Annotated in this window: 84 protein-coding genes and 4 tRNA genes (1 of these 88 only partly in view); 38 read left to right on the top strand and 50 right to left on the bottom strand. The window is 31.2% G+C overall.

The features are described 5' to 3' along the window. Positions 1–269: 269 nt before the first annotated feature. Positions 270–626, bottom strand: a complete 357-nt coding sequence (locus C7448_RS08730) for a winged helix-turn-helix transcriptional regulator (protein WP_115900971.1) — start codon at positions 624–626, stop codon at positions 270–272. Between the two features lie 111 nt (positions 627–737). On the opposite strand from C7448_RS08730, the gene C7448_RS08725 reads away from it, so the two are divergent. The 3 genes from C7448_RS08725 to ygiD all read left to right on the top strand — a co-directional run bounded on the left by C7448_RS08725 (position 738) and on the right by ygiD (position 2,805). After that, positions 738–1,250, top strand: a complete 513-nt coding sequence (locus C7448_RS08725) for an NAD(P)H-dependent oxidoreductase (RefSeq protein ID WP_115900970.1) — start codon at positions 738–740, stop codon at positions 1,248–1,250. A gap of 15 nt (positions 1,251–1,265) precedes the next feature. Beyond that, positions 1,266–1,841 (top strand): YceI family protein, encoded by a 576-nt coding sequence (locus C7448_RS08720; RefSeq protein ID WP_115900969.1) that lies wholly within the window; start codon positions 1,266–1,268, stop codon positions 1,839–1,841. Between the two features lie 133 nt (positions 1,842–1,974). Beyond that, on the top strand, positions 1,975–2,805 hold the full coding sequence (gene ygiD, locus C7448_RS08715) for a 4,5-DOPA-extradiol-dioxygenase (RefSeq protein ID WP_115900997.1): 831 nt from the start codon (positions 1,975–1,977) through the stop codon (positions 2,803–2,805). A 58-nt stretch (positions 2,806–2,863) separates the two neighbouring features. Here ygiD and C7448_RS08710 read toward each other — a convergent pair whose 3' ends face one another. The 6 genes from C7448_RS08710 to C7448_RS08685 form a co-directional block, all read right to left on the bottom strand. Then, positions 2,864–5,083, bottom strand: coding sequence for a nitric-oxide reductase large subunit (locus C7448_RS08710; RefSeq protein ID WP_115900968.1), 2,220 nt, complete (start codon positions 5,081–5,083; stop codon positions 2,864–2,866). Positions 5,084–5,085: 2 nt separating this feature from the next. Further along, positions 5,086–5,808: an iron-sulfur cluster repair di-iron protein gene (gene ric / locus C7448_RS08705; RefSeq protein WP_115900967.1), complete on the bottom strand. Its 723-nt coding sequence runs from the start codon at positions 5,806–5,808 to the stop codon at positions 5,086–5,088. Positions 5,809–5,875: 67 nt separating this feature from the next. Continuing rightward, the gene (locus C7448_RS08700) at positions 5,876–6,316 is read right to left on the bottom strand and encodes an RrF2 family transcriptional regulator (protein WP_115900966.1); all 441 of its coding nucleotides are present in this window, start codon (positions 6,314–6,316) and stop codon (positions 5,876–5,878) included. Between the two features lie 109 nt (positions 6,317–6,425). Beyond that, the gene (locus C7448_RS08695; protein WP_170137022.1) at positions 6,426–6,851 is read right to left on the bottom strand and encodes a DUF2147 domain-containing protein; all 426 of its coding nucleotides are present in this window, start codon (positions 6,849–6,851) and stop codon (positions 6,426–6,428) included. Between the two features lie 45 nt (positions 6,852–6,896). After that, positions 6,897–7,424, bottom strand: coding sequence for a KdsC family phosphatase (locus C7448_RS08690; RefSeq protein WP_115900965.1), 528 nt, complete (start codon positions 7,422–7,424; stop codon positions 6,897–6,899). Next, the gene (locus tag C7448_RS08685; RefSeq protein WP_115900964.1) at positions 7,408–8,166 is read right to left on the bottom strand and encodes a Rossmann-like and DUF2520 domain-containing protein; all 759 of its coding nucleotides are present in this window, start codon (positions 8,164–8,166) and stop codon (positions 7,408–7,410) included. Before C7448_RS08685 ends, C7448_RS08690 begins: the two co-directional genes overlap by 17 nt. A gap of 153 nt (positions 8,167–8,319) precedes the next feature. Between C7448_RS08685 and C7448_RS08680 the strand changes: the two genes are divergently transcribed. The 4 genes from C7448_RS08680 to C7448_RS08665 all read left to right on the top strand — a co-directional run bounded on the left by C7448_RS08680 (position 8,320) and on the right by C7448_RS08665 (position 11,810). Beyond that, positions 8,320–9,729 carry an MATE family efflux transporter gene (locus C7448_RS08680; protein ID WP_115900963.1) on the top strand — a complete coding sequence of 470 codons (1,410 nt, stop codon included), beginning with the start codon at positions 8,320–8,322 and terminating at the stop codon, positions 9,727–9,729. A gap of 75 nt (positions 9,730–9,804) precedes the next feature. Then, positions 9,805–10,962: a trans-sulfuration enzyme family protein gene (locus C7448_RS08675; protein WP_115900962.1), complete on the top strand. Its 1,158-nt coding sequence runs from the start codon at positions 9,805–9,807 to the stop codon at positions 10,960–10,962. Beyond that, the gene (bshB1, locus tag C7448_RS08670; protein WP_115900961.1) at positions 10,963–11,679 is read left to right on the top strand and encodes a bacillithiol biosynthesis deacetylase BshB1; all 717 of its coding nucleotides are present in this window, start codon (positions 10,963–10,965) and stop codon (positions 11,677–11,679) included. It abuts the gene before it with no gap. Positions 11,680–11,734: 55 nt separating this feature from the next. Beyond that, positions 11,735–11,810 (top strand) — tRNA-His (locus C7448_RS08665). 81 nt (positions 11,811–11,891) lie between these two features. On the opposite strand, the gene C7448_RS08660 is transcribed toward C7448_RS08665, so the two are convergent. Further along, complete coding sequence (locus C7448_RS08660; RefSeq protein WP_115900960.1) at positions 11,892–12,803, bottom strand: lysophospholipid acyltransferase family protein; 912 nt, start codon at positions 12,801–12,803, stop codon at positions 11,892–11,894. An 89-nt stretch (positions 12,804–12,892) separates the two neighbouring features. Here C7448_RS08660 and C7448_RS08655 point away from each other — a divergent pair, with 89 nt between their 5' ends. Further along, positions 12,893–13,540: a rhomboid family intramembrane serine protease gene (locus C7448_RS08655; protein ID WP_211321901.1), complete on the top strand. Its 648-nt coding sequence runs from the start codon at positions 12,893–12,895 to the stop codon at positions 13,538–13,540. A 31-nt stretch (positions 13,541–13,571) separates the two neighbouring features. On the opposite strand, the gene C7448_RS08650 is transcribed toward C7448_RS08655, so the two are convergent. Together C7448_RS08650 and C7448_RS08645 are read right to left on the bottom strand one after the other, a co-directional pair. Further along, positions 13,572–13,644: transfer RNA gene (locus C7448_RS08650), tRNA-Gly, on the bottom strand. A 41-nt stretch (positions 13,645–13,685) separates the two neighbouring features. Continuing rightward, a tRNA-Gly gene (locus tag C7448_RS08645) sits at positions 13,686–13,758 on the bottom strand. Between the two features lie 524 nt (positions 13,759–14,282). On the opposite strand from C7448_RS08645, the gene C7448_RS08640 reads away from it, so the two are divergent. After that, positions 14,283–14,477, top strand: coding sequence for a cold-shock protein (locus tag C7448_RS08640; protein WP_115900959.1), 195 nt, complete (start codon positions 14,283–14,285; stop codon positions 14,475–14,477). An 859-nt stretch (positions 14,478–15,336) separates the two neighbouring features. On the opposite strand, the gene C7448_RS08630 is transcribed toward C7448_RS08640, so the two are convergent. The 3 genes from C7448_RS08630 to C7448_RS08625 form a co-directional block, all read right to left on the bottom strand. Next, positions 15,337–15,534 carry a hypothetical protein gene (locus C7448_RS08630; protein ID WP_147300514.1) on the bottom strand — a complete coding sequence of 66 codons (198 nt, stop codon included), beginning with the start codon at positions 15,532–15,534 and terminating at the stop codon, positions 15,337–15,339. Positions 15,535–16,076: 542 nt separating this feature from the next. Then, the gene (locus C7448_RS15825; RefSeq protein ID WP_170137021.1) at positions 16,077–16,232 is read right to left on the bottom strand and encodes a hypothetical protein; all 156 of its coding nucleotides are present in this window, start codon (positions 16,230–16,232) and stop codon (positions 16,077–16,079) included. A 115-nt stretch (positions 16,233–16,347) separates the two neighbouring features. Then, positions 16,348–16,794 carry a GNAT family N-acetyltransferase gene (locus C7448_RS08625; protein WP_115900956.1) on the bottom strand — a complete coding sequence of 149 codons (447 nt, stop codon included), beginning with the start codon at positions 16,792–16,794 and terminating at the stop codon, positions 16,348–16,350. 29 nt (positions 16,795–16,823) lie between these two features. Here C7448_RS08625 and C7448_RS08620 point away from each other — a divergent pair, with 29 nt between their 5' ends. Then, positions 16,824–17,255 (top strand): GNAT family N-acetyltransferase, encoded by a 432-nt coding sequence (locus C7448_RS08620; protein ID WP_115900955.1) that lies wholly within the window; start codon positions 16,824–16,826, stop codon positions 17,253–17,255. Positions 17,256–17,292: 37 nt separating this feature from the next. On the opposite strand, the gene C7448_RS08615 is transcribed toward C7448_RS08620, so the two are convergent. Further along, positions 17,293–17,366 (bottom strand) — tRNA-Met (locus C7448_RS08615). Positions 17,367–17,470: 104 nt separating this feature from the next. Between C7448_RS08615 and C7448_RS08610 the strand changes: the two genes are divergently transcribed. Then, on the top strand, positions 17,471–17,854 hold the full coding sequence (locus tag C7448_RS08610; RefSeq protein WP_115900954.1) for an START-like domain-containing protein: 384 nt from the start codon (positions 17,471–17,473) through the stop codon (positions 17,852–17,854). A gap of 104 nt (positions 17,855–17,958) precedes the next feature. Further along, positions 17,959–18,789 (top strand): aminotransferase class IV, encoded by an 831-nt coding sequence (locus C7448_RS08605; RefSeq protein WP_115900953.1) that lies wholly within the window; start codon positions 17,959–17,961, stop codon positions 18,787–18,789. Positions 18,790–18,791: 2 nt separating this feature from the next. Here the strand turns inward: C7448_RS08605 and C7448_RS08600 are convergent, their stop codons facing one another. The 10 genes from C7448_RS08600 to C7448_RS08555 form a co-directional block, all read right to left on the bottom strand. Beyond that, positions 18,792–19,349, bottom strand: coding sequence for a YqgE/AlgH family protein (locus C7448_RS08600; RefSeq protein ID WP_115900952.1), 558 nt, complete (start codon positions 19,347–19,349; stop codon positions 18,792–18,794). Positions 19,350–19,444: 95 nt separating this feature from the next. Then, the gene (locus C7448_RS08595; RefSeq protein WP_115900951.1) at positions 19,445–20,194 is read right to left on the bottom strand and encodes a LytR/AlgR family response regulator transcription factor; all 750 of its coding nucleotides are present in this window, start codon (positions 20,192–20,194) and stop codon (positions 19,445–19,447) included. A 3-nt stretch (positions 20,195–20,197) separates the two neighbouring features. Next, complete coding sequence (locus C7448_RS08590; RefSeq protein WP_170137020.1) at positions 20,198–22,261, bottom strand: sensor histidine kinase; 2,064 nt, start codon at positions 22,259–22,261, stop codon at positions 20,198–20,200. Between the two features lie 113 nt (positions 22,262–22,374). Then, entirely contained in the window at positions 22,375–23,469 is a 1,095-nt protein-coding gene (locus C7448_RS08585; RefSeq protein ID WP_115900949.1) for a hypothetical protein, read from the bottom strand. Between the two features lie 26 nt (positions 23,470–23,495). Beyond that, positions 23,496–23,711 (bottom strand): hypothetical protein, encoded by a 216-nt coding sequence (locus C7448_RS08580; protein WP_099213850.1) that lies wholly within the window; start codon positions 23,709–23,711, stop codon positions 23,496–23,498. 213 nt (positions 23,712–23,924) lie between these two features. After that, on the bottom strand, positions 23,925–26,102 hold the full coding sequence (locus C7448_RS08575) for a PepSY domain-containing protein (protein ID WP_115900948.1): 2,178 nt from the start codon (positions 26,100–26,102) through the stop codon (positions 23,925–23,927). A 27-nt stretch (positions 26,103–26,129) separates the two neighbouring features. Further along, positions 26,130–26,603, bottom strand: a complete 474-nt coding sequence (locus C7448_RS08570) for a DUF2271 domain-containing protein (RefSeq protein WP_211321900.1) — start codon at positions 26,601–26,603, stop codon at positions 26,130–26,132. 11 nt (positions 26,604–26,614) lie between these two features. Then, entirely contained in the window at positions 26,615–28,108 is a 1,494-nt protein-coding gene (locus C7448_RS08565; RefSeq protein ID WP_115900946.1) for an ankyrin repeat domain-containing protein, read from the bottom strand. 6 nt (positions 28,109–28,114) lie between these two features. Beyond that, complete coding sequence (locus C7448_RS08560; protein WP_115900945.1) at positions 28,115–30,538, bottom strand: TonB-dependent receptor; 2,424 nt, start codon at positions 30,536–30,538, stop codon at positions 28,115–28,117. Positions 30,539–30,618: 80 nt separating this feature from the next. After that, entirely contained in the window at positions 30,619–31,521 is a 903-nt protein-coding gene (locus C7448_RS08555) for a DUF6607 family protein (protein WP_115900944.1), read from the bottom strand. A 95-nt stretch (positions 31,522–31,616) separates the two neighbouring features. Between C7448_RS08555 and C7448_RS08550 the strand changes: the two genes are divergently transcribed. Then, positions 31,617–33,758, top strand: coding sequence for a TonB-dependent receptor plug domain-containing protein (locus tag C7448_RS08550; protein WP_115900943.1), 2,142 nt, complete (start codon positions 31,617–31,619; stop codon positions 33,756–33,758). An 11-nt stretch (positions 33,759–33,769) separates the two neighbouring features. Then, on the top strand, positions 33,770–34,855 hold the full coding sequence (locus tag C7448_RS08545) for an HmuY family protein (RefSeq protein ID WP_115900942.1): 1,086 nt from the start codon (positions 33,770–33,772) through the stop codon (positions 34,853–34,855). An 86-nt stretch (positions 34,856–34,941) separates the two neighbouring features. On the opposite strand, the gene uvrA is transcribed toward C7448_RS08545, so the two are convergent. From uvrA to C7448_RS08515, 6 genes are all read right to left on the bottom strand, one after another. Then, a complete protein-coding gene (uvrA, locus tag C7448_RS08540; RefSeq protein WP_115900941.1) occupies positions 34,942–37,734 on the bottom strand; it encodes an excinuclease ABC subunit UvrA in 2,793 nt (930 codons plus the stop codon). Between the two features lie 134 nt (positions 37,735–37,868). Continuing rightward, positions 37,869–38,333, bottom strand: coding sequence for a hypothetical protein (locus C7448_RS08535; protein WP_147300513.1), 465 nt, complete (start codon positions 38,331–38,333; stop codon positions 37,869–37,871). A gap of 420 nt (positions 38,334–38,753) precedes the next feature. Next, positions 38,754–40,424 carry an FAD-dependent oxidoreductase gene (locus tag C7448_RS08530; RefSeq protein WP_115900939.1) on the bottom strand — a complete coding sequence of 557 codons (1,671 nt, stop codon included), beginning with the start codon at positions 40,422–40,424 and terminating at the stop codon, positions 38,754–38,756. Between the two features lie 146 nt (positions 40,425–40,570). Then, entirely contained in the window at positions 40,571–41,317 is a 747-nt protein-coding gene (locus C7448_RS08525) for a LytR/AlgR family response regulator transcription factor (protein WP_115900938.1), read from the bottom strand. A 2-nt stretch (positions 41,318–41,319) separates the two neighbouring features. Then, the gene (locus C7448_RS08520; protein ID WP_245939457.1) at positions 41,320–42,780 is read right to left on the bottom strand and encodes a tetratricopeptide repeat-containing sensor histidine kinase; all 1,461 of its coding nucleotides are present in this window, start codon (positions 42,778–42,780) and stop codon (positions 41,320–41,322) included. 286 nt (positions 42,781–43,066) lie between these two features. Then, positions 43,067–43,561 (bottom strand): hypothetical protein, encoded by a 495-nt coding sequence (locus C7448_RS08515; protein ID WP_115900936.1) that lies wholly within the window; start codon positions 43,559–43,561, stop codon positions 43,067–43,069. Positions 43,562–43,840: 279 nt separating this feature from the next. On the opposite strand from C7448_RS08515, the gene C7448_RS08510 reads away from it, so the two are divergent. Then, positions 43,841–44,422, top strand: coding sequence for an RNA polymerase sigma factor (locus C7448_RS08510; protein WP_211321899.1), 582 nt, complete (start codon positions 43,841–43,843; stop codon positions 44,420–44,422). Positions 44,423–44,662: 240 nt separating this feature from the next. Here C7448_RS08510 and C7448_RS08505 read toward each other — a convergent pair whose 3' ends face one another. Beyond that, a complete protein-coding gene (locus C7448_RS08505; protein WP_115900935.1) occupies positions 44,663–45,319 on the bottom strand; it encodes an endonuclease III domain-containing protein in 657 nt (218 codons plus the stop codon). A 109-nt stretch (positions 45,320–45,428) separates the two neighbouring features. Between C7448_RS08505 and bcp the strand changes: the two genes are divergently transcribed. After that, positions 45,429–45,881 carry a thioredoxin-dependent thiol peroxidase gene (gene bcp, locus C7448_RS08500; RefSeq protein ID WP_115900934.1) on the top strand — a complete coding sequence of 151 codons (453 nt, stop codon included), beginning with the start codon at positions 45,429–45,431 and terminating at the stop codon, positions 45,879–45,881. A gap of 39 nt (positions 45,882–45,920) precedes the next feature. On the opposite strand, the gene C7448_RS08495 is transcribed toward bcp, so the two are convergent. The 5 genes from C7448_RS08495 to C7448_RS08475 are packed head-to-tail and all read right to left on the bottom strand — an operon-like array spanning position 45,921 to position 51,090. Continuing rightward, on the bottom strand, positions 45,921–46,871 hold the full coding sequence (locus C7448_RS08495; RefSeq protein WP_115900933.1) for a sterol desaturase family protein: 951 nt from the start codon (positions 46,869–46,871) through the stop codon (positions 45,921–45,923). A 55-nt stretch (positions 46,872–46,926) separates the two neighbouring features. Next, the gene (locus C7448_RS08490; protein ID WP_115900932.1) at positions 46,927–47,565 is read right to left on the bottom strand and encodes an alpha/beta hydrolase; all 639 of its coding nucleotides are present in this window, start codon (positions 47,563–47,565) and stop codon (positions 46,927–46,929) included. Between the two features lie 3 nt (positions 47,566–47,568). Further along, positions 47,569–47,895, bottom strand: a complete 327-nt coding sequence (locus C7448_RS08485; RefSeq protein ID WP_115900931.1) for a hypothetical protein — start codon at positions 47,893–47,895, stop codon at positions 47,569–47,571. 4 nt (positions 47,896–47,899) lie between these two features. Continuing rightward, positions 47,900–49,159: a dihydroorotase gene (locus C7448_RS08480; RefSeq protein WP_115900930.1), complete on the bottom strand. Its 1,260-nt coding sequence runs from the start codon at positions 49,157–49,159 to the stop codon at positions 47,900–47,902. Then, the gene (locus tag C7448_RS08475; protein WP_115900929.1) at positions 49,156–51,090 is read right to left on the bottom strand and encodes a BatA domain-containing protein; all 1,935 of its coding nucleotides are present in this window, start codon (positions 51,088–51,090) and stop codon (positions 49,156–49,158) included. Before C7448_RS08475 ends, C7448_RS08480 begins: the two co-directional genes overlap by 4 nt. A 121-nt stretch (positions 51,091–51,211) precedes the next feature. On the opposite strand from C7448_RS08475, the gene C7448_RS08470 reads away from it, so the two are divergent. Genes C7448_RS08470 through rlmF form a run of 3 tightly spaced genes read left to right on the top strand, consistent with a single transcriptional unit; the run spans position 51,212 to position 54,329 of the window. Next, positions 51,212–51,877: a class I SAM-dependent methyltransferase gene (locus tag C7448_RS08470; RefSeq protein ID WP_115900928.1), complete on the top strand. Its 666-nt coding sequence runs from the start codon at positions 51,212–51,214 to the stop codon at positions 51,875–51,877. Continuing rightward, entirely contained in the window at positions 51,877–53,472 is a 1,596-nt protein-coding gene (gene bshC, locus C7448_RS08465; RefSeq protein WP_115900927.1) for a bacillithiol biosynthesis cysteine-adding enzyme BshC, read from the top strand. The genes C7448_RS08470 and bshC overlap by 1 nt, the downstream gene beginning before the upstream one ends. Continuing rightward, positions 53,472–54,329, top strand: a complete 858-nt coding sequence (rlmF, locus tag C7448_RS08460) for a 23S rRNA (adenine(1618)-N(6))-methyltransferase RlmF (protein WP_115900926.1) — start codon at positions 53,472–53,474, stop codon at positions 54,327–54,329. The genes bshC and rlmF overlap by 1 nt, the downstream gene beginning before the upstream one ends. Before the next feature lie 608 nt (positions 54,330–54,937). On the opposite strand, the gene gcvP is transcribed toward rlmF, so the two are convergent. Further along, complete coding sequence (gene gcvP, locus C7448_RS08455; protein WP_115900925.1) at positions 54,938–57,793, bottom strand: aminomethyl-transferring glycine dehydrogenase; 2,856 nt, start codon at positions 57,791–57,793, stop codon at positions 54,938–54,940. Positions 57,794–57,924: 131 nt separating this feature from the next. On the opposite strand from gcvP, the gene C7448_RS08450 reads away from it, so the two are divergent. Together C7448_RS08450 and serA are read left to right on the top strand one after the other, a co-directional pair. Next, entirely contained in the window at positions 57,925–58,734 is an 810-nt protein-coding gene (locus C7448_RS08450; protein WP_115900924.1) for a UbiA prenyltransferase family protein, read from the top strand. Between the two features lie 168 nt (positions 58,735–58,902). After that, entirely contained in the window at positions 58,903–60,795 is a 1,893-nt protein-coding gene (serA, locus tag C7448_RS08445; protein ID WP_115900993.1) for a phosphoglycerate dehydrogenase, read from the top strand. A gap of 67 nt (positions 60,796–60,862) precedes the next feature. Here serA and C7448_RS08440 read toward each other — a convergent pair whose 3' ends face one another. Genes C7448_RS08440 through C7448_RS08430 form a run of 3 tightly spaced genes read right to left on the bottom strand, consistent with a single transcriptional unit; the run spans position 60,863 to position 62,725 of the window. Next, positions 60,863–61,315 carry a DoxX family protein gene (locus C7448_RS08440; RefSeq protein ID WP_115900923.1) on the bottom strand — a complete coding sequence of 151 codons (453 nt, stop codon included), beginning with the start codon at positions 61,313–61,315 and terminating at the stop codon, positions 60,863–60,865. A 57-nt stretch (positions 61,316–61,372) separates the two neighbouring features. After that, complete coding sequence (locus C7448_RS08435) at positions 61,373–61,939, bottom strand: Crp/Fnr family transcriptional regulator (RefSeq protein WP_115900922.1); 567 nt, start codon at positions 61,937–61,939, stop codon at positions 61,373–61,375. Between the two features lie 9 nt (positions 61,940–61,948). Next, positions 61,949–62,725 carry an IclR family transcriptional regulator gene (locus C7448_RS08430; RefSeq protein ID WP_115900992.1) on the bottom strand — a complete coding sequence of 259 codons (777 nt, stop codon included), beginning with the start codon at positions 62,723–62,725 and terminating at the stop codon, positions 61,949–61,951. Between the two features lie 148 nt (positions 62,726–62,873). Here C7448_RS08430 and kynU point away from each other — a divergent pair, with 148 nt between their 5' ends. Genes kynU through C7448_RS08415 form a run of 3 tightly spaced genes read left to right on the top strand, consistent with a single transcriptional unit; the run spans position 62,874 to position 66,723 of the window. Beyond that, positions 62,874–64,133 carry a kynureninase gene (kynU, locus tag C7448_RS08425; protein ID WP_115900991.1) on the top strand — a complete coding sequence of 420 codons (1,260 nt, stop codon included), beginning with the start codon at positions 62,874–62,876 and terminating at the stop codon, positions 64,131–64,133. Further along, positions 64,134–65,333, top strand: coding sequence for a S41 family peptidase (locus C7448_RS08420; protein ID WP_115900921.1), 1,200 nt, complete (start codon positions 64,134–64,136; stop codon positions 65,331–65,333). Beyond that, on the top strand, positions 65,326–66,723 hold the full coding sequence (locus tag C7448_RS08415) for an FAD-dependent oxidoreductase (protein WP_115900920.1): 1,398 nt from the start codon (positions 65,326–65,328) through the stop codon (positions 66,721–66,723). Before C7448_RS08420 ends, C7448_RS08415 begins: the two co-directional genes overlap by 8 nt. Positions 66,724–66,727: 4 nt before the next feature. On the opposite strand, the gene C7448_RS08410 is transcribed toward C7448_RS08415, so the two are convergent. Continuing rightward, positions 66,728–67,486, bottom strand: coding sequence for a helix-turn-helix domain-containing protein (locus tag C7448_RS08410; protein WP_115900919.1), 759 nt, complete (start codon positions 67,484–67,486; stop codon positions 66,728–66,730). Positions 67,487–67,727: 241 nt separating this feature from the next. Here C7448_RS08410 and C7448_RS08405 point away from each other — a divergent pair, with 241 nt between their 5' ends. The 13 genes from C7448_RS08405 (at position 67,728) to C7448_RS08345 (ending at position 82,915) form a co-directional block, all read left to right on the top strand. Continuing rightward, entirely contained in the window at positions 67,728–68,123 is a 396-nt protein-coding gene (locus C7448_RS08405; protein WP_115900918.1) for a type III secretion system chaperone family protein, read from the top strand. A gap of 11 nt (positions 68,124–68,134) precedes the next feature. Then, the gene (locus C7448_RS08400) at positions 68,135–68,848 is read left to right on the top strand and encodes a PspA/IM30 family protein (RefSeq protein ID WP_115900917.1); all 714 of its coding nucleotides are present in this window, start codon (positions 68,135–68,137) and stop codon (positions 68,846–68,848) included. A 2-nt stretch (positions 68,849–68,850) separates the two neighbouring features. Continuing rightward, positions 68,851–69,561 (top strand): hypothetical protein, encoded by a 711-nt coding sequence (locus tag C7448_RS08395; protein ID WP_115900916.1) that lies wholly within the window; start codon positions 68,851–68,853, stop codon positions 69,559–69,561. A 28-nt stretch (positions 69,562–69,589) separates the two neighbouring features. Continuing rightward, complete coding sequence (locus C7448_RS08390) at positions 69,590–71,659, top strand: flotillin family protein (RefSeq protein ID WP_115900915.1); 2,070 nt, start codon at positions 69,590–69,592, stop codon at positions 71,657–71,659. An 85-nt stretch (positions 71,660–71,744) separates the two neighbouring features. Next, positions 71,745–76,583 (top strand): DNA repair ATPase, encoded by a 4,839-nt coding sequence (locus tag C7448_RS08385; RefSeq protein ID WP_115900914.1) that lies wholly within the window; start codon positions 71,745–71,747, stop codon positions 76,581–76,583. Position 76,584: 1 nt separating this feature from the next. Further along, complete coding sequence (locus C7448_RS08380) at positions 76,585–77,103, top strand: DUF1697 domain-containing protein (RefSeq protein ID WP_115900913.1); 519 nt, start codon at positions 76,585–76,587, stop codon at positions 77,101–77,103. A 65-nt stretch (positions 77,104–77,168) separates the two neighbouring features. Continuing rightward, on the top strand, positions 77,169–77,582 hold the full coding sequence (locus C7448_RS08375; protein WP_115900912.1) for a RidA family protein: 414 nt from the start codon (positions 77,169–77,171) through the stop codon (positions 77,580–77,582). 66 nt (positions 77,583–77,648) lie between these two features. Next, a complete protein-coding gene (locus C7448_RS08370) occupies positions 77,649–79,091 on the top strand; it encodes an aldehyde dehydrogenase (protein ID WP_115900911.1) in 1,443 nt (480 codons plus the stop codon). Next, positions 79,084–79,302, top strand: coding sequence for a DUF6500 family protein (locus tag C7448_RS08365; RefSeq protein ID WP_115900910.1), 219 nt, complete (start codon positions 79,084–79,086; stop codon positions 79,300–79,302). Before C7448_RS08370 ends, C7448_RS08365 begins: the two co-directional genes overlap by 8 nt. Before the next feature lie 2 nt (positions 79,303–79,304). After that, a complete protein-coding gene (locus C7448_RS08360; RefSeq protein WP_115900909.1) occupies positions 79,305–80,081 on the top strand; it encodes an SDR family oxidoreductase in 777 nt (258 codons plus the stop codon). Between the two features lie 96 nt (positions 80,082–80,177). Next, a complete protein-coding gene (locus C7448_RS08355) occupies positions 80,178–80,705 on the top strand; it encodes a 3-hydroxyanthranilate 3,4-dioxygenase (protein ID WP_115900908.1) in 528 nt (175 codons plus the stop codon). 20 nt (positions 80,706–80,725) lie between these two features. Continuing rightward, the gene (locus tag C7448_RS08350) at positions 80,726–81,811 is read left to right on the top strand and encodes an amidohydrolase family protein (protein ID WP_115900907.1); all 1,086 of its coding nucleotides are present in this window, start codon (positions 80,726–80,728) and stop codon (positions 81,809–81,811) included. Continuing rightward, complete coding sequence (locus C7448_RS08345) at positions 81,812–82,915, top strand: hypothetical protein (protein ID WP_115900906.1); 1,104 nt, start codon at positions 81,812–81,814, stop codon at positions 82,913–82,915. On the opposite strand, the gene C7448_RS08340 is transcribed toward C7448_RS08345, so the two are convergent. From C7448_RS08340 to C7448_RS08325, 4 genes are read right to left on the bottom strand one after another with little or no spacing between them, the layout of a single operon-like run. Then, the gene (locus C7448_RS08340) at positions 82,910–84,307 is read right to left on the bottom strand and encodes a TolC family protein (RefSeq protein WP_115900905.1); all 1,398 of its coding nucleotides are present in this window, start codon (positions 84,305–84,307) and stop codon (positions 82,910–82,912) included. The two genes, C7448_RS08345 and C7448_RS08340, sit on opposite strands and share 6 nt — an antisense overlap. Before the next feature lie 34 nt (positions 84,308–84,341). After that, positions 84,342–85,715, bottom strand: a complete 1,374-nt coding sequence (locus C7448_RS08335) for an HlyD family secretion protein (protein ID WP_115900904.1) — start codon at positions 85,713–85,715, stop codon at positions 84,342–84,344. 6 nt (positions 85,716–85,721) lie between these two features. Beyond that, a complete protein-coding gene (locus C7448_RS08330; RefSeq protein ID WP_115900903.1) occupies positions 85,722–87,392 on the bottom strand; it encodes a peptidase domain-containing ABC transporter in 1,671 nt (556 codons plus the stop codon). Next, positions 87,376–88,062: a TetR/AcrR family transcriptional regulator gene (locus C7448_RS08325; RefSeq protein WP_115900902.1), complete on the bottom strand. Its 687-nt coding sequence runs from the start codon at positions 88,060–88,062 to the stop codon at positions 87,376–87,378. The genes C7448_RS08330 and C7448_RS08325 overlap by 17 nt, the downstream gene beginning before the upstream one ends. Positions 88,063–88,260: 198 nt before the next feature. On the opposite strand from C7448_RS08325, the gene C7448_RS08320 reads away from it, so the two are divergent. Continuing rightward, complete coding sequence (locus C7448_RS08320; RefSeq protein ID WP_115900901.1) at positions 88,261–89,799, top strand: peptide MFS transporter; 1,539 nt, start codon at positions 88,261–88,263, stop codon at positions 89,797–89,799. Between the two features lie 55 nt (positions 89,800–89,854). Here the strand turns inward: C7448_RS08320 and C7448_RS08315 are convergent, their stop codons facing one another. The 5 genes in view from C7448_RS08315 to ftsH are tightly spaced (at most 26 nt apart) and all read right to left on the bottom strand, a layout consistent with a single transcriptional unit that may run on beyond the window. Then, on the bottom strand, positions 89,855–90,487 hold the full coding sequence (locus C7448_RS08315) for a YceI family protein (protein WP_115900900.1): 633 nt from the start codon (positions 90,485–90,487) through the stop codon (positions 89,855–89,857). Between the two features lie 5 nt (positions 90,488–90,492). Beyond that, the gene (locus tag C7448_RS08310; protein ID WP_115900899.1) at positions 90,493–90,750 is read right to left on the bottom strand and encodes an acyl-CoA-binding protein; all 258 of its coding nucleotides are present in this window, start codon (positions 90,748–90,750) and stop codon (positions 90,493–90,495) included. Positions 90,751–90,776: 26 nt separating this feature from the next. After that, positions 90,777–91,571: a phosphatidate cytidylyltransferase gene (locus C7448_RS08305; protein ID WP_115900898.1), complete on the bottom strand. Its 795-nt coding sequence runs from the start codon at positions 91,569–91,571 to the stop codon at positions 90,777–90,779. Positions 91,572–91,574: 3 nt separating this feature from the next. After that, positions 91,575–92,165, bottom strand: coding sequence for a hypothetical protein (locus tag C7448_RS08300; RefSeq protein ID WP_115900897.1), 591 nt, complete (start codon positions 92,163–92,165; stop codon positions 91,575–91,577). An 11-nt stretch (positions 92,166–92,176) separates the two neighbouring features. Then, positions 92,177–92,256: the 3' portion of an ATP-dependent zinc metalloprotease FtsH gene (gene ftsH / locus C7448_RS08295; RefSeq protein WP_115900896.1), read on the bottom strand. 1,846 nt of this gene lie beyond the right edge of the window; the window shows 80 of its 1,926 coding nt (coding positions 1,847–1,926); its start codon lies off the right edge, out of view; it ends in the stop codon at positions 92,177–92,179.

Below are 92,256 nucleotides of genomic sequence, written 5' to 3'. Positions count from 1 at the left end.
TATTATTATAATCAAGAAAGACCACACCAAAGTTTAAATGGTGTGCCTCCTAATATTTTTAACCAAAATTGTCAACGAATTAGTTAACCTTTACAATTTCGAAGGAGGTTACGACTGAGAAATCTTAAGGTTATGAGTAACTCCTATTTATGAGATTTCTCCTTCCAGTCGAAATGACCGTTCTGGGTTAATGAGATTAGGTCACTTCACTACGTTCCGTTCGTAATGATTCTATGTAATGCTGGGTGTAATAATAAAGAAGGATCAACTTACTTTAAAGTTAATTCTCTATGTTCAATTCCCCATTTAACCATAACATCTAAAGCAGTATGTAATCGCATTCCAGATTCTGTTAATTCATATTCAACTGTAACAGGAGTGGTATCGTAAATGGTACGTTTTATAATTCCGTTAGCTTCTAAATCTTTTAATTCTTTAGACAACATTCTTGGGGAAATTTTTCCAATGTTTCGTTGTAATTCTTTAAAACGCATTTTTCCGTATAACAAACTACCAATAATAGATAGTTTCCACTTTCCGCTTATAACATTTAAAGTATCTCTTAATGCTAATACATATTGAACAGAGCATCTTTTTAGCTCCTCCATTTGAACAACTGTTTCCATGTTTTTTGAGTTGGTATACTTTTGTATACTGGTATACTAAAGTATAGTAGTTACTTTTGTATAGCAAATATACATACTTTTGTGATATAAAAAACAAGTAAACATAAAAGAATGAAACACTTAGTAATTGTAACACACCCAAATATTGAAAAATCAAAAGTAAATAAGTCTTGGATACATGAACTAGAACAACATGATGATAATATAACCATTCATCAATTGTATAAAGAGTATCCAGATTTTAATATTGACGTAGCAAAAGAACAGGAGTTGTTAATAAACCATGATACCATAACTATTCAATTTCCGTTGCATTGGTTTAATACCCCTTTCTTATTAAAAAAATGGATGGATGAGGTGCTAGCATACGGTTGGGCTTTTGGCCCAGGAGGAGATAAGTTAAAAGGAAAGAAATTCCGTTTATCAGTATCAACAGGAGGTACCGAACAAACCTATAATAGTTTTGTATCTTTAGAAGACTTATTAAAATCGGTAACTGTTTCGTTTGAGTTTTGCGGATCAGAAGTATTACCATCACATGTGTTTTACGGAGCAAATGACAATCCGAAGCTTGAAGACATTGAAGTAAACTCAAAACAATACGCAGATTTAATCTTACAATAATTAAAACCATAAACAATGAAAAATTTTAAAAACCCTTTAGTGTTAGCATTAATCGTATTAGCAACACTATCGTTTACTACCATTAGAAAAGAAGTAAAAAAAGTGAATACCAAAGAGAGTAAAGTGGTATGGAAGGGCTACAAAGTAACAGGTTCTCATGAAGGAGCGGTTAGTTTACAATCAGGAGTATTAAACTTTGAAAAAGAGAAGTTAGTAGGAGGGGAGTTTACAATAGATATGACTTCTATAGTGGTGACAGATTTATCGGGAGAGTACCAAAAGAAATTAGAAGATCATTTAAAATCAGACGATTTTTTTGGTGTGAATAATCACCCAACAGCAAAATTAGTTTTTACCAAGGTAAAAGCTAAAGGAAAGAATTCGTACGAAGTAACAGCTGACCTAACAATTAAGAATAAAACAAATCCTGTTACTTTTCAAATTTCTGTATATGGAGGAAAGGCAACAGCATCGTTAAAAGTAGATAGAGCAAAGCATGATGTGAAATACGGTTCTACAAGCTTTTTTGATGGTTTAAAAGATAAAGCAATATACGACGAGTTTGATTTGGTAGTTGATTTGGTTTTTTAAAACCCAACTAAGATTGTATGCATGCCTCAAACATTGGTTTGGGGTATGTTTTAAAAATAGAGTTAAATAAGAATCCCTTATGAAACGAACGACGTTTTTACAGTTATTAGGGTTAGCATCAGTAAATTTGAGTATGGGAACATTAAGTGGATTAAAAAAGTTATCAGATAGTTTACCTGTTTCTCAAACAATGCCAGTGTTGTTTTTAGGACATGGTAGTCCTATGAATGCGATTGAGGAAAACGAGTTTACGAGAGGTTTTCAAAATATTTCAAAAACACTTCCAAAGCCAAAGGCAATCATTTGTATTTCGGCGCATTGGTTTACCAAAGGAACAAAAGTAACAGCAATGGAAATGCCCAAAACAATTCATGATTTTGGTGGTTTTCCTCAAGAGTTATTTGAACAGCAATATCCAGCAATCGGAAGCCCAGAGCTAGCAAAAGAAACCAAACAATTGTTACATCCTAATTTTGTAGAATTAGATGAGCATTGGGGGTTAGATCATGGTGCTTGGACCGTATTAAAGCATTTATTTCCGAAGGCTGATATACCTGTAATTCAATTAAGTATTGATTATACCAAAGACGCTAATTATCATTTTGAATTAGCCAAACAGCTAACATCGTTAAGACAGAAAGGCATATTAATTATAGGAAGCGGAAATATTGTTCATAACCTAAGGCTAGTTGATTGGAAGAATTTTGAAAAGGATAACTACGGATTTGATTGGGCTATTGAAGCTAGAGAAACGATTAATGAATATTTGTTAGAAGGAAATTATAAACCACTGATTAATTACACTAAACAGTCGAAAGCTTTTCAGTTTGCAATACCAACACCAGATCATTATTTACCGTTGATTTATAGTTTAGGATTGCAACAAAAAAATGAAGAAATTCAGCTTTTTAATGATAAACTATTAGCGGGTTCTTTAAGTATGACCTCGCTAAAAATAGGGTAATAAAAAAAGTCTGTATAGATGGGGTTTACACAGACTTTTTATAAAAATAAAGAGGGGTTTACGATTTTTGTTTTATGGCATTTATAGTTGTTTTAACTACAAACCAGCAGAAACATACAATACCTAAAGAAAATACTATATCACCAATCATTCGCATCCATTTTAGGGTTTGTACTGTAGGGTTGTATAGTAGTTCAGGATCTCTGGCAAAAGAATACCCTTTGGTTATTGAGGTGTATGCTTGAATTATACCAACTGGTAATAAGCTTAATACGACCATTAATACCAATCCAATATTTAAGAACCAAAATGCATTTTTTACTAATTTTTCGTTCCAAGGAATATTTGAATATAGGCGTAGACAGATTAAAATAAAGCCCATACCTAACATTCCATATACTCCAAACAAGGCTGTGTGCGCATGTACTGCAGTAGTATTTAACCCTTGAATGTAGTATAGTGCAATAGGAGGGTTGATTAAGAACCCGAATACACCAGCACCTACCATGTTCCAAAAGGCAACAGCAATAAAGAAAAAGATAGGCCATTTATAACGTTGAATCCAAGCATTCTTTTTCAACAAATTCCAGTTTTCTCTAATTTCAAATCCCATTAAGGTAAGAGGTACTACTTCTAAAGCACTAAACGTAGCTCCTAAAGCAATAGCTTGTACTGGTGTTCCTGAATAATACAAGTGGTGTAGGGTACCAATAATACCTCCTGCTAAAAATATAGTAGCAGAGGCAATTGCTGTTTTTCCTGCCGTTTTGGTTGAAATAACTTTCATTCGAGAAAAGATATAAGCAATAACTACCGTAGCAAATACCTCAAAGAAACCTTCTACCCATAAGTGTACGAGCCACCACCTCCAATAATTAATTACTGGTAATGAGCTGTTTTCTCCATACATTAATCCTGAGAAAAAGAACATACCAATAGCAATTACAGCTATTAATAGGATAGAAAGCAAATGTTTAGAATCGTCTTTTTTACGGATACCATACAGCACGTGTCTACCAACCATAACTACCCATAATATTAAACCAATACCTAAGAATATTTGCCAGAATCTACCTAAATCCATGTATTCGTATCCCTGGTGACCAAAGAAGAAATTAGTGGTTAAGTCTAAAAATTGATGTACACCTAACCATTCTCCTAGCATAGACCCTAATACAATTATTAATAAGGCTACAAATAAGAAGTTGATGCCGAAAACTTGGTGCTTCATTTCTTTACCACTGATTATTGGTGCTAAGAATAACCCTGTAGCTAACCAAGTAGCAGCAATCCAAAATACAGCAAGTTGTGTATGCCATGTTCTAGAAATTGAATACGGAAGATATTCAGATAAATTAAATCCGAAGAAAGCTTGTCCTTCTACCGTGTAATGTACAGTAACAATTCCCAGAACAACTTGTAATACAATAAGTAGGGAAATAACTAAAAAGTACTTCAATACTGCTTTTTGAGACCTAAATAGCTTTAAGTCGAGTAAAGGATCTTTGTTTGGGTTTGTTACTGCTTCTCCTTTTTCATGGTTTCGGATGTAATAATAAGTTAACACTCCAATAAATAGTAGTAATAAAATTATAGAGAACCCTGACCAAAGTTGTGAATCGGGAGTAATAGTATTATTAATTAACGGCTCATGAGGCCAGTTAGAGGTATAGGTGTAATCCTTTCCAGGTCTTTCTGTACTTGCTGCCCAAGAGGTCCAGAATAAGAAAGCATTTAGTTTTCGTAGTTTTTCAATATCGGTTAAGGCGCCTTCTGGAATGGCATATTTTTCATGACCTTTCGAAAAGATGTTTGTGTAATGTGTTGAGTTTACTACAATAGCTTCTTTTCGTTCTTTTGAAATAGTTATTGATTGGTCTTTTTCATTAAAGGTATTGGTTCTAATATCTTTTATCAGTCGAGCTTTTAAAGCTGCTTTATTTTCTTCATCTAAAGTGTTATACTCAATATTAAAATCTCTTTTTGACCAATAGTTTAGTAAATAAACAGCTTCTTTATGAATCCAATCGGCTGTCCAGTCTGGAGCTACATAACTTCCGTGTCCCCAAATAGAACCCACTTCCATTCCTCCAATAGATTCCCATATATTTTGTCCATCTTGAATATCTTTTTTAGTATATATAGTTTCGTTACTTCCGTTAACTTTTACTGTTTCAGGTATAGGGGGTTGGGTTTGGTAAACTTCTGTACCTACCCATATTAATGCAATAAATGATAGTACCACTACTGCAATAAATCCAGTCCAAATTTTTCTCATTATTAGTTATTTAATTGATTTTCTAATTTGATTGCTTTTTTAAATAGAATGTTGTTTTCTAAATGAATGTGTTTGTGTAAATCTTCTTCAAACTCCTGAAGCATGGCTAAAGCAACTTCATAAGTGTTGCAGGCATCAGTAGGAGGAGTGTAGTTATTAGTAAGTTTTGAAATGATTCTAAATCTATCTCCTTCATTATCATGCTCAGTATGCATCATGTTAATAGGGTTTTCTACCGTGCCAAAAGGAGGGAGTGAAAGTGGAGTGTTCGTATTACAAGCCGTGACTAATTTTTTAATAAAAGGAAATAAAATAAGTTCCTCTTTTTTCATGTGGGTTGTTAGTTCACCTGCACTTTTTTTAAAAAGCTGTAAAACTTCATGTAGCTCAGTGTGATTGTTACCATGTACCTTAGCTATTTTAGTTAAGTATTCTAAAACTTCAGGTATTTGTTTTTCAACATAGGTATGATGATTTTGGTAGATGTAATCACACAAAAAATCTAACGACCAGTTTTGATAATCGTTATTTGATTTTGAACCCTTATCAATACGAATTAGTTTATTGATTAACGTATCTGGAATAATATTTTTTTTCATTGAAACTTCTTGAATAGTTCTATTACCATTGCAACAAAAATCAATTCCATATAGTTTAAAAATTGTAGCTGTTTTATAGTTGTTTGCAACTATGTCAGCTACTATTGAGTTGTTATTTATTTCCATTTTGTTTTAGTTTATGTTTTTATAGATAATAAAAAGACCTTTTTATCTTTTATTATTGTAAATTTTTTTATTCTCGTTTTAGCCAGAAAGTATTTTCCTTATCATTTGTGTATAATATATCATGAAGGGTATTCCTTTCTAACATTTTTCTTAAGTTGTCTCTAATTTCTATAAATTTAAAGTGAAGAGGGCAGGGAGAGCTATCGTCACATTGTTTTAAACCCAATCCGCAGCCTGTATAAATACTATCGCCATCTAATACACGAACGATATCACTTAAACGAATTTTTTTAAGGTTGGCTTTGTTAATTACAAAACCGCCATAAGGTCCTTTAATAGAATCTATGATATTATTCTTCGTTAAAATTTGTAATATTTTTCCTGTAAAAGCTTCTGGAGAATCAATAGCAGCAGCAATGGCTTTTACACCAACTTTGTTGTCTAAGCTAGATTGCTCTGCAACAAAAATAGTTGCTCTTAAACCGTATTCACAAGATTTTGAAAACATATAAATATAATATGTTACAAAGATATTGGTTTTCTTTATAAAAGACATTAAAGTCTTTTATTTTTTTATAAAAAAAGCATCATTAAAAATTGATGCTTTTGAATGATGTTTAGTTTTTTCGGTGCCAGTAGGCTGTTCTACCAAAGGCAGCAAAACCGATGTAACCTCTAATTTTTAACTTGTCATTATTTTCTAGTTTAATATAGCACTTGTATTCTTTTCCGTTTTTAGGATCTAAAATTTTCCCACCGCTCCATTCGTCACCATCTTTTTTTAGTCCTGTTAAAATATTCATTCCTAAAATAGGGGTGTTTTTACGCTTTCCGCTACATTTATCACAAACAGCTTCTTGACGTTTTTCGTTTGTAATCTCAACAATTTTAGCGTATGCTTTTCCGTCTTTTTTATATACTTCAATTACAGAATCAACTTTGTTAGTTTCTTCATCGCGGTTTTCCCATTTTCCGAAAATAGTTTGTGCGCTCATTGAAAAGCTAATGGTAGTAAGTACTAAAGTAAAAAGTATTTTTTTCATTATGTATAAGTTTTAATAATATATCGTTTTCAAAAAGTATTCCAATTAATCGTATTGTGCATCAAAATTGCTATCCCATTTTCCTTGTACACGTAACACTTGTTCAATAATATCACGAGCACAACCGTTACCGCCAGTTTTATCAGAAATGTATTTTGAAATTTGTTGTATTTCACGAGCGGCATCGTTAGGGCAAGAAGGCATTCCAACGAGTTTCATTACAGGATAATCAGGAATGTCATCTCCCATGTACATCACATTTTCAGGATTCAATTTGTGCTTTTCAACCAATTCATTAAACTGTTGAATTTTGTTATGAGCACCTAAATAAATATCAGTAATACCTAAGCCTTCTAAGCGTGTACGTACACCTTCATTTTTTCCTCCTGAGATGATACAAACTCTGTAGCCTGCTTTTACAGCAGCTTTTAAAGCGTACCCATCTTTAATATTCATTTGACGTAAGAGTTGCCCATCAGGAAAAACGGTTACAATTCCGTTAGTCAACACACCATCTACATCAAAAATAAAAGTATCTATTTGAGGTAAGTATTCTTTATAACTCTTTTCCATTTTTTTGGATTGATTTTGTAATAAGTTTATAAATTTCTTGTTGTTCAGCATTTAATAATGCTAAATGATTTTGAATAGTTTTTTGGTCATTTCTTTTGGCAGGACCTGTTTGTGCTGCCTCAGGACTCAACTTGGTTATTTTTTGAGCTGTTTCTTTAACCAACGGTTGTAATACTTCAAAAGGAACTTGGTATTCATTACAAATATCAGCACCAATCTTATACATGTGGTTGGTAAAGTTATTTACAAAAACGGCTGCGACGTGTAATCGTTTACGTTGTTCAGAATTGATACGGTATATCTTTTTTCCGATTGATTTTGCTAGATCTTCTAATAACCGTAAGTCTTCTTCATTTTCAGCTTCTAAACAAAACGGAATTTCATCAAAATTAACTTCTTTGTCTTTTGAAAAACTTTGCAATAAGTAAAAAATACCTTTGCGACCAGTGTTTTGTAACGATTGCATAGCCACACTTCCAGAAGTGTGCACTACTAAACCGTTTTTTTGTTCAATTTTATGAGAAACATCACCAATAGCATCATCAGAAACAGCAATGATATATACATCAGCTTTTGTTAAAAGCTCTATGCTATTTGTAATAGAAGTAACTCCTTTTAAATGTTGAACTTGTTCAATATTTCGAGCATAAACCTGTACTAACGATACTTCGTTTGTTTTACTAAAAGCATTGGCTAAATGTGTAGCTACATTACCGCCTCCTATAATGGCAACCTTAATCATAGCACGAAGATATTGAAATTAATTAAAAATATTTTCGCATATTTGTACCATTATGATTGTATAAGTCACCTCACATAGCAGTGTTGCTTGAGCAACAAATAGTTATGTCTTAATTTTTTTAAGACAATTTTATGTATATATATAAACTTTATAATGACTGATTACAATCAAACATCAAAACAAACCATATTCTCACTTTTTAAAGACGCTGTTTTAGGAAGACAGCAAGATTTTACGACAGGAAGCATTCGTAAGGCAATTTTTTTATTAGCAATTCCGATGATTTTAGAAATGCTGATGGAATCTATTTTTGCTTTGGTAGATATTATTTATGTATCGAGAGTAAGTGTAAATGCTGTAGCTACTGTAGGACTAACAGAGTCGGTACTAACTTTAGTATATGCAGTTGCTATAGGGTTAAGTATGGCGGCAACCGCTTTAGTTGCTCGTAGAACGGGAGAAAAAGACTCAGAAGGAGCAAACCAAACAGCAGTACAAGTTATCTTTCTAGGAGTATTTATTTCAATACTTATTAGTGTTGTAGGAATTTTATATCCGAAAGAAATACTGGCACTCATGGGAGGGGAGCCAGACTTAATAGCTGAAGGTTTTGGTTATACCCAAGTATTGTTAGGAGGAAACATTACTGTAATGTTACTGTTTTTAATCAATGCTATTTTTAGAGGAGCAGGAAATGCATCTATAGCAATGTGGACGTTGATTTTATCAAACGGATTAAATATTATCCTTGATCCTATTTTTATCTTCGGATTAGGACCTATACCTGCATACGGAGTAGAAGGAGCAGCTATAGCAACAACAATAGGTAGAGGAACAGCAGTTGTGGCACAATTACTAGTATTGTTCTTTGGGGCAGGTAAAGTAAAATTAGTTGTTAAAGATCTAGTGATAAGAGCTTCAGTAATGATAAACTTAATTAGAGTGTCATTAGGTGGAATAGGGCAGTTTATTATTGGAACTTCAAGCTGGGTGTTTTTAATGCGAATTATGTCTGAATTTGGAAGCGAAGTACTTGCTGGATATACAATTGCTATTCGAATAATGATGTTTACTTTAATGCCTGCTTGGGGAATGAGTAATGCAGCAGCAACATTGGTAGGTCAAAACTTAGGAGCACAACAACCGGAAAGGGCAGAGAAATCTGTTTGGATTACCAGTAAATACTGTGCTATTTTTATGGGAATAGTATCATTGATTTATATAGTTTTTGCCCCAACTTTTTTAGGATGGTTTTCTGAAAATTCTGAAGTTGTTGAAAATGGAGCATTGTGTTTACAAATTATGGCGGCAGGATATATAGCGTATGCATACGGAATGGTTGTAATTCAATCATTCAATGGTTCAGGTGATACGAAAACACCGACCTATATCAATTTTGTGTGTTTTTGGTTATTCCAATTACCGTTTGCATACCTTATGGCAATTACGTTAGGTTTTGGCCCTATTGGGGTCTTTTTAGCAATAACCTTAGCAGAAATTTTAATTGCCATTGTTGGTATTTGGATGTTTAAAAAAGGAAAATGGAAATCTGTTAAGGTATAAGGTAGTTTTTGTAACTTAGCTATTAAAGTTCTGTAAAGAAATCTAAAGTCTAAGATTTTAAAATCTCTTATTACTATGAATACCAAGCAAAAATTAGGCATTAATACTATTTGTACGCATGTTGGTGAAATAAAAGACGAACAATTTAAAGGAGCTATTTCACCAATATACATGTCAACTTCTTACCAATTTGAAAATGTAGATGTAAAAAGGTATCCACGTTATTTTAATACACCTAATCAAGAAGCGTTGTGTAAAAAAATAGCTGCTTTAGAAAAAACAGAATCAGGCTTACTATTTGGTTCGGGTATGGCAGCTATTAGCACTTCTTTATTAGCTTTTTTACAAAAAGGAGACCATGTAGTACTGCAAGAAACGTTGTACGGAGGAACCTATAATTTTGTAGTAGAAGAATTTGAAAAATTTGGAATAGAATATTCGTTTACCAACAGTTTAGCTATTGAAGATTTTGAAAAAGAAATTCAACTAAACACACGTGTAATTTTTATTGAAACTCCATCCAATCCTTTATTAAAAGTAGTAGATATACAGGCTGTTGCTAATTTAGCAAAGCAACATGGTGTTGTAACAATGATTGATAATACTTTTGCCTCTCCAATTAATCAAACTCCAGTTGATTTTGGAGTTGATATTATGATACATTCTGCGACTAAATATATGGGAGGCCATTCAGATATTTTGGCAGGAGCCGTAGCTGCTTCAGAAGAACATATAAAGAAAATATGGAATTTAGCTAAGAACTTAGGAGGGAGTTTAAGTGATTTTACGGTGTGGATGCTAGAGCGCAGTTTAAAAACAATGAATTTACGTGTAAAACGCCAAAGCAAGAATGCCTTAAAAATAGCAAAAATTTTAGAAAAAAATGAGCATATAGCTAAGGTATATTACCCAGGGTTAAAGTCGCATACAAATTATGAGTTAGCCAAATCTCAAATGAAGTATTTTGGAGGAATGTTGTCTTTTGAATTACAAGAAGAAATTGATGCTATGATATTTCAACGTAATTTAGCATTGATAAAACCGTCTATGAGTTTAGCAGGAGTTGAAAGTACTATGCTAAGTCCTGCAGAAACCTCGCATGCGTTACTTTCACCAGAAGAAAGAGCAAAGCAAGGAATAAGAGACGGACTTATTCGTTTTTCGGTAGGAATAGAAGAAACAAAAGATTTAATTGAAGATATAGAACAAGCATTACAAAAAACAATACAATAAATGAAACTAGATATATTAGCTTTTGGAGCGCATCCAGATGATGTTGAATTAGGGTGTGCCGCTACAATAGCCAAAGAAATTTCGTTAGGAAATAAAGTAGGTATAGTCGATTTAACCCGAGGAGAATTAGGAACACGAGGTTCTGCTGAGTTAAGAGATAATGAAGCAAGAATAGCTGGTGAAATCTTAGGAATATCAGTACGTGAAAATTTAGGCTTTGCAGATGGCTTTTTTAAGAATGATAGAGAGCATCAATTAGAAATTATTAAAATGATACGTAAGTATCAACCAGAAATAGTATTGTGTAATGCTATTGACGATCGTCATATTGATCACCCAAAAGGAAGTAAGTTAGTGTCTGATGCATGCTTTTTAAGCGGTTTACTTAAAATAGAAACAGCGTTAGATGGAGTTAAACAAGAAAAGTGGCGACCAAAGCAAGTATATCATTATATACAATGGAAAAATATAGAGCCTGATTTTGTAGTAGATGTTACAGGTTTTATGGATAAAAAGATAGGTTCGGTCATGGCGTACTCATCGCAGTTTTTTAATCCTAAGAGTAACGAACCAGAAACACCAATAACTAGTGTAAACTTTACTGATAGTATTGAGTATAGAGCAAGAGATTTAGGAAGATTAATTGGAGTTGATTTTGCAGAAGGCTTTACATCAGAACGTTATGTGGCAGTAGAAAATTTAAGTAAATTAATTTAATAAAAAATTTTGCCAAAATATGAAAAGCTTGTATATTTGCACCCGCAAGTTACATGGTGATTGTAGCTCAGCTGGTTAGAGCGCCGGATTGTGGTTCCGGAGGTCGCCGGTTCGAACCCGGTCTTTCACCCAAAAAGCAAAAGCCTTTCTAAGTAGAAAGGCTTTTTTTGTGGAGTAAACTTATTTAGATAAGCAATAAAAAAGCTTCTCAGTTATTTCTGAGAAGCTTTTCTGTTTTTTAGCCATTGCTCATATTTGTCTTTATGTTTAAAACGCTTATGTGTCCATAAATAAAACTCAGGTTGTTTCCTAATATTTCGTTCGGTAATTTCTAAATATTTGTCTGTTATTTGATAGTTTTCAAAGTCTTTTGGAGAATCTGTTATCAGTTCAAACTCAACTTCAAAATAACCTCTCTTAATTTTTCTTGCAGCATAATTAACTACTGCAAAATCATATTTTTTTGAAAGTATTTCAGCTCCTGTATGTATGGGAACTTTTACTCCTAAAAATTCAGACCAATAGTGAGTTTTGTGCACTTGAGGAGACTGGTCACTAAGTAGTATGTAGAGTCCTTGTGTGTTGTTTTTGTAATTTTTGTGAATTCCCTTTATGGTTTCAGAAGTTTTAAAACCAGTAACACCAAACTTGGATCTTGATGTTTTTACTACTTTTTCAAAATATTTATTAGCCAGTTTAGTATATGCTCCAAAAACAGGTATATCTAAAACTAAAGGAGTGTTTATAGACCATTCCCAGTTAGCTTGATGCGCTCCTACTAAAGCAATACTTTTGCCTTCTTTTGCAAGTTTGTTAACAAGTTCAGGGTTTTTGTATTTATAGCGTTTAAGTATTTCTTTTTCACTAATTGTAAAAGATTTGATACTCTCAAAAATTAAATCGACAAAGTGTTTATAAAACTTTCTTGCAATGTTTTTTATTTCCTTATCACTTTTATCTGGAAAAGCCATTTTTAGGTTTTTAACAACAACTTTTTTACGGTAGCCTACAAGGTCGAAAACAATAAAGCGAAAAAAATCAGAAATTATATATAATAATCTCATTGGTAAAATTGATAATATCCATATAAGTGGATACACAATAATAAATATGAGTAGTTTCATTAAGTTTTAATTTTAGGCAAATATCGTATTAATTAATGAATGATTTACTTTATTAACTTTTGTTTATGTTTGTGGATATATATAAAACTATGAGTCAAATTATTATTATACTAATTGTAGCTAATGTATTAGTATCTCTTAAAGGGTTTAACGATGCTGCTTTTTTTGATCGCTATAAATTTCAGGTTCAAAAAATATTGGGTGGAGAGAAAATACGCATGCTAACTTCTGGTTTTTTACATGTAGATTGGTTGCATTTAGGTTTTAACATGTATGCTTTGTATTTATTTGGAAAAGTGGTTGATTCAAGTTTTGGAACATTAAACTTTATACTAATTTATTTTGTGAGTTTAATCGCGGGAAGTATGTATTCGCTGTATCAGCATAAAAAGGTACCTTACTATAGTGCAGTTGGAGCATCAGGAGGAGTGTCAGGAGTCATATTTTCTTCTATAATGTTGTACCCAGGTATGGAGTTAATTATGTTGCCAATACCAGTTCCAATTCCAGGATATGTTTTTGGTGTTGGGTATTTGTTGTACTCTATTTACGGAATGAAAAATCAAGTGGGAAATATTGGTCATTCAGCACATTTAGGCGGAGCGATAGGTGGTTACTTAATAACATTATTGTTGCGACCAAGTGTGATAACAAATCACACGGTAATGATTGGTGTTATGGCATTAATTATTGCGGGGTTATTTTTCTTTGGAGATAAACTAAAAATGAATAAATAAAAAAACCGAAACATTAGTTTCGGTTTTTTTGAGCGAGAGACCAGGTTCGAACTGGCGACATTCAGCTTGGAAGGCTGACGCTCTACCAACTGAGCTACTCTCGCATTGGTAAAGTTTTTGCAATTACTTGCTATGTTTTAATTAGAGCGGGAGACCAGGTTCGAACTGGCGACATTCAGCTTGGAAGGCTGACGCTCTACCAACTGAGCTACTCCCGCAGTAAAGCGGTTGCAAATATAAGACTGTTTCTAATATCTGCAAAGACTTTTTTAAAAAAAATTAACAAAGAATTTACCTTTTAGACATAACTTTCAGAAAGTGAATAGTATAAGGTTTTAAATATTTTATATGCTGTAAGAGTATTTATAGAGATGAGTATAAAATCTATTTTTTATGTAATAAAATGCACTAAAACCTGTTTCAATATTCTTGCAGTGTATCATAAATTATGATGCTGAACATGATTTAAAAATTTAAAAAGGAACTAATATCTAAATAATCAATTAAAAAAGACTATCTTTGTCGCGTTCAAGTAGAACACCTTAATTATTTCAAGGTAGTATATATTAATTAGTTTTTTGAGTTTATTCTCTTCTTGCCTTTTTTATTTCATTATTCCTTTATTTTTTTTAAGTGTTTATAGCATAATAGCTTTTTGTAACTGTGTAATAACATTATAAAATAGTTATATAAAGGTTCTTCTTTTACACAACATTATATAATAATTTAAAATTTAAGTAAGATGCAAGAAGGCATAGTGAAATTTTTTAACAGCTCAAAAGGATTTGGATTTATTACATCATCAGAATCAGGAGAAGATATTTTTGTACACAACTCAGGGTTAATTGACGATGTTAGAGAGAATGACAAAGTACGTTACGATACCGAACAAGGTAAAAAAGGCTTAAACGCTTTTAATGTAGAAATTGTAGATTAAAGTTGTGGTTAGTTTATAACCTATACATAACTATATAGAAAAGGCTATCTGAAAAGATAGCCTTTTTTTATATTCAATTTTTAAGCGAATCACCTTTTGAAATAAAAGGTAATCCAAACTCAGAACTCAAGAGTAATAAAAGGAATATTGGTTGCGTATTGTGTTTTTAAACTATAGGTTTTAAGATGTGAGAAATCTGAACCAAATAACAAAGACTAAAAGGATAGTAACCCATGAAAAGATATTAAAAAATAGTTGGAAAAAATTGAAAAATCTGTCTTTGTCAGCTAAAGCTGTTCTATATTTTTCATGGAATTTTTTTGATCTACTTATAAGAAAAATTGAACCTTTTCTGATAAAAAAGAAAGAGAATATTAAGAATAAAGTATCTATAATAATTTCATGCATGTGAGCAAAAATATTAAAAATAGAATAAAGTAAAACTGTAGTAAAAAGGATAATAAGTTTGGAGTATCTATAATAAATACTCCAAACTTAGATGATAGTTAAATAACTAATTTAAGATGGTCCTTTTTGAAACTGTAAGTAGTATTATAGGTTTTAAGGACAGGAATGAAACTTCCTTTACATCTTTCTCCATTACCTTTTTTGTCAAATACAGTGAATTTTTCATTAAAAAAACATACGGTATCACCAGGATATAATTTACTCATGATAAAAAAAATAAAATTATTAAGACAATGATAAACATTGAAAAATTAAATAATCATGGTATTGGTAATGTTAGAAAAAAAATATTAAAACAGTAGAATGATAGATGTATCATCTATTAGTAATAATGTTGTTGATATTTGATTTACGATAATAATTTTAAAAAGCTCCGAAGAGCTTTTTAAAATTAACAAATAAGTTTAATATGTTCACAACATTTATGGTTACACATGTTTTCCATATCTGTATAACACAAAGATTCTATACATGGTTCAATAGTTGGGTCACCTAGGTCAACATCTTGGTCTGGAGGATTACCACCTAAAATTATTTTTTGCTCTGATTTGTTTAAGGTTGTACCTAAGTTAGAAATGTTCTTTAACATAATTCGAGTTTTTAAATTTCTCAAATCTAAAAAAAACAAAAAAACAAATTATTGAAAAGCCGTAAAAAAAGTAAGGTAAAATCTTACTTAACTAAAATTAACAAATAACATTAATTATTGATATCCTTTTTTTAAAAGAAATGTAAAAACAATAAAAGCTAAATATGCAATAATCTATAAGATGAAATTTAACTTAATAAACATAGCTTCGTTTTTAATTATAAAGTATGAATAATGAAGCCCATGCTAGTGGGTATTATTAAAGGGGAGGCTAATTATGGTCTTTAATTTATAGTTTCATGAAAAAAAGAACCCACTCAAAAAATTGAGTGGGAAAATTGCTATGAAAAAGAACTTAAGACGTCTCTTAAGTACTACAAAGTTAATTAGAATTTAATAAATAAAAGAATAAAAAGACGTAAAAAAAGTAAGGACAAACCAAAAAAATATTTTTTTTGATTTGTAGCTCTAATAAAAAGTATAGATTTTACGGTTGAAGTATTAAAGGAGGAGAAAAAAAGCGGGAGAACCCGCTTAGTTTTTTAAAAAGGTTGAGGCTGGCATTGAGATTCTGCACAACCAATCCAAATTTCAGAACAGGTATTGTCAGGTAATAAACATTGTTTTTTACCACCGTTAATAAATCGTTGTTCCTTTTTGTTTAACTTAGTTCCTAAGTTTGAAATATTCTTTACCATTATAAAAGTTTTAAGTTTCTCAAACTTAAATTATTTAAAAAAGAACATTAAAAAATAAACCGTAATATAAGTAAGGTTTTATGCTATTTTTTGGGGTGTTTTAATTGTATTCTAATTAAAAAAAAGATTGTTCATCTCTTATAATTTTTAGAAAATGGAAACCATATATTTCAAAGCCTTCGTTATAATAAAATTTATGAGACTTTCTGTTAGCAGTATAAGTGTTTAACTCAACAGCTTCACAGCCTTTGGATTTCGTATAATCATAAATCCATTTAAAAAGTTGTTTGCCAATATTGTTGCCTCTATAAGTTTTATCAACAATCACATGATCTGGCTCTACACTTTTACCGATATAGTGTCTAGTGCTATACCAAAGCCCACATACACCTATAAGCTTATCATCATCAAAAACACCTACACATTCATAGTTTGAATACTCAGCCATTTCTAAAACTCTAGCTTCTAAAATATTTTGTGGCGTAGTAGTATTTGCTTTACGTAAAAGAGGAAGGATTGTAAGAATATCTTCTTTACTAATTAGGTTAAAACTTATATTCATTCTGTATTTTTGGATTAAAGAAATTTAAGATGATAAAAATAAAAAATATATCAGCTCAAGAAACCTATAATATTCGATTAACTGTTTTACGAAATAACATTGACCTACCTTATAAGTTTAAAGAAGATGAGTATGAAAGGAGCTTTCATTTAGGAGCTTTTCACAATAATAAATTGGTAGGTATAGCATCTTTTATACAGAATAAAACTGATGTCATTAAAGGTGAGCAATATCAATTAAGAGGAATGGCAACATTACCAGAGGTCAGAGGGATGGGAGCCGGAAGAATGTTAGTAGAAGAAGCTAAAAGTGTTTTAAAGGGTAAGGATATTATTACTTTATGGTGTAATGCTAGAAAAGAAGCTATTGGTTTTTATAAAAGTATGGGTTTTAGAATAATAGGAGATGAGTTTGAAGTGCGAAAGGTCGGTGTTCATTTTAAAATGTGTATGAAAATATAGGTATAAAAAAAACCCAAATCGAATGATTTGGGTTTTGTAGCGAGGAGCAGATTTGAACTGCCGACCTCAGGGTTATGAATCCTGCGCTCTAACCAACTGAGCTACCTCGCCTGATTGCGGGTGCAAATATAATTACTTTTTAGTTTTAGGCAACAAACATTTAAATTTTTTTTTAAAAAATAATTATATATATTGGCACTTAAAGAAAAAAATAAATGAGCAAAGTTAAATTTGAGTTAGAGTTTCCTATTCATGCATCTCCAAGTATGTTATACCAATATTTTGCAACACCAGCAGGTTTAGAAGAATGGTTTGCAGACAGAGTGAATTCACGAGGAAAGCTTATTACTTTTATTTGGGATGATTCTGAAGAAGAGGCAAAGATTATTACCAAGAAAACAGATGAGCGTATTAAGTTTAAATGGACTGAAAGTGAGGGTGATGATAGTTATTTTGAGTTTAAAATAGAAGTAGATCCATTAACAAAAGATGTTGCTGTAATTGTTACAGATTTTGCTGATGATGAAGACGATGCTGAGGAAGCAAAAATGCTTTGGCAAAATCAAATAGAAGAATTAAAGCATACAATAGGAGCTTAACACACAAGGAGAAAAGAACTAAAAGGTAAACTCGGCAATTTTGTCGAGTTTTTTTGTGGCTAATATTCACCTAAATTGTAAGTTTGCAATTAAAATTTTAAGAAATGGTAAACTTTAATGGAACTTTAATTTCTGATAACGAAGTACAAATTTCAACAAAGAATAGAGCTTTTAAATATGGAGATGCTATTTTTGAAACAATCAAAGTATTAAACGGTAAAGTTGTTTTTGTTGAAGATCATTATTTTAGATTAATGGCATCAATGCGAATGCTTCGTATGAAGATACCTATGAAGTTTACCCTTGAGTTTTTACAAGATGAAATCCTTCAGGTAATAAAGGAATTACCTGAATCTTCTACTTATAGAGTGCGATTAACTGTTTTTAGAAAAGATGGTGGTTTATATACACCCGTTACAAACGAGATAGATTATATTATTGAAGGAACTCCATTAGAATATACAGAAAAAGAGGTGTATAGAATGGATGTTTTTAAAGATTTTTATAATTATTCAGGGTTACTTTCAACAATTAAAACAACAAACAGAATGTTGAATACATTGGCTGCTGTTTTTGCTGAAGAAAATGATTTAGATAACTGTATTTTACTAAATGAACGTAAAGGGGTTGTTGAAGCTATTAACGGAAATATTTTTATAATAAAAGAAGGAGTTATAAAAACACCTGCTTTAACTGAAGGCTGTATTAAAGGAATTATCAGAAAAAAAGTAATTGAAATTATAGAAAAACATCCAGAATATACAATAGAAGAAACAACTATTTCTCCTTTTGAAATTCAAAAAGCAGATGAAGTTTTTATAACCAACGCCATTGTTGGAATTCAGTCAGTTACCAATTATCGTAAAAAAGAGTTTTCAACAGAGATAACAAATAAAATAAAAAGTAGCTTAAAGCTTGCAATAGTAACTAGCTAGGGCTAGTTCATTTGAATATCGCTAGGAGCGTTAGCCCAAATTTTATACTTTCCACCTCGTTGGAGTAACTTGTCTTTCCAAAAATTTCGATCATTGGTGGTCAAAATATTTTCGTAGTCGTTCTCTGCAATAAACCAAGAATTCATTAATAACTCTTCTTCCAGTTGGCTTGTTCCCCAACCAGAATATCCTAAAAAGAAACGAATATCACCAGCCTTTAACTGTTTATTGTTTAATAACTCTTTTAAAAGGTCAAAATCACCCCCCCAGTAAATACCGTTTGCAACTTCAATACTATTAGGAAGCAAGTGTGGAACTTTATGGATAAAATATAAATTATCCTGTTCTACTGGTCCGCCTTGATATACTGTGAAATCACAGTCTATCTCAGGAACTAAATCGCTAAGTACGTGGTCTAAAGGTCTGTTTAAAATAAAACCCACTGAACTTTTTTCATTATGCTCAGTAAGTAAAACAATAGCTCTTTTAAAAGAACTATCATTTAAAATTGCTGGTTCAGCAATTAATAACCTACCTTTTTCCGGTTTAAATGCAACCATATTTTTTTAGTTTATAAACACTAAGGTAAATAAAAAATTAATAAAACTTTAACAAAAGTGTTAAAAAACCTGAGGAAATAGGAAAAAAACGGTAATTACATTTTTTCTAAAACGCTAATAACTTCATTTTTTTTACGAACTGAAACAGGAACCGTTGTTTTGTTTTTTAAAACTAAATAACCACCATCAGATTTTATAAATTCTTTAATAAACTGAATATTAATTAGATGGCTTTGGTGAACTCTTAAGAAATCTAATTCTTTTAACATGTCAGCAAAGTATTTTAGAGTTTTTCCAACCAATATTTTTTGTCCATCATTCATAAAAAACTCAGTGTAATTATTATCCGACTGACAACGGACAATATCATCTAAATTTACCACCATTATCTTATTAGAAGTGTTTAATGATATCTTTTTAGGACGTTGACTCGGTTTTGTAATGGATTGTTGAAGTACTGTTAACTGTTCTTTATCGGGTTTAATTTGATTTTTTGCTTTACTAATAGCATTTGTTAAGTCTTCATTCGAATATGGTTTTAGTACATAATCAATAGCAGCAAACTTAAAAGCTTTAATAGCATACTCGTCACTAGCTGTAACAAAAATAATTTTTGAAGATAGGTTTGGGTGAATTTCTAAAACATCGAAACCTGTACCATCACCTAACATAATATCTAAAAATAAAATATCTGGTTGTTGTTTACGTAAAACTTTTGAAGCCTCAACCACACTTTTAGCAGTGCCAATAATTTCAATTTCTGGATGAAACTGAGTAAGGTCGTTTTGCAACATATTTAAAGCAGTAGGCATGTCATCTACTAAAATTGCAGTAAGTTTTGTCATGTTTTAAAAATCAGTTTTTAAAGGAATTTTAAAAAGTACTTTAGTCCCTATTATTTTCTCTTCATTATATATTTCATTAATAGAAATAGTACTCTTTTTTGAGAGGTTTTGAATTCGCTCTTGTGTAACTTTTAATGCTACTGATTTATGTGAGCTTACTTTTTTTAGTTCTTTCGATTGATGAATTCCAATCCCGTTATCTACTATTTCACAATGTAAAAGGTCTTTCTTTACAGAGAAATTAATCTCAATTTTTCCATTTTCTACAGAAGAAATTCCATGTTTTATACTATTCTCAACAAAAGGTTGTATAAGCATTGGCGGAATTAAAATTTCTTCAGAATCTATGGTAAGGTTTGTAGTTATAGAATACTCAAAGGTGTTTGAGTTCATCTGTTGTTCCAGTTCAATATAGTTTTTTAACGTTGTAATTTCTTCTGCTAAACTAATTTCTTCTTGTCTAGAGTTGTGTAAAACACCACGTAAAAGTGTAGCAAACTTACTAATTGTAGCGTTTAACTCTACAGATTTACCCGAATTACCTAATGCCTTAATTCCGTTTAAAACATTGAAAATAAAATGCGGATTCATCTGTAATTGTAATGCTTTTTGCTCTAGTGATATTAAGTGGTTTTCCAGCTCTAGCTTCGCTACTTTAGTTTTATTCTTAGCTTGAATTCTTCGAATGTATGACCAAATAATGAGAGTTAAAATTAAACAGGCTAATCCAACGCTAGACCAAATGACCCAGCTTTTCTTATAGATAGGTGTGTCGATAAAAAAACTAAACTCAATAGGATCACTTTCTGTTTTTCCAATTCTTGATTGAGCTGAAAATGTATAGTTTCCTGGAGAAAGATAAGCTAAATCAATAGCGTTTTTAGTACTCCAAGGACTGGTTTGATTGTTGAGTGTATAGCGATATTCTAACTTATTTGAGTTGTTTATGTTTATTGTTTTGTAATAAAAAGAAATATGGTTTTTATCAGCAGGAAGCTGCAGGGTTTTGTTGTAGTTATTAATGTTAATACTATCTAAGGTTGTAAAAACAACCTGGATGTTTTCAAAAGAAATAGTTGGCTTTTTTTGTACTGATTTATCACTTTTAATAAAGTAAACTCCTTTATCTTTTGTAGAAACCCATGTGTTATTTTCATTATCTTGAAAAGCACTAGTAATTTCATTGGTGGTTAAGGTGTTATATTTATTAATGTTTTTAACGAAATTAAAATTAGCATCTAGTACTTCAATACCATTATCCTCAGAGATAACCCAAAATTGATTATTGATTTTTTCTATCTTGGTAGCATTTTGTGCAGTGATAGTCTGCGTTTCTACTTTATCGTTTGTAATAAACGTAAGACCATTATTGTAGGTAGTTGCAACGATAGTTTTCCCATTAATTAAAATAGAGGTGTAATTATTTACATCAATTCTTTTTAAAATTTCTGGGTTGATGAGTTTATCGAGTTTCCATAAAGATTTATTCGTAGCTACCCAGTAAAATGTTCCATCAAATAAGATGTCATTTATTTGGTTTAAATCAATTTGAAAATTGGTGCGAAGGGGAGAAAGGTAATCTTCACGAACTCTAACAATACCTTTATCGGTACCTAAGAAAGTATGGTTTTTTACGGTTAAAATGCAGTTAACATTATTACTTTCAAAATTAAAAAATCCACGATGATTCTTTAAACTTAAGCCTTTATCAGTACCAATAAAAATAGTATTTCCTTTTGTAGAAATGGTATTGATGATGTTGGAAGCTAATCCATTTTTTGTGGTAAAAGTTGTAAACTCATTTCCATTAAATTGGATTAGTCCATTGTTAGAAGCTAACCATACATAACCAGTTTTATCTTGAATACCATCGTTTATGTGTAAACTAGGCAATCCGTTATTTTTTGTGTAGGTTTTTAAAGGTTGGTTTTGGGCAGAAACACTTATCAGTCCATAAAAAAAATAACCTAGTAATAAAAAAACAAAATTTTGTATTGAGTGTGTTTGAGTACTCAATACAAAACTGTTTCTCATGGCTGTTTTTGTAATATGATGTTGGGTTTTCATTATAACAAACATACTTAAATTAAACGTCATTACGAAGAGAAGGAGGTTGAAGTAATTACTTTTATTATGAGGTTTCCCTAAGTTCGTAATGACGCTTGTTCAACAATTATTAGTTACTTCATAGCGTATAAACGTTTGTTGTTGGTGTCTGGTTTTACATGTTCTAACTCACCGTAAGGTTTTGTTAAAGGTTTTAAAACACATAGTGCAGAAGATTTACCTTTTATAATTAACTGACTGTTTTTTACAGTATACGTCCATCTGAATTTTTCTACAGGAATAGTTGTTTTCTCAACTTCTTTCATTAAATCTTCTTCACTAGCAATGAAATCCATGATTTCTTCTTGCATTACAAAGTGAGGAATTTCGTTGTCAGAGTTATGATAATCTAATTCTAGATTTACAGGAATACTATAATGAATTGTATAAGGTTCACCTACATAACGCTCTCTTTCATTGTTTAAAGCATCGTACCAAGAAATTTCCTTTTCTTCTGGATATTTTTTAGCGATTTCTTTTGATAAATCTACTTTTCCAGGTGAATTAGCTGTTGGATAAAATACATAGTACGGTTGTGCTAAATAATGGTTTGAAAATTCACCTCCAAAAACATTGTAGTATGGTGATGCAACTACTTGAGGGATTTTACTTTCGGTTATAAAAGCACTTTTTAAAGTGTTTACTAAATCAGTGTTTTCAGCCAATTGATTGGTGTGAAAAATAATTCTAGTATCATCTGTAATAGCTTCATTTTTTACTGAGGGTAATGCACCTTTAGTAATTGTTTTTTGCAACGTTTCAGCGGTTACTTTATCTCCATTAACTACAGTTTCTAAATTCATTGCTCGGAAAGGATTGTTGTTATTTACGATATGAACTTCTCCGTAAGGATTTTCAGTAGCATTGTTGTTCATCCAAGAAATAATTTCTTCTACTGAATACTTGCCATTGATTATTTGGTAGTTTTTTTCTTTAAAATATACTCTGGCACTGTCATAAAAATGATTATTTCCTTTGTCATTCCCTGTAATAAATACTATGGGATTTCTGTATTCCACAACTGATTTTTCAATTGTTTCTTCAGTGGTAGCAATGTTTCCCAGTTCTTGATTTTTATTGTCGCTTTTTGTGTTGTTACAACTTGAAAATACTCCGATTAGTAGTAGTAATCCCATTACTGTACCTACTTTTAAAATGTTTTGTTTCATAGTTTTTTGTTTTAAGGTTAATATAATTATTGTTGTAAAATGATGGTTACATCCTTTCCTAAGTTCATACTAGATGATAGTTTATTTAAAATGTTAGGAAGGTTTCGGTCGTTAATCCACTGACCGTTTTCTTGTTTTTCAACAGAAGCGATTAATCCGCTTGTGTTTATTTGTAATTTTAAACTTGTGTATTTCTCCAAATACATTTTTAGTACTGATGAGTAATTGTTGTTTGACCACATAATTGTTGTTTTTATATGATCAAAATTACCACAGATGTAGAGGCTAATTGGGGGTAAATTAGAATTCGTAGTAGATAAATTAGAATTCGTTGATTTTTATATGAAAGGTAATTAAATGTAGAAAAAATATACCCAATTATCAAGTTACTACTTGACAATTGGGTAATCTAAATATCTTGATTGTATTCTAACAGAGAAATTGTTTTTTATCTTCTAATAACAATCTGTTTTGATTTGATTATTCTTTTTAAAGTGGTCTAAAGATGTGTTTAGTTTATTTGAAGTTATCTGTTCTAATACTTTCTCAACACCTTTTAACATTTTAATAGAGCCACAAATCATAATCGTTCCACCGTTTTGTAAAACAGTAGTAATTATAGTTTCTTTTTTTAATAGCAAATCTTGTACATATTCTTTATCTTGTTCTTGAGAGTAAGCAATATGAATATTGTTTTGCTCCATGTTTTTTAACAAAGGAGTATACATTCTTAGAGACTCTTTAGTTCTACCACCCCAGAATAAATGCGCTTTTGTACCATTTTTATGTTGTAACATTCCTAAAAAAGGAGCAATACCTGTTCCGTTAGCAATTAGGATTACTTCTTTCTTTTTCTTAGGAAAATAGAAGTCTTTATTTTGTTGGATATTTGCTTGAATTGGTTCGTTTTCTTTTAGTTGATAGAGTAGGTTAGAGCATACTCCAAGTTCATGCTTTTTTATACTTAGTATAATATTATTATCTATTTTTCCAACTGAGTACAAGCGTTCAATATTGTCTTTTTTTGGAGTGATAGCTAGTAAATCACCCGAGTTAAAACGAATTTTTTTAGTTGGTTGTAAGCGGACCAAAAAGGAATCATCATTATTTAAATCAGTTTTAGAAACTGTGGTAAAAACTTGTTGTTTTTTATGCTTTTTTATCTCTTGTGTTAGTTCAAACTGTATGCTAGTTTTTTCACTCCATAAATGTCCCCAAGTTTTAAAATCTTGAAACGATTGATTATTGATTTTATAAACAGGTAAAAGTGTTTTAAAGTTTGGGAATTGTTGTAGTGTACTATCTATATCAATAGCAAATTGACAAAAATGAGGATATGCTCTTGAGCCAAAACCAACTACTGAATAGCTTATAGGGTTTTGAATAGTTGTTTGCTGAACTAGCTGTAAGAATTTAGAAGCGTTAGAAGGAGCTTCACCTTCTCCATAAGTTGAAGTTAATATAATTAGATGTTTCGCATTTTTATACGAAGTATAATTGTTTAAGACGTCAATGAAAACGGTTTTACCGTTTTTAATTAAAGCATTGTATAAAGACGAAGCAAAAGGGTAGGTGTTGTTTGTTTCTGAACCTACTAAAATGACGATTTCAGCATTGTCTTTGCTTATTTTATTTTTAGGTAGCGATCTTTTTTGTGTTCTGCTGAAGGTCATCGCAAAGCCTGAATAGATAAAAAACAGGATAGATGTTGAAGCAAGTAACAATACAATTGACCAAATAATAGTTCCGTTTCCTGTATGTAATAATAAACTCCAGTTTAAGAGTATGCTGGTTAACGAAAGGTTTTCTTTACTAATGATAGTTCCTGTATACTGATGAATTAGTAGCTCACTATCGGTTAGTTTTACAAAAAAGTAATCTTCCTCATCTTCAGAAAAAGGAAATTCAACACTTTTTACTTTATTTAAAGTGGTATTTTTAAATGCAGGAAATTCAGCAAGTGTTATTTTTTTATTAGAGGAATCCGAAGAAAAATCGTAAGAGTGTTTAATTTTTTCTGTTGGTAGCACTGAAAACCGATCTAACGATAAATATACCCCTGTCAGCGTGATGATAATAATAGGAATAAGCGTGTAACGACCAATAATAATGTGGTAATACTGTTCAAAATTTTCTTTTACAACTTTAGAAAAAAGCTTTTTAAACCCACCTTGTCTTTTGGTAATAAGTATGAGCCCGGTTACCGCAATTAAACAAAGTAAAAAAGAAATAAAACCAACAATAAACCTTCCTGTAGATTTTAAAAATAAAGACCTGTGTAAGCTCGTAGCAAACTGAAAAATAGATTTCTTTTTTGCAATATCACCTAACTTTTTTCCTGTAGTTGGATTTACATAAAATGTGTCACTTTTTCCTTCTTTAGTAACAACAGAAGCCGATACAAAATCATTTTCGTCAACAGAGATAGAAATTATTTCATCATATTGCTTTTGAAGTTCAGAAATAGTTTCTGCAAGCGTTATTTTTTCAGTATTAGAAATACTATAGTCTGAAAGCTGTTTTGAAATAGGTTCAAAAGCTAAAATAATACCTGTTAATGAAGCAATGAGTAAAAAAAGGAAAGAAGATATAGCCAAGGTTAAGTGGCTATATCTCCATATAGAAGTGGTCATTTTTGTTAGCTATTTCTATTGATAAAATTACTGAGGCATTAAACGGATGTAACGAATAAATCCATTTCCTTCAAATTTACCTTTAAGATTATTGGTAGTTAATTCAAATTCTACATCGTCTTTATAGTATTCTTGATCTTCTACAGCCGATTCAAATCTAATTTTATATCCTTTGTTAATTTTATCGTTATCAATTTTTAAAACGGTAATTGCTCGGTTACCTCCACTAATGGTTGCACCAGTAACAGCATCAATATCTGTACGAACCTTTCCTTGGAATTTCCACCATTCAGTAATATCAGAGTACCATTCTTCATCATCACCTTGAACGTATAATGTTTGTTCGTATTCTCCATTAGGGTTTAATAATGAAATAGCGATGTAAGCACCTTCACCAGTATAATTTTTCATCTGAATCATACATTTATAGGTGGCGCTATCATTTGTATTAAAAGCCATTAATGTTAATACAGTTATAAAAAGAGCTATGATTTTTTTCATTTTATATTGATTTATTTTAAAAAGCTAATATCTATATTTTTCTTGTTTAAGATTTCATTTTCTTTAGCTAAATCGTGTACTGTTTCATCAAAATCAGTAGTAATTGATTTGTTAGCTCCAATGCTTAATAAATATTTTATTACCTCGGTATTATTAGCCTGCATAGCAGCTAAATGTAATGGAGTTAAACCTTCATTGTTTTTAGTATTTACATCAATTTTTAAAGTGTTTACTTTTTTTAGTAAATCGATGCTGTTTTTCTCTACCGCAATATGAAATAAAGTATTGTTATTAGCTTGGAGTTGTGTTAAGTTTAATCCGTTATTAGCTAAAAGACTCATTTTTTCATTAAAATCGTTTACCTTCTTCGGATGATAACTTTTAACTAAATAATAAGCTAAAGAGTTTCCTTTATCATCTTTTACTTGAATATCAGCCTCGTTTTTTACTAAATAATCTACAACAGCTTCTGAGTTGTATTCAACAGCGTACGTAAGTGCTGAATGTCCTTTTTTATTAGTGCGATTAATATTCTTCGTTTTTTCTGATAATAGCTGAACAGCCTCTAAAGAGTTTCTACTAGCTGCAATAATTAAAGGAGCATTCCCATTTGCGTCAACTTGATTAGTATTTACTCCTTTACTAAGAAAATAGTTAAAAGTATTAAGATCTTTGTTTCCACGAGCTAAATTATGTAGTGGTGTTTTTCCGTCTTTATTAGTAATATTAGGGTTGATGCCTAAGTTTTCTAAATATTTAAAAAACTCTAAAGAGTTATAACCACTACGAGAACCTTGTGTAGCTAATAACATAGCATTACCTCCTTTTTTATTTAGGTTTTTATAAGGCAATCCTTTTTTTATCAAAAGGTTTAAAATTTCTTTATTACCTTTTTTAGCACCGTAGTTAAAAGCTCCATTACCATCTTTATCAACACTATGTAGGCTCAACCCTTTTGAAGTAAGGTAGTCAGCAAATGATAAATCTTTTAAACTTGGTAGTACTAATAATAAAGCATTAGCCCCGTGCTCGTCAACATCTTTTTTGATATCAATTCCGTTTTGAATACAAAGCTCATAAATTTCTTTATTTGTTTGTCCTGCATTTGCAGCGAAAGTTAACGGGGATAACTGATGAGAATCTTTTAAATCCATACGAGCATTATTAGCTATCAAATGCTTCATAATTTCAACATTGTTTTTATAAGCGGCCCAAAAAACATAAGTTCTTTTATCGTGTGTAATCTTGTTAACATCATTTCCTTTTTTAGTAAGTAAATGCTTGATTATTTTATTTGGAGCGCTGGCTAAGATAGCGTAGGTAACAGCATCAAACCCGTTTGGGTTTAATGCTGTAGCGCTATTACCTTCTTTTATTTTATCTTCAACAAGTTGAATAGTAGGTTTTCCTTGCCAAAAAGATCTTTCAAAAAATATGTTTTTTGTTTGCGCTTGAATTGCACTAATAAAAAGTACAAGGGCAAATGTTATGTGTTGTTTTTTCATAATAAATTAAAATTTATAACGTAATGTTGAACCAAAACTAGCAGGCTCAATTCTATTGATATAACTTGTACGATAAGCATTATAGCCTACTTCGTCAAAGATATTATTTCCAAATACATCAATACTTAAGTTCTCATTGAATTTGTAAGAAGCTTGTACATTAACTGTAGTGTATGAATTTAAATCGAAAGGCTTTGTATCAGGAATAACCCCTGTATGTGTATAGTTTCTAGACCATACATTGTGCGGACGTTCTCCCAAGTAATAAGCTCCAGCACCGATAGATAAACCATCTAAAGATTTTTTAAATGCATAACGTGCCCAGAAGTTAGCTGTATGCTTTGGCGTGTTCATTGGACGAGAGTTGTAATAATATGATGCATGATCTTTGTATTTAGCATCTAAATAAGAATAACCTCCAATAATTTCTAAATTAGGAAGTAAGCGACCTATTAATTCTACTTCTACACCATTTCTTACATCATCACCTCCTTGCGTATAATAACCTAAACTATTACCAGCATTGTCATAAACAGGTAAGTTTAAATTTTTACTTGAGGTATAAAATGTAGTAACATTAAAACGTAAAGCATTGTTGAACCATGTAGATTTAATCCCTGTTTCTATTTGATCCCAACGCTCTGTACCTAATTCGTTACCGTCAACATCCGTATAAAAAGAAGTTCTAGGATCTGAGCTACTGGCATATGAACCAAAAAGAATAATATTTTCATTAGGTTTTAGGTTAAAACCTAATAATGGATTAAAAGCATCATCACTTTTAGATTCGCCTAAAGGTCCACCTATAAAGCTACCTCTAGTTCTTTTCATAGTGGTATAACGTAACCCTAAGAAAATATCAGCCCAATCAGTAAGGCTAATTTTATCTTGAATAGTAATTCCATATGATTCTGTTCTTGATCCTGAATCTCTTGCAGGATTTCGTGTAATGTTAATTCCGTTAGGAAGTGTGTTATCTATAGGTTGTAATACATCTATAATATCTGCGTATTGATTGTTTGAGGCATACTGTGTAGCATAGGCTATATTATCAAATTCTGAGGTTCTAAAATCTGCACCAATTTGAAAAGTATGTTTTAAAAAACCTGTTTCTACATCTTTTCCTACCAAATCTAATTGTAATACACTATTATTATCTTTTCTACTAGAAGCATAGTATTCTCTATAACGTTGGTTGTCTGGTAAAACAGGTAACCCGTTTCTTGAACTTCCTTGAAAAGCGTAAGAGGTTTCAGTATCAATATCTAAATCAGAAACAAAATACCCTGCTTTTAAAGTTAACTTTTCAGTTAACTTTCTATCTGCTCTAATAGCATAAGTTAGGTTTTTGGTAGTAGCATTATCAGAATCATAGCCCATAAAGTTACTGTTAGGTAATTTATAAATATTGTTTACATCGTAAGCTCCTAAGTTAAGAGTTCCTTGATCTGGAGTTCTGCTATCATGCATATAATCCATTTCTAATGTAATAGTAGTTTTTTCGTCTGGTCTCCAAGCGTATGAAGGGTTTACGTAAAAACGTTCAGAACCAATGTGGTCTCTAAAACTATCTGCTTTATCATAAGAACCAGCAATTCTGAAGGCGTGTTTTTTATTAGTATCAATAGGTCCATAAACATCAAAAGTAGGACGTAGTTTTCCGAAGCTTCCTGCTCTAAAAGTAACCTCACCACCTGTATAAAATTTAGGAGTTTTGGTAACTACATTAATCACTCCACCGGCAGAACCTAAATCACCGCCTAAACCTTGGCTAATGGCAGAAATTCCTTTTAATACTTGAATGTTGTCAACACCAGCCATATCGGTAATAACTCCAGTTCCTCTAAAATCAGAATTAATACGAACACCATTTTTAAGTAACGGAATCCCTCTAAAACCTCTTAATGACATACTTTCTTTGGTGTTTCCGTAGGTAGCAAAGGTATATACACCAGCTACATTTTTGGTAACATCACTAAGGCTTAAGGCATTTTGTTGATCGATAAGTTTGTGTGATAATACTGAAATACTTTGTAATTGCTCATTAGGAGCTAAAGGTAATCTTGTAAGCGTTTCTAGTTTCTCAGCTCTTTTGTCTCTTGCTCCAAAAAGTTCAACTTCATCAAGTTGAGTATCTGATTTTAAAATAAAAACTAAATTTTTAATGTCTCCTTTTACCACAATTTTTTGTGATGACTGAATGAATCCTACAGCACTTACAATAAGCTTATGATTAGAATGTGGAACATTTGTTATAGTAAAAAGACCATTTTCATTGGTTTCGGCTCCTAATTTAGTTCCTTTAATAAATACATTCGCATAAGGAATAGTTTCATTGTTTTCTGATTTTACAACTCCTTGTAGAGTTGCTTGACTATACATTGTTTGAATACAACTACATAAAAGTAGTACGGTTGCAATAATTCTCATTTTTTTCCTCTTTGAGAGATTTGTTTTTAAAATATTTAATTTTTCGTTTAGGTATAACTATAAAATGCTTTGAAGCACTTTTATTTTTTTACAAAAGATTCTATTGTTTCATTTATTTGTTGCTCTTCTGAAGTTTTTTCTGAAAATAAATGTTTATATAAAGGTTTGTTATTTACTTTAGTCTCTAAAGAAAGGTTAGTATTTCTTCCATAAACCTCATCCCACTTATTTCTAACTTTTTGCCATTTCGTACTGTTTTTTTTCCACCAATCTTTTGCAGCTTTACATTTGCTATCAGCTACTTTTACGTACGTGTTATATCCTTTTTCATGAGCTATAACAATATCTTTTTTACCTTCTTCTCTTATAATTTTTTTGTTATCTTGATCATGTAACCAACCGTAGTTTGTGATTTCATGACGGTTACCTCTTTCAGTTACATTATAATCGCTCCTTTTTGTGTATTCTCTTCTTGGTAAAGGCGCATCTGTAGTATTTTCCCAATAGCTTTTTCCGTCTACATGAACCCAAGTGGCAGAACCTTCATATCGTGGACTATCATCTACTTGATATACCTTTTGAGTCCATTGTTTTTTTACTTCTGATTTTGGTTTGTTTTCATATAACCAATTGTTATTGCCATTGAACATATAAAAATCAGTGTTTTCGTACAGCCAATCTTGTCTCCAATGTTTTACAATATGAGGATTTGCAGGATTTCCTACCTGTAGTAAGTGTTGAATTGAAATTTTATCATTTTCATCAACAATTAATTCAGCCCACTCTAAAGCTTTATCAGTTTTTGTTTTGGAAGGTTTATAAAGAGAGTCTTTACTGTTATTAAATGTTTCAGCAAAGTTGAAAGTAACTTCATAACAGCCACACATTTTTTTTATAGCAGCTCTATCTTTTTTCTTTTTGTTTTGAGCGTTAACTGTAAGTGCAGATAGTATTAATAAACTACCTAATAGTATTTTTTTCATCGTGAGTTTTGTTTGAATTTATTTTCTGACAAAAATATAACTTTTATTTAGATTGGTTAAAAATAAAGAATATATTTGCAGAAAAATTATTAAGAATGTTTCTAAATAATAGAATTGTTTTTTTGTTAATGCTTTTAGCGTGTCAAGTCTTTTCACAAGAAAAAGAAGAGGTAAGACGTGACAGTATTCATTATAATAAATTGGATGAGGTTGTTATAACAGGGCAGTACAATCCTAAATCGATTAAAAAATCGGTATATAATGTAACTATTATAGATAAAAAGCAAATAGAAAGTCAAGCAGCTAATAATTTAGCGGATGTATTAAATTTTAAACTAAACTTAACAGTTGTTCCAAACTCTCAATCAGGTAAATCAACTATCTCAATGTTTGGTCTAGATTCTCAATACTTTAATATTTTAATAGATAACGTTCCGTTAGTTAGCGATAATGGAATTGGAAATAACATTGATTTAACTCAAATAAATTTAGATGATGTTGAGCGTATAGAATTGGTGGAAGGAGCTATGGGAGTTGAGTACGGAGCTAATTCGGTATCGGGAGTAATTAATATTATAACAAAAAAATCATCTCAAAATAAATGGAATATTCAAGCGGCAATACAAGAAGAAACTGTAAGTAATGAGTATGCTTTATTTAACGAAGGAAAACATATACAGAGTGTTAATGTAGCTCATAATTTTTCTGAAAACTGGTTTGGTAAAGTGAGTTTTAATAGAACAGATTTTACAGGTTTTTTAGATGATAGAAAAGGAAGAGATTATTATAATAATGATTCATTAAGAGGTTATAGTTGGTTACCAAAAGAACAGGTAAATGCGACTGGTTTTTTGAATTATAAAAAAGAACAATTTAATTTAAGTTATAAGTTCAATTATTACAGTGATAATGTGAATTTTTATAACCCAAAAGTTGATGATAATATTGATGTGGGCTCACAAACTAGTAATCCGTTTGCATTGGACCGCATTTTCAAAACAGAAAGGTTTGTAAACAATATTAATTTAAAAGGAGTTTTAGCATCAGGGAGCCCTTATTCTTTATCCGCTTCCTATCAAACACAAAAACGACGCTTAAATAAATTTACTTATTTTATTTTATCTGGAAATAAAACAAATGAGGAGGATAAAGTATATCAATCAAGCAATGTTTTATTTTCAAAAGGGACTATCTCAAACTTTATAAAAAGTAATCGTCATAATTTTCAGTTGGGTTATGAAGCTCGTTATATAAAAGGGTTTGATACACAGGCTTCGGGAGAAGTTACTCAGCAAGATAAAACACGTACTCAAGGTAACTATGCTTTATTTGGGTCTTCTGAAATAAAATTTTCAGATGCCTTAATGGTTCGCCCTGGATTAAGATATGAATATAACTCTTTATTTCATTCTAAACTACAAGGCTCTTTAAGTGCTCGTTATTTATTAAAAAATGGATTTGAGCTTAGAGGGAATATAGGTACTTCGTATAGAACTCCAAGTTTTCAAGAACTATATTATTATTTTGTTGATTCTAATCATGATGTAAGAGGAAATGAAAATTTAAATCCAGAAAATGGGTATTCTGCTTCCATTAACTTAAAAAAAAGAAGTTGGTTTGATAATTCTAATATAGCATTGTTAAATAGTTTAAAAATTGACTATTTAAATGTGAAAGATAAAATAGACCTAGCAATTGTTAATTCGTCACCTCTGCAATATCAATACATAAATATTGATGCTTATAGGCTATGGGGAGTTTCTTCAAGAAATACAATAAAAGCAAATAATTGGTCCTTTAATCTAGGTGCTAATTTACAAGGTATAGCTCAGGTAGCTAACAATGAAATAAATGCAGAAAATGACTTTTTGTATTCATTTCAATTAACTACGAGTGCTAGCTATGAAATAAAAAATTGGGATACAGTAATAACTTTATTATTAAAGCATAACGGAGAACAACAAAACTATATAGCTTCAGGTACAGATGAAAATAAAAATTCAGTTTTCACAAAAACAACTACACAGGCATATAATTGGTTAGATGCTTCTGTGCAAAAATCATTTTTAAACAAAAAACTACAAGCAACAATAGGAGCCCGAAATTTATTTGATGTTACCAGTGTTAATGTAAGTAACGCAGCTACAACAGGTGCACACGCAACAAACAATAACTCTCTATTGTTAGGCTATGGTCGCTCATACTATTTAAAACTATTATATAATATTAAATTTTAAAATTAATAACAATGACAAACAAATTTTTTACACTCATATTATTAGCAACTATGTACTCGTTTATCAGTTGTGGAAGTGATAATGATTTACCATCTGAACCAATAAAAGTGGTAATAGAGGGGGCAGATGTTAGCCCAGAAGTAGGAGGGCCTAATCAACCAAACCAAGTATATATTGATTTAAGTACTAATACAACAACAGAAGTAAAGAGAGATTCTTGGGATTTAGGATTTTATTCTGGAAATGAGTTTAGAGTTGCTATAAATGGTTCAATATCTATGGCGGCGGCTCAATTATCTACAACAGATATAGATGCGGTTAGTTCTTCAACTCAAGAAGTAAAAGATTTACAACCTCTAGTAAGAACGAATACATATACTGATGAAAGTGCCCCTTTTGTTGATCATCCTAGTGGTGATATAACAAAAACAGCAATCGCTGAAATTGAAGTAACAGAGGCAAATAATAAAGTATATTTAGTAAACCTTGGTTATGAAGTAGCAACAGATACACCAGCTACAGGTAGCTACTCAGCAAATGGAGATAAAAGAGGTTGGAAAAAAATTAGAGTCTTAAAAGAAGGAGGTGCCTATGTTTTACAGTATGCAGATTTAGATGCTACTACGCATAAAGAAATTGTAATAACGAAAACAGAAGGATATCACTTTACATTCTTTAGCTTTAATACAGAAGCTAAAGTAAATGTTGAGCCAGTGAAAGAAAACTGGGACTTAAACTTTACAATTTTCACAAACTTATTACCTAGTTATGGTCCGTATGTATATCCAGATTTTGTGGTAAATAATATAAAATCAAATGTAAAAGCGTATATGATAGATACAGAAAAAGAAAGTTATACATATAATGATTTTACCTTAACAGATGTAAAAACAGAAAATTTTGGTGATACTCAAACAGCTATAGGTAGTAGTTGGAGAGTAGGAGGTGGACCAAGTTCTTTACCTTCTCGTAAAGACACTGTTTTCTATGTAATAGAAGATACTGATGGAAATTTATATAAGTTAAAGTTTTTGGCATTAACAAATGACGCAGGAGAAAGAGGTTACCCTGAGTTTGTATATAGCTTATTAAAGTAAAGATTTATTTATTAAATTTTGTTAATTTTTGTTGTGAAAAGCTATCTAACCGAGAGGTTGGGTGGCTTTTCTAGTTGAAAAAAGGTTTAGTTAATGAGTTTCTCTGTCAGATATTTAGATGTATAGGATTCTTTATTTTTGGCTAACTCTTCAGGTGTACCCGCAAAAATTAAATTACCGCCTTTTTTACCACCTTCTAAACCAAGGTCGATTATGTAATCAGCACATTTAATTAATTCAATATTGTGTTCAATAACAATTATAGAATGTCCTCTCTCTATTAGTGCATTAAAAGAAGCTAGTAACTTTTTAATATCATGAAAGTGTAATCCAGTAGTAGGTTCATCAAAAATAAATAAAGCTTTGTCTTTTGTGTTTCCTTTTACTAAAAAAGAAGCCAGTTTTATACGCTGTGCTTCACCACCAGAAAGAGTTGAGGACGATTGTCCTAACTGTACATACCCTAATCCAACATCTTGTAAAGGTTTTAATTTTCGAGCTATTTTGGTTTGTTGATGCTCTGTGAAAAAAGCAACAGCATCATCAATAGTAAAGTTTAAAACATCGTCAATAGATTTTCCTTCAAAAGTTACTTCCAGTACCTCTTTTTTAAAGCGTTTACCACGACAGGTTTCACATTCTAAATGCACATCTGCCATAAACTGCATTTCAATTGTAACCTCTCCTTCACCTTTACAAACTTCACAACGACCACCATCAACATTAAAAGAAAAGTGTTTTGGTTGGTAGTTTCTTATTTTTGATAGTTTTTGAGATGAAAGTAACTTACGAATATCGTCATACGCTTTGATATACGTTACAGGGTTAGAGCGAGAGGAACGACCAATTGGATTTTGATCGATAAACTCTACATGTTTTAACAAATCAAAACTACCTGTAACATCTGTATGTTGCCCCAATTTTTCGCCATATCCAACTAGTTTTTTTTGCATCGCAGGATATAAGATTTTCTTAACCAAAGTACTTTTACCACTACCAGAAACCCCTGTAATAACGGTTAAATTATTAAGAGGAAAGGAAACATCGATGTTTTTTAAGTTATTCTCACGCGCTCCAATAATATCAATAGAGTTTTTTGAAATTCTTCTATTTGTGGGGATTTCAATTTGTAATTCTTCAGATAGATATTTAGCTGTAAGAGACTCAGATTGTAGGATATCTTCAAAAGTTCCTTCGGCAACAACATTTCCACCATAAGTTCCTGCTTCAGGACCGATATCAATAATATAATCGGCTTCTTTCATAATGTCTTCATCATGTTCTACCACAATTACGGTGTTACCTAAATCACGTAAATTTTTTAAGACACCAATCAGTCTTTCTGTATCTTTTGGATGCAATCCTATACTAGGTTCATCTAAAATATACATAGAGCCCACAAGTGAACTTCCTAAGGAAGTAGCCAAATTAATTCGTTGACTTTCTCCGCCTGATAATGTGTTAGAAGTTCTATTTAACGTAAGATAATTTAAACCAACATCCGTTAAAAATTGTAAGCGATTATTAATTTCGGTAAGTAAACGTTTGCCAATTTTTTCTTCATATTTATTTAATTGAATGCTATTAAAAAATACTGCTAATTCATCTAAAGGTAAGGTAACTAACTCATCAATAGTTTTACGATATACTTGAACATAGTTAGCTTCTTTACGTAAACGTTTTCCGTTACATTCGGTACATTTTGTTTTTCCGCGGTAACGAGAAAGCATTACGCGGTTTTGAATTTTATAACTTTTTTCTTCTAATTTTTTAAATAGATGATTAATTCCTTTGAATTTTTTAGTTCCGTTCCAAATCAAATCTTTTTGTTCTTCAGAAAGTTCAAACCATGGTTTATGAATAGAAATTCCGAATTCCTCGGCATTCAGAATTAAATCATTTTTATATTTTTTGTAACTATCTGTTTTAAAGGGAAAAATAGCATTTTCGTAAATAGATAATCCTGTGTTTGGGATTACTAAATCTTCATCAATACCAATTACATTTCCATAGCCTTCACAAGTAGGACAAGCTCCGTAAGGGTTGTTAAAACTGAATAAATGTGTGTTAGGTTCTAAAAAATAAATTCCGTCTAACTCAAATTTATTGCTGAACCCAGCAATACTATTATCTGATAAATTCTCAATACAGCAAATTCCTTTCCCTTCAAAAAAAGCAGTTTGTACGGCATCACCTAAACGGTTGTAGAAATCTTCTTCGTCTTTTACAACAATTCTATCAATAACTAACTGTAATTCATTTCCTTTAAAATCTTTTATAGGAAATTCATCAATTCTGTATACAGTGTCTTGGTATTTTAAACGAGCATATCCTTGCTGAGTTAATACTTGCAAAACAGTTTTTAGGTCTCTATCTTTACTAATATGTATTGGAGCGAGTAATAATAATTTAGTACGTTCTTCAAAAGTTTTTACATGCTTAATAACATCAGAAACGGTATGTTTTTTTACTTCATTACCAGAAACAGGAGAGAAAGTCTTACCAATACGGGCAAATAGTAACTTGATATAATCGTAAATTTCTGTAGAGGTGCCCACTGTTGAACGTGGGTTGGTAGAGTTTACTTTTTGTTCAATAGCAATGGCTGGAGCAATTCCTTTAATATAATCAACCTTAGGTTTGTGTAACTTCCCTAAGAACTGACGAGCATACGAACTTAAACTTTCAACATAACGTCTCTGCCCTTCGGCATACAAAGTATCGAAAGCCAAAGAAGATTTTCCAGATCCTGAAAGCCCGGTAATTACTACTAACTTATTACGAGGAATAACCACATCAATGTTTTTTAAATTGTGCAGTTTAGCCCCTTTTATTATAATATTTTCCTTAGGGTTAACAGTTGAAATATCAGTCTTCATATGCTCGAAAAAAATAAGCGATAAAAATACGGTTTTCTATTGGTTAAAAGAAAAATAAATGTTGCGTAAATAAGTAAGGTACCTAAAGCTTTTAGGTACCTTACTATGAGAATAATTTTTTCCAATAAAAATTATTATTTTTCTATTAATTCTACATCATAACCTCCATTAGCAGCGGCAATTAATTTATCTCCCTTATTACCAATTCTGGGGTGTAATGCTTCAGGAACTTTAGGTGCAACAGCGTAAAATTTACCTCCATTTTCATTTTCAGGTTTCCAAGAAACAGCTTTAGAATCATGATTGCTTCCAAATATTCTACGAAAATCACCTACTAGTCTGTAATCTATTCTCTTCCCTTTTTTCTTGTCTCCATTTGGGTAAAAAGCCCATGTATAATATCCTTTTTCAACTAAACTTTTAGTGGATTTGTTAATAAGTATGGCATCTTTTTCATTGTCAACAATTATCATATCTAATTCTTCCTTTTCTTTAGAATCTTTAGGGTACCCTAAGTATTTGTTTTCTGCAAGCCTCATAATATATCTTTTGCCTTTTGGTCCTTTAAGAAGGGTTAAGTTTTCTGGATCTGTAGTCATTTTTTCCATTTTAATATAAGTTTATAGTTACTTCCTACTCATAAGGCTTTTCGGGGGCGCCTCGTTTTTATAGTAGTTTCTGAACTCTACGTTTGGTTAAGTAGAAAACTTGGATAGCGCTATTTGTTGTTTTCTGAGATAAAACTATCTTTTAAAACAGTTGTAAATAAGTTAAATGTTGTGAGTAGGAGAGTTTATGTTGTGAAACAGACATATTTGAGAAGAAAAAAAGGTATGACTATTTTAATACCAGTTTGTCTTTGACAAACATTTTTATAAAATTGAACTATTTTTTTCTCAGACGAGGCAAAAGACTGAAGGGTGTCCCAGTTATAATACAGTTTATAATTATGAGTAATTGTAATTTTTATACATAAAAACTCCCTCAAAAGAGGGAGTGAATATAAAATTGAAAATATTTTATATAATCGTTTTTCGTGTTCTAAAATGATTATATGGATCTTCAGAATAAGTTTCTTTAATTTCTTTTAAACGTTTATAACTTTTATCAAAATATGTTTTAGTAGGTATAGAACTGTCTTTGAAACTAATAAAAGCACCTGATGTGTTTGGTATATCAAAGTCTCTGCTTGCTTCAATCCAGTCTAAAGCACGATTCGTTCTATCATATACAAAATTATCTTGAAATTCATTTTTTAATTCTTCTTTTTCATTCCACCAACATTGGTACTGAATAGTGTATAATTTATCCTTATAAGGAAAAGCATTATTAGTAGTGGCTATATTATTTTTATAAAAATCACCTACAATAGCTCCAAGAGTAACATAATTAAATAGACCTAAAGCTCTATTACCATCCAATAATAAGTCTGAAGAAAGACTTTCCAACAGTTTTTGATACCCGTTTTCTCCGTTAGCATCTAATCCATCTTTATTAACTAATCTGGAAGTAATTTTATGAGGAGCAGGATCATCTTCATCGGGTTGTAATGGAGTGCCTTGCAAATTAGCAGACATTTTAAGTCTGATTTTATGTAGAGATTCCCTGTCCCAAGAACTCATTAACCGTAATCCGTATTCTTTATCTCCATAATTAGTACCTGTAGGAGGTTTTATACAGATAGTGCTAGGTTTTAGTTCTCCAATAAAGTTCTCTTCTATAAACTGTTCAAGGCTATCTTTTGTACCTTCCCAATAGCCATAAAAAACACAGTTATGAGAAATATTTGAAGGAACTAATTTGTTTGTTTCCCATGGTCTTCCATTTATTTTCAAGTTCGTTCCAGTAAGTTGAGGTGTTTCCGTAGACTTAATTATATCTTCCCATTTTTGTAATACTTTACGTGTTGGAACCTTTTCATTCAATTTATCTGGGTAGTCATCTTGGTATGGATTCCAAGTTAAATCAAATCGGTGCAAAACAGGTGGTAAAGGAAAAGTTTGAATACGTAATTCTGTAACTATACCATAGCTCATACCACCACCGCCTCTTAATGCCCAAAGTAACTCAGGAGTTTCCTTGCCTTTTACATCGATTTCATGTAAAGTTCCGTCTCCTAAGATAATATTAGCGCCTACTAAATGTTCACAACACATTCCTGTTTTTCTAGTCCAAGGTCCCCAGCCCCCTCCCATAGTGAAACCAGAAATTCCAACGGTGGCACAAGTTCCATGAGGAATCATTACATCATGCTTTGCCAATTTACTAGTTAAGGTTTGAAAACGAATACCAGGTGGAATATGAGCTATTTTGGTAACTGGATCTATTTTTACCTGTTCTGCCTTGCTCATTTTTGATACGTCAATCAGAACAATATTGGTTCCTGTACATTCACCTTCATGATCGTGACCTCCTGCTCTAACTTTAATAGGGAGGTTATTGTTTTTAGCAGCCTGATAAGTGACTAACACATCAGATTCTTGTTCGCAGAAAACAATGACAAAAGGATTAAACTGTAAACGCCTGTTAAATATTTGACTTTTTTGAATGTGCCTATAAACATTATCTAAATCTCCCCAGTTAGTGGATATTTCAATAGTTGATGAAAGTTTTTGTCGAAGCTCTTTTAAAAAAGAATCAATGTTTTCTTTTAGTAATTCTGATGTTGTGTTTGGAGTTGTTTTTATCATTATAATTAAGTTTAGGTTAGTTTAACGAATAATTGTTTACTCTTTTTTCATAAGCTAATCTGTCTTTTTTAATATATCAATTTTTCCTAAAAAGATGTTGTGTATATACCCTTTTGGTTAACTAAGATGAGAACCTTGAGAGCATATTATTTTAAAATAGAAAAGTCTTTTATAACTTTTTTATACTTTTCGCTAAAATGTACTGTATGATTATTTTTTAATAATAAAGAGTTATCTCTAAAAATAATTTGTTCAATTGTATGAATGTTTACGATATATTTTCGATGTATCTGTTGAAATACAGTTGTATTTATATACTTGAGTATTTTGGCTAAAGAAATTTGAATTACAAATTTTTCAAGTTCAGTAATTATCGTGCAGTATCTATTGTCAACTTCAATGTATATAATAGAAGATAAAAGCACCTTTTTCATAGTACTTCTTTTTTTTATAAATAAATACTCTTTGGTAACAACAGTATCTTGACTTGTACTAGCAAATACATTAGCTTGCTCATAAAATTTTTCAATAGCCATTTCAATAGCATATAAAACCTCTAGTTCATTAAAAGGTTTTAGTAAAAAACGATATGGCTTGGTAAGTTTTGCACGTTCAAAAATTTGACGATCTTTTGATCCTGTTAAAAATATAAATGGCTTTAATGAGTTGGGTACGGTAGATATTGTTTCAGCAAAGGTGATACCTTCTGGGTTTTCTCCTAAAAAAACATCAATAATCACCAAATCTATAGGTAGTTTATAAAACATTGTAAGTGCTTCTTGGTAATTTATAGCAATTCCTACAACGGTGTATTCGTTTTTTTCTAGTGTACTTTTAAGTTCAGAAGCCACATCAATATCATCTTCTATAATTAAAATATGTATAGTGTCCATTGTTAAATAGGTTTAGGAAATGTAATAATCATTTTTGTGCCCTTGTTTACAGTACTCTCAATTTTAAGTGTAGCATTGTTTTTTAAAATTAATGTTTTGCATAATTGAATACCTAAACCAGTTCCAATTTCTTCTTGGTTTTTCTTTTTACTGAGTAAAGAAGTTTCTTTTAATAATTCTTTAATAACTCTAGGGCTCATTCCTACACCAGTATCTTCAACAACTAAACATTCATACGCATTATTTTTAGCGTAATTATAAACAGAAATGGTGCCTTGTACTTTGTTATATTTAATACTATTGTCTAACAAATTTCGAATAATAATTTTCAAAGAATCTAAATCCGCTAAAATAAAAGAGGCAGGAGTTATTTTATTTTTAAAAATAATCTCTTTATGATCAAATAAAGGTTGGTAGTTAAAAGATACTTGTTGCATTACAGAAAATAAATCTACCGACTCGATATAAAAATATAGTTGTTTGGTTTGTAATGTAGCCCAATGTAACAAGTTTTCTAACAAATTATAAGAACTATTGGCTATAGTAGCATTTTTGGTTACTATGGAGTCTAAGACATCATAATTACGATGTTGTATTTCATGTAAAAGCTTTGAATTACTTTTTTGTAATAAGTTAACAGAAGAACGTAAATCATGACTTACGATAGAAAGTAATTTATCTTTTGTACGATTTAAAAGGTTTAGTTCTTCTTTTTGATGTGTAATTATTTGATGGTTTTTGTTTTTTTGAATATAAAAGTAAATGCTAATAATTAATAGGAAGAGTAGGAGAGAGGATGAAACGAACAAACTGTTTCTCTGGCTTTCCTTTAATAGGCTTTGAGAAGCCAATACATCAATTTCTTTTTGTTTTTGAGTAATGGCAAGTTTTTTTTCAAACTGAGCAACCGACCATATTTTTTGCTGATTGGTAAGCGAATCTTTCCATTTTTCGTATTCTTTTCTATAGGCTAAAGACTTGGTTAAGTTTTTTCTATTCTCTTCAACTATAGACATATTTAGAGAAGCTTTTCTTTTTATTTCAAAATCTGAAACTTTTTGAGAGAGTTGGTATGCTTTTTCAAAATAAGGAATGGCAATATCATCTTTATATTGCACATAATACACATTGGCAATATCCATATACGAACCAATTAAACGCAAAGTATCTTTGTTTTTCTCTTGTAGTTGAGTACTTTTTAAAAGTAAAGAAGTGGCTTTTTCATAATCTGAAAGATGAAAATAAGCAATACCAATATCGTGAATAACAGAACTTTTATTGTAGTTAATTATATTAGAGTCTGTTATATTATTTAGTTGTTCAAAGTAAGAAATAGCTTCTTTATAAGAGCCTTTTTCTAAAGCAATGCCACCTAAGTTTCGTATTATTTTATAATAAAAAGGAAAGTTAGTAGTTACTTTTTCATATTCTTTTAAGCTTTCTTTATATATTTTTTTCTTCATAAAACTATATCCACGCATATAATGAATGTAGTTACTAATGTTTTGTTGTTTGTTTAGCAATAGAGCTTTAGATGAGAAAACTAGTACAGAATCCCACTGTTTTTCTATAAAGAAATGGGAAGACTTAATAAAATTATTTTCTCTTAATCCAAGCTTATTAATTTCCTTTTTGAAAAAGTAAAATTGATCTTTATTCTTTTCCTGAGGAAAAATAAAAGAGTACAAAAACAACAACGTTATAAACAAAAACGTTTTGTTACATTTCATATGTAAATTTATTAACTAGTTAGTCAGTTGTTTGCACCGTTGTTTCAGTTCCTCTAGAAGTTTTAGGGTCGATATTCCAAATAAAAGCTTGAATAACCTTTATGTCGCTTAAGCTAATATGAGAAGGAAAATCACTAGTACTATTTGTAGTAAAATTTACAGTATAAGCTCTATATTCATTTGGGCTTGGGTAGTCTCTTAAAATCTTAGCTTGTTCTTGGCTACAAGATAAAAATAACTGTAATTTACAATTACCAAAGTTGCTAATAGAGAATAGTTGATGAACATTTACAGATGATAGTTTTTCTTGTGAGTCTACAAAAAATAAAACCTTAACGTTTATGGCTGTTTTTGTAGCGTTAAATTTAGCTTCTACTAAAGAAGGTAAAGGTTGTTTAAAATTATTTTCAAAGGTAATATGACCAGTAGCTAAAATATTTTTTTCTTGAACTTTTAGAATTAGTTCTCCAGGTGGATAAATGATTAACTCAGGTGAGTTTATATTATTGTTCATAGTTTCGGGGGTAATTTATGGTTAAACTTACTATAAATATAAATAGTTTAAGTGATAAGTAAAGTAATATAGATGAATTATTCGTGCTATTTTTAGAGTAGTTTTACTATTTATGGTAAATTTTTAAGACATTATTTGTATTTATTGATAAAAAAATGAATATTTGTAACTCGTTACTAATCAATAAACAAAAGCTTATAGGAAAATAATTACTTTTTTAACTTAATATCCCCTAACTAGAAGACAATTAATAAGTTGTTTTCAAAAAAAGTAATTATTATGCAACACATTGTAGATGATAGTGTATTAGTAAAGAACTACATAAATGGTAATGAATATTCCATAGAATTATTGATTAAACGTCACCAACAACGACTTTATAGTTTTATTTATAGTAAAGTACAAAATAGAGATACTACAGAAGATATTTTTCAAGATACCTTTATAAAAGTTATTCGAACGCTAAAAAAAGGAAATTATAATGAGGAAGGTAAATTTTTACCTTGGGTTATGCGTATTGCCCATAACTTAATTATTGATTTTTTTAGGAAGAATAATCGTATGCCTACATTTAATAATACAGAAGAATTTGATATTTTTTCGGTATTAAGTGATGGAGCATTAAATGCAGAGGGAAAAATAATAAAAGAACAGATTTTAAATGATGTTAAAGAGTTAGTTGAAGAACTACCTGAAGAACAAAAAGAAGTTTTAAAAATGCGTATTTATAACGATATGAGTTTTAATGAAATATCTGAAAATACAGGAGTTAGTATTAATACAGCACTTGGTAGAATGCGTTATGCTTTAATCAATTTGAGAAAAATAATTGAGAAAAATAAAATTATCTTAGTTAGTTAGACAATATTTAGAAAAAAGCATCGTTAAATCATTGATAATAAGTAATAATAAGGGATTATATATGATGCAAATTTACTCTAAGAAGTCTCCTGACTTTAAAATGGAACCTAAACAAGAAACAGTTCAATATTTGATTAATTTTTCTAAATCGCTAACAGTAGTTAAAACAAAATCAAACTATCTCATTGAATTGAATTTGAATTAAGAGTGGAAAAAGCTTCAACAAGGTTGGGGCTTTTTTTATACTCTCTTTTTATTATAATCGTCTATTACCGATTTTCTCCCAATCGTTTTAGTAATTACGTCGTTCTCTAACTTCCAACCACGCGCAGGTGAGAATTCTCGCCCATAATAAATAATTTGTAAGTGAAGTTTATTCCATAATTCTTTTGGAAACAAACGCTTAGCATCTTTTTCGGTTTGTGCAACATTTTTTCCGTTAGTTAAGTTCCAACGATACATCAATCTATGAATATGTGTGTCTACAGGAAAAGCAGGAATGTTAAAAGCTTGTGACATTACCACGCTAGCAGTTTTATGTCCTACTGCAGGTAATTCTTCTAAAGCTTCCATATCAACAGGAACTTCACCATGATGCTTTTCAATTAAGATTTTAGATAAACCGTGAATTCCTTTCGATTTCATAGGTGATAAACCAACAGGTTTGATAATTTCTCGAATTTCATCAACGGTAAGTTTTACCATGTCGTACGGATTATTAGCTTTTTCAAATAATAATGGTGTAATTGTATTTACACGAGCATCAGTACTTTGAGCAGACATCAATACAGCAATTAATAATGTGTAAGGGTCTTTATGGTCTAAAGGAATAGGAGTCTCAGGATATAACTCTTCTAAAGTATCTATAACAAATTGAACTTTTTCTGCTTTAGTCATCGCTTTATATTGTTTGAAAAAATCAAAGGTACAAAGAAGCTTTGTATGTTTTATGGATAATCAAAATCAACTTTGTAACTTTGACTTAATAACTTTGAAACAATATAATATGACAACACTAAAAATAGGAGATAAAGCACCAAATTTTGAATCGGTAGATGAGAAAGGAAACGCTGTAAAACTATCTGATTATTCAGGAAAGAAATTAGTATTATTCTTTTACCCTAAAGCGAGTACACCAGGTTGTACAGCAGAAGCTTGTGACTTACGCGATAATTACAAAACGTTTTTAGCAAAAGGATATGACGTTTTAGGGGTAAGTGCAGACTCAGCAAGACGTCAGCAAAACTTCATTAATAAAAATGAATTGCCTTTTCCATTATTAGCCGATGAAAGTAAAGATGTAATCAATGCGTTTGGTGTTTGGGGACCTAAAAAGTTTATGGGTAGAGAGTATGACGGAATTCATCGCACCACTTTTGTAATTGATGAAAATGGAGTGATTGAAGATGTGATTGCGAAAGTAAAAACTAAAGAACACGCTAACCAGATATTAAAGTAGTAGTTAAATATATCTAGTAAAAAGAAAAAAGTCGAGTATTTACTCGACTTTTATTTTTTGTAACTTTAAATCTTTTATAGGAGGAGCTTTAAGTTCTTTTTGTAATTCTTTGCTAGTTTTAGAACTTCCATCATGACTCCATCCGGGAGGCATAAATACATATTTTAAGCGTGTTGCTAACGGCAACTCTTTTTTTCGTTTGAAGAAATCTTTAAAAATCTCTTTCCACTCGTGAAATATAATATTAATAGGACCTTTATTCTCTAAAGGTTTCGTTAAACCATAACGTAACTTTTCATATTCAGTTTCATCTTCTTCTGCCTGAAAAGTACCAAAAATACGATCCCAAATAATCAACACCATTCCCATGTTTTTGTCTAAATACTTCGTGTTGGAAGCATGATGAACCCTATGGTGAGATGGGGTAACAAAAATATATCCCCACCATCCTAATTTACTTTTAATAAAGTTGGTATGACATAATGTTCCATAGTTTTGATTCATGGCGTATGCAAACATAATATGTAGTGGCATAACTCCAAGAAAAGCTAATGGTAAAAAGAACATATATCTAAACAAAGGTTGTAAAACAGGAGACCTGAAACCTGTTGAAATATTGTAATACTCAGAGTTATGGTGAGTTACGTGTACGGCCCAAAAAAATCGTGAATGATGATCTACATAATGGTGTACATAGTACAAAAAGTCTTGGCCAATAAAAGCCAACAACCAATATGCCCACGACATATTACCTTCCCAGTCAATAATTCTGTATTGATAACAAAAGCCCATAATAGCAAATGAAGCTACCTTCATTAATAGGTCTAAGCTAAAATTAACTAAGGCAAAGTAAACATTAGTGGTAGTATCTTTAAAATCGTAATTTTTTGCTTTAGCTCGATAGCTAAAGTACATTTCGAGAAAAATTACTGAGATGAAAAAAGGAGCACTCCAGTAGTATAATATATCTTGATTAAATATGTTGCTCATGCTATTTTTTTAGAGTACAAAAATATTCAATTTTACCCAATTTTACTGTTAAATTTTATAGTCTTTCTTCAACCCAGCTTTTAAAGCTATAAAAGTTCTGAGGGGCTACACCATGACCTACAGGATATTCAGAATATTCATTATTTAAATTGAAGTTTTTCAATAAAATAGGAGCTTTACGTGCCCAATCTATAGGAAGAACTTGATCTACTGTTCCATGAGAGATATAATAATCTGTTGTAATAGATTTGTCTATTTCAGTAGGTAATAACTCTTCATTAATATAGCCGCTTAATGCTACTACGTGTTTTACCTTGTTAGGGTATTTAAAACTTAGCGCATAACTTAAAATAGCACCTTGGCTAAACCCTAATAAAAATGTTTTATCAGGGTTTGTGTTATATTTTTCTTTGATTTCATCAATAAATGAAGCAATCTTATCAACAGATTTAGCTGCTTGTTTTAAATCAGAAAACTTACCGTTAACTGAGTCAAAATTGATAGCATACCAAGCATAACCACCATAGCCCATATCATGAGGAGCTCTAGCACTTACAATTAATAAATCGTCTGGTAGTTCTTCAGCAAATGAAAATAAATCTTGTTCGTTACTACCATACCCGTGTAATAAAATTAATAATGGAGGAGTAGCATTTGAGACTTTAGGTTCTCTTACAACGTAGTGTAAACTCATGTATTAAATTCCTTTAAATAAGTTTTGAAATTGCTCTCCAACAACTGGTACGAGTTTTTTTTCTCCTTTTAAAACAGCTAAAAGGCTAATTAGCCAAAGTACAAATAATAATACTCCAACAACCCAACCTATTGTGCTTCCTAAATATTTATAAACAATCCACATATTCGCCATGTACAATATGTTTAAACCAAGCATTTGTCTAATATAAAAGCTAGCAAAAGCATTTTTATTGTTCATATTTAAAACAAAAGCAATGATAAGTCCTATAACTGTGAAGTGACTGATAATTGCAGGAGTTTTTCCTTCGTTTACTGTTTGGTTTTCCATAATTTTATGAGTTTAGAATTAGTTGATTATTATTGTAAATACCATATACTTTTCCTTTTAACTTTTTCCCTAGAAAGATACTGTTTTTTGAAGTAGATACAATGTTTTGCTCTGAAAAAGTATATTCTCCGTTAGGATTAAAAATAGATAAACTAGCTTTTTCACCTTCTTTTATGGAAGTTAATTCAATATTAAAACGTTTTCTTGGGTTGTTAGATAAACAGTTGATAATAGTTTTTAAACCTAACACAGTGTTCAGTGCTCCAAAAGCACTTTCTAAACCTATGGTCCCGTCTTTTGCAGTAGAAAACTCTACTTTTTTATGTTCAACATCAATAGGGTTGTGATCTGAAGTAATTATATCAATAATACCTTCTTTTAAACCTTGTATTAAAGCTTTCTTGTCTTCTTCTGTACGTAGGGGAGGGTTTACCTTTTTGTTAGCTTCAAAGCCATGTAATTCATCATCTGTTAATACTAAATTATGTACAGCAACACTACAAGTTACATCTAATCCTTTCTCTTTTGCCTCTTTAATAAGTTGAACAGATTTAGCTGTAGAGATTGTAGGAACATGTAGTTTTCCTCCAGTATATTCTAGTAAAAATAAATCGCGAGAAATTTGAATTTCTTCTGCAAGTGCAGGAGCTCCTTTCAAGCCTAAAAGGGTACTGTTTTTACCTTCGTTAGCAACACCTTCACCTGCAATTAAATTATTTTTAGGAAAGCTTAATACTAACCCATTAAAATTTTGAGCATACAACAATGCTATTTTTAATAAATTATCGTTGCTAACAGGCTTGTTATAGTCTCCAAAAGCAACAGCTCCCGATTGTTGCATGTCGTACATTTCAGACATTTCAACACCTTTACTTTGCTGCGTCAAAGCCCCAATAGGATGAATGCTGGTTGCAGCTCCATTTACTTTATTAATTAAAAACTCGATGGCTGATTTATTATCAACAATAGGATGTGTATTAGGGTTGATAGCTACATGAGTAAATCCGCTTTTAGCAGCTACTTGTACACCATGTTGCAAGGTTTCGCGCTCTTCATAACCAGGTTCTCCAAAAGAAACACTTGTATCAAACCAACCTGAAGATACATGAAGATTCTCAAGCGCTACAACAGTATAGGTTTCTTCACTAGCAATGTTGTTGTCAATTTTGGTAATAATACCGTCGGTAATTAAAATATCTTTAGTTTGTTGGTGGTAAGGACTAGAAGCATCTATTATTGTTGCCGATTTAAGCAGCGTTGTCATGGTTTAAAGAATTTTAAAATCAAAATTTCTAAAAGCAAAGATACAATAGCTAAACCCAAAAACCATTTCCAAAGCCATTGAATTTTGTTTTCATCATTAATATTTTCCAAGGTGTTTTTTACTGAAGTAGATATAGTCATATCGTTAGTTTCAGAAAACATTAAAAAATCTAAACAACTTTCACTTTTGTCGTAATTAAAAGCAATATTTCTAAGTACATTATTCTGTTGCTGTACTTTATAGAACCCATCTACTAAAGGTTGATCTTTAGTTGTAATACGTGTTTTGTTTTGAAAAGTTTGTTGTAAAGGAATAAAAGAACTTTTATTAGTAACAATATTTAAAACTTCATCTTTTCCTAGTTGCTTGTCAATATCAATAGTATTCTGTTTATCAATTGTATAATACAACTTAGAAAGTTGTAAGCTCTGTTTTCCAATATTATAAAAAACAGGCACAATTAAAGGTGAGTTCGTAAAGTTGCTATTGTCTTTATTTAAAGAACCCGCTACCCAATACATAGAAGCATTTGGTAAGCGAATCTGTTTAATAAAACCTTGTTTATTTTCAAAAGAAACAAGGTTACTAGCATTTATAAACTCGGTATTAAATGAGCTTTTTACAAACGGATATTGAAAGTTAGCAACTTTCTTTTCAAAAACATTTTTAAAAAGAGGATGGTTATAATTAATCGTAGTAACTTTTAAGCTGTCATTTTTTAGTGAAAATAACTTTCCAGTATTTAGTTTACTAAAAAGGTTGTTATAAGAAGAAAGAGTTACTTTATTACTCGGAATAACAACTATATTTCCACCCTTTGTTGTATAGCTAGCTAAGCTATTTATGAGTGTTTCAGGAATATTTTTTAACTCATTTAAAACAATAAGATGTTGCTTATCTAGCAAATTATAGTTGGTGTTTTGTAGCGAAGAAGAAGTAAAGTTAAACTCTTCTTTCGTATAAATTCGCTGTAGGAAGTTGTTAGGCTCTCCAATAGCTAGTACATTAACTTTTTCGTTAGCATTAATAGTAAAATAAAACGAATTATCAAACCCGTAGGTGTCATTAAAATTAATAATTACTTTACCTAAAAATACAGGTGCTTTTACAACAGAAAAAGTAACCTCTAAAGTCTTGTTTTCCTCAATGCTAAAGGTTTGTTTATTCAATAACTTGTCATTATTGTATATAGCAATAGGAATATCATTTTTAGCATTTCCTTGATTTTTAACAATAATACGGACGTTAAAATTAGAGCCTCCATTATCATCTACAAAAACACTATCAATAGAAACATTACTTTGTTGTTCAGGAACTAACTTTACAAAAGAAGTATTTTCAGGAGCGTTGTTAATTTCTTCTCTTTTAGTGTTTTGAAAATCAGAAATCACAATGTTTTTGGTAGGAGAAGTAGCAGATTTATGCTCACTAGTCATTTTTAAAAAAACATCAGCAAGGTTTCTGTTTTTTGCAGTATTTGTTGTTTTCAACAGCTCTTCTTTTAGTTCAACAGCTGTTTTATTTGCGTAAAAATGATCGTTTGTAAGTAAAGAATAACTTGTTTTTTCTGTAGAATTTTCAATAATTTCTTGGGTAGCAATTTGTAGTAAATTACCTTTTTCTCCAATAGCATTTGTACTTAAAGAATTATCAAGATATATAAAGAAATGTTGCTCTTCATTTGCTTTGTGATTGCTAAAATAAGGCTGAGCAAATGCAAAAATAAGAGCCGCAAGTAGCAGTAAACGCGTGGCTAAGATTAGCCATTTTTTTATACGAGAACTTTTGCGTGTTTGCAACACTAACTTTTGTAAAAAAGCTACATTGGTAAACGGAACTTTTACAAATCGCTGTAGTTGGAACAGGTGTACCAAAATAGGAATGAGTAAAAAAGCTAAGAAATATAAAATCTCAGGATGTTTAAACTGCATAATTATAATTTACTAACTGTAAAAATACCTAAATAGATGGTTAAAAAAAGAATGTAGTTAAAAATCTGTTAGAAGTCTGGTAAGTTTTCGACAAAGGATTAAATTTTCCTATTTTTGGACTATGACTACAAAAGAGAGTGAGTGTAACATTCCGGAAGAAATTAATTATAAAAAACACTGGAATGCTGCCTACGTAAAAAATCCAACAGAAAAACTAGGCTGGTTCGAAGAAAGTTCGAAAGAAACTATTCAATTATTAAAAGAATCCAAAGTATCTAAAGACGCTAAAATCTTAAATGTAGGCGTTGGTTCATCCATGTTAATTGATGAGCTGGTAGCTGATGGATATTCAGGTTTAATAGCAAATGATTTATCTGAAAAAGCTTTAATCGATATACAAAATCGATTAGGAGAAAATGCCTCAAAAGTTAATTTTATAGCTGATGATTTAGTGGTTCCAACCAAATTACATGAGCTTGATGAAGTTGATGTTTGGAACGATAGAGCGGTACTACACTTCTTTCTAAAAACCGAAGAACAAAACGCCTATTTTAACCTGCTAAAAAAGCTTGTAAAAGTAAACGGATTTGTAATTATTGCTGTTTTTGCTTTAGACGGAGCAGAAAAATGTTGTGGACTGCAATTACAACGTTACAATACGGAAATGCTACAAGAAAAGTTAGGAAACGATTTTGTTTTAGTCAATAGTTTTAATCACACATTTGTAAATCCGTACGGAGGAGAACGTCCGTATGTTTACACCTTATTTCAAAGAACGCACAAGTAATGAATGTAACCAATATCCCTTATAAAAACACAGGATTCTTTTCTAAAACAATGGAAGACTATCTAAAGGCTGATGAAAATATCCAACCTTTTTATAACCGCTATCCGAGTTTACGAAACTTTGAAAAACAACTAGAAGAAAAGAAAGAAAACCCTATTTCAAGCACTCAAAGAAAAAGGTTAGTTGACGTATTGAGGAAACAATACAAAGACATTGATTTGTCGTTCGACACGCAAAAAAATATAGAAAGCCTACTAAAAGAAAACACATTTACAGTAACAACAGGGCATCAGCTAAACTTATTCACAGGCCCGTTATACTTTTTATACAAGATTATTTCAACCATAAATATGTGTGAGCATTTGTCAATGCAATTTCCGAATGAGAATTTTGTGCCCGTATATTGGATGGCAACTGAAGACCACGATTTTGAAGAAATTAACTTCTTTAATTTTAAAGGGATAAAAGTACAGTGGAACTCTGACCAAACAGGACCAGTAGGGCGTTTTACAACTGAAGGATTACAAGATGTTTTTGAAGTATTTGCAGAGCATTTAGGAACTTCAAAAAATGCTATTCAGATAAAGGAGATATTTGAAAAAGGTTACTTAAAGCACAAAAAATTAGCAGATGCAACTCGATACATAGCTGATAAACTTTTTGGAAAGTACGGTTTGGTGATTTTAGATGCTGATGAAAGAGAGTTGAAAAGAGCATTAACCCCATATGTAGAGTATGATTTGTTACACGAAACTTCTTATAAAGAGGTGTCAAAAACGATTACAGAGTTAGAGAAGTCTTATAAAGTACAAGTAAATCCACGTGAGATAAACTTGTTTTATATTACTGATAGAATTCGTGAACGTATTATTCTTGAAAACGGAATATACAAAGTAAATAATACAGATATTTCTTGGGCAAAGGATGAAATTTTAGAGCATTTACACAGTGAACCAGAATGCTTTTCACCCAACGTAATTATGCGTCCATTATATCAAGAGGTAATCTTACCCAACTTATGCTATATTGGTGGGGGAGGAGAGTTAGCCTATTGGTTAGAATTAAAGGCATATTTTGATAAAGTAAATGTTCCGTTTCCTATTTTGTTATTGAGAAATTCGGCGCAAATACTTTCAGAAAAGCAACAAAAAAAGCTTGAAAATCTTAACGTTTCAGAAGAAGAAGTGTTTTTAAAACAAGATGATTTGTTGGCAAGAAAGGTGTTGGATAACGGTGATGCCAAAGTAGACTTTACCAAACAGAAACAATTTTTACAAGAACAGTTTGACGACTTACGTGAACTAGCTCAAAAAACAGATGTTTCTTTTGTAGGAGCAGTAAATGCACAAGAAAGAAAGCAGGTAAAAGGATTAGAAAACCTTGAAAAAAGATGGCTTCGTGCAGAAAAAAGACGTCAAAAAGAAACAGTAGAAAGAATCGTAGCTTTGCAAAACGAATTATTACCTAATCAAAGTTTAGAAGAACGTCAACGTAACTTTTCAGAATTCTATTTAGAATATGGAGCTGACTTTATTACAATTCTAAAAGAAAACTTACACCCGTTACAACTAGAATTTACAGTTATTACACTTTAATGGCAGATAAAAAAGGATTACACAGAAAAAACAAACACAAAAACGGATACGATTTTAAACTCTTAAAAGAAAAGTATCCAAAAATAGCGGAGTTTGTTATTGAAAAATTTGAGAAAGAGACTATTGATTTTTCTGACCCAATAGCTGTAAAAGAGTTTAATAAAGCCTTATTGGCTACTCATTATAATATTGAGCATTGGAATTTTTCTGATAATAATTTATGCCCGCCAATTCCTGGAAGAGTAGACTATATCCATCATTTAGCTGATTTGGTTGCGAATGAGGAAAACGTAACAGTGTTAGATATTGGTACAGGGGCAAGTTGTATTTATCCTTTATTAGGAATCGCTGAATATAATTGGAACTTTGTAGCTACTGATATCGATTTAGACTCGTTAGATTACGCTCAAGACATTATAGACGATAATGGTTTTACGGATAAGATTGAATTAAGGCAACAGCTTAAAGAAGAGCACATTTTACAAGGAATTATAGAAGAGGAGGATGCGTTTACGATAACGATGTGCAATCCGCCATTTTATAAATCGGCAGAAGAGGCGAGAGGAGCCAACCGAAGAAAATCAAGAAACTTAGGAAACAATGCGGTACGTAATTTTGCAGGAAACTCTAATGAATTATGGTATATAGGTGGAGAAAAAGCTTTTTTACATACGTATTTATATGAGAGTTCTAAACATCCGAAAGTAAGTAAATGGTTTACGAGTTTGGTTTCTAAAAAAGAAAACGTAGAAAGCTTACAAAACTCAGGTAAGAAATTAGGAGTGAAAGAATTTAAAATAATTCCTATGTACCAAGGAAACAAAGTAACACGTATTGTGTGTTGGAGGTTTTTGTAGCTGGTAGTCGTTAGTTTGTTGTTGAGGTGAAATTGTTTTAAAAAAGTTATAATTGTAAAGGTTAACTAATTTGCTGACAACTTTTAATCATTATTGGTGAAGCAATCTTTTTCTCGCTTCCAGTCATTTTCGAGCGATAGCGAGAAATCTCAAAGTTATGAGTTACTTCTATTCATGAGATTACGTCACTTTCCGCTTAGATTGTGTTCAGTGTTTGTTCGTAATAACGTTGAAATGTCAGTTCGAGTGATTTTGTGTAACGTAGTGGAATAAAATAGTATCGAGAACCTTGTTACTACCAATACTTCTCGATACAAAATTCCCTTCACTGTGTTTCGTGAATTTCACTCGAAGTGACAGTTAGATGTAATTTTCGGCTTGCTTTCAGAGGACGTTTTATTATCGTCTTTGCGAGGAGGTAGGACGAAGCAATCTTTTTCTCAATTACCGTCACCTCGAATGGATATGAGAGGTCTTAAAGTTATGAGTTACTCTGATTCATGAGGTTTCTCGTTATCACTCGAAATGACCGTTTTATCGTAGTTTATAAAAGCAAAAACCTCATCTTTTTTTGATGAGGTTTTTTGAATTTGTATTGAATGTTGTTTTTAAGCTTCCGCTTCCATATAATCTTCAATAGGATTACAAGAGCAAATTAAGTTACGATCACCAAAAGCATCGTCTACACGACGTACAGAAGGCCAAAACTTATTGTCTGCAATATACTCTAAAGGAAATGCTGCCTGCTTACGAGAGTATGGTAAATCCCATTCATCAGCAGTTAACATTTCTTGTGTATGTGGTGCGTTTTTAAGCGGGTTGTTAGGAGTTTCCTTGCTTGCTTCAGCAATCTCTTTTCTAATAGAGATTAAGGCATCACAAAAACGATCTAATTCAGTAACGCCTTCAGATTCGGTTGGCTCTACCATAATTGTTCCCGCTACAGGGAAAGATACGGTAGGTGCGTGGAATCCGTAGTCCATTAAACGTTTCGCAATGTCAGTAACCTCAATTCCATTTTGTTTAAACTCACGACAGTCTAAAATCATTTCGTGAGCAGCACGGTTCATTTCTCCTGTATATAAAGTACTAAAGTGTCCTTTTAAACGCTCTTTAATATAGTTTGCGTTTAAAATAGCATTCTTAGTAGAGTTTGTTAACCCGTCAGCACCTAACATAGTAATGTATCCGTAAGAAATTAAACATACTAAAGCAGAACCCCAAGGAGCTGCTGAAATAGCAGTAATGGCATTGTTTCCACCAGTTGCTATTATTGGATTGGTAGGTAAAAACGGAACTAATTGTGGTGCTACACAAATTGGTCCAACACCTGGTCCACCACCACCATGTGGTATTGCAAATGTTTTGTGTAAGTTTAAGTGACAAACATCAGCACCAATGGTTGCAGGGTTTGTTAATCCTACCTGTGCGTTCATGTTGGCACCGTCCATATATACTTGTCCGCCATTATCGTGAATAATTTGCGTAATTTCTTTAATAGCCTTTTCAAATACTCCATGCGTAGATGGGTAAGTTACCATTAAAGCAGCTAAATTATCAGCGTGTTTTTCAGCTTTTGCACGTAAATCTTCTACGTCGATGTTTCCTCTTTCATCTGTTTTGGTAACTACTACCTTCATACCCGCCATAACAGCAGATGCAGGGTTCGTTCCGTGAGCAGATGCAGGAATTAAACAGATGTTTCTGTTGGTGTCACCATTTGCTTCGTGATACGCTCTAATAGTCATTAATCCAGCAAATTCACCTTGTGCACCAGAGTTAGGTTGTAAAGAAGTACCTGCAAAACCAGTAATCACATTTAATTGTTTTTCAAGGTTATCTAACATGATTTGATATCCTTCAGCTTGGTTTAATGGTGCAAACGGGTGAATATTTCCCCATTGAGGATTACTCAACGGTAACATTTCAGAAGCAGCATTCAACTTCATGGTACAAGACCCTAAAGAAATCATTGAGTGATTTAATGCTAAATCTTTACGCTCTAATTTTTTGATATAACGCATCATGTCAGTTTCTGATTGATACGTATTGAATATATCGTTATCTAAAAAAGAAGTTGCTCTCTTTACGTCTGCTGGAATTACATCTGTAGTAGTAAATTCAGTAACTAAAATGTCTTTGATATTGAATGCTTGTTCGAAGCAATCAACAATTTCGTTGATTTCTTTTAATCCAACGGTTTCATTTACAGAGATTGAAATATGGTTTTCATCAATGTAGTTAAAGTTGACTCCGTTTGCTTCTGCTACTGGACGTAATTTGTCTGTTTCAACTTCAACCAAAATAGTATCAAAATAAGCACTATTTTTTTGTTTGAAACCTAAATCGTTTAACGCTTTTGCTAAGGTTGTAGTGCTTGTGTGTACACGATCTGCAATGTATTGCAAACCATCTTTACCGTGGTAAACAGCATACATACCTGCCATAACTGCTAATAATACCTGTGCAGTACAAATGTTTGAAGTTGCTTTTTCACGTTTAATGTGTTGCTCACGTGTTTGTAATGCCATACGTAGCGCACGATCACCGTCAACATCTTTGGTAACTCCAATAATACGACCAGGAATACTACGCTTGTAAGCTTCTTTCGTTGCAAAATATCCAGCGTGAGGCCCTCCATATCCTAAAGGAATACCAAAACGTTGTGTAGTACCTACCACAACATCAGCACCAAATTCAGCAGGAGCTTTTAACTTTACTAATGATAAAATATCAGCAGCAACCGCTACTTTAATATTGTTTGCGTTACAATTAGCTACGAAATCGGTGTAATCATACACTTGTCCATGCTTTCCAGGGTATTGTACGATAGCACCGTAGAATTCTTCAGAAAAATCAAATTCTTCATGATTACCAACTACTAATTCAATTCCGATAGGAATAGCACGTGTTTGTAATACTGATAAGGTTTGTGGTAAAATTTCTTCTGAAACAAAGAACTTATTTACGTTAGCTTTTTTTTGTGCCCTTTCACGAACGTCAAATAATAACGCCATGGCCTCTGCAGCTGCAGTACTTTCGTCTAATAATGAAGCATTGGCTAATTCCATTCCTGTTAAATCACAAATCATAGTTTGATAATTTAACAAGGCTTCTAAACGCCCTTGCGCTATTTCAGCTTGGTAAGGGGTATAAGCAGTATACCATCCCGGGTTTTCTAAAATATTACGTTGTATAACGCTAGGTATAATAGCTTCGTGATATCCTAAACCGATATAACTTTTAAAAACGTTGTTTTTTGCACCTAATTCGTTAATGTGATTTAGGTATTCATATTCGCTCATTGCAGGAGCTAAATTTAACTCTTTATGTAAGCGGATATCGTCGGGAATAGTTTCGTAAATCAATTGGTCTAAACTCTCTATGCCAATTGTTTGAAGCATTTGATCCTGATCTTTAATACGAGGACCTATATGCCTTAGTTGAAATGAATTTGTGTTCATTATTGTGTTGTTGTTTTTCGTGCCTCAAAAATAGTGAAATTGGTTGATTTGATACTACATATTTTTTTGTTAAAAGCAATATTTTATTAACCAAAACAGCTGGTTATAAACAGAAAAGTTATTTTTGTTGAATGAAGCTTTTAAAAAAAGTACTCGATTTTTATATAAACTCTAGTATTCATGTAGCCTTATCTGTGTTTTCTTTGTTTAGAATTACAGAGCTATACTTTGGTTTTTCGTATGATGAATCACTTGGTTTTTTTGTGTTTTTTGCGACAATTACAGGGTATAACTTTGTAAAATATGCTGGTGTTGCAAAACTACATCACCGAAGTTTGACTAAAAATTTACAAGTTATTCAAGTATTTTCACTGATTTGTTTCTTGTTGATGTGTTATTACGCATGGTTACTTCCATTAAAAACATTATTATTTTTTGTACCTTTTGGGTTGTTAACTTTTTTATATGCGGTGCCCTTTTTAAGTGGGTTTCAAAAAAACTTACGAAGTATTGGTTATTTAAAAATAGTAGTGGTGGCTTTGGTATGGGCGAGTACTACGGTATTATTGCCAGTATATGCGAGCGAAACTTTTTTTACAAGTAAAGTGTACCTATCTGCGGTACAACGGTTTTTATTAGTGGTGATATTAATTCTCCCTTTTGATATTAGAGATGTACAATATGATGCTATTTCTTTACAAACGATTCCTAAAAAAATAGGGATAGAAAATACAAAAAAATTTGGTGCTGTTTTGTTGGGTTTATGTTTGGTGTTGGAGTTTGTTATTAGTCCTAATACTCATTTCAGAACTGTTTTTTTGGTGTTGTTTTCTGTACTTTTAGCTCTATTGATGAGGGCAAAAGTAAATCAATCTAAATATTATAGTTCTTTCTGGGTTGAAGCTATACCCATCTTTTGGTGGTTGTTCTTACTGGTTTAAAATTGAAGCTTTTTAGAGGGGTAAAACCTTAAAAAGTAATAGCTTTTAAAAAGTGTGTTTCCTTTAGTTAAAAACTGAAACTTAAGAGGTTCGTAATATGTGTTTTTAAGAAAACCTTTGTACATTCGTTGGCTTAACAACACAACAAGAAAAACACAAATAAATAACATGAATTTAGTAAAACGAAATTTCGTTTTCGATTTCGATAGCACACTAACCAGTGTGGAAGCATTAGATGTTTTAGCTGAAATCACTTTAACAGGAAATCAAAAAAAGGAAGAGATTATTCAAGAAGTAATCCATATTACCAATCAAGGAATTGATGGAGAAGTATCCTTTACGGAATCCTTAGAAAAACGTATTCAGTTATTAAGTGCTAAAAAGTCAGATTTACCTTTGTTAATTGAAGAATTGAGACAAAAAGTGTCTCCTTCTATCGAAAGAAATAAAGAGTTTTTTGAAAGTTTTTCTGATGATATTTATGTGATTTCAGCAGGGTTTAAAGAGTTTATTGATCCTATAGTTGCGGAGTATAATATTCCTTCAGAAAGAGTATTTGCAAATACTTTTGAGTTTGATAACGATGGAATTATTGTTGGATTTGACACGGAAAACCCATTATCTAAACATAATGGTAAGATAGATTGTTTAAAATCCTTAAATTTAGAAGGTGAAGTGCAAGTTATTGGTGATGGGTATAGTGATGCAGTTACCAAAGAAGCAGGTGTTGCTGATACTTTTTTTGCATATACAGAGAATGTATCGAGGGATAAAACGATTGCAAATGCCGACCATATTACGCCGAATTTAGATGAATTTTTATACGTTAACAAATTGCCTAGAAACTTATCATACCCAAAGAACAGAATTAAGATATTATTATTAGAAAACGTACACTCTGATGCTTTTACAAAGCTAACAGGTGATGGGTTTTCAGTAGAAACTGTATCAAGAAGTTTATCAGAAGATGAATTAATTGAAAAATTAAAAGATGTTCATGTGTTAGGAATCCGTTCTAAAACACAAGTAACTCGTAAAGTTATTGAAGCTGCCGAAAAGTTAATGGTAGTTTCTGCTTTTTGTATTGGTACGAAGCAGATTGATTTAGAAGCTTGTAAAGAGAATGGAGTAGTGGTTTTTAATGCACCATATAGTAACACACGTTCGGTGGTTGAATTAGCTATTGGAGAGATTATAATGTTAATGCGTAGTGTGTTTCAAAGAAGTACAGAAATCCATAACGGTCAATGGAATAAAACAGCACAAGGTTCAAGAGAGGTTCGCGGTAAAAAACTTGGCATTGTTGGATACGGAAACATTGGTAAACAATTATCTGTATTAGCTGAAGCTTTAGGTATGGATGTGTATTATTATGATGTAGAAGATAAACTGTCTTTAGGAAATGCCACAAAAATAGATACATTAAATGAATTATTGAATATTTCAGATGTAGTTACGTTACATGTTGATGATAATTCAGCAAATAAAAACTACATAGGAAAAGAGGAAATAGCACAAATGAAAAATGGTGCACACTTGGTGAACTTATCTCGTGGGTTTGTGGTAGATATTGAAGCATTAGTGAGTGCGTTAAAATCAGGTAAAATTGCTGGAGCTGCAGTGGATGTTTATCCTGAAGAGCCAAGAAAAAATGGTGATTTTTATACGGAGTTAAAAGGGCTGGATAATGTGATTTTAACACCGCATGTAGGAGGAAGCACTGAAGAAGCTCAAAAAGATATAGCTGATTTTGTTCCAAACAAAATTATGGCATATATCAATTCTGGAAATACGGTAGATGCGGTAAATTTCCCAAATATTCGCTTGCCAAAGCATAAAAACGCACACCGTTTTTTACATATTCATAAAAACGTACCTGGCGTGATGGCGAAAATCAATAAAGTATTAGCAAAATATGAGTTGAACATTACGGGTCAATACTTATCTACTGATGAGAAGGTAGGTTATGTAATTACTGATGTGGATAAGGAATATAACCAAGAAGTAATAACAAAGCTTAAAAAGGTAGAAGGAACCATTAAGTTTAGAGTATTATATTAAGTACATGTTCTAAACAAATTATATTGTTCAAGGTCTACAGTAAAATGTAGACCTTTTTTAATTATAATTACTTTTTTAAAGTAGAAAAGTACACCCAAGCAATAAAAAAGAACTGTAAAGGAACTCTAAACCATAAATAAGAAAGCCCCTTTCCATCATAAGTACCCGTTTGATAGTTTAAGTTCTCCAAGCTTGCTTTTATGTTGGCGGGTAACATTAATACAAGGAATACAATAAGAATCCAGCCCGTAGTTTTTTGGTAGTTTGGTAATAGTAAACCAATTGCCAATATAATTTCAAACACGCCTGTTAGTATTACTATAGATGATTTTAAAGGGATAAAATTCGGAATCATTTTACTCATGCCATCTATAAATAAAAAGTGTCCTAAAGCAGTAAATAGCAACATAGCACACATGGCGATTCTGCCAGAAAGAGTATAGTTCACACTTTTTAAAAATAGTTTCTGAACTCCTGTAGAAATTATAAAAATGATTAGTAAAACAAATAATGGTTTCATTGATTAAAATTTTTCTCAAAATTGAATAAACTTTTAAAAACAATCAATGAACTTGGGTTAATAAATTCGTTTTCTAATTCTACTCAACGCTTGTGGAGTTACCCCAATATAAGAAGCTATATATTTTAATGGAATTTGCTTGATTAACTCAGGTCTTTCATGAAAAAGGTTAAGGTATCGTTCTTCAGGGGTGTTGTTTAATAAAGAAAGCTCTCGTTTTGACTTTAGCAAGAATAAACTTTCGGCATTTTTTCTTCCAATTTCATTACCAATAGAAGTATTTTGATAGATGCTTTCTAAATCATTAGAAGATAATCTCCATAAAATAGTAGGAGTCAACGTTTCAATACTATATTCAGATGGAGTTTGTGTTAAAAAAGAGTCATAAGCACTTATAAAGCTATTTTTAAAAACAAAACCAAAGGTAACATCGTTTTCAATTTTTGGAATAAACAATCTTAAAACCCCTTCCTCAACAAAAGAAAGGTAGTTTTCTGTTTCTCCTTTGGTTAATAGCGTATCCTTTTTTTGAAGCGTTTTCTTTTTGAGTTTAGAATAAAAGTAATCTGAATCTTTATCAGAAATGTCAGCAAAAGACTGTAAAAGTGTTTTAATTTGTTCCATGATTCAATTTTATAAACTATTAAAATCACTTAATCTATTTTCTATCTCAGCAGCACCATTCTGTAAGATTTTTATATAGCTAGCAACATTTTTCATTTTAAACCTACTGGAAGGTCCAGATGCGCTCAATCCAGCAATAACCTTTCCTTTTTTGTTGTATATGGGTATTGCAATACATACCAAACCAATTTCAAACTCTTCAATATCTAAAGCAAATTTCTGTTGCTGAATTAATTGTATTTCCTTTTTGAGCTTTGAGGTTGAGGTAATCGTATTTTTAGTGAATGATTGCGGTGTAACTGAACTAAAAAAAGTTCTCTGTGTTTCTAACGAAGAAAAAGCTAATAATAATTTTCCAATTGCGCTGCCATTAATAGGGGCGTAAGAACCAATAGAGGTGCTTATTTTTAGTCCTTGTAAACTGTCTGCTTTATTAATGTGTAGTACTTGTTGTTCTTTTAAAATACCCAACAAAACAGTTTCCTGAATTTCTAAGGCTACTTTTTGTATAGACTCGTTAGTTAAGTTTCTTAGTGATTTATAGATAGCAACACGGTTCCCTAATTCAAATAATTTACTTCCTAGTTGGTATTTTTCGTTGTCGTTTTGTTGCACAGCATTTAACGAAACTAAAGTGCTTAATAATCTGTATACGGTACTCTTGTTATAGCCAGTTCTAGTAGCTAATTCTCTAACACCCCACTCTTTTTTATCATTAGTAAAAGCATCTAAAACAGCAAATGCTTTGATGATGGACTGATTTAAACTTTTAGAATTTGTATTCATTTTTTCAAAAAAATATTGACTAATATAATAAAAATTGGTAAGTTTATAAAACGATGTTTTAGTATATGAAACACTTTGGTTTTTATTTTGAGTCAAAAATGAAGTATCTTTAGTGTCTTTAAAATGGTTTTTAGAAATAAAGATAAGTATGTACAAACCAACACTTGATTACGCACAACAACTAGATAAAGAAGATAATTTAGCGCATTTAAGAGCGCAGTTTCATATTCCAAAAGATGCAGAAGGAAATGACTGGTTGTATTTTACAGGGAATTCTCTTGGACTACAACCTAAACAAACGCAAGAATATATTCAACAAGAATTAGACGATTGGGCAAAATATGGAGTAGAAGGACATTTTGAAGCTCGAAATCCATGGATGCCATATCATGAGTTTTTAACCAATTCAATGGCAAAAATAGTAGGAGCAAAACCATTAGAAGTAGTGGTGATGAATACCTTAACAACCAACTTACATTTGTTGATGGTGTCGTTTTATCAACCAACTAAAACAAAATATAAAATTGTTATAGAAAGTGATGCGTTTCCTTCGGATAGATATGCTGTGCAATCGCAATTAAAATTTCATGGATTTGATATAGATGAAGGATTGATAGAGTGGAAACCTCGTGAAGGAGAAGAGTTATTACGAATAGAAGACTTGGAGAAAATAGTTGATGAACAAGGTGATGAAATAGCTTTGTTGTTGATAGGTGGTGTGAATTATTATACAGGACAGTATTTAGGTATCAAACGTATTGCAGAAATTGGACACGCTAAAAATTGCATGGTGGGAATTGACTTAGCACACGGTGCTGGAAATATTTCTCCAGAATTGCACAATAGCGGAGTTGATTTCGCTGCTTGGTGTACCTATAAATATCTAAACTCAGGCCCAGGAAGTTTAGGAGGCTTATTCGTACATGAAAAACATGCACACAATAAAGACTTACCGCGTTTTGCAGGATGGTGGAACCATAATAAAGAAACTCGTTTTAACATGCGTCAACCCTTTGATGTAATGGCGGGAGGAGAAGGTTGGCAGTTGAGTAATCCGCCAATTTTATCAATGGCAGCGATTAGAGCTTCACTAGATATGTTTGAAGAAGTAGGAATGGAAGCGTTAAGAGCTAAGTCGGAAAAATTAACGGGATATTTTGAATACTTAATCAATCAGATTGATACGGCCAGCATTAAAATAATTACACCATCTAACCCGAAAGAAAGAGGGTGCCAATTATCTATTCAAGTGAAGGATGCAGATAAAAGTTTGCACAAAAAATTAACCGAAAATAATATTATTACCGATTGGAGAGAGCCTGATGTAATACGTTGTGCCCCTGTGCCAATGTATAATAGTTTTGAAGATGTGTTTAGAATGGTTGAAACTTTAAAAACATTGCTATAAATGAAAAAAATGTTTATTGTTTTTTTAGTTCTATGTGGTTTTAGTAGTGTAGCTCAAACTAAGTATCAAAAAGATTTTGATTATTTATGGAATATGTTTGATGGCTTTTACGCTTACTTTGATCAAAAACAAACAAATTGGACTGAGGTAAAAAAAATATATCAAAAAGAAGTAGAAAAAGTTTCCAACGATTCTCAATTTATTAGGCTGGTTGAAAATATAACCTATGAATTATATGACCCTCATACCGGTATTAATCGAAATTTAAAATCTTCATTCCGACTAATTCCAACATCAACTGATGCATGGATAAAAATAAAAGATGGTAACTATCATATAGCGGACATCAGATCAGGTTTTGAAATTGAAGAGACAGGGTTAAAAGTTGGGGCAGAATTACTTCGTATTAACGGACGTAAAATTGAAGACTTGGTAGAAGAGGTATTGCCAAAATCTTTTAAAAACCCAAAAGACGATGTTAAAGAGTTTTTTGCGAACCTATGGTTTGCAGGAAAACATAATGAAGAAAGAGTAATTTTAGTGTTAGAAGATGGAAAAGAGAAACAATATAGATTAAACAAACCTACAGCCTCAAAAAAAGAAAACGGAACTTTAAGTTCGAAAATTATAAAAGGAAACATAGGGTACATAAAACTAAATAATTCTTTAGGAAACAATGAGGTAATTAAAGCTTTCCCTAAAAAAGTAGATGAGTTCCGAGATACTAAAGCAATTATTGTAGATTTAAGAGATACACCAAGCGGAGGGAATGCTGAAGTAGCTAAAAGCATTATGGGAAAGTTTATAACAGAAACAATTCCATATCAAAAGCATGAAAGAGTTAGTTTAGAAAGAGAGTTTGGTATAAAGAGAAGTTGGATTGAATTATTGACACCTTTGAAAAATCCATATAAAAAACCAGTTGTAGTGTTAGCAGGAAGATGGACAGGAAGTGTGGGAGAAGCAATAGCACAAGGTTTTGATAATATTAAATCAGCAAAGGTTGTAGGAACTGAGATGGCAAAATTATTAGGAGCAATTCAATGTGAAGCATTGCCAAATACTAAGATGAATTTATGTTTTCCTGTTGAAAAACTATATCATGTAAACGGTACTCCAAGAGAAAAATTTATTCCTGAAGTTTACACCAAAACAAGTGTAGAAACATATAAAAAAGCGATTCAAATAATAAATGAGTAAAAAAGAGAACATAGTAATCATAGGTGCTGGTTTATGCGGAAGTTTATTGGCACTTCGTTTAGCACAAAGAGGATATAAAGTTTCAATGTATGAAAGTCGTCCAGATTTACGAACAACAGACATTTCTGCAGGACGCTCTATCAACTTAGCATTATCTGATCGTGGTTTTAAGGCTTTACGTTTATGTGGTGTGGAAGAAAAAGCACGTGACATTTGTATTCCGATGTATGGGCGTTTAATGCACGATAGAGAAGGAAATACGTTTGCGTCGAGTTATTCGGGTAGGGAAGGAGAGTATATCAACTCTATTTCAAGAGGAGATTTAAACGGAATCTTACTAACGGAGGCAGAGAAGCATGAAAATGTTACTATTCATTTTAATACAGAGTGTACTTCGGTAGATATAGAAAATACAGTAGCATATTTCAAGGATTATAATACCAAAGAAGAATTTTCAGTAGACGGAGATGTGATTTTTGGAACTGATGGAGCGGGATCTGCATTGAGAAAAAGCTACTATTTAGAAAGAAAGTTCTTGTTTAGCTATTCTCAAAATTTCTTAACACACGGATACAAGGAATTAGAAATTCCTGCAGATACGTTAGGGAGTCATCAGATAAGTAAAGAGCATTTGCATATTTGGCCTCGTGGAGAGTATATGTTAATTGCGTTGCCAAATTTAGACGGAAGTTTTACGGTAACCTTGTTTTTAAGTTACGACGAAGGCGAATACAATTTCAATAACTTAACTTCAGAAGAAAAGATAACTGAGTTTTTTGAAAAAGAATTTTCTGATGCGTTGGAGTTGATTCCGTGTATTAAAGATGAGTTTCTTAACAACCCAACAGGGGCTTTAGGAACCGTAAAGTGTTCACCATGGCATTATCAAAATAAGACCTTGTTACTAGGAGATGCAGCACATGCAATTGTTCCTTTCTATGGACAAGGAATGAATGCTTCTTTTGAAGATGTAACTGTATTTGATACAATTTTAGATGAGCACGAAGGAGATTGGGGAGCTACTTTTAAAGCTTATGAAAAAGCGCGTAAAGAAGATACCGATGCTATTGCCGATTTAGCTATTGACAACTTTTATGAAATGCGCGATCATGTAGCGAACCCATTGTTTAAACAAAAGAGAAAGCTGGAGATGGATTTAGAAAAGACGTTTCCAACAGAATATTTTTCAAAGTACTCTATGGTAACCTTTAATGAAGAGATTCCGTACGCAGAAGCGATGAAAAAAGGGCGTGCACAAGACAAAGCCTTATTAAATATGGTAGCGCATCACGATTTAGATGTAATCACCGATTTAAATGAGGTATTGAAAAAAGTACAAGAAGAAACTAATGAAATCTTAGAAGAAGATAAAATAGCGGGATTTAAGTAATGGTTTATTCTAACTCTCTTTTTAATTTAAAAAGTTCTTGTTCTAAAAAAGAAAGTTTGTTTTCTATGGGGGTGTTAAAATCAGGAACTCTGTTAAAAAACACGTATTGTATTTTCCATAATTCTTTTATGTCTTTAAGAGGGAATACCTTGTCGGGTACATTTTTATGATCTGCACATAGTGTTATAGAGTCATCATTAATATGAAGCCTACGTAGTATTAGTTCGTTTTTTACAAGAGTAAGAGTAAGTTCTCCGTTTTTTAAGTTCTTTATAATATTGTCTGGTATAAATTCACCTATAACTATGTCTTTAGGGTATAATCCGTTGTCGTGATTAGCCATTTCTAAATTTGTAATGATGTAAGCTCTAAGTTTTTTTTGTGAGTTAATAGGGAGTTGAATTTTAGGTAAATCATCAATAAAAGAAGTTTTATTGTAATATTCAAGATACTGTATAGCTACTTTTTTAGTGATACAAGGAATTTTAGTGGTGGTTTCTTTGGAGATTTTTTCTGTTTCTAGAGTTAGGTTCTCTTTAAATTGGAGTAAATTATTAACAGTAAGTTCTGAAGTTAGTAGGTTGTCTATAGGAATGCTAAAATAATTAGCAATTTTTATAATAGTGTCAATTTTTGGTTCACTTCTTCCTTCTTCATAAGCCCCCAGTGTAGCCCTTTTTAGGTCGAAAAGTTCTGCAAAAGCTTGTTGACTTAAACGTTTTACACTTCTAATTTTCTTTATGTTTTTACCAAAGAACGACATATTTTGCTAATTTTATTTGCTAAGTGTTTTTATTTTTGTATATTTGAGCAAACAATATTAGCTAATTATTTTTGTTTTTGCTAATTTTTTTAGTTTAAAAACTAGTGGGGAATATTTTAAATTAAAAATTATTGAATTTATGTTATTAATAATGTTACGTTGGGTGTCTTTGATTTTAGAAACTTTTTGTAATATTATCGCTTAAAAAAAATGCTATATTAACTAATCAAACTGCTTAAAAATGAATACATATTTTAGTAAAGTAAAGGTTTTTTTACTGGAGTTAAATTTCAATATTGTAAAAGAAAATCAAGAAGAAGGTATTTTCGTTGTTGAAAAAGAAAACGAAGGGATAAAAAACTTAATTATTGGGGTTGCAAATCCAATTATAATTTTTGAACAATATATCTTTAAAATTAAAGGGCCTAATCAAGAAGTTTTTAAAAGCTTGTTGCAAAAGAATAGAGATATAATTCATGGAGCTTTTGTCTTAGATGAAAGTGGTGAACGTGTTATTTTTAGAGATACACTTCAGTTAGAGAATTTGGACGCTAATGAGTTTGAAGCAAGTTTAAACTCGCTTAGTTTACTCTTGAGCGAATACTCAGATCACATTATTAATTTTTCAAAATATTAAAAAAAATAGATATGAATTTTTTTAAAAGACTTTTTAAAATAGGGCAATCAGAAGCAAATTCTGCAATAGATAAAATGGAAGATCCTATTAAAATGACAGAACAAGGAATCAGAGATTTAAAATTAAATCTCGAAAAAAGTTTAGAGTCACTGGCACAAGTAAAAGCATTGGCTATTCGAGCTAAAAACGATGTAGAAGAGTTAACTTTTAAAAGTCAAGATTATGAGCAAAAAGCGATATTAATTTTGAAAAAAGGACAAAATGGAGATATGGAACTTTCAGAGGCAGACAGACTAGCGAAGGAAGCTTTAATGAAAAAAGAAGAAATGAACCATAAAATATTAATGGTGAAAAAAGAAGAGGTTCAATTTAATGACTCAGTGAGTAAATTAGAGTATAATATTCAGGAAATTAAACAGAATATTAGCAAATGGGAAAATGAGTTGAAAACATTAAAAGCTAGAGTTAAAGTTTCTAAAGCAACAAAGAATTTGAATAAACAAATGGCTGATGTTGATAGTACAAGCACAGTTTCTATGTTAGAACGCATGAAAGAGAAAGTAAAACAAGAAGAGGCTCTAGCTGAAGCTTATGGAGAAATAGCGAAATCTTCTAAATCAATAGATCAGGAATTATCGGAAGCGGCAGATATTACTGAAACTTCGGCTGAAGAAAGTTTATTAAAATTGAAAGAAAGATTAGGGTTAAACGATAAAGACGCATAAAATTGAACACTTTTACCGATATTATATTTTCATCTGTAAACTTACCTTTAACAATTTTAGTGATTATACTACTATTGTATTGGGTGGTAACTATGATTTCTGGAATTGATTTCGATTTAGATATAGACGTAGATATTGATGCAGATTTCGATATAGATACAGATTCAGGTTTTGAAGGAGGAAATGCAGATTTTCATGATGTTTCAAATGCAGAAGTAAATAAAGAGGATGTATTAGGAAAGAAAAGAAAACCACTAAAATGGTGGCAAATATTTCTGATTTATTTCAACTTTGTAGGACTGCCTTTTATGTTCACATTTACATGTTGGATTTTTATCTGGTGGATTTGTACAGCATTTTCTACTGTTTTAACAGGTAGTATAAATAATAGCTTTGGTTTTGTGCTAATGTTAATAGGTTTTTTACCGTCGCTATTCATCAATAAAGTATTCACAACACCTTTTAAAAGTTTTTTTAAGAACTTGAATCAACATGGAGATTTACCGATAGAAATAGTAGGTAGAGTAGGTGTTTCTTTATCTAATATTAAAGAAAAAAAATTAGGTTCAGCCGAAGTAAAAGCTGAAGGGACTCATTTGTCAATAAATATTAAATCATTAGACGGGAGTCCAATACAGTTTAGAGAGCAAATCTTGATTATAAAACAAAGTCAGGATAAGTCTTTTTATTACGCACAATCATATATAAATTAAAAACAAAAATTTTTTAAAAAAAAGAACTATGACAAACAGTTTATTACAGGTTATTGGAGTAGGAGTAGGATTAATTCTATTTCTTATTATTCTATACTTTGCTATAATAGCAATGTTCTACAAAAAGGTACCACAAGGACAAGCTTTGATACGAACAGGTTTTGGAGGAACTAAAGTAGCTACAGATAAAGGGATGTATGTGATACCTGTATTTCACAGAGTAGAAATTATGGATGTATCTGTAAAAAAAATCCAAATAGAACGTTTAGGTAATGATGGATTACTTTGTAGAGACAACATGCGAGCAGATATTAAAGTTGCCTTTTTTGTGAGAGTAAATAATGAAGTAGATTTTATTAAAAAAGTAGCACAAACTATAGGTTGCGATAGAGCATCAGATATTTCAACATTAGAAGATTTATTTGAAGCTAAGTTTTCTGAGGCGTTAAAAACTGTTGGTAAAAAGTTTGATTTTACTGATTTATACGAAGCTCGTAGAGAGTTTAGGGACGAAATTGTAGATATTATTGGAACCGATTTAAATGGATACACGCTTGAAGATTGCGCAATTGATTATTTAGAGCAAACATCTGTATCTTATTTAAAAGCAGATAATATTTTAGATGCTGAAGGGATTAAGAAAATTACTGAATTAACGGCTGTACAAAACATCAAAGCAAACCTAATCAAAAGAGATGAAGAAAAAACGATTAGAAAGCAAGATGTAGAAGCTCGAGAAGCTATTCTGGAACTAGATAAACAATTAGCAGAGAAAGAAGAGCAACAAAAACGTGAAATAGCTAATGTTAAAGCTCGTGAAGAAGCTGAAATATTAAAAGTTAACCAAGAAGAGTTATTAAAGTCTGAGTCGGCAAGAATAGTAACAGAAGAGAAAGTACAAGTTGCAGAAGAAAATAAACAAAGACAAGTTATTGTAGCAGCTAAGAACAAATTACGTACTGATGTTGTTGAAACTGAAAGAGTAGAAAAAGACAGAATGTTAGAAGCTACTGAGCGAGAGCGAATTGTTACATTAGCTCAAATTGAAAAAGAAAAAGTAGTTGAGGTAGAAAAGAAGAACATACAAGATGTTATTCGTGATCGTGTTACTTTAGAAAAAGGAGTGGTTGAAGAACAAGAGAATATGAAAGATATTCAGGCGTTTAAAACAGCAGATAGAGAGAAGCAAGTTACTATTACATTGGCAGAAGCAAAAGCTCAAGAAGATTTAATTAAAACAATTAAAGAAGCTGAAGCACAAAAAGAAGCTGCAAAGCAAAAAGCTGAAGAAATTAACATTGAGGCACAAGCGAATAAAGAAGCAAGTGAAAAAGAAGCAGAAGCTCGTAAGACATTAGCAGATGCTAAAGCAAAAGAAGAAGCTACTTTAGGAATGTCAGAGGCACAAGTAATGCATGCCAAAGCAGATGCTAGTGAGCGATTTGGTTCTATGGAAGCCTTAATTATTGAGAAGAAAGCAAAAGCTGAGGCTGTAGGAGTTGAAGCAAAAGCAGAAGCCTTAAGAAAAGAAGGAATGGCTGAAGCAGAAGTTATAAGAGAAAAAGCCTTAGCAGATGCAGCAGGAATCGAAGAAAAAGCAGCAGCAATGAAAAAGCTAGATGGTGTAGGTAAAGAGCATGAAGAATTTAAACTACGACTAGAAAAAGACTTAAAAGTAGATTTAGCACATATTAATATTCAAAAAGATATTGCAGATGCTCAAGCTGATGTTATTGGTCAAGCATTAAAATCTGCTAAGATTGATATAGTAGGAGGAGAAACAATGTTCTTTGAGCAAATCATGGGGCAAATAACCAAGGCAAAAGGACTGGATAAGATGATTGAAAACAGTAGTAATTTGCAAGAAGTAAAAGATGCTATATTAAGTAGTGATGATGTAAAAGGAAATTTAATGGAACGCGTAAGAGATTTTGCAGTAAAATATGGAATTTCTTCTGAGGATATTAAAAATTTAACAATTGCTAATTTGTTAATGAGTTTAAAAGATAGAGCAACATCTGATGATGATCAAACGCTTTTGGGAAACCTTTTTAGCTTAGCAAAAGGATTAGATATTTCTAATAAAAAAATGAGTTAGAATAGCACTTATCCGAGTATTGATTTTTCAATACTCGGAATTTATTTTAAGTGTTTAATATTAATTTTAACTCGTAATTTTTTGTATGAAAGATCAACAACTTGATGGCGGAACATATGAGATTATTCAGAGTCGTCTTCAAAAACAAAAAAAAGAGCTACTAAATAGGTTACAAAGATTAAATGACGCTAGAAAGCATGTGTTTGGTACGGTTGAAACAAAGCTTATAGCGAATGATAGAATTAATACAGAAAACAACTGTATAGCTAGAGATATTGTTTCTCTAGGAAACACCTCAATCTTTGGATACAATGTTCATTTTGGACTAAGAACAGATATTAAGTTATCGGATGTCTTTAGCGCTTATGAGTTTAAAGACAATCGTTTTCAGCCAAAATCACTAGATTTTCTTCATAATGAAACTTTCATAACCGACTTTACTAACTTATATAAGTATTATCGAAATACTATTTTTGCAAAATTTGCAATTATAGATAATTATCTTCATATGGTTTTCCAGTTAAGTGAGAGTAAAACCGATGTGAAAACTTTTAAGTGGTTAATAAAGGAAAATGGATTAGTATATGTTGATAATAGAAGTGAGCATGAATACAGGTTTCCAAAACAACACGAATTTAATTGGCAAGAGGTAACCAGAGATATGCACCGTTATGGGACGTACTCTCATATTTCTATTTTAGATAAAGTTTTTGTAGAAACCATTGGAGGTGACTTAACTATTAAGATAGAAGATAATACAGATGAAGGAAAAGGAATTCTTGAAGAAGCAGTAGAACATATTGATCAAACATTGGATGACGGTCAGTTTCGTTATGCTGATTTAGGAAACCTTATTTTACTTGAAATAAAACCATTTCAAGAAGAAGCACGTTATTTTATTTATAACCACAAATTACAAGAAGTTCAAAAAGTTGATAGTATTAAAGACTGTGCTGTGCTGTTGCCAGATCATCAAGGTCTTATTTTTCCTGACGGATATTATTTACAAACAGGTCAGTATAAACTTTTTGAAAACAATACTAAAGATGTAAAGTTTCAAGAGAAAATAGTTTCTCCTAATGGAGAAGATTTTCTATATGTGTTTTATGCAACAATAAGAGGACTTTACATACTAATGTCTTATAATATTATCGAGCAAGAGGTAAAAACACCTATTGTTTGTAATGGTTTTACAATTTTAGAGGATGGAGAGCTGTGTTATTTTAAAACAGAAAATGAGCAAACAAAACATCATGTTGTTCAAATTTGGCAAACCCCTTATTTAAAAACAGACAACATTCCTTCATCACATGAAGACACTTTGTTGTATAAGATTGGTAATAAGGATATTGTTAAAGCAATGGCAGAATGCCATGAATTAATAACTCTTTTAAATAAAGAAGATAGTTATGCAGGCTTGTACAATGACATAGCTAAGAAATCAAATGATATTAATAGTAGTTATTATTGGATAAACGAACATGAAACAGAACAATTAAGTATACCTGTTACAGAAATTAAAGATGCTGCCAATGCTGCGATTGATGAATTTGAAAAAGTAACTCAGTTAAAGCAACAAGCAGCAAAAGAAGGTAAGGTTATTCAAGAAAAATCGAATGTTCTTTTAAGTAAGATTAAAAGTACATCGTTTAAAACGATAGAAGATTTTGTTGAATTACTAAATGAGTTACGAGTATTAAGAGGACAGGTTATTAGCTTAAAAGATGTTCGTTATATAGCAATTGATGTATTAGAAAAAATTGAAAATTCTATTGAAGAACAAAGCACTATTATATCAAAAAGATGTGTAGAGTTTTTATTGAATGATCAAGCTTTAAAGCCATATCATAATCGTGTTCAAGAAAAACAAGAACAATTAACATCTATTAAAAAAGTAATAGATGCTAAGAAGCTTGAAAAAGAAGTAGATCAAATAACAACAGATTTAGAACTTTTAATTGAAATTGTAACAAATTTAGAAATAGAAGATACTTCCCAATCAACTAAAATTATAGATAACATTTCTTTAATTTTTGCTACATTAAATCAATTAAAAGCAGGAATTAAAAATACAGTTAAAACTTTAGGAAGTGAAGAAGCTAAGGCTGATTTTTCTGCTCAATTAAAACTTATAGATCAAAGTATTATTAATTACATTGATATGGCTACTACGCCAGAAAAATGTGATGAGTTCCTTACAAAAATAGCAATTCAGTTAGAGGAAATTGAAGGTAAGTTTGCCGATTTTGAAGAATTTATTTCCTTAATTATAGAGAAGAGAGAAGAAGTTCATAATGCTTTTGATGCTCGAAAGAGTACAATACTTGAAAAAAGAAATAAGAAAATAGAAGCATTAAGCGCTGCTTCTGAAAGAATTTTAAAAAGTATAGCAAAAAAGGCACAAAGTTACCCTTCAGTTGAAGACATTAACGGATATTTTGCTGCTGATTTAATGATTAACAAAGTTAGAGATATTGTTAATCAATTAAAAGATTTAGAGTCAGTTGGTAAAGCTGAAGCTATAGAAACACAACTTAAAGTAGCTAAAGAAGATGCATTAAGAAAACTAAAAGATAAACAAGAGTTATATGAAGATGGTGAGAATATAATTCGCTTAGGAAAACATAAGTTTGGAGTTAATAAACAACCGTTGGATTTATCAATAGTTTACAAAGATCAAACGTTACATTATCATTTAACAGGAACAAATTTCTATCAAGAAGTTGAAAATGAAATTTTACTTAAATCTGAAAAATATTGGAATCAAGAACTAGTTTCTGAGAACGATTTAGTGTATAGATCTTCTTATTTGGCGTATAAATTATTTACTTCGTATTCAACAAATGAATTATTAAAGCTAAACGAACAAGGTTTATTAGCGTTAGTTCAAAATGAAAGTGGAAGCTTGTTTGCAGAAGGATATGTAAAAGGCGTGCACGATGTTGATGCTTTTAAAATATTGTATACACTAGTTCATAAACATCACGAATTAGGTTTATTAACATACGCTTCAAACACTAGAGCATACGCTCAATATTTTTGGAACTCTTTGCCTAAAGAGCATCAAGATTATTATAATTTTTCAATAAAAGCATCAGGAGATGTCTTACGATTCTTTCCTGAAAGTAAAGAATACGATTTTTTAATAAATAAATTACAAAAAGAAATAACTACTCTTTCAGAAGAAACTTTATTGTTTTCTAAAGAGGTAGGAAAAACAATAGCTAGTTACTTATTTAACCAATTAAAAAGCACTAATTCATTTATAATAAGTGCTACTGCGTTAGGAATAAAAGAAGACTTTATAAAGTATCTAACAAAACAAGATGCATTACATGTGTTTAAAAGTAATCTTGAAAAGACTACAGATTATAGCGCAAAAATCCAGCTGACTAAACAATGGGTAAGCTCATTTATAACATCTATTGATGGAAATGAAAATTACACAGATGAAGTAATTTCTTTATTATTATTTCACCATGAGCCTAATGCTGTTTTACATGCAAACCCTGAAGAAACCATTAAAGAGCTAAGAGGAGAACACGATACTATTATTGAAGGAAATTTTGAATTTAATTATCATAGTTTTATTGAAAGATTAGAGGTTTTTTCAAAAGAAGACGTACCTAATTTTTTAGCATACAAGGAGGCGAAACACCTATTGGTAGAAAATTTAAAAGAGACATTAAAGTTAAATGAATTTAAGCCAAGAGTATTATCTTCCTTTGTTCGAAATAAGCTAATAGATGAAGTTTACTTTCCCTTGATAGGAGATAACTTATCTAAGCAGTTAGGAACGGTTGGAGATAATAAACGTACAGACAGAATGGGGATGTTACTTTTAATATCACCCCCAGGTTATGGAAAAACTACTTTGATGGAGTACCTAGCCAATAGGTTAGGATTAATCTTTATGAAAATTAATGGACCTGCCATTGGTCATGAGGTAACCTCGGTCGATCCGGAAGCAGCAACAAATTCAGCTTCTAGAGAAGAACTCAAAAAATTAAACTTAGCATTCGAAATGGGTGATAATGTAATGTTGTATTTAGATGATATTCAGCACTGTAACCCTGAGTTTTTGCAAAAGTTTATTTCTCTTTCAGATGGAACAAGGAAAATAGAAGGAGTATACAATGGTAAGCCTAAAACGTACGATTTAAGAGGAAAGAAGTTTTGTGTAATCATGGCAGGTAACCCGTATACTGAAAGTGGAGATAAGTTTCAAATACCTGATATGTTAGCAAACAGAGCTGATATATATAATTTAGGAGATATTATAGGGGATACAGCTCATTTATTTGAACTTAGTTTAATAGAAAACTCATTAACATCAAACCCAATATTACATCAATTAAGTAGTAAGTACTTTGAAGATGTTTATGCATTGATAAATAGAGTTGAAAACAATACTCAAGAGGATGAGTTGAAAGGAAATCATACCAAACAAGAAATTCAAGATTATATTTCGGTTTTAGAAAAAGTAATAATTATAAGAAATACAATATTAAAAGTAAACAAAGCTTACATTGAATCTGCTGCGAAGGAAGATGAATACAGAATAGAACCATCTTTTAAGCTACAGGGCTCGTATCGTGATATGAATAAGTTAGTAGCTAAAGTAGTACCAATAATGAATGATGTTGAGTTGAAAAGATTGGTTTTATCTCATTACGAAAGTGAGTCACAAACATTAACTTCTTCTGCTGAGGCAAACTTATTAAAATATAAGGAGTTGATAGGAGGATTATCAAAAAATGAAACAAACCGCTGGAATGGTATAAAAGAAATTTTTGCTAAGAATAATAAGTTAAAAGGCTTTGGAGGCAATAATGAAATGGTTCAAATATTAAATCAAATGATGTCATTTTCAGATAATTTAGAAGGAATTAAAGAAGTTTTAAGAAAAGGATTAGAAGATTAAAATGAACACAATTATTATTTTGTTAAGAGGTATTAATGTTTCAGGGAAAAATAAAATCCCTATGAAAGAATTAAAAGCTCTATTAGAAGAACTTGATTATAGCGATGTGAAAACCTATATTCAAAGTGGAAATATTGTGTTAAAAACGGAAGAGCATTTAAGAGAGGTAGAAAAAAGAATACATACAAAAATTAAAGAAAAATATGGCTATGAAGTTGCTGTATTGGCAAAAGAGATAAAAGAGGTAATAGAAATACTTCAAAATAATCCTTATAATCATTTGCCAGAAAAACAGCAATACTTTACCTTTTTATTTAATGGTGTTAAAGTAGAAGAGTTAGGAGTGGATGCGAAAGAAGATGAGTTTACGATTTTAAAAGATATAGTTTATGTGAATGCAGTAGGAGGATACGGAAAGACAAAATTGACAAATAATTTTTTTGAAAGAAAGTTAAAAGTTTCCGCAACTACTCGTAACTTTAAAACGACAAATCATTTAGTAGAATTAGCAACTTCATAAATGTCATTTCGACCAAAGGGAGAAATCTTACATGAAAAGCGCTTGGAAGTTAAAAAATGTAAAATATGGACAGTAAAGTAATCAAAGGAAAGGCAATACCAAGAGGAAAATTTCCGCATGTAAAACAAGTAGGAGATTTTATTTATGTGTCAGGAACCAGTTCAAGAAGACCAGATAATTCTTTTGAAGGGGTTGAGGTAGATGAGTTTGGTACGACCAACTTAGATATTAAAAAGCAAACCCAAGCGGTGATTGAAAACATCCGAGATATTTTACAAGAAGTAGGTGCAGACTTGTCAGATATTGTTGATGTAACGTCATTCTTAGTAAACATGAATGATTTTGGAGGGTATAATCAAGTGTATGCAAAATATTTCGATTATAACGGACCTACCAGAACAACAGTAGCGGTACATCAATTGCCACACCCACATTTATTGATTGAAATTAAAGTGGTGGCGTATAAGAAACAAGAATAAAGAACCAAGGACCAAGAGAAAAGAAATCTCTTTTCTTTTCTCTTTTTTCTTTAATCTGTGAGTGAAATGAACATTAAAAACTATATAAACGGAGTGTTTGTAGATCCTATAAAAAAACAATGGATCGATAATTATAATCCATCAATTGGAGAGGTTTACGGGCAAATTCCTAATTCAACTAAGGAAGATGTAGCGTTAGCATGTAAAGCAGCTAAGGAAGCTTTTCCGTCTTGGTCAAATACGACGTTGAATGAACGTAGAAGGATTCTTTCTGAAATAGCGAGTTTGATTCAAGAAAAACTTCCTGAATTAGTAGAAGCAGAGACAAAGGATAATGGAAAACCATTAAGTTTAGCTACAGCAATCGACATTCCGAGAGCATCGTCAAATTTTCAATATTTTGCAGATGCGATTACGCAATTTTCTTCGGAAGCCCATGAGAGCGTTGGGTTAGGGGCAATGAATTTTACCTTGCGTCAGCCTATTGGTGTGGTGGGGTGTATTTCTCCGTGGAATTTACCACTCTATTTATTCACATGGAAGATTGCTCCGGCTATAGCAGCAGGAAACTGTGTTGTAGCAAAACCAAGTGAAGTAACGCCTATGACAGCCTATTTGTTAGGTGAAATTTGTAATGAAGCAGGTTTGCCAAAAGGGGTATTGAACATAGTTCACGGATTAGGAACTATCACAGGGCAAGCCATTATTGAACATCCAGATATCAAAGCGATTTCATTTACAGGAGGGACCACTACAGGAGCACATATAGCTCGTACAGCAGCACCTATGTTTAAGAAATTGTCGTTAGAGTTAGGAGGAAAAAATCCAAATATCATTTTTGCTGACTGTGATTATGATAAGATGTTAGAAACCACAGTCCGTTCTTCATTTGCGAATCAAGGACAGATTTGTTTGTGTGGAAGCAGAATTTTTGTAGAAGAAAGTATCTATGAGCAATTCAAAAAAGATTTCGTTCAGAAAGTATCACAGTTAAAAATAGGAAACCCATTTGATACCGATACAAATATTGGAGCATTGGTATCGAAACCACACTTAGAAAAGGTAAAGTCGTATATAGATATTGCTGAACAAGAAGGCGGCAAAATTCTCTATGGAGGAAATACAGTTACCGTAAAAGGAAGTGAGAATGGATATTATTTGCAGCCTACCATTATTGAAGTTTCAGATAACCAATGTAGATTAAATCAAGAAGAGATTTTTGGGCCTGTAGTTACGATTATGTCTTTTAAAGCAGAAGATGAAGCTTTAAAGTTGGCTAATGGTGTAGTGTATGGATTGTCATCAACACTTTGGACAAACAATCTGACCAGAACCATGCGGATGTCTAAAGAATTGCACACAGGAATTGTTTGGGTAAATACCTGGTTGTTGCGTGATTTAAGAACACCTTTTGGAGGTCAGAAGGCAAGTGGAGTAGGGCGCGAAGGAGGTTTTGAAGCGTTACGTTTTTTTACAGAATCGAAAAATATATGTATAAAATATGAATAAGGAAATACGACAAAAAATAATTGCTATCTGTGAAGAGAAGATTGCTAAAAAAGGAGAAAATGTAGGGCTCTCGTTTTATGCATTTTTCAAAAATAAGAATGACAACCCGAAAGTATTAATGGAAGTGGCTACTTGGTGGATTCAAACGCATCAATTAGATCATTTTGAGAAAGCAGTTAAGATTAAACAAATGATTCAGAATAACGAATAAAGATGAATTTAGAGATACAACATAAAAATGCCTTGGTATGTGGTAGTACACAAGGAATAGGAAAAGCATCAGCTATACAATTAGCAGAAGAAGGAGTAAATGTAACCTTGGTAGCTAGAAATGAGGAAAAATTAAAAGTAGTTTTAGCTGAGTTACCAAATAACAATCAAAAGCATGGATATTTGGTAGCCGATTTTTCAAAACCAGAAGAATTAAAAGAAAAGTTAGCAGCAACTGATTTACAGTTCCATATTCTAGTAAATAATACGGGAGGTCCAGCTGGAGGTCCAGTATTTAATGCTAAAATAGAAGAATTTGAAAGAGCTTTTACAATGCACTTAAAATGTAATCATGTGTTGGTACAAGCTGTGGTTCCTTTTATGAAAGAACAAAATTATGGTAGAATTATTAATGTAATTTCTACTTCGGTAAAACAACCATTAGATGGCTTAGGAGTATCAAACACCATTCGTGGTGCTGTAGCTAATTGGAGCAAAACCTTGGCAAATGAATTAGGACAATTCGGAATTACTGTAAACAATGTATTACCAGGAGCCACTGGTACTGAAAGGTTGACTGAAATTATAAATAACAAAGCAGTAAAAACAGGAAAGACAATTGAAGAAGTTTCAGAGACCATGAAAAATGCCTCTCCAGCAAAACGTTTTGCGAAACCTGAAGAAATTGCCAATGCAGTAGTGTTTTTAGCAAGTGAGAAAGCGAGTTTTATCAACGGAATAAATGTTCCTGTTGATGGTGGTAGAACAAAGTCTTTATAAAAGAATCCTGCATAAAGACTTTTAGAAACAAGGCTATTTAAGTATCTTTAAAACAATCTTGAATTTGATGTCTAAAAGTTTAAAAATCTAAATAAAATGAGCAAGTTAGTACAACCTTTGAATTTCAAAAAATGGATAGATGAAAACCGTCATTTACTAAAACCGCCTGTAGGAAATAAACAGGTATGGGACAACGGTGAGTATATCGTAATGGTTGTTGGGGGGCCTAACAAACGTAAAGATTATCACTATAATGAAACACCGGAATTCTTCTACCAATTAGAAGGAGATATGGTATTAAAGATTATTGATGACAGCGGAAAGATGATTGATGTTGAAATTAACGAAGGTGATATTTATTTGTTGCCAGCTAAAGTTCCGCATTCACCGCAGCGAAAAGCAAACACAGTAGGTTTGGTTATTGAATATCCACGTGATGAGGGAATGATGGATGCTTTAGAATGGTACTGTGAAAGTTGTGGGTATCAATTGTATAGAGAAGAATTTGCGTTAGATAATATTGAAACCGATATGCCAATAATTTTTGACAAGTATTATTCTGATACAAAAAAATGTACTTGTGATAAATGTGGAACAGTAATGGAAGCTCCTAATAAAGCATAGATATCTTAATAGAAAAGAAAATGACAAAACGCAAACTACGAATAAACGGACATTCACATTTACTGCCTTACCCTGAGCAGATTCCTCAGTTTATGAAAGACAAAGGAATTTTTTGGGTAGATAAGGATAGAAAGTTCATGTTGCAAAAAGATTGGAGTCGACCAGTAACAGACTCTAGTTTCTTTTTGGATGAAAAACTTGAGTGGATGGATCATTTTAAAATTGACCATGCAGTTGTTTTAAATCTATCTCAGTTATACGGAAACGGATTACGTTTAGAAGAAATGAAGCAAGCGTTACGTTTTCAGAATGATTTTAATGCACGTGTTCAACATGATAATCCAGGTAAGTTTACTTGTGGTTTTGTGGTGCATCCAGGTTTTGTTCGTGGAGCTTTATGGGAAATTGAACGTTGTGTTGAGGTGTTAGGTATGCGTTTGTTGTGTTTACCAACGCATTATATGGATACAATTGGTACTTGGCGTTGTATTTTTGATGAGGAAAATGAACCGATTTTTGAGTTGGCAGATAAATATAATTTAGCGGTTGAAATTCATCCGTATGATGGTGAAAAATTTATCAAATTACAAAATACTTCGTGGCGTTTCCATTTAATTTGGATGTTAGCACAGTGTGCAGATGCATATCACTTTTTAACATTGAATGGGTATTATGAGAAGTACCCAAACATGCGTGTTTGTTTTGCGCATGGAGGACAACTAGCTCAAATGAATTTAGGACGTCGTATTCAAGGGTTTGATGGAAGACCAGATTTATTTGAAGGAAAAAGTCATCCAAGAAAAGCGGTAGGAAGTAAAAATATCTTCTTTGATACGTTGGTACACGATACAGGGTCTTTAGATTTGTTGATTAAAAACCAAGGCTCAAAACAAGTGTTAATTGGGTTAGATGATCCTTATCCATTAGGAGAAATGGAAAGCGAAATTCAATCATCATACCCAGGAAAAATCTTAGATTTAGCTATTGATAGAAACATTATTAACGAGCAAGAGAAGGATGAGATGTGGGAGGATAATGTACTACAATGGTTGTTTGGAGATGATGAAAAAGCAAAAAAAGATTTAGTTTCTAAAATCTTACGATAAATGGCTGAAGTAACACAGTTTCATAACTTACTGCATACGTGTATTTCTTTTATTGGAGCTGTGTTATTGTTGGCAATCTACTATAACATTAGGAAACGATTTAAAGAAGTTTTAGAAGATGGAAATTCAATAAAAAGAGTTGATAAAGGCCTGTTATATTTTAGTTTTGGAATGCTGGTGTGGGTTACCTCTGGTATTTGGGCACTTTCAGCAAATTATTTCACTTTTGAAAAAACAACTATCTATCAAATTGGAGTAAACATCTTGTCAACAGTAAATAATTTATTTTGGCTGATGGCATTATATTATGTACATGATGCTCCAAAGTTTATTTACAGAAATGAAAAGAATGTGAAAATTATAGGGCTTATAATTGTTGTTGTGGCTTCTATAACTTTGTTGTTTTCTTCTTTATATGGAAACAATTTTTATTACGGAGTAAAAGTAGCAGCGCTTCCAGATGTACTATTAACGACTTTTTTATGTTTTTTAATGGGAGTTTCTTTCTATAGAACTTTTATGTATAGAGATTTAAAATTAGTTGCTTTTATATCAATTATAGCAATACTATTGCTGTTCATTTCTCAACTATCTGATGTTTTAATTGGTTTTGATAATGAGTTTACAAATCAATTAATTAGAGTTGTAGCAAAAACATCGTTAGTATCGGTTTTTTTAGTATTGGCGACAAGCTGGGTAATACAATTAGCACATACACCAAAGCCCAATGAAATGAAAATTCAGTTTTTAGATTGGTCATTAATAAAGTTAACCATTCCATCTAAAGGAATTGTAAATGCTAAAATAGATTTTGGATCAAAAACAACGCAATATAAAAACCTACTAACATTTGCTTATAGAAGAAAATTTTTAGAGGCAGAAAAACAATCAATCATAGTAAATTCAGGAGGAGATATCAAAAGTCAAACATACGTTACAAGAATTATAGATAATATAAATTCAATTTTGAGGATAGAAGAAGAAAAATTAGAACGTAAAGATCTCATTACATTTATAGGTGAAAGTAAATATCGTTTGCGAATTCTTCCTGAACATATCGTTATTGATGAGGCATTGTTAGAAGAGTATAAACAGCAATTATAAACTATTTAATTTACCCAATAGTTTTATAAGTTTTCCTTTTGTTTTAGCGTATTCGTACTGGTTTTTAATTTCTTTCAATTTACTTTCTATTAATTTTACTTCTCTATAATTAATTAAAAAAATAGAGCTTTCTCCTAAAGAAAACTTACGTTCTTCACTTTTTACAATTGTATGATAGTCTTTTACAAGGTTTTTTAAAATATCATTTTGCTTTTTGTATGATGTAATTTCTTGCTCGGTAGCCGTTATTTTGTTTTCTAAAGAGACTTTAGTTGATGCAATTTCAAAATCGATATCTTGTAGTTTTAATTTAGCAAGTTTTAAGTCACCTCTAGATTTACGCAAGAATAGAGGAATACTCACTTGAAGAGAGTTTTTATAATTAGCAGTACTAAAGGCATCGAAATTATTCACTTTAGAAGCAAGAAAATTATATTGGAAATCTACTTTAGGTAATAGATTGTTTACTTTTAATTGTTTATTTATTTCTAGATTTCTTTTCTTTAACTCCAGTAGCTTTAATTTAGGGTGATTTTCAAATTCATTATCAAATAAGGTAGTTATTGAAGTGTTTAGGATAGTATCAATATTAGAAAAAGTAGTACTATCAGGAATCATTTCTTCCTTTAACTCCATAGGAATATTATTGCCAATCCATAAATAATTAGAGAGTTCTAGCTTAGATTTAATATATTTTATTTTCGCTTTTTCTAAGTCTAAATTTCTGTTTTTTAAATTGATATTAGCCTCTAAAGTGTCTATGGCAGGTTTGTCACCGGCTTTAAAACTCTTTTTCACGTTTTTTAACCTGGTACCTGCATTAGTACAATAATCTTTGTAAATATTATAACTTTGGTAGTACTGTAACCAGTTTAAGTATGTATTAATCGCTTCAAATAAAATATCGTTAACTAGTAATTGCTGCTCTAATTTACCTTGTTGCGTGTATAGTTTAGCTTGTTTTAAAGTAGCCATTCTTTTATTAATGAATAAGTTTTTGGCCAAAGAAACTGATATACCAACATTGTATAATCCATTTTCTGGAGTGTTATGTTCTGGATTCAAATACTGACCAGAGTTATTTTCATAACTACCTTTTAGCTCTATTCCATACCAAGTTGGAATTTTAAAGGTTGAATTTAGTTTTTTGTAATAGTCTTTACCTTTAAACTCTTTCCTGTTGTAATCCACTTCTATTTTAGGGTCAAAACCACCTCTAGCTTTTAATAATTTAGCCTCATTAGTACTTGTAATAAGTTCAGCTTGTTTTATAACCGGATGATATTTTTTTACATATCCTAAGTACTCTTCTAAGCTAAGTTGAGAGCTTAAATTATTTTGTGCAGTTGCTATAAAACTTAATAATAAAAAAAGAAGATTGTATCTTTTCATCTATTTATATTTAATTTTTTGAATCAAGCCTAAATTAAGAGTTTTTATAGCCTTCTTTTCTTGACTTTTTATCAGGCTCTTTGTTTTTTGGTTGATAGAAGTTAGGAGGGAAGCTATTAATCTGTCTCCATAACTCAAACCATATCGGTACATTTTCTAACAAAGCAATTGTTTTTGCACCAGAACCCACTCTAATGGCTTCAGGCCATGGTTCCTGTTTATTATTCGGAACAATTAAAACACGATATTTTCCGTTGCTACTAATAAAGTTTTCAATAGCTACAATCTTAGCGCCATAAGTTCCGTACGATACATTAGGCCAACCACTAAAAACCATTGCGGGCCAACCATCAAATTCAACACGTACCTCTTCACCAATATGAATTAGAGGTAAATCTATAGGTTGTATATACATTTCAACTGCTAAATCGTAATTTGCAGGCATAATGTTTACTAATTGTTCACCTTCCTTAAAAGTTTCTCCAATACCAGATTTTATAGCTTTGTTAATGTACCCATCTTGCGGAGCAGTAATGAATAACAAAGAACTTCGCTTACTATAATTAGCTAAACTAGTTTCTAATTTTGAAACCTGAATATCAGCTTCATAAGCACCAGATTGAGCGCTATACAAATTACTTTCGGTTTTTGAAAGCTTATCAGCATAAGAAGCTTGTGTGCTACTAATAGCTAATTGAGCATTGATAATATTATTTTTAGAAGTAAAGAATTTATTTTCTTGAGAAATTAATTTAGCGGATAGTTCTTGAAGTTTAGCACTTTTTTCTTCAACATCTTTTACAGCTTTTAGTCCCTCTTTTTCTAGGGTAGAAGTTCTATCAAATTGAGTTTGAGCGATTTTCTGTTTTATTTTAATAGCTTCAAAATCAATACTGTCACTTTTTGCTTTTAAATAAGCTTGTTTTAATTTGTTTTTCGCTTGTTCTAGTTTGAGTTTACGCTCTTTTTTAATAGCTATAATTTGATTTTCTAAAGCATTAATTTTATTGTTATATGCTTTAGCAGATAGTGTTTTAGAATTTAGCTGTTTACCAGTTCTTTCAGCAAGCTTAGTATCAAAATATCCACTTTTTATTTCTGAAATTCTTAAAATAGTATCTCCTTTTTTTACAAAATCACCTTCCTGTACAAACCATTCTTCTATACGTCCAGGTATTTGAGATTGTAATGTTTGTGGCCTTTGATTAGGTTTTAACGTAGTAACAAGCCCTTCACTAGATACATTTTGAGTCCAAGGTAAAAACAAGATAATTATTAAGATTATAGAAAAAACTAGTAAGAAGCTTTTAAATAACTTATGGTATTCTTTTGTAAAGATTTCTTTTCCAGATTTAAACTTTGTAATATCTATTTGATCTGAAACTGTGTTTTTTGATATATTTAACATGATTACCTATGATTTAAAGTTAGCGATACCTCCTTTTTTAAGGGTAATTTGTTTATTACATTTCTCCTTCCAATTTTCATTACGACTTACAATAATTAAACTCCATGGTTGAGAAACATCAGTAATAAAATCAATTATATTTTTAGCTTCACTTTTTTCAAATTGATCAAGAGGGTCTTCTAAAATGAGTAATTTAGGTTTCTTAATTATAGCTCTTGAGAGAATAATTTTTTTAGCTACAGTATAAGCAATAAGTTTTCCTTCTGGTTTTAAGTAGGTGTCTAAACCTTTAGGTTGTTGCTTTAAAAACTCTGTTAAACCTACAATTTTAAAAATGTTGTATATTTCTTCGTCAGTTATAGATAAATCCCCAAAAGTTATATTTTCTCTAATAGTTCCTTTAAATGGAGTTTCTTCAGAAAGAGACAAACCTAAATTAGACCTGTAATTATTAATAAAAATACCTTTTAAAGATAAATCGTTCACAAAGACATGTCCAGAAGTTGGTTCAATCAAACCAGAAATTAATTGAATTAAACTAGATTTTCCTGAGTTACTACTTCCTTGAATCAAGATTCTATCATTAGGGTTTATTTCAAAAGAAACGTTATTAATTACTGGTTCTGATTTGTTATTTACAACATAAGAAACATCTTGAAGTTCAATTTTAAAAGGTTTATCTTTATTGATGCTACTACCTTGTTGTGGTTCTATAGGTTTATCGATGACTTCTCCAAGTTTTTCTATAGATGTAAGTACATCATAAAAAGACTCAAGCCCAAGTATTAGTTTCTCCACAGAATTCATGATTAATATAATAATGATTTCGGCAGCAACAAACTGACCAATATTCATTTGCTGTGTAAGCACTAAAAAACCACCTATAAGTAACAAACCAGCAGTAATTATAACTTTAAAGCTAATCATTTGAATATATTGCATAACAAGCACTTTAAAGTGACTTTCTCTAGATTTTAAATAATTATTGACTAAGATGTCGCTTTTATCAAGAGCTAATTTTGTTTTTCCAGATAATTTAAAACTTATAATAGTTCTTGCTATTTCTTGTAGCCAATGTGCTACCTTGTATTTGTTTTTAGACTCTTTTAAACTTGTATCTAGTCCTTTTTGTGCCGTATATTTAAAAACAACATAAATTAAAAGCATAACCAAAAAGCCAAAAATGATAAAAAACGGATGGTAAAATGATAAGAGTAGTAAGGCAAAAACAATTTGTAGTATGGCAGAAGGAGCATCTATTAATATCTTAGAAATTCCTTTTTGAATCGTTAGTGTGTCAAAAAAACGATTGGCAAGCTCAGGAGGATAATAATTTCTCAATTCTATCATTTTAATTTTAGGAAAACGATAACTAAGCTCTATAGATGCTCTGGTAAAAATTCTTTGCTGAATAGTCTCAATAATCCTAAACTGCATTAATTTTAAAATTCCACTAAAAACAACACCAGAAGTAACTAAGATGACTAAAACAATCCAAGAAGCAGACACTTGTGCTGCTTGTAATAAATTTATAATAGCTTGTACCCCTAAAGGTAAAGATAAAGCAACAATTCCTTCAAAAATAGCGTAATATGCTATTTGTAAAGTGTCTTTTTTTTCTAGATTTATTAATCCAAGAAATCGTTGCCAAGGAGTTAGTTTATTTTTCTTTTTCATTTAAAAGTACGTTTAATGTTAATTCTATAAAGAAGGATGCAGTGCTCGTATTTTTATCACAATTAGTAAGTGATTTAAAGTGTAATTTTACAAATTGTTGATGTAAAATACCTTCAATTATAGTACTTGCTAGAGTTAAAGGATGCTTGTAAGAACTGTTGTAATTACTAATTATTTCAGCAAAACGTTTTACCACTTCTTTGTATAGCTTAAAGAACCCCTCCTTATTTTCGGTATCTACTTCTTTTGTAGAGTATGATTTAGAGTTTTCGTTGATTACAATTAGGCTGAGTAAAGCTTCATTAATATGTGAAAAGTTATTGTCTTGTTCCGTTTCTTTAGCAAGAACTTCAATAGCTTTAATTAACTTTTCTTTAGGGCTGCTAATACTGTAAGTCTCTATTACCAATAGGTATTGAATCCATCCCCAATACCAAGAAGTTAAGTAAACTAAAAGTTTATGTTTACTTTCAAAGTAACGATAAATAGAGCTTTCGTTAGAACCTATTAGTTTACCTAGTTTTTTAAAGTTGAAATGTTCAAAACCAATTTCTTCAATTAGTATGATACTATTTTCTATTATTCTTTTACCCAATTCAGAGGTTTCAGGGTCTTTTATATATATTCCTGAAGGTATTTCTATTTTTAAATTTGACAGTAAACTTTTCATAATTAAAAATTAATAGCGCAAATATAATAGTAAAACTATTAATATAGAGTTTGAATGTATTAATAAGATGTTAATTTTTACTATTAAATGAGGTTACAAAAAATTACAAAAGCTTATTTTTTGCTACAATTAACTACATACCTTCTGATTTTATATGTGTAAAAATATATTAGCATAAACTTAAAATTTATTGAAGATATGAATTCAAAAACTGATGTTTTAGGGCATCCAAGGGGACTTTTATATTTATTTTTTGCTGAACTATGGGAGCGTTTTTCTTTTTACGGAATGAGAGCTTTGTTGGTGTTGTATATGACAAAACATTTATTGTTTTCTGATGAAATGTCTTTTGGAGTGTATGCTGCATATATGTCGTTAGTATATGTCACCCCAATGATTGGAGGAATGCTAGCTGATAAAATTTTAGGGTTTAGAAAAGCTATTATTTTAGGAGGTGTATTAATGGCGCTAGGACACTTCTTTTTAACTTTTGAACACCCTATGTTTTTTTATGGATCACTGTCTCTAATTATTGTTGGTAATGGTTTTTTTAAACCTAATATATCTTCATTTGTAGGGAAATTATATACGGAAGGGGATAGTAGGAGAGATGCAGGTTTTACTATTTTTTATATGGGAATAAATATTGGTGGCGCTGTGGCTCCATTATTATGTGCATGGTTAGCAGAGTTATATGGTTGGCATTATGGATTTGTTTTGGCAGGAATAGGAATGTTATTAGGATTACTGGTTTTTAAAGGAGGACTTAGAAGAAATGTTTTTGAAGATAAAGGTTTGGTGCCAAATCAAAAGTTATATGAAGAAAAACAATTTGGAGTTAAAAAGGGAAACTTAGTAACAATAGCAGCACTTTTGTCTGTACCAGTATTTGCTTTGATAGTTTATTATCATGAGTTTGAACATTATTTGGTTTGGATTGTTTCGTTATTTCTAATACTATTTTTAGTGAAGATTTTACGAACGGTAACTTCAAAAGAACGTAGAAAACTTTCAGTAGCCATTTTTTTTACTGTTTTATATACATTGTTTGCAGCAATCTTTGAACAAGCGGGTAGCTCATTAACCTTGTTTGCTGATAGGAATGTTAATTTAGTAGGGATGAATGCTGCTCAAACAAATAGTATTAATTCAACTTTTATAATTCTTATGGCAATACCATTTTCAATACTTTGGGGCTATTTGCATAGAATACATAAGAATCCAAACTCTGTTATAAAATTTGGATTAGGTTTATTGTTTTTAGGTGTAGGTTTTATAACTTTTGGTTTATCAGGTTATCAAGTTGATGATTTAGCCAAAACTCCAATGATGTATTTAATTTTAGGATATTTTATACTAACAACAGGAGAGTTGTTTTTATCTCCCATAGGGTTGTCTAAAATGACAGAGTTGTCACCAGTAAAATATATTGCCTTTATTATGGGAGTATGGTTTTCGGCAAATTTTTATGGTCATTTTTTTGCAGGCAAAATAGCTAACTTAACTACTGTTGTTAATGGGAGCTTAGGAGTGTTTTCAAAAGGTTTTTTTGGTGAGGTAACAGAACTACTTACAGGTCTGTCTTCAAAAACTATAATGGAGCAATCAGAAGTTTTTCATCAATTATACTCATATGTTTCTGTATATGCTAACCTAGGAGTAATCTCAGTAATAATAGGTTTATTAGTTATAGCTTTTTATAAGCCAGTAAAAAAATGGATGTTTGAAGTACACTAAAAATAAAAAAGCCTCAGAATTATTCTGAGGCTTTCAAATATATGTTTAATCGGTTTTATTTAAAAACAGATGTAATGTTTAAAGCTACTTCATCCCAAGTTTTAGAAACACCATCAGCACCTTTATGTAAGTCTTTACATGCAGTATTTAAAGACTCTAATGCTTTGTTAGCTTGCCAATCGGTAATTTTCATAGTTGTATTTAAGCTAAATTCTTTTCCGTTTAAAGTATAATTAAAAGGTAATTTTTTAGTAACGCCATTCATAGTAATGTTAGCGTAACCAATAGAATCATTTTCTAAAACTAACTTACCAGAAAGTAATTCAGTCTTATCCATTACTCCAAAGAAAAACTTTTTAATTTTAAAATCTCTGCTTGTGTCTTTCGTGAAAATACTACTTACAGGAATAGAAAATTCAGCATTGTTGATAGCGTCTTTAGCTGTATCAGCTTCACCACCAGCAGTAATGTTTACTTTTTTAAACTGGCCATTAACAGGTATTCTTTCAGTAGTTTTGTAAGCTACCCAGTTTATAGAATTGTTAGCATCTTGTAATACAAACGCAGCTTTTTTTTCTGTTTTAACTTCTTCCTTTGTGGTTTTTGTCTCTTTTTTTGCTTCTGATTTACAAGATGTGATTTGAAAAGCTGTAAAACAGATAACTAAAGAATAAACGATTTTTTTCATGAGGTTTATTTTATAATTGAATTTACTAATTTAATATATTCTTTTTTTGCTTCTCGTTCGTTCATGCCCCTAAGTTGCATCCAAGCATTAAATTTAAAAGCATTTCGTAAGTCGCTATTGTCATTAAAAGTAAATCTATCTCCTTTTACCGCTTGTTTATAGTAAGCATATAAACGTAACATAAGATCTGGAGGAAGCTTTTCCTCTAGTTCAGATGCTTTTTGATAAGCTTCTTTAAACTTCAAATCTAAATCATCTTCCATAAGTGAGGTTTGTATGTGTAGATAGTTTACATAATGTAATGAATGTACAAATATACGAAGGGAGCAAGGAAAAACAAGCTATCTAGTCTATCTAATAAGCCTCCGTGACCTGGCATAATTGTACCGCTATCTTTCACATTTGCTTGTCTTTTAAACTTAGATTCTACTAAATCTCCTAAAGAACCAAAAATAGCCACTATAATAGCAATGATTATCCAATCTAAAATTGAAAAAATTCCTGAGTATTGACCGATTATAAAACCAGCAATTATTGAAAATAATAGACCACCAATAAAACCTTCAATTGTTTTTTTAGGAGATACTTTTTCAAATAATTTTCGTTTACCAAAGTTTTTACCAACTAAAAAGGCAAAGCTATCATTAGTCCAAATAATAAAAATTATATATATAATTATATTTGGGTGATAAGTATTCTCAATAAAAGGAAGGTTCATTAAGAAATAAAACGGTAGTATTAAGTATATAACTTGTAAAAATAATTTTTGAGTTAAAGTACCCGTTTTAATTAACTTAGAGCTTATAAGTAAATAGAGTAAGATAAATGATCCGGTTATAGTAAAACCGAATAAATAGTCATTATACTTAAAAATTGTACTTTGAAAGGATATATACGTAATACAGGCTAAAAGAATATAAGGGATAATACTTTTAATTTGTATAATTTTAGAAAGCTCCCAGCTACAAACAGTAGCAAAAAGAGCAAGCAGTCCTATATATGTTTCTGCTGAAAAAAGAATAGCAGAAATAAATAGAAAAGCATAAACAAGTGCAGAAAGACTTCTTACAAAAAGGTTAGACATATTTTAAAGGTCTTCAAAGAGCAGCAAATATAAATCTTTTGTGTTATTATTACCATAACTCAAGAAATTATCATCCTCAACTTCAAACGTATAATTCTTAACAGAACTAATGTTGGTTGGTATATTACCGCTAAAATGTGTTTTAATACCTGTTAATCCTTCTCCTGTGTTTTTTACTAGCTGACTCGTAGTCGCATAAACAATAAAATGTTTAGAAAGAGAAGCTATTTTATGACTGCCTAATTGATTAGATGAGAATAAAATTTCTCCTTTATCGGCAATTAAATGTTCACAAGATGTAAAAAAAGGTACAGATTCTGAGGAATGGTTTTGTACAGAAATATCAATTTTTTCAGTAATCTTTAATAAATCAAAATCGGTACAAGTAATTTTGCGCCAATTGTTTTCTTGTAAGATGTTTTTTAAATTATTACTTACTTCGTTTATTGATGTACAGTATAAAAACTTTCCTCCTTTATTAATAAAATGATGAACAAAAGAATCATCTAAAGACAAATGAACTTCTTGTTCGTTGACTTTTTTTTCTTTAGATGATTCTTGATATGTTTTAAATAATTTTTTTAAAAAATTCATTAAAATAAAAACTATTCTTCTGTTGTAATTTGAGGTTTTTCTTCCTTTCCAAAAGGTCTGTCTCCAAATATTTTCACTAAATCGTCTTTAA

Source organism: Tenacibaculum gallaicum, from assembly GCF_003387615.1.
In the GTDB taxonomy this organism is placed as follows: domain Bacteria; phylum Bacteroidota; class Bacteroidia; order Flavobacteriales; family Flavobacteriaceae; genus Polaribacter; species Polaribacter gallaicus.
Note: the sequence above shows the minus strand (reverse complement) of the source record. Positions and strands in the feature narration are given on the sequence as shown.

Bases quoted from the DNA above. Each gene is read 5' to 3' on its own strand.
- C7448_RS08730 (WP_115900971.1), bottom strand. From the start codon at position 626: ATGGAAACAGTTGTTCAAATGGAGGAGCTAAAAAGATGCTCTGTTCAA.
- C7448_RS08725 (WP_115900970.1), top strand. From the start codon at position 738: ATGAAACACTTAGTAATTGTAACACACCCAAATATTGAAAAATCAAAA.
- C7448_RS08720 (WP_115900969.1), top strand. From the start codon at position 1,266: ATGAAAAATTTTAAAAACCCTTTAGTGTTAGCATTAATCGTATTAGCA.
- ygiD (WP_115900997.1), top strand. From the start codon at position 1,975: ATGGGAACATTAAGTGGATTAAAAAAGTTATCAGATAGTTTACCTGTT.
- C7448_RS08710 (WP_115900968.1), bottom strand. From the start codon at position 5,083: ATGAGAAAAATTTGGACTGGATTTATTGCAGTAGTGGTACTATCATTT.
- ric (WP_115900967.1), bottom strand. From the start codon at position 5,808: ATGGAAATAAATAACAACTCAATAGTAGCTGACATAGTTGCAAACAAC.
- C7448_RS08700 (WP_115900966.1), bottom strand. From the start codon at position 6,316: ATGTTTTCAAAATCTTGTGAATACGGTTTAAGAGCAACTATTTTTGTT.
- C7448_RS08695 (WP_170137022.1), bottom strand. From the start codon at position 6,851: ATGAAAAAAATACTTTTTACTTTAGTACTTACTACCATTAGCTTTTCA.
- C7448_RS08690 (WP_115900965.1), bottom strand. From the start codon at position 7,424: ATGGAAAAGAGTTATAAAGAATACTTACCTCAAATAGATACTTTTATT.
- C7448_RS08685 (WP_115900964.1), bottom strand. From the start codon at position 8,166: ATGATTAAGGTTGCCATTATAGGAGGCGGTAATGTAGCTACACATTTA.
- C7448_RS08680 (WP_115900963.1), top strand. From the start codon at position 8,320: ATGACTGATTACAATCAAACATCAAAACAAACCATATTCTCACTTTTT.
- C7448_RS08675 (WP_115900962.1), top strand. From the start codon at position 9,805: ATGAATACCAAGCAAAAATTAGGCATTAATACTATTTGTACGCATGTT.
- bshB1 (WP_115900961.1), top strand. From the start codon at position 10,963: ATGAAACTAGATATATTAGCTTTTGGAGCGCATCCAGATGATGTTGAA.
- C7448_RS08660 (WP_115900960.1), bottom strand. From the start codon at position 12,803: ATGAAACTACTCATATTTATTATTGTGTATCCACTTATATGGATATTA.
- C7448_RS08655 (WP_211321901.1), top strand. From the start codon at position 12,893: ATGAGTCAAATTATTATTATACTAATTGTAGCTAATGTATTAGTATCT.
- C7448_RS08640 (WP_115900959.1), top strand. From the start codon at position 14,283: ATGCAAGAAGGCATAGTGAAATTTTTTAACAGCTCAAAAGGATTTGGA.
- C7448_RS08630 (WP_147300514.1), bottom strand. From the start codon at position 15,534: ATGTTAAAGAACATTTCTAACTTAGGTACAACCTTAAACAAATCAGAG.
- C7448_RS15825 (WP_170137021.1), bottom strand. From the start codon at position 16,232: ATGGTAAAGAATATTTCAAACTTAGGAACTAAGTTAAACAAAAAGGAA.
- C7448_RS08625 (WP_115900956.1), bottom strand. From the start codon at position 16,794: ATGAATATAAGTTTTAACCTAATTAGTAAAGAAGATATTCTTACAATC.
- C7448_RS08620 (WP_115900955.1), top strand. From the start codon at position 16,824: ATGATAAAAATAAAAAATATATCAGCTCAAGAAACCTATAATATTCGA.
- C7448_RS08610 (WP_115900954.1), top strand. From the start codon at position 17,471: ATGAGCAAAGTTAAATTTGAGTTAGAGTTTCCTATTCATGCATCTCCA.
- C7448_RS08605 (WP_115900953.1), top strand. From the start codon at position 17,959: ATGGTAAACTTTAATGGAACTTTAATTTCTGATAACGAAGTACAAATT.
- C7448_RS08600 (WP_115900952.1), bottom strand. From the start codon at position 19,349: ATGGTTGCATTTAAACCGGAAAAAGGTAGGTTATTAATTGCTGAACCA.
- C7448_RS08595 (WP_115900951.1), bottom strand. From the start codon at position 20,194: ATGACAAAACTTACTGCAATTTTAGTAGATGACATGCCTACTGCTTTA.
- C7448_RS08590 (WP_170137020.1), bottom strand. From the start codon at position 22,261: ATGAAAACCCAACATCATATTACAAAAACAGCCATGAGAAACAGTTTT.
- C7448_RS08585 (WP_115900949.1), bottom strand. From the start codon at position 23,469: ATGAAACAAAACATTTTAAAAGTAGGTACAGTAATGGGATTACTACTA.
- C7448_RS08580 (WP_099213850.1), bottom strand. From the start codon at position 23,711: ATGTGGTCAAACAACAATTACTCATCAGTACTAAAAATGTATTTGGAG.
- C7448_RS08575 (WP_115900948.1), bottom strand. From the start codon at position 26,102: ATGACCACTTCTATATGGAGATATAGCCACTTAACCTTGGCTATATCT.
- C7448_RS08570 (WP_211321900.1), bottom strand. From the start codon at position 26,603: ATGAAAAAAATCATAGCTCTTTTTATAACTGTATTAACATTAATGGCT.
- C7448_RS08565 (WP_115900946.1), bottom strand. From the start codon at position 28,108: ATGAAAAAACAACACATAACATTTGCCCTTGTACTTTTTATTAGTGCA.
- C7448_RS08560 (WP_115900945.1), bottom strand. From the start codon at position 30,538: ATGAGAATTATTGCAACCGTACTACTTTTATGTAGTTGTATTCAAACA.
- C7448_RS08555 (WP_115900944.1), bottom strand. From the start codon at position 31,521: ATGAAAAAAATACTATTAGGTAGTTTATTAATACTATCTGCACTTACA.
- C7448_RS08550 (WP_115900943.1), top strand. From the start codon at position 31,617: ATGTTTCTAAATAATAGAATTGTTTTTTTGTTAATGCTTTTAGCGTGT.
- C7448_RS08545 (WP_115900942.1), top strand. From the start codon at position 33,770: ATGACAAACAAATTTTTTACACTCATATTATTAGCAACTATGTACTCG.
- uvrA (WP_115900941.1), bottom strand. From the start codon at position 37,734: ATGAAGACTGATATTTCAACTGTTAACCCTAAGGAAAATATTATAATA.
- C7448_RS08535 (WP_147300513.1), bottom strand. From the start codon at position 38,333: ATGACTACAGATCCAGAAAACTTAACCCTTCTTAAAGGACCAAAAGGC.
- C7448_RS08530 (WP_115900939.1), bottom strand. From the start codon at position 40,424: ATGATAAAAACAACTCCAAACACAACATCAGAATTACTAAAAGAAAAC.
- C7448_RS08525 (WP_115900938.1), bottom strand. From the start codon at position 41,317: ATGGACACTATACATATTTTAATTATAGAAGATGATATTGATGTGGCT.
- C7448_RS08520 (WP_245939457.1), bottom strand. From the start codon at position 42,780: ATGAAGAAAAAAATATATAAAGAAAGCTTAAAAGAATATGAAAAAGTA.
- C7448_RS08515 (WP_115900936.1), bottom strand. From the start codon at position 43,561: ATGAACAATAATATAAACTCACCTGAGTTAATCATTTATCCACCTGGA.
- C7448_RS08510 (WP_211321899.1), top strand. From the start codon at position 43,841: ATGCAACACATTGTAGATGATAGTGTATTAGTAAAGAACTACATAAAT.
- C7448_RS08505 (WP_115900935.1), bottom strand. From the start codon at position 45,319: ATGACTAAAGCAGAAAAAGTTCAATTTGTTATAGATACTTTAGAAGAG.
- bcp (WP_115900934.1), top strand. From the start codon at position 45,429: ATGACAACACTAAAAATAGGAGATAAAGCACCAAATTTTGAATCGGTA.
- C7448_RS08495 (WP_115900933.1), bottom strand. From the start codon at position 46,871: ATGAGCAACATATTTAATCAAGATATATTATACTACTGGAGTGCTCCT.
- C7448_RS08490 (WP_115900932.1), bottom strand. From the start codon at position 47,565: ATGAGTTTACACTACGTTGTAAGAGAACCTAAAGTCTCAAATGCTACT.
- C7448_RS08485 (WP_115900931.1), bottom strand. From the start codon at position 47,895: ATGGAAAACCAAACAGTAAACGAAGGAAAAACTCCTGCAATTATCAGT.
- C7448_RS08480 (WP_115900930.1), bottom strand. From the start codon at position 49,159: ATGACAACGCTGCTTAAATCGGCAACAATAATAGATGCTTCTAGTCCT.
- C7448_RS08475 (WP_115900929.1), bottom strand. From the start codon at position 51,090: ATGCAGTTTAAACATCCTGAGATTTTATATTTCTTAGCTTTTTTACTC.
- C7448_RS08470 (WP_115900928.1), top strand. From the start codon at position 51,212: ATGACTACAAAAGAGAGTGAGTGTAACATTCCGGAAGAAATTAATTAT.
- bshC (WP_115900927.1), top strand. From the start codon at position 51,877: ATGAATGTAACCAATATCCCTTATAAAAACACAGGATTCTTTTCTAAA.
- rlmF (WP_115900926.1), top strand. From the start codon at position 53,472: ATGGCAGATAAAAAAGGATTACACAGAAAAAACAAACACAAAAACGGA.
- gcvP (WP_115900925.1), bottom strand. From the start codon at position 57,793: ATGAACACAAATTCATTTCAACTAAGGCATATAGGTCCTCGTATTAAA.
- C7448_RS08450 (WP_115900924.1), top strand. From the start codon at position 57,925: ATGAAGCTTTTAAAAAAAGTACTCGATTTTTATATAAACTCTAGTATT.
- serA (WP_115900993.1), top strand. From the start codon at position 58,903: ATGAATTTAGTAAAACGAAATTTCGTTTTCGATTTCGATAGCACACTA.
- C7448_RS08440 (WP_115900923.1), bottom strand. From the start codon at position 61,315: ATGAAACCATTATTTGTTTTACTAATCATTTTTATAATTTCTACAGGA.
- C7448_RS08435 (WP_115900922.1), bottom strand. From the start codon at position 61,939: ATGGAACAAATTAAAACACTTTTACAGTCTTTTGCTGACATTTCTGAT.
- C7448_RS08430 (WP_115900992.1), bottom strand. From the start codon at position 62,725: ATGAATACAAATTCTAAAAGTTTAAATCAGTCCATCATCAAAGCATTT.
- kynU (WP_115900991.1), top strand. From the start codon at position 62,874: ATGTACAAACCAACACTTGATTACGCACAACAACTAGATAAAGAAGAT.
- C7448_RS08420 (WP_115900921.1), top strand. From the start codon at position 64,134: ATGAAAAAAATGTTTATTGTTTTTTTAGTTCTATGTGGTTTTAGTAGT.
- C7448_RS08415 (WP_115900920.1), top strand. From the start codon at position 65,326: ATGAGTAAAAAAGAGAACATAGTAATCATAGGTGCTGGTTTATGCGGA.
- C7448_RS08410 (WP_115900919.1), bottom strand. From the start codon at position 67,486: ATGTCGTTCTTTGGTAAAAACATAAAGAAAATTAGAAGTGTAAAACGT.
- C7448_RS08405 (WP_115900918.1), top strand. From the start codon at position 67,728: ATGAATACATATTTTAGTAAAGTAAAGGTTTTTTTACTGGAGTTAAAT.
- C7448_RS08400 (WP_115900917.1), top strand. From the start codon at position 68,135: ATGAATTTTTTTAAAAGACTTTTTAAAATAGGGCAATCAGAAGCAAAT.
- C7448_RS08390 (WP_115900915.1), top strand. From the start codon at position 69,590: ATGACAAACAGTTTATTACAGGTTATTGGAGTAGGAGTAGGATTAATT.
- C7448_RS08385 (WP_115900914.1), top strand. From the start codon at position 71,745: ATGAAAGATCAACAACTTGATGGCGGAACATATGAGATTATTCAGAGT.
- C7448_RS08380 (WP_115900913.1), top strand. From the start codon at position 76,585: ATGAACACAATTATTATTTTGTTAAGAGGTATTAATGTTTCAGGGAAA.
- C7448_RS08375 (WP_115900912.1), top strand. From the start codon at position 77,169: ATGGACAGTAAAGTAATCAAAGGAAAGGCAATACCAAGAGGAAAATTT.
- C7448_RS08370 (WP_115900911.1), top strand. From the start codon at position 77,649: ATGAACATTAAAAACTATATAAACGGAGTGTTTGTAGATCCTATAAAA.
- C7448_RS08365 (WP_115900910.1), top strand. From the start codon at position 79,084: ATGAATAAGGAAATACGACAAAAAATAATTGCTATCTGTGAAGAGAAG.
- C7448_RS08360 (WP_115900909.1), top strand. From the start codon at position 79,305: ATGAATTTAGAGATACAACATAAAAATGCCTTGGTATGTGGTAGTACA.
- C7448_RS08355 (WP_115900908.1), top strand. From the start codon at position 80,178: ATGAGCAAGTTAGTACAACCTTTGAATTTCAAAAAATGGATAGATGAA.
- C7448_RS08350 (WP_115900907.1), top strand. From the start codon at position 80,726: ATGACAAAACGCAAACTACGAATAAACGGACATTCACATTTACTGCCT.
- C7448_RS08345 (WP_115900906.1), top strand. From the start codon at position 81,812: ATGGCTGAAGTAACACAGTTTCATAACTTACTGCATACGTGTATTTCT.
- C7448_RS08340 (WP_115900905.1), bottom strand. From the start codon at position 84,307: ATGAAAAGATACAATCTTCTTTTTTTATTATTAAGTTTTATAGCAACT.
- C7448_RS08335 (WP_115900904.1), bottom strand. From the start codon at position 85,715: ATGTTAAATATATCAAAAAACACAGTTTCAGATCAAATAGATATTACA.
- C7448_RS08330 (WP_115900903.1), bottom strand. From the start codon at position 87,392: ATGAAAAAGAAAAATAAACTAACTCCTTGGCAACGATTTCTTGGATTA.
- C7448_RS08325 (WP_115900902.1), bottom strand. From the start codon at position 88,062: ATGAAAAGTTTACTGTCAAATTTAAAAATAGAAATACCTTCAGGAATA.
- C7448_RS08320 (WP_115900901.1), top strand. From the start codon at position 88,261: ATGAATTCAAAAACTGATGTTTTAGGGCATCCAAGGGGACTTTTATAT.
- C7448_RS08315 (WP_115900900.1), bottom strand. From the start codon at position 90,487: ATGAAAAAAATCGTTTATTCTTTAGTTATCTGTTTTACAGCTTTTCAA.
- C7448_RS08310 (WP_115900899.1), bottom strand. From the start codon at position 90,750: ATGGAAGATGATTTAGATTTGAAGTTTAAAGAAGCTTATCAAAAAGCA.
- C7448_RS08305 (WP_115900898.1), bottom strand. From the start codon at position 91,571: ATGTCTAACCTTTTTGTAAGAAGTCTTTCTGCACTTGTTTATGCTTTT.
- C7448_RS08300 (WP_115900897.1), bottom strand. From the start codon at position 92,165: ATGAATTTTTTAAAAAAATTATTTAAAACATATCAAGAATCATCTAAA.